An 83,776-nucleotide genomic window follows, 5' to 3' on the forward strand; every position below is an offset into this window, starting at 1 on the left:
TCAGGGATAACAATATAGCCTCTTTCAAGGAGAAAGCCCTGCATTTCTTGTTTCGAGAGCGGATGGGATGCTGGAGATAAGACAGCATAATTATATTGGTTGGGGGTGCTGGTTGTGTAATTACCCGTTGATTGATATGTCGCTGACACGCCGCAGCCCGTAAGCATTGTCACCAGAGTTACGCTGAAGAGCCGAAATGCCAGCATGATGAAATCCAGTATCTTATGTGGAATAGGCGGAGTTTTTTCTTCAGAAATGTAGGAGTCGATTATGAAACGATATGCCTTGTTTTATAATTTCTGAGGCCATTTACTCCGAAATTTTGACTGTTAACCAGTACCTTCATCGGAGATCATATTGACCTCTTTGTCGGATGGCTTGCTTTCGGCGTTTGCTCCTAGCTCGGTTTTTTTAGAGAGCCCGGGAGGTTTTTGTGGTTCGCTGATTTTGGGGATGCGAGGACCCTTTTTGAGGATGTGCTCTATACGTTTGTACAGCAGGAGGGGAGACACTGGTTTGACCAGAAAGTCATTGATGCCAGCCACAACGGCTTCCTCTACGTTTTCTCTCTCGGAGTGACCCGTTAACATCAGAATGGGAGCCTGGGATATTGACGGAACCTTGGCGGCCCTGATGGCTTTGACGAGCTCTATGCCACTCATAGGTTTCATGGCCCAGTCGATGATGATGATATCTGGAACTTTTAAAGAAAGGCGCTGGAGGGCTTCCTTGCCACTCGGGGCAATGTGAATGTCCTTGGCACCAAATGTTGTCAGAATCGTTTTAACGATTTTTTGCATGTATTCATTATCTTCGACCACCAGAAACTGGATCGGCTCAAAATCTAATGTACTTTCCTCAATCACCTCTTGTCTGGTGCGGTTAAGTGTTCCCACAAGACGCTCAAGATCCTTTAGTAAGTAATATCCTCTTCTTTAAATAAAGTAAATTTTCCTTCACTTAATGCGAGGTTTTCTGTTCTGGCTTGTAGGTATGGGTTGTGACGAAGCGGCTGGTGACAGGTCGTTGGCGAATCCATTAAACGGGCCAGGAAGGGACGGTGAAGACAGGAGGCCTTATTGGCTGCCAAAGTAAGCTGCAGGTGGTTTGCCCAATGAGCGCTTGAACATGGCGATGAAGGCGCTGGGGCTGTCATAGCCAAGGTCGATGGCCACCGTCGTCACCTGCTCGCCGAGAGCGAGCCGCTCCATGGAGGCCATCAGGCGACATTGGCTGCGCCACTGACGGAAAGTCATGCCAAGTTCCCTGGAAAACAACCTGGCCAGTGTACGGCTGCTGGCACCAACTTCACCAGAGAGGTCTTCGAGCCCGCGGGGGTCAGAAGGATCGCTGATAAGACACTCGGTAACGCGGCGCAATCTTGCATCCTCAGGCATGGGTAAGTGTAGCGGTACGGTTCTGGCCGCCCGGATCTGATCCATCAATACCTGCATCAAACGCCCATCCGGCCCATCTTCATCATATTCTACCGGCATGGTCGCAGCATGGATGAGCATCTCTTTGAGCAAGGGAGAGACTGAAATCACACAACAGCTGTCTGGCATCCGGTGGGCAAAATCATTGTCGAGGTGTACTGCCCGCCATTTCGAGCCATGAGGGGAGTATACCTCGTGCACGGTATCATGAGGAATCCAGACTGCGCGCTGGGGAGGGACAACCCAGCTGCCTTGTCCTGTATAAACCGCGAGAACCCCCTCAGAGGCATAGGCCAACTGACACCATTTATGGCTATGGGGTAATACCCTGCGACCCGGGCGCATGTTGGCGGCACGAACCATTACCGGGCGAAGCAGCTGATCAGGCATATCACTTGGTTTTGATACGAGGGGTTGGCCGGGTTCGGGTTCAATGCGCATGAGGCTCGTGCATTTCTTTAAGTTGTCCGTTTGTCGCTATCATGTGGCATGATAGCGCAAGACAGTCGGCAATGTCATGCCTAGTGTGGCGGACAAGAATAATTTAGATGGAAATTTTGCGGCTATGAAACCATTCAGCCATTATCTCAAGCCTGAAGTCTGGCGCACGCCGGAAGGCTGCCTGATCATCCTCTCTGCCGCGATGCCTTTGGCCTTTGCCACCTGGATGAGCCTTCTGAACAACTTTGTTGTTGAAAAAGCCGATTTTGGCCTGGTCGAGATCGGTATCTTGCAGTCTGTGCGTGAAATCCCCGGTCTGCTGGTGGTGAGCGCTCTCTTGTTCCTGCTTTTTATAAAAGAACGTACCTTTGGTCTGATGTCTCTGATTCTTCTGGGAATTGGCGTTGCGATCACAGGTTTTTTCCCCAGTGCTTTCGGATTGTATGTGACGACGGTGATTATGTCGGTGGGGTTCCATTATTATGAAACCGTGCAGATGTCCCTGACCCTGCAATGGGTTGATAAATCCCGGGCACCTCTTTCCATGGGGCGGCAGCTCTCGGCGCGCTCTATTGCGTCGATTGTTGCCTATGGAATGATCTGGGTGATTTTTACCTTCTTTGGGCTGGATTATAAATGGGTCTATCTTGCTGGCGGCACGATGACCATTCTGCTGGTGCTGTTTGTCGTGGTTGCCTTTCCATCCTATCAGGCCAAAGAAGTGCAGCATAAGAAGATGCTGCTGCGCAAACGCTATTGGTTGTTCTATGCTCTAACTTTCATGGGCGGTGCCCGCCGGCAGATCTTTGTTGCTTTCGCCAGTTTTATGATGGTGGTGAAATTCGATTTTTCGGTCGCCGAGATCACCATGCTCTATCTGGTTAACCAGGTGTTCAATTTCTGGCTGGCCCCCAAAATCGGTAAATTTATTGTCACCTGGGGCGAACGTCGGGCGCTGATCTGTGAATATATCGGTCTTATTGTGGTGTTTAGCGGTTATGCCATGGTAACGGAGGCCTGGATCGGCGCTGTTCTTTACATACTTGATCACCTGTTTTTCTCCTTTGCGATGGCCCAGAAAAGTTATCTACAGAAAATCGCAGATCCCAAGGATATTGCCTCAACTTCCGGTGTTAGCTTCTCGATCAACCATATCCCGGCTGTATTTATCCCTGTGTTGTTTGGTTATGCTTTCCCCGATGAAGCCATGTGGATGGTCTTTGCCGCCGGAGCCGGCATGGCTGTGATATCCCTGATACTGGCATTGAACGTCCCCCGACATCCAATGCCTGGTAACGAAGTTATCTATGGGGCCTCTCCCTTGCCACAAGCAGCGGAATAGACAGATAGAGGTGATGGTGTAATAGATCACTGTTGTTGTAAGGGGCGCTGGACATCGAATGTCAGCGCCCTTTTTTCTGTTTTGCTGTCCGGGCAACAGCAATGGAGAGAATCCCCGGGAACAGCTTTGCCTGCTTTGCTGGTCGATGCCAGTTTGAAAAAGATCTGGTTCTTGGGAGGGTTGGTGCTTGAGAAGACGTGACAGGTGAGAAAACGGGCAAGGCAAAAAAAAACCGGGCCACGAAGGCCCGGCAAGTTGAACAGGGAGGCTTCACGTCTGGGAAGACGTGGGGTCCGAAGACCCTCCAGGCCGAAGCCTGGAAAAACAGACCAACCGGAGCATGGCTCAACAGCTAATCTGTATAAGATATTGCAAAGCAACATCTGATGACATGAATGTAGCGTTTTTTCTGATGATGTCGATTTACATTATTACAGTGCCGATATGCATTGAGCGCATAGCTTTTAACTCATTGTAATAATTTATGTATTTTTGAAATATTGGTTAATTAAGTCTTAGAATTTGGATTCCGCGACCTTGCGCAGAAGGAAATCACGGAAGATCGATATGCGTTTTGAAGAGCGCATCTCTTCGGCATAGACGAAATAGGCATCAAACTGAGGCCCTTCGATCTCGGGAAGGACCTGTACCAGGTCGCTTGTTTCCTGGGTCATGAAATCTGGCAGGGCGCCCAGTCCGGCACCTGATCTCAGGGCTTTCATGATGGCATAGACATTGTTGATGGTCATGGAGGGCGTGCGCATGTGCCCGCCTTTGGTTCCAACCCGGAGCAACCAGTTGATATCCGGCAGCGGTGGCCGTGAATCATCCCCATAGACAACGATTCGATGCGCAGAGAGGTCTTCTACCGTTCGAGGCATACCGTGTTTTTTGATATAGCTGACTGCGGCATAGATGTGCATTTGCGCGGTCAGAAGGTGGCGTTGAATAAGATCTGCCTGGCGCGGGGGATGCAAACGTACAGCGATATCGGCTTCACGCATGGAAAGATCAAGTTCAGCGTCCGTAAGGACAAGGTGGACCTGAATATCAGGGTAAAGTTCGATAAATTCCTGAAGCCGCGGGGCGAGCCAGGTTGAGCCAAAAGCTACGGTAGTCGTGATTTTGAGCGGGCCTTTGGGGCGATCTTTGCTTTCGGTCAGCTGTGCTTCCGTCATGGCGAGTTTGCCAAAGACATCATGCGCAGTGCGATAAAGCAGCTCGCCCTGTTCTGTCAGGATCAATCCACGGGCGTGGCGATGAAACAGAGATACCTTGAGGCTGTCTTCCAAGGCGGATATCTGGCGACTCACGGCAGATTGGCTCAGGTTCAGTTGCTCTCCGGCATGGGTGAAACTTCCTGCCTCAGCCACGGCATGGAAAATTCGCAGCTTGTCCCAGTCCATGATGGTTGCCCCAAGACGTCCCCGGCGTTTTGAGCCCTCTGGCAAGACCGTTCTCCCTAATTTTCCGTGCGTTGTACCGCAACAGCGATTCGTTGAATTGCGCTCATGATACTTTAGGCTGAGGTTCTTAACAAATCATGCCTGCTTCGAGCTATGCAAAAAAAAACAGTGGAGACCAGCAAGGCTCCACTGTTTCGTTTGAATCAGATGAAACTCAGCTGTTTTCCTGCTCTGTGACAAAACGTTCAGCTTCCAGTGCAGCCATGCAACCCATGCCGGCAGCTGTCACAGCCTGACGGTAAATTTTGTCAACACAGTCGCCAGCAGCAAAAACTCCCGGGATATTGGTTTTGACCGTACCTGCAGCTGTGAGGATATAATTTTCAGCATCCATCTCCAGCTTGTCCTTGAAGATCGCTGTTGCCGGATCATGACCGATGGCTACAAACATGCCATTTACCGCGAGTTCAGAAAAATCTCCGTTGAGCGTGTTTTTCAGCTTGAGGCCGGTAACACCATCGTTCGCGGTGCCAAGAACGTCATCGACAACCTGATTCCACTGAATGTCGATTTTTTCGTGTTTGAGCAGGCGGTCCTCAAGAATTTTTTCACAGCGCAAGGCATCCCGACGATGGACGAGCGTTACCTTCGAGCAGATGTTCGCCAGATAGAGGGCTTCTTCAACGGCTGTGTTCCCACCGCCAATGACGGCGACTTCCTTGCCACGATAGAAAAATCCGTCACAGGTGGCGCAGGCTGATACACCGCGACCATTGTAGGTTTCTTCTCCGGGGAGGCCAAGCCAACGGGCCTGTGCTCCTGTGGAAATGATGACGGTATCAGCGATATAGCTGTTGCCACTGTCGCCGGTGCAAACAAAAGGACGCTTGGAGAAGTCGACCTCGTTGATGATGTCAAAATGCATCTTGGTGCCGACGTGTTCTGCCTGCTTTTGCATCTGCTCCATCAGCCAGGGGCCCTGGATCACATCGGCAAAACCGGGATAGTTTTCCACATCAGTGGTGATTGTCAGCTGTCCACCCGGTTGCAACCCCTGGACCAGTATCGGTTCCAGATTGGCGCGGGCAGCATAGATTGCTGCTGTATAACCCGCAGGGCCAGAACCAATAATCAGTACCTTGGAGCGGTGGGTTTCGGACATAATCTGAAATCTTTCTCTATGGCGGGGAACTGCCCCGCGGGAATCGGTCTAATGAATTTTGAAAAATAGAGAGACTTGCGTGTCGCTTCAAGAGGAGGTTCACGAACTTTTGTCGCAAAAAGTCGAATTTTCCGTAGTTTTCAGATTTTAGTTTTATGTCGTAATACTTCTGGCTTCCTTGTGCTGTGCAAGCCTTTCGGAAACCTTTTCTGCAATTCTCCGGCTTTCTGACAAGGGGGGGTAGTGCCAGTGTTCCAGAGTGCCTGTAAAGTTACGAATGATGCCCCTGTCCTTAAGTTGCTGATGAAAGCGGGAGAATTTTTTATTACCCCCTTCAAGATCAACAACATAGACTGGTTTTCCGGTCGAGGCAGCCTCTGTGACCATGTTCACAGAATCGCTTGTCACAATAAAGGCGTCGGCACTGCCGAGAAACCCAAAGTAAGGGTTGTCACCCGTGCCATCCCAGAAGAAACCGGGAAGGTCGACGAGGGCCTGTTTCAGCTGGGCCTCATGTTTTTTTCCGGTGCGGCGAGAGGTCGTGACGAGAAAGCTGCAGCCGCTGTCCTGCTGTAGTTTGTGAAGTTGTTTCGCCAGGTTTTGCATAATGGTTTCTGTCAGGTGATAGGCTTTACTTTTTCCGCCGACAAGCACGGCAACCCGGGGGCCGGGTAAGGCACTGATCGTCGGTGAGAGATCGGCTGCTGCGTCTTTGAGCCGAATAGCTGTTACCCGGTTGATTCCCCCGGTTGTGAGGAGGACGTTGCCACCGCGCAGGGTGTCATGTTCGGGGGTAATGACAAGATCGTAATGTCGGGGAGAAATTTTGGGGTCCTGTACCTGAATAACAAAAGTTTTACCGTGGCTTTTCCTGCGTACAAGAGCATTGAAGATAGCGGCCTGGCGCCCACAGGCAATGGTTATATCGGGCCATTCGTCCAGTGCTGTGCTGCCCGGAAAGTCGGGAAATATATTTCCGTAGACAGCAGGGTGTAATGGCACGAGCGCAGGAGGCAGCCACTTCCAGGGCCTGACCATTTCGACTTGTTTGATAAGGGGTTCAAGACCCATAGCTTCCGCCAGTCCGGTACACTGTACCTGGATCCCGGCACGTCCATCGCTGATTACCCAGCAGGTAAGTGGTTTTTCGGTCTGTTTCATGACAGATGGAATATCGCGCCAGATCCTGATCTGTGCAAGGGAAAGCCCGGTTAAAGAATGTTTTGCAGTGATAATGTACGAGAATAATTATGTAATGCGCCTTGAACTTGCGAGCACCGCGGGTAATATTGTTACCCAAATCTCATCGATTCGCTCCGAAGCTTATAAAGAAGTGGTTTGTAAGCTTCGGGGTGTTACCGGAAATCAGTAAACAGGACCTTTGTATGCGCCGCGTAAAACTAGATCGTATTGATCTTCGTATCCTTCAGGATCTTCAGGAAGACGGACGTGTCACAAACGTTGAGCTTGCCCGACGTGCTGGAATCTCGGCTCCTCCCTGCTTGCGGCGGGTCAGGGCTCTTGAAGAGGCTGGCTATATCAAGGGATATCATGCGGAACTTGAGGCAGAGGCATTGGGGTATGAAGTTGCCTTTTATGCTCTGGTTGGTTTGGCCGGCCAGTCCGAGCAGGTGCTTCAGGAGTTCGAGAGTTATATGAAGGAATGGCCAGAGGTCCGCGAATGCAGCATGACCCGCGGTTCGAATGACTTTGTGCTCAAACTGGTGGCCCGGAATACGGCGCATGAGAACCAGTTGACGGGCAAGCTTACTGCAGCTCCCCACGTTGCAACAGTCCAGACGATTCAGGTTATCCGAACTTCGAAGAGTACACCGGGTGTGCCGATTGATGACAGCGATGCGACCCTGTTGAACGGACACGACTGAGTAAAGCCATAATTAAGGATCGGGGCAAGTTGTTCTCGAGAAGTACAAGGGGCGTAGAGGATGACTTTTCTCTATGCCCTTTTGTTATTGATTTTATTGCTCAGAGGTGAGGAATCGCACCATCTTCACTCCTGGATTGATTTCGGTTTATACTGGAAGCTAAACAAGGAGGGGGCCCTGTTTATCAAATCTCAGGGTTCATCGAGCCTCAGGGTTTATCTAGCGTTATGACGTGTTCTTTCCTTGTTTCTGACATTGCATTGAAAAAGTGATCTTCGATTTGGGGTTACCTGATTGTAAGAGTCTTCCAGGTGATCCGGTGCCTAGATATATTTTCTGGAAGGTTTTAAGCGATGAGCTTTCTGCAGGAAAACCGATTTTTCAAACACACTGCCTGCGACGGCCTTGGATCGTCTCTGGCGCTATGGTTACTTTCAAAAATTGTCCGAAGTGGTCGGCTCGAGGTGACCTTGCCCAAAGGTGCCGTTGTTGAGCTGGGGGATGGCAGCGGGAATATCTGTGGTATGACCCTGCCGACTTTGAAAAACGTGCTGCTGATGTTCCTTCGGCCTGATCCTTCCCTGCCGAATGCTTTTGTCGCCGGGAAGTGGTGGGTAACAAAAGGAGAGTTGGAAGACCTTATTTTCCTGTTGCTTGAGAATGAGAAACAGGCTCCCTGCAAAGCCTTTCGCGGAATGATTTCCCGGATAAAAAAGAGATTTTTTCACCTGCGTCAATACAGTCCTGTGCATCTTTCCAGTCACAGAGTGCGTCATCACTATGATCTGGGGAACAGATTATATCGCGCATTCCTGGATCCGGAGATGTTTTATTCCTGCGCTTTTTTTGAAAAAGAAAGCGACGATCTGGAGCGGGCACAAAAAAACAAGGTCTGTACCACCCTGGAGCGTCTTGCGCTGAATGACAAAACCCAAACTGTACTTGATATAGGTTCGGGCTGGGGGGGATTAACCCGTGCTCTTGCGCTGGCCAGTGATGCTGAAGTGACGGGGATTACGCTTTCCCGTGAACAGTTCGAACTGGCCAATCTGCGAAAAGAAGAAATCGGTGAGGAAAAGGCGGGAAAGCTGGTTTATGAACTCTGTGATTATCGGCAACACAGGGAAGGGGAGTCTGCTTATTATGATCGAATTGTCTCTGTCGGTATGTATGAACATGTGGGGATGACACAATATCGGATCTTCTTTGACACAATTTTCCGTTTATTGAAACAAGACGGGCGGGCTGTTGTCCACAGTATTGTTCGGCGTGAATCAGATACCACCAGCCGCTGGATTGATCAGAATATTTTTCCTGGAGGCTATATTCCTGCCATTTCCGAGATGATCAGGCCGGCAGAAGAGGCAGGCCTGAATGTTGAAGCTGTCTACAGTCATGCGGGCGAAAATTATGCCCGGACCCTCAGATTCTGGCGCGAGCGCTTTCGCCGGGCAAAAACGGCGTTGGCTGAAGAGGGGTATGATGAAGAATTCTGTCGTATGTGGGAGTTTTATCTTGGAGCCTGTATCAACAGCTTTGATGCACGTCAGGAGAATCTCAGGGTGGCCCAGGTTGTGTTTACCAAGGCGCTACTGTGAAAAGAGGCCTCTATCTTTGTTTTTGATTAGTTCCGGATAACGCAGTTGCGGCCTTTATCCTTGGCTTTGTAGAGTGCCCGATCAGCATTTTTCATAATGTCTTCAGGTTCATCCTGTTTGTCTTTGCGCTCGGATATGCCGATTGAAACGGTAATCTTGACCCTTTTGTTTCCGGATTGACCCGGGGCTCTTTTGGGCTTTTTGTTCGGACGATCCTGGCCTCTGACCACAAAAGCCGTTTTTTCGATCCGCTCTCTGACATCTTCAAGATAGTCGATGGCTTCTTTGGCGTCCTTGCCAGGAAAAAGCAGGGTAAATTCTTCGCCGCCATAGCGATAGGCCCGACTGCCCCCCCCCGTCTGGTTGAGACGGGAAGCGATCATGCGCAGGACCTGGTCACCAACATCATGACCATAGCTGTCGTTGAATTTTTTGAAAAAATCGACATCGACCATGGCCAGTGAATAACGCCGTCCGAGCTTCTTCATATCGGCAAGCAAAGCACGACGGCCGGGTATCCCGGTCAGTTCATCGAGAAAGGCCATGCGATGAGATTCCTGGAACAGGGCCAGAATCAGGAGCAGGGAGATCAGGATCAGGAAAATGGCTGTTGCGCTCTGATCACCTTGACGCAGGCCCCCGCCAAAAAGGGCGATTAACGCCCCGAGATAGCCAGCATCCAAAGGGCGATGTTTCCTAGCCAGACGCACAGTGAGAAACAGGGTTGCCAGGGCGAAAGTCGCCAACGCCAAAGCTGGAAGAGCGAGTCCCGGCCCCCAGCTCGGGCGCCAGTGCAGGACATAGTGCAGATCAATCCAGAAGTTCGCAAAGATCCCGAGATCATCCGCGGGATAGTCGAGAGACATAATGACAAGGGCAAGAACAAGAAGACTGACGGCCTTGGTAAAACCTGCGGGGGTGAGCAAGCCGCGTTCTTCACTTAACGCCAGGACAAGCCAGCAGAGGGGAAGGACGATATAGACGGCGACTGTCTGCGTTGCCGAAAGAGCATCAACAAAATAGGCGAAGATGGCAACAAGGGAAAAGACAAAGACAGGGTTTGATTTTCTAATCCAGAAACAGATACTTGCCCCGAAAATGGGCAAAGCGACAGGAGCACCCTCCAGAAGAAGGGAGACCGGGGCAGGGTAGCTTTGGGGATAAAGAGCAAGATATACTGCGACCGAAAGTAAAACCATCGAAGGCAGGTACAGCTTTAGAAAGTGTGAGATCACGTTGTTCTGGCTCTGGAGTCTGGCGCTGGAATAAAAGACCGCAATCAGCGTAACGAAGCCGTAAGCTGAGTAACGGTGAAGAGGTCAGTCATTTTGTGCCAGTGCCTGTTTGCTGATTCTTTCCATAATATCCTCGATTTCCGGTTTGGCAGGAGGTGTTTCATCCTCTTGGGCATTCTTCTCAAGGAAACTGTCGATACTGTCAGAGAGATTTTCTTCGGAATCGTCCGCCCCGATGTCATCGCTTTCTGCATCTTCAGCTAGTCCGGCATTTCCGTCGCTAGCTTCAAGCCCGGCATCTTCAAGTTCCATATCAGCAATTTCAAAAGAATCGTCTTCTTCCTCTGCAGAAGCTGTGTCATCACTTTCCTCACCAGAATCCTCACCAGAATCCTCACCAGAATCCTCGTCTGCGAAATCCTCGGGAAGAACTTCCTCAAGATTTTCTGCAATCTCGGCAATCAGGGCATCTTCAGAGTCGTCGTCCAAAGCAAAGTCATCAGCCTCATCGTCTGGGGCTTCATCTTTTTCCTCATTTTCAGAGGTCGGCGTTTCGTTGTCTGCAGTTTCATCTGTTTCGAGCGCGGTAGCGGGTGCTTTGTCCTGGTCTGCGGTAACGTCACTTTGCTCTTCAGCAGAGGCTGCGTCTTCTTCGGTTACTTCGAACTCTTCAACACCACCTGCTTCTTCTGCAATCTCTGAAATTTCCTGGTCGTCAATCTCCAGGTGATGAATTTCATCATCCGTCTCTGTGTTTTCTTTCGCTGTAATTGCAAGGGTTTCCCCGGTCATGGCTGAGATCCGGGCATCCATATCGTGCAGCGTATCACTGGTGTTTCCGCTCTCGATTGCCTGCAGGAGAGAGAAGAGCATGGAGCGCAGCTGTTCATTTTCTCCCTCAAGTTTGACAATCACCTGATCTTTCTGCTCAGTCACATTGAGCAGGGCAATCAGGCGTTTACTATAACCTTGCTGCTGATCAGCAAGAAGGCCAAAACGGCCCTCGGCGGCTTCCACTCTTTGGCGAAGTTCTTCTAAATCAGACATACCAGAATCCCAAATCATAAGCATTTGAGATAAGTATTGGTCGAAAAAGGTTTTAAAATCCCTAATTCTCCATATTAATAAGCGGCTCAGGGAAGAAGGAGTTGGTTATATGGGACAGGATTACGCAGGCGATGTATCTGTTGCGGCCGCCTGGAAGGCTTTGCAAGAAGATCAAAGCGCCATTCTCGTCGATGTGCGGACAATCCCGGAATTCCAGTTTGTTGGCGTGCCGGATCTTTCTGCTGCAGGGAAACAGGTTCACTGTTTGTCGTGGCAGGTCTATCCACAGATGCAAGTGAACCCGAATTTTGTTGAAGCGGTGCGGGAGCTGGCCACCCAGAAAGATCAAGCTGTTTACCTGCTTTGTCGCTCTGGTGTACGGTCTGTGTCGGCCGCGGTTGCACTGACCGCTGCAGGCTATACAAACTGCTACAATATCGAACAGGGTTTTGAAGGCCCTCCTGATGCTGAGGGGCACCGCGGAGCGGTTGCCGGGTGGAAAGCATCCGGACTTCCCTGGAAACAGAACTGAGAAACGGTTTTCCCAGATGAAAGCAGCCTGAAGGCTGCTTATAGGCTCTCCAGCCTGAAGCGGCTGGATAATAATATGGATGAGAGAGATGACAGATAGTACTTCAAAGGTTTCAGCACGCAGACTTCGCCCCCAGACAGAACTGGTGCGTGGCGGGCTCATGCGCAGCGGATTTGATGAAACCAGCGAGGCAATGTTTCTCAACTCGGGTTATGTCTATGCCTCTGCAGAAGAAGCTGAACAGGCCTTTAACGGAGAGCGCGAGCGCTATGTCTATTCCCGCTATGCCAACCCGACGCTCTCCATGTTTGAAGAACGGATGCGGTTGCTTGAAGGGGCTGAAGTCTGCCGTGGAACAGCCAGCGGGATGGCAGCGGTTAGTGCAGCTCTCTTGTCTCAGGTAAAGGCAGGGGATCGGGTTGTTGGTGCCAAGGCGCTCTTTGGCTCGTGCCTCTATATTCTCAATGAACTTCTCCCGCGGTATGGCGTAGAAACCGAAGTCGTTGACGGCACGGATCTGAAAGCCTGGGAAGCCGCGCTGTGCAAGGGCGCAAAAGCCGTTCTTGTGGAGACACCTTCCAACCCCGCGCTGGATATCATTGACCTCAAAGCAGTTTGTGACATGGCGCATGCTGCAGGGGCGCTGGTGATTGTCGACAATGTTTTTGCCACACCCATGTTGCAAAAGCCGTTGGAATACGGCGCAGATATTGTTGTCTATTCCACAACCAAGCATATTGATGGCCAAGGACGCTGCATGGGCGGGGCGATCCTCTGCAGCAAGGAGTTTGATGCCGATCACCTGAAGGATTTTTACCGTCATACCGGCCCGTCGATGAGCCCGTTCAATGCCTGGACGATGCTCAAGGGACTTGAGACGCTTGGTTTGCGAGTTGATCGGATGAGTGACAATGCCCTTGCTTTGGCAATGCATCTGGAAACCTTACCGGGCCTCAGGAAAGTTATCTATCCGGGGCTGAAATCCCACCCCCAGCACAAACTGGCAATGGCCCAGATGTCGGGCAAGGGCAGTACCCTGATTGGTCTGGAGCTTGAGGGGGGCAAGGATGCTGCTTTTAAGGTTCTCAATCGTTTACGGGTTGCAGATATTTCCAACAATCTTGGAGACGCCAAAACCCTGATTACCCACCCTTCCTCAACCACGCACCAGCGCTTGAGCGAAGAGGAAAGACTGGCTGTCGGCATCACCCAGAGTTTCTTGCGAATCTCGGTTGGACTGGAAGATGTCGAGGATCTCAAAGAAGATCTGGAGCAGGCTATCCGTGGATAGGCCTTGGGCTAAAATTTTCTGATCCTTAACATAAGGCTGCTGTGAACGCGGCCTTATGTTTGAGCGCTAGATGACATGCCATCAGGGTTAAGGCTTTAACTCGGGCAGGCTGTCTGAAGGGGGGAAGAAAGTTAAGGTGATGGATTCTTTTCCATCAGGACCAGTTTCATGCCTTCATGGCTGGCTTTGAAGCCGAGTTTCTCATAAAATCTGATGGCTTCGGGGCGGGACTTGTCTGTATTGAGCTGGACCAGTTCGCAGCCCTGTTCCCGGCATTGCTCTATGGCCCAGTTGAACATCTTCCGGCCCAATCCGTCACGCCGATGACCTGTTGCAATACGCACGCTCTCGATTTGACCACGCCACATGCCGAGTCGAGAAAGGCCAGGGATAAAACTCAGCTGCAGGCAGCCGATAATTTCCTTCTCCAGCTCCACCACCGCGAGAAGCTGATTGGGGTCACGGTTAATCGCAGTGAAGGCTTTGACATATTTCCGATTGGGTGGAAAAGAAACATCCTCTCTGCTGGTTCCTAGCGGATCATCAGCAAGCAGAGAAACAATTGCGGGCAAGTCAGCTTCAGTGGCCCGACGGTATAGAATACTGGTCATAGATTAAGATTAGGCTCTTGTGTTTGATGAAACAATTGGTTCCCTAATTTTGTCTGCTCTAACAATATCCCAACTCCTTTTCCACTTCGCCCAGGCTTTCATCAATGATGTTCATCGCCTGATCCATTTCGGATCGGCTTGTAATCAGGGCCGGGGTGAAGGTCAGGACGTTGCCCATGGTGGTCTTGAAGCTCAGGCCTTTGTCGAGAGCACGATAGAGCACCATGTCAGCGGCGTCATTGGCGGGAGCCCGGCTGTCTCGATCGGTCACCAGTTCAGCCCCAAAGAGGCAACCGCGCCCGCGAACATCGCCGATTAGAGGGTGGCGTTCCATCATTTCCTGCAAACGTTCAAAGGCGTATTTGCCGACAGTCGCGGCATTTTCGACCAACCCTTCGTCTTCGATGATCTGCAGGGTGGTCAGGGCGGCACGGGTGGTCACCGGGTTTTTCTCGTGCGTGTAGTGGCCATAGGCGTATTTGTCGGCAATATCCAGTTCAGGTCGACAGATGGTGGCCGCGATGGGCAGGATACCACCACCGAGACTTTTACCAACCACGAGAATGTCCGGGACAACAGCGTCGTGTTCGCAGGAGAACATTTTACCGGTTTTGCCAAGGCCTGTGGGGATTTCATCAAAGATCAACAAAGCGCCATGATCCGTACAGGCCTGACGCACTTTCTGCCAGAAACCGGGCGGGGCGATGTAGGGAACGGCGCGGGTTGGTTCTGCGATGACGGCGGCGACATCCCCTTCTTTTTCCAGCACATAACGGATGGTGTTGGCGCAAAGGTCAGCTGATCCTTCACGTACGCCCCAGGCATTGCGATAATCGCCAAAGGGCGGGACATGCTCTGTCCCCGGTAAAAGCGGGCCAATCGGCCCGGAGCGGAACATTTCCTCTCCGCCGATAGAACGGGCGCCAAAACCTGCGCCGTGAAAGGAATCCCAGAAGGAAATGGTCTTGAAACGTCCGGTTTTGGCCCGGGCATAAGCCAGCGCGATCTCGATTGCATCTGAGCCGCCAGTGGCAAAGAGCACCTTGCCCAGATCGCCAGGGGCCAGTTCAACAAGCTTTTCCGCCAGTTCTACTGCGGGATCACAGGTGAAACGACGAGGGGCAAAGGGCAGATCATCCAGCTGTTTCTTGATTGCCTCTTTCAGACGGGGGTGGCCATAGCCGATGTGGTGCACGTTATTGCCGTGGAAATCCATAAAGCGGTGCCCGCGATTGTCCTCAATCCAAATACCTTCAGCCTTGCGGATAACTGACAGGCAAGGGGTGGAAACCGACTGGTGCAGGAAGACCTTCTGATCCCGCTCAAGGAGTTCTTTTGCATCACTGTCGATATTTCTGTCATGCCAGTCCCGGCGACGGGGGGAATGGTTGACGTCACCTTCCGCGCCTTGCGGTGTGCTGTAGGTCTCAGGACGGGAAGCGGGCATGGACTTTTCCTTGAGTAGGGGAATGCGCGAGAGTTTTCGATCTGCTCTGGAGTATGCGGATATATATGATATAACTCTAATCATAGTTATTTATTCTATTTATAACTTTAGATTATATCATAGATGAACCTTTCCCAACTTCGTGCTTTTAATGCTGTTGCCCGTGAGGGCAGTTTCACCCGGGCCGCAGAATGGCTCTCGATCAGTCAGCCAGCTGTGACCGCACATATCAAGGCACTGGAAGAAACCTATGAGACCGGTCTGTTCCGACGTGGGAGCAAGGGGGTTGAATTGACGGAAGCCGGGGCGGAGCTGGTTGTGTTGACCCGACAGATCTTTGCCCTGGAAGTTGAGGCCGCAGACCTGCTTTCAGCTACCCGAGCGTTAACCCGGGGCAATCTTCGGATTGCGGCGGGAAGTCCCTATTTTATCGTGCCGATCCTTGCTGCTTTTCAGGAGAAGTTTCCTGGGGTGCATATTGATCTGAAGATAGGAAACTCGCAGAAAGTCACCGCAGATCTGCTCAGTGAAAAGGTTGATGTGGCAATGCAGACGGGCTGGGAGGAAAACCCGTTGGTTGAGGCCTTGGCATTTAACAGGCACCGCGTGGTGGTTTTCTCTCGCCGGGATCATCCCCTTGCACAGGCAGGAAGACAAAGCCTTCTCCTGGAAGAACTGAGGGGAGAGCGGATGATCTGGCGGGAACCGCAATCCCTCACCCGGCAGGTGTTCGAGGCCGCCTGTAAAAAAGCCCGGGTTTCTATTACTCCAGTAATGGAGGTCGAAAGCAGAGAAACCTTGCTGGAAGTTGTTGCCGCCGGCCTCGGGTTGGGTATTGTTTCCTCTCACGAACTTCCCGCAGACAACCGAATTCAGGTGTTCGATGTTGAAGAATCACAACTGGAAACCACAGAATATATGTTGACCCTCAAACGCCGCCGGGACTTGAGGGTCGTCAAGGAGTTCCACAAGGTTGCCGAGGAATTTTGTCAGAGAATATGCCGTTGAATCACAAAGAGAGTTATTTGAGTGAAACTATATGAAGGGCCTTATTATTGTTCTTTGGACTCTTTAACAAGTTTTTGAATGAACCCTGTGGTTTTTTCACTGAATTCACCGTAGCTCGTTACTTTCCGTGCTTCATAGAGAAGGGTGCCTTCGTGTGGTGCTTTTATAATAGGCTCTAGAGAACAAGGCTGTAGTTTTTGGTGTCCATCAAATAGGTAGTGACAAAGAGTGAAGGGAAAAAGGCCAATCCAGGTTTTAAGTTGTGAGGGGTAACTGCAACAATGCTTTAGGTAACGCCAACGCTCTTTCCAAGATATGCGGATCTTAATAATTTCGCCGTTGTGAGAAATAGGGGTTAAAACCCTGTAAAAAATCCATGGGAGAGCGTAACCGTTATAAAGAGAAAACTGGAAGGTGTTTTTCAGGCAATTATATCTCGTTGCTAAAGCTAAGCCAAGGAGATGAGCAGCATCATGATCTTGATGCCCACCTTCCCAAGCATGGATATATAATGTGTCTGGTACGCCAATCTTTTTGAAAAGATGGTGAAGTGTATTCTCTGCTGCGGAAAGATTTTTATAGAGTTGTCCGTCTGCAATTTGTTGCTGGCCCCCTATAAAATGTACCTGTTCGGAAGTGATGCCAAATTTAGAGAGAACATTAAGACTTTCCTTGTTGCGGGAAGCAGAAATATTGCCGTCAAAAGTTCCCGAAGTAAGGTAGATAAAATGAGCATTTTCAAGATTGTCTTTTAGGCCTTCGATGACTTTGAAAACGCCAAATTCATCATCCTGATGAGAAAAAAGAAAGACGTGTAACAATGTTATATGACCTTATTAATAAGCATCAAAATCAAGAAAGTTAAAGTATAGCTGTTGATTGTCCAATTGTAGATTATCTCCTTGCAAGGGAAGATAAATCAAATTTAACGGAGATGGCTTCAACTTGTCAGGCACTGGCAGATATCCCCCCCAGGAGAGGTTCTCTGGTAATGTTCCTAACATTAACCTGAAACCAAAGCCAGACTTGGGGAAGTCGATGGTGTTTCCTTGATGTGGGATTTCTGCGTATGCATTGAAAAATGGTTTGTTTGTACGTGCTTCTATCTGGGCAAGTTGCGAGTTAGATCCCGTGATGCATCCCGGATTGTTGGGATTGGAAAGGCGCCAGCTAAGCGATGTTTCATTCCAATTATGGCGAGTGAGTGAAGGTGATGTTTGTAAATATTCGCGGGTCCTTGTCGGTAGCGCTCCAAGACCAATGCGTGCTTGTAAAGGTGTTACAAGGGAAAAACCCAGTTTGCGGAGAAAGCCTGGTGTTGAGTTGTGATTGGCAACACCGATGATAAAATCATATCCTTGGCTTTGAGCGGCTTGATAGGTTTTTTCCGCGAGTTGGGTGAATAGGCCTTTTCCTCTAAATTCAGGATGGGTCGCCGTATTGAGAGATAGTAGTCCTTTGTAGCAATTCCCGGAGAAAGACCAGTTTACAGGAATAGTGGAGTAATGGGCTGCCAGGGTATCCCCTTCCCAGGCATCATAACCAACGACTTTTCCCTCAGGATTGTCTCTATAGAGCCATTGCAGATATTTCCGGGCTTCATTTGTATCGGTAAGATGGCGAGCGTTCGAAAAACAAAGACTAAAGAGTTTAGAGTATTCGCTGATCAAATTGAGAGTTGTGTTTACTGGATAGAATTCCAAAGGTTAAAATCCATAAGCGTGATTGATCAATGTCCTGCCCTGAACTATCCTTAATGGTCTTTGAATTGTCTAGGTATTTTCCCGGTTCATCAGAAAAGTGAAATGCTGTTTATGCCGCGATAGTGTCTGGTATTGTGATGCGATGATTATACCTATATCAAGAACCGGAGGGTGGGGGTGTTGGCGACTGATCTAGGTGGTGGCCAGTAATGGAACATATTATTAGTGAAAAGTTATAGCATGAAAATCTTGATCTTGGTTCTTTTCACGTTGGTTATGTCTTTGGGACAATTGCTGTTCAAAAAAGCGTCAATGGAGATTAACTGGAGCGGGGGACTGCTGGAACTTTTTAACCCTTGGCTAATTGTGGCGATCACACTTTATGCTGGTGCAACATTGGTTTGGGTATGGATCTTACGAACTGTACCCCTTAATTTTGCCTATCCTTTTACGGCTCTGGCTTTCGTGATCGTGCCTGTTGCTGCGTCTTATATTTTCAAGGAGAGTCTGGGCTGGCCAAATGTTGTGGGCACGGTTCTTATAATGGCAGGGATTGCCGTTATTTCTTTGAAAGAGATTTAAGAGTATTTCAATGATGGAAGCCATATCCAAGACTTCTATAGCGGTTGTTATCCCCTGTTATCAGGTCAAATCGCATATCCAGCAGGTACTGGAAGCGATTCCTGATCTGGTAAATGAAATTTATTGTGTTGATGATGCCTGTCCTGATAAATCTGGAGCTTTCATAGAAAGCATCAACCGGGATAAACGTGTAACAGTTATTAGGCACCAGGAAAATCGCGGTGTTGGTGGGGCAATGTTGACCGGGTTTGGGGCCGCGTTAGAGGCCGGGCATGATATAGCTGTGAAAATTGACGGGGACGGGCAGATGGATCCCCAGCTTATCCCCTTGTTCATAAATCCGATTATTTCTGGCCAAGTAGATTATACAAAAGGTAATCGTTTCTGGGATAGCCGAAGCATACTCGAAATGCCGAAAGTTCGGGTTTTCGGAAATGCAATATTGGGTTTTTTAAACAAATTCTCCTCAGGCTACTGGCGGATTATGGATCCAACGAATGGGTATGTTGCTATTCATCTTTCCGTTTTTGCTTTGCTTGATTCCTCAAAAATTGCGAACAACTATTTTTTTGAAAGTGACATACTGTTCAGACTGAATGTTGCTCGTGCAGTCGTTCAGGATATTCCAATGGAAGCGAAATACGGTACCGAAGTATCGAATTTGAAAATTCACAAGATTGTTTTTCCTTTTTTGGCGGGACATTTACGAAACGCCTCAAAACGGTTTGTTTATAGCTATTTGCTTAGAGATTTCAGTCTTGCGTCCATCGAATTTTTACTGGGACCTTTGCTCGTCTGTTTTGGTGTCTTGTTTGGTGCCTGGCATTGGTATCTGTCTTCTTTTTCAGGACTACAAGCCACACCGGGGCAGGTGATGCTTGCCGCCCTGCCAATGATCGGTGGTTTGCAATTAATTTTATCTGCTTTGAATTTTGATATGACGAATGAACCGCGCATTCCCTTGCAACAGACAATTCGACGTTCTGCAGCTTTAAAAGACAATTCCTCTGTTGATGGAGGGGGAAAGTGAAGTGGTTTTCTATGCCCGCCATCACGGGGAAAGCAATTTTCTTTGCTCCTTTGCTGATCTGCCTGACAGTGGTTTTTATCCAAATGATGAGAACAGGGTATCAAGAACCAGTTGCTGATGCCTTGGGTTATGCTGACCGGGCAGTAATTTTCTCGGTTACTCCAACCGAAAAGACGTGGGGTAATGGCATCGTTGTCGCCCCTTTCTATCCAGCATTTCTGAATCTTATGATGCAGGCTGATCCTGCTGTTGAGGTGGCATTAAAATGTTATGCCGCTAGATCAGATGGTTGTGATGTTGGTGGGTTGGCTGCTGTTTATACTGTGCAGGCAGTTGTTGTTGCACTGACAGTGTATTTCAGCTTCCTCGCGTGCCTCTTTATGTCGGGGAAATACGGCCTCTCTTTTGGGGTGATGGTACTTATTCTGGCTGCTGGACGACTGACCGAATACACGGACTGGCTTATAACCGAGGCCTGGGCTTTTTTCGGGTTTATGGGGTTTGTGGCCTCTTTATCTTATGCTGCACGTGTCAGGGATAGCTTGTGGGCTTTCCTTCTTATGGGGTTGGGACTGTCTTTATCTGTTCTGACCCGACCATCTTATTTGTATCTGGTATATTCCTTCATCATCGTAATCCCCTTGTACTGGTGGATTGTTATGAAGGGGAAACCTGTTGCGACTTTGATGAAAACGGCTGTCTTTATAATACCGTTCTTGTCTCTGGTTATCCCCTGGATGTTTCGTAATTTGTACTATTTTGATGTTTTCGGTGTCAGTGCGGGCTACGGTTCGTACATACTTTCGGAACGTGTCGCCTATAACATGATGAGCTGGTCAGAATATGCGGCCAGTTTTATCTACTGGCTTCCGGATTTTGGAGATTCCCTGAGCAAAACACTATTTGATCCAGCCCTGTACCAGAAACTCGATTTCGGGGCTTCTGACGGGTATTACCGCTATGGCAACTCTGTTCTGCGCTCTACCATTTATGCTGCAGCCGAGACGGATAAAGAACGTGTCAGTCTTTTGGTGAATGACTATATTTTAGGTGATCTGGTCAAACACATTTTTGTCACCTTTTCTTTGGCTCTGCGCGGGATGTGGGTAGCAAAATATCTGGGTTTGATTGGTGTTTTCTTCATGATCCCGGCCTTCTTTCTTTACAAAAGAATGACCGGAGTGGGGCCCCTGCTTCTTTTTGCCTATCCCTTTTTCTTTATGGTTGGATTTAACGCTTTTGTTTCGGTGAGTATTCCTCGATACAACGTGCCGGTTGTTCTGCTGTACGCGATGGCTATCGTGATCTGTGGGCTAGCAGTGTTTCAGGTCGTGAAAAACCGTTGTTTGCCAAGGGTGGCCTGATTTTACCTGTTCAGTAAAGCTGTCTAAAGCGTTTCATAAAAGTTTCTTGGGCTTTCTGGGGGGGGATGGGAGTTATTCTGATATTCGGCAGGGCTCTTGGCTTGCCGAAAATTTTGCCGGCTTCGGGGTCACTGAATCCCGCGAGCTGGGTGGCTTCGAGGTAGGCGGCCATGCGATCGGCGCGTTTGATCAGCTTGTTCAAACGGTCGGGCAGGTTGGCGGGCAGGCCAAAGCTGACGTGGATTGCTTCCATTAGACGGTTTTCAAGCTCTTTATAACTGCTGCCGATGGCATACTTGAACGGCGTAATCAGGTCGCCGATGACGTATTCGGGCGCGTCGTGTAACAGGGCGGCGAGGCGGTCCTGTTTTGAGCAATCCGGCTTCAGCAGACCGACGATTTCCTCAACCAGCAGGGAGTGTTCGGCAATACTGTAACCCCATTCGCCAATGGTTTGGCCATTCCATCGGACTTCGCGAGAGAGCCCAAGGGCGATATCTTCAATTTCAACATCAAGGGGGGAAGGGTCGAGCAAGTCCAGTCTGCGGCCACTGAGCATACGTTGCCAGGCTCTGGGGGCGGGAGTGGACTTTTGATTTTTATTCATAAAAAACAGGCCTGTTGCTCGTGCTGAGCTACAGACCTGTTTCATGTGTTAAGATCTGCAGCAGTTATCTTCTGCGTGCCATCGTCGGGATGACAAGCCGTTCGATCCAGTTTTTGACCTCGGCCTGACGAATATCTGCATTGATAATGTCATGGTCAATGCCGAGCAGCCACCAGAGGTCCTTGCGGCTTGGATCTTGGTGCAGGGCCTCAAGCATGTCCACAAATTTCTGGGCGTCATCAAGGTTGAGGAAGAAGCCCTTGTCGACCAGCTTTTGTTTGCGGCAATAACAAAGTCGGGCCATCTCGTGCAGGTCGTATTCCGGGTGATATTGTATGGCCCAGAAAGCGCCGCCTTTGTGGGTAACAGATACCGCCTGAACTGCTGTCCAGTCGTTGGAAGCGAGGATCTGTCCGTTCGGCGGCAGGTGGGTGATCTCGTCATCATGGCTGATGAAGGCATCAAAAACTGCTTTTTTGCCTTCATACATCGGGTGAGCGCGGCCTTCAGGGGTCAGAGATATCTTGCGCGCTATCCCCATCTCACGGTCTTTCGGGTTTACTGCGCAACGCCCGCCAGCTGCAACCACGGCAATCTGGGCTGCCCAGCAGCTGCCAAAGCTCGGGATCTGGGCTTCATAGGCAGCCTTGGCAAAGGCGACCTGGGGGACAACCTTGGGGTCGTCAGAGTGAATGGTCAGGCTGGAGCCAGTCCAGGCAATACCATCGTATTGATCGAGGCCAGCCCCTGTTGGCAAGGCAGCGCCAGGGTCGGCCGGATAAAGAATATCACAGTGGGCGCCAGGGCTCTGTTGCTGCAGCATTTTGACATAGAGGTCGCCAGCAGTGGACGCTCCGCCTTCTTTCAGGCCTTCGCGACCTTCTTTGGCATAGCCGTCAACAACAAGGAAGCGGGGTTTGTGAGACATCGGGGGTTCTCCGGATGAAGTCGTTGGATTTCGGTTATTTACTGTTTGCAGCAAGGAGATCGATTGCAGCAGGCAGATCCGCATAGCTATTTACGATAGCATCGGCAGTTGTGTGATCCTTGTCTGCATCACGTGTGGCGGTGAAGAGGATTGCCTTCATGCCAAGGGCGTGTGGCCCTTTAATGTCGTTATGATCACGATCCCCGATGTGAAGCATCTCTTCGACTTTCACGCCCAGCTGACTGGCCGCGCTATCAAACATGCTACGATGTGGTTTGGAATGTCCGACTTCGTCTGAAAAAGCGAAGCCACTGAAATACTGTTTCAGTTCGTACTGCTCCAGTATTCGGCGCAGACCGGTTCCAGGTGTGACAATTGCGTCGGAAACGATGCAGAGTTTGTAGCGGCTCGCCAGATCAGCGAGAGCTTCCTTGACACCTTCGATGGCATTTGGAGGAATATTGACCTCCATGTCCCCTGTGTCTTTGACAACACGGTTGAAGAGGTCGGTTGGAAGGCGGCGACCCAAACCATTTAGAATAGCGCGGATACGCTGCTCGACGGTCCAGTTAATAAAGAGTTCTTTCCAGACAATGTTGAAAGAGGCATCGGCAACGTCATAAGCGAGGGCTACCGTTGTCGGATCAGTTGCCTCAACTTCATTAAGTGCAGTCCAGAGGATGTGACGACGTTCTTCTTTCTTGCTGCGGAACCCTTGCGCTGCGCGTTTGGGCTCATCTGAATCGTCATCAACGATAGTGTCCCACAGGTCAAAGGTGATGGCCTTGATCATGCCGGATTTCCTTTTGTCTGAGCACAGCGAACTGTGCGGAATTAAACAGGTGTTTGTATCGGCCAGTTTCTGACCATTATTTAAGTCAAAATCATAGGAGTGTTTGCGTTTTCAGACAAGAAAAAAGTGGGATAAAAGTGGGAAATATGTAATTTATGTGGTTATTTTTGTATAAATGTCACTATTTTTCGAAGTGGATTGGTGGAAATATGAATTTTGTGATGGTTAGTGGTCGGGTCTTGTAACCGTAAAACGATTCAAGGCGCTCCAGAAGGAGCGCCTTGTTGCTTGGTAAGGTGGGGGCGATGCGGGAAGAGCTGATTTATTCTTAAGCAGCGATGGTTTCTTTGAGACTGTTCTGAGCAGTGATCAGCCCTTCCTCACCTTTGGCTGCATTAATGGCCGAGACAAAATGAACGTCGGTGATGCCGATGAAACCAAGAACGGTCGAGAGATAGGGATCGATAAAGTTCATGCTGTGGGCGGGACTGGCTTTGCTGTAATCACCTCCCGTGGCGGAAAGGACATAGGCTTTTTTCCCCGTAAGTAAACCCTTTGGTCCTGCTTCAGAATAGGAAAAGGTTTTTCCTGCCCGGGCAATCTGGTCAATGTAGGACTTCAGAATTGAAGGGATGGAGAAATTGTGCATCGGGACGCCGATGGCGATGGTATCTGCCTGAAGAAGTTCAGATACCAGTTCATCCGAGAGTGTGACCAGTTGTTTCTGCTCTTCACTCCTTTGATCCTCTGGAGTGAAAAAAGCGCCGATTGTCGCTTCATCCAGATGAGTCAGCCTGCTGGTTGTCAAATCTCTTTCTATCAACCTGCCGTCAGGATTCTGGCGCAGCCATTCCCGGGAAAAACTCTCGACAAGTTTACGTGACTTCGAGCCCTGAGACAGGGGACTGGAATTGATGGTCAGAAGGGTATTATTCATAGGGTTTCTCCTTGCGTATCCGATACAGCAAGATTTAATGTTTATTTTTATAAATAAAATTTCTAAAATTTGAATATATCTGTCGAAATAATAGAAAGATTGATCTGTGTACTCTCCAGTTACTCTTGAACAATGGCGGATATTTAATGCGGTTGTCCGACATGGAGGTTATGCCCAGGCCGGACGCGAGCTGAACAAAAGCCATTCCTCGCTCCATCATGCTTTGGCGAAGATGCAGGACCTCCTCGGCATTCAACTCCTTCGTGTTGAAGGCAAAGCGGTCAAGCTAACGGAAGAAGGAGAAGTTCTGTTTCGCCGTTCCACCCGGTTATTGGAGAACGCCGAGGAGCTTCAGAGAACAGCGGTTTCACTGTCTCGTGGCTGGGAAACAGAGCTTACGTTAGCTGTGGAAAGCGTGTTTCCTACCGGCTGCCTTTTTAATACCCTCAAGGCATTTTACCCACTAAGTCAGGGCTGTCGTCTGCGGATCAGGGACACTGTAATCGGAGCAACGACGACAGCGATTGAAAAAAAAGAAGTTGATCTGGCGATTACCAGTTCTGTTCCTCAGGGGTATCTGGGGACGTCTATTGCTGAGGTTGACATGCTGGCAGTTGTACACCGCAGTCACTGCCTTGCCCAATTTACGGATAGCATTACAGAGCGGGAACTTTCAGGGCATTTGCAAATCGTGATTTCCGAACGCATGCCAGCGCACTCCCGGGACAAGGGATGGCTTAAGGCAGAGCAGCGCTGGACAGTTGATAACATGGGGGTCGTGCTTGCCTGTTTGCAACAGGGGATCGGCTTTAGCATGATCCCCCGCCACCAGATCAGGAATGAACTGGCTTCGGGGGATCTGGTTGCCCTGAAGATAGAAAATGCAGTTCAAAAGAAATTCTGGTTGTCTCTGGTGGTGCCCCAGCCCGAAGGACTGGGGCCTGCTGGTCAGTTGTTGCGTGATCTGCTGTTGCAATACAGCGACTGCTCTTCACAGTGAAGTTTACCCATGGATATTGGGTGGATATTGGGTTGTTGCACTATCCGGCCTGATATTGCGGGGCTGAGGCGATGTATTCTCCGTAGGCCCAGGCAGCAGGGTAAGAAAAGTTCTCGGCCAAAGGATTACGTCGTTTTTTTATTTTAGCTCCCATGTCATCAAGCAGTTCATCGAAATGCCGATAGTGAAATGGTGCCGAGCAAAGTCCGCCATAAACTTGCGCTGCCGGGCGCTCCACGCGTCGCCACTGCAGCATCTGCTCGATGTTCTCTCGCATTTCAGCTGCGGTCGGTTGCTGCTTCAGCTGTCCATCAGCGTATCGAACAAGCCAGTTGGAGATCATCTCGGCTGAAAGAACTGTACAGAAACTGGAGTTGAAGCCGACAAAGCCCATATTAGGCAAGTCGGGGTTAACTGCCAGTCGAAACGTGCGGTACTGCCCGTCTGGATCAATCAGTTTGTCCTGATATTCTTGTGCAAGATAGGGAAGGCCAAGTTTCCAACCAACTGCAAGAACCGAGAGATCGCAGGTGATTTTCTGTCCGTTTGTCAGAACGATTTTATCTCCTTCATAGCGGTCAAAAGTTCCCTGTATCGGGGTGATAGAACCGCTTTCAAAACCTTCAAACAAGCCCGGGGTAACAATGGGAATAGAGCAGGAGACAGATTGTTCGATGGGAATATTCGGCACCATATTCCACCTCTTTAACCCAAGTTGCAGCTTCATCAGGGTTTCCAGTCCCCTGAAGTTGGCCCAGATTAATGGCTTGAAGAGAGCTCTGACAGCTCGACCAACTGGGGCTCTGCACCAGCTGTTGAATTGTCGTTCCTGAGCCCGCATGAAAAGCAGACGTTTGAAGTTGATGCCCGCAAGAAAATAGGGCAGACGCCATACGGGCTCGCGGTAAACCAGGGTGACGGAACTAGCACCGTTTTTTGCGGCATGAACCGCTATATCTGTTGCTGATTTGGATCCACCCAGTACAACGACCCGCTTGCCTTTGGCAAGGCTAGGATCGCTGTATTCCGAGGAATGGATGACGGATCCTCCCTGAGCAATGAAATCATTTTGACCCGGGTGTGTGATGATGTTTTTTTCGGAGAACTGTCCGGTGCATATGGCAACAAAATCAAATTTTTCATCCCTGGTTTTTCCGGCTTCTTCAAGAGTAAGTATCCAGCCTGGCTCATCTCCTGTTGGGCGTTTCATGACTTTGATGTTGGTGTTCAATTTAAAAAGGCGCGCGAGTTTGTGTTTATCGGCATAAGAATGCAGATAGGCGTGAACCTGTGGACCTTTGGGCCATTCCGGGTATGCCTCTGGCATAGGGTGGTCAGTGTAACAATAAAGGTCTTTTGGCGACTGTGTCTGTACATCGGGGTAGGAACGGGACAGCTCCCACACGCCACCAAAATCGTGGCTGCGTTCGAAGCCAATGACACGGTGACCCCTTTCATCAAAGGCCTTGGCAGCGGCAAGGCCGCTTATGCCACCGCCGATGATTGCGACAGTTTTACGTTTAATCATTTTATGCCCTCATTCTGAGTCGGGAGGGGGCAGGAAGTCGACTTCGTGTAACGCTGAAAGCCGCACCAGTTCTACCGGATCAGTAACTCCATCAAGGGCTACAAACAGATCATAGAGTTTCCGGGAAGGGGCAACGCCAAACACGCAGCTGGCCTCTGCTCCCGAACGGTTGAAAATACCGTGTGCAATTCCTTTGGGCATCCGGACTGTATCGCCAGGACCTGCCTTGAACAGATCGGGACCAAATTCGATCTCGAGCTGACCTTCCAATACGACAATCCACTCATCCTGTGTCGGGTGGATATGGGGGGGAACAAACGTTTCAGCTGGAATGGTTGCATGCCAGATAAAGGCGTTGTCGCTGTGAAGTTTGGGGGTGTAGGTCTGGCCGACAACGTTCCAGGAAACGCCTTCCAGTCCGTCGGCACTCGGTGTGATACCCATGGTAAATGACATTGTTAACTCCCTGTTTGATTTTTCTTATGAGCAAAGTCTAATCGCCAGGGGAACGCATTCTTGTCCAAAAAACGAAAAATTACAGCAGGCATGCTTTTAAAAGCAGTTGCTTTAATCTTAAAATGTTTTTTAGAGTAGAGAATGGGTACCCTGTGGTCATCTCTCTCTGGCGAGCCTCTGACCTCTCACAGGTTGTTTCAAACTGATGAACTTGAGACGGCGCGAGGATTTGTTGCCAGCAAGTTTTGTGGTCACAGGCTTGATCGCGTGACCGCAACAGACTGCTTTGATGCCTGTTACAACCATGCATCTGGTTTGTCGCTTTCCCTGAATTATCTGCGTTATGGTGCTACGGTTGAGATAGAGCCGGGCGAGCTTGAGGATTTTTACCTTGTTCAGTTGCCTGTTACGGGGCGGGCCGAAGTCACCAATGGTGCTGAAACTTTGATGACACATCGAGAGCAAGGTTCAATTCTCAACCCAACGCGTTATACCAAAATGTGCTGGTTCGAGGGGTGTGAAAAGATCCTTGTCCGTATTGACCGGAGAAGGCTTCATCAGGCCGCGGAAAAAATGCTCGGACAAACGATTAACGTGCCGTTGGTTTTCCAGCCAACACTTTCGGTTCATCGGCCTGAAGCGAAGGACTGGATCAGAAAATTGGCGACCTGTGTCCGGGCTGCTGAACAGGGTTATCTGTTTGGAAAAACAAAATCCTCTGGCCAGGAGCTGATCGAGGAAGAGCTTTTGACAGATCTTCTCACAAGCCAGCCCAGCAACATCAGTCATTTTTTAGCCGATATTCGCCACGATGCCATCCCGCGATATCTGCGCCGGGCGCAGGATTATATTCATGATAATCTGAGCGATTTTATAACCGTCGACGATATATCCACAGCAGCGGGGGTAAGCGGACGCTGCTTACAGCTTGCTTTTCAACATAATTTTGGGTGCAGTCCCCTGCAGTACCTCCGCCGATTACGCCTGAATCTTGCACATTGCGAACTCATGAAGGCAGAAAGGAAAACATCGGTGTCCGAGGTGGCTTATGGTTTGGGCTTTACCCACCTGGGCAGGTTCGCTATTGCCTACCGCGAGACTTTCGGGCAAAGCCCCAGCATGACGAGGGCTCAGGCCCAGGTTCATCAGGATTGCCGGGGGATACGGAAATGAACTACTGTATCCGAGCCGGCGCTTGGCAATGAAATTTGTAAGAAGAGGCGGTTTGGGTTTGTATCAAGGTGATCTGAACAGGAAAGTATGTGTAGCGCCAATGCTGGATTGGACTGATCGGCACGAACGATCCTTCCTGCGCATGATCAGCCACCATACCGTGCTCTATACCGAAATGATAACCACTGGCGCTTTGCTTCATGGCAAGGACCCTGAGCGGTTCCTGCGGTTTAATGCGAGAGAACATCCTGTTGCTCTCCAGTTGGGGGGGAGTGATCCGGAGGCCATTGCGCGTTGTGCAGGGATGGCAGCGGACTACGGGTACGACGAGGTCAATCTCAACGTGGGCTGCCCCAGTGATCGAGTTCAGAAAGGGCGCTTTGGTGCCTGCCTGATGGCTGAGCCTGAACTGGTTGCCGAAAGTGTTGCGGCCATGGCTCAGTCCGGACTGCCTGCAACGGTCAAAACCCGAATTGGAATTGACGATCAGGACAGCTATGAGTTTTTGCACGCTTTTGTTGATAGGCTTGGTAAGGCCGGGTGCAAAACCCTGATTGTTCATGCCCGGAAGGCTTGGCTTGAGGGGTTAAGTCCAAAACAGAACCGGGAGATCCCTCCGCTTCGTTATGATGTGGTGTACCAGATCAAACAGGACTTTCCCGAACTGGAGATCATTCTGAACGGCGGCGTTCAGGATCTTGGAGCTGCTGAAGAGCATATGACGCGGGTTGACGGAGTAATGATCGGTCGGGAAGCGTATCAAAATCCCTATGTGCTGGCTGAAGTTGACCAACGTTTCTATGGCGAGGGAATTGTAAAGACGCGTGAAGAGATTGTTGAAGAGTTGACGATCTATGCGGCTGAACAAGTTGCTGAGGGTGTTCCTGTCAAGTCTATCACGCGGCACGTTCTTGGACTGTTTAACGGTTTGCCGGGGGCAAGAGCCTGGAGACGAAGTCTGAGCCAGAATGCTTTCAAGCCGGGCGCGACTGAACAGGTGATCAAGAATGCCTATGCTGATTTTCTTGAGGCAGGTGAAGCCCGTCAGGTAGCCTAACTGTCCAAAGGTAATTTTAATTAAAGCAGGAGATGGGAATGAAGATAAAAACAACGGCGTTGATAACAGCAACAGTTTCGTTTCTTTTTGCTCACCCGGCTTTTGCCAGCCCGGTTGACTGTTCTCAACCTGTCGACAAGGCAGCACTGGTTAAAAAAGTTGTTTATTTCGGGGTGGGAAAATCGGGTCTTTCCACAGAAGCGAAACAGCAACTGGATCAGTTGTTCGAGGTCATAGATGGGCATCCCTCGCTGAAAATATGTGCTGTTGGGCAGGCCGACAAACAGGGAAATCCTGCTGCAAACGAAAAGCTTTCGTTAAAGCGGGCAGAGAGTGTCAAAAGTTATCTGACGAAAAAAGGCATCGCCAAAAAACGAATTGATACTGTTTTCCGGGGAGAAGCTTATGGTAGTGCCAGCTTCTGGAGCGAGACAGAAGACCAGGCCCAGGATCGCCGGGTAGAGGTCAGTGCCTATGGTGAATAAGGCGGACGGACTATGTATCTCGACTGCTATTTAGTCACAAGCTTGGAAAATTTGAGTGTCCCCGGCCCCAAATAATTGTCACATCCTGCTCTATCACGGCACCTTTCAAACTGTTCCAGAAGGAATGGAAAAGGGGCTACACAACGTATCCCCATCAGTTTTCCAGGCACAGGTCCAGTGGCTTCGCGAGAACTTTGATCTGGTTGGCCTGGAGGAAATAAGCTCTGGCTCTGATCTGACAGGAAAGGCAGCAATTACCTTTGATGATGCTTACAGCTCAGTTTTCAGTAATGCCCTTCCCTGGTTGATTGATGAAGGCATACCCTCTTGCGTTTATGTGAACTCTGCCTTGATCGAGGGGAGGGGCTTCTGGCGTGACAAGATCAGATATCTGATCAATTGTGGACTGGTTGCCGAGTTTCTCGATTTTTGTCAAAAAGTACCGGAAATCGCCGCAATCCCGCCGGAACAATTTTATCGCGCCAGCAAGAAACCCGGGTTGAACAGCGGTTTGGTTGATCTGACTCTGAACCAGTTTTTTGCAGCGAGACCCGAGAGCGGGTTTTTCGACGTGTTGAGTGAGGTTATCGCCTCCCGGAAGATTCTGCTTGAACATCCGCTGGTGAGTTATGGTAACCACAGTCATTCACATTATGTTTTGTCATCCCTGTCGGAAGCGCAACAACGTGACGAAATTCTGCTTTGTCACGACTGGCTTAAGGCAAGTGGTCTGCAGCTGAGTAATAGTTTTGCTGCCCCCTTTGGCGGGAGCCATGATGTAAATTTATCGACGGAAAGAATTCTGAGGGAACAGGGATATAAATCTCTTTTGATGAGCCGCAAAGCTGTTAACAAGAATAGTACGGCTTTTCGTGAAGCGAAGGATCTCCGAATTCTGGAACGCTATATGGCCCCCGACAGTCTTGGAGAACTTCAGATGCTTGCCAGAGAGCTGGACGTTTCTGACTAACTTAGGAGAGATGCAACTCTTCGAGAACTGCATGGGCTATCTGGTGAATCTCCCGACCTTTGTCGGCCATATAGTCTTTTGCGGTGCTGGCAAGGGCCTCGCACTTTTCTGGGTTACTTAGTAGGGAGAAAAGACAATTTTCAAGCTCATCAACAGACTGGAGCTTGATTACCGCCCCTGCTGAGACCATTGCGTCACAGATTTCCTGGAAATTTTGCATCTCCGGACCGCAAATGACAGCACAGTTTTGCCGGGCTGGTTCAAGGAGGTTTTGCCCGCCTTTACGTAACAGCGATCCGCCAATGACAACCAAGGGCGAAAGCTCATAAAAGAGACCAAGTTCGCCGAGTGTGTCGGCGAGATAGATATCCGTTTTGTCTGTGATCTCTTCGTCTTTGCTGCGCGAACTGGCCGTCAGGCCTTCGGCCCGGATTTCAGCAAGAACTTCCTCCCCACGGTCAGGATGGCGCGGGGCGATGATGCAGAGAAGCCCGGGAAGTTTTTTTTGAAGCTCTTTTTGTATTCTTGCGAGGAAAACTTCTTCGGGTTTATGGGTTGAGCTGGCAAACCAGATTGGGCGCTCACCGATGTGTTTGTGCAGTTCCTCAAGAGCCTCATGGCAGGTACAGAGTGGAAGTGCCGCGAATTTCAAATTTCCATTGTCTTTTACCCGCGGAGCTCCGAGCTGTTCAAAATGCCGGGCATCTTGCCGGGATTGGGCGAGGACCAGGCGAAAGCATCCGAGTAGATCACGGATAAAAAAGGGTACGCGCAGCCATGATTTCAGGGATTTTCCTGACATGCGCCCATTGACCAGAAGAAGGGGGACCTTGTGCTGGCTGGTGCGAAAAATCAGTTGGGGCCAGAGTTCTGATTCAACAATCAGGCCAAGATCCGGTTTCCAGTGAGTGATAAAGCGCTCAACCGCAGCGGGGAGGTCAACAGGAATGAACTGGTGTCGGGCATTTTTGGGTAGCCGTTGCGCCATAAGTTGGGCAGATGTAAGTGTTCCTGTCGTTATCAGAAAATGCAGATCAGAGTGCTGTTTGTTCAGCTCTTCAATCAGCGGAAGGATTGACAGGGATTCTCCCACCGACGCACCATGAATCCAGATCAGTTTCCCTGCCGGACGGGGTTCGCTGGTGTAACCCAGCCGCTCTCTATGGCGTTGTGGGTGTTCTTTCCCGCGGGCTCTTCTTTTCCTGAGATGATATTTAACAGCAGGCGTCAGGAGGTTTGCTGTGCAACCATAAATTCCTACAGTGAGTTTGGTTAGAAGCGAAGTCATTGAGACGCTTTATCCCAATTTCAGAATATTGAGTTGGCGTGCAATAACCTTTTGCTCGTCATAAAGCTCCAGAGCACGTTCCCGCCCGGCAGTGCCCATGTTTTCACGAAGTTTGGGGCTGTTGACCAGGCGGCAGAGAGCATCGGCGAGTTTGTCCGGGGACTGAACCGGGACCAAAATGCCTGTGGTGCCGTCGAGTACTTCCTCACGGGAGCCACGGATATCAGTGGCCACAACCGGAAGACCGGTCATCATTGCTTCGATAATGGAGCGCGGCATGCCTTCACGATGAGAGGGCAGGGTGAAAATGTCACAAGCTCGCATGATCTGGTTTACATCTGTCCGGTACCCTAGGAAACGAATGCGTTTCTTGAGCTTTGGATCTGTTTCTGCCAGCGAAATCGCATCGTTGATGTCTGAGGCATGGTCGCTGTCCAGGCGACTTCCGACAATCCAGAGTGTGGCATCAACTTTGCGCATGGCCTGCACAAGCTCGACGTACCCCTTTTCCCGAACCAGTCGCCCGACCATGAGAATGACTGTTTCATTATCCTGCGCCCCAAATTCGGTGCGCAATGCTTTTCTGTACGACTTCGGGGTTGCTGGATAAAAGCGGGCTGTATCGACACCGTTGCCAATGGCTGTGATGGTTCCCTTGGGACAGAGATTATATCGTCTCGCCGTTTCCGCATCTTCTTCTGCCTGGGTCATCAAGGCGTTGGTTTGACGCCCGGCGAGCCATTCAAGGCTCAGGAAAAGGTTGCGCTTCAGGGCAGGCATGTTGTCGTGGAAGTAAAAACCATGTGCCGTATAGGCTATGTTCGGTACGCCGGCAGCTTTTGCAGCAAACCGTGCGATCAGCGAGGCAACAGGTGTATGGGCGTGAACAAGGTCAAATTTCTCGTTTTTGAAAAGATTTGTCAGCTGTTTGAAGGATTTTGCATGAGACAGGAGATTCATACTGCGTTCAATCTCAACTGTCTCGACCTGAAAACCTTCCGCCCGAATTTTTTCGACGAGTGGCCCTTCGCTACAAACCCCAACAACTTCGTGCCCGGCTTCCCTCATCCCTTTCATCAAGGGCAAGAGCATATGATATAGGGAGAAGTCTACAGCGCAGATTTGGCAGATTTTCATTCGGGTCCTGCTGGGTTGTGTCTTGGCATTGTTCTGGAAGAGACGCACCGGATTTGGGACAGCATATAGCCATCCGGCGATGACGAAAACGTGTTAGTTGTTTTTTCCGTATTCTCTCTCCCCTCCATAACGACTTATCTCCCCGCTTGCAATGTCTCCGGGATGATAGTTTCTTGACTTGCGATAATTCCATCACAGCCGTATATCTGGGCAGAGAAATCAGGAAAACGGAGCGAGTTTGTGGCTGTACTTGTAACTGGAGCTGCCGGATTTATCGGGTCGACGCTTATTCATGCCTTGTTGAACAGGGGGGAGCGTGTGGTCGGGGTTGATAACCTTAATGACTATTACGACGTAAACCTGAAGAAAGCACGGTTGAAGCGCTTGGAAGACCGTAAGGGTGATTTCAGCTTTTGCAAACTTGATATCTCTGACCGGGAAGCTCTGCCTGCCCTGTGTGAAGCAAATCCCGATATTGAAGGCGCGGTACATCTTGCTGCTCAGGCAGGTGTTCGTTATTCGCTGACCAATCCTTTTGCTTATATCGAAGCCAACTCCATGGGACATTTGGTGGTGATGGAGGCTTGTCGACGTCTTCCCAATTTCAAACATCTTGTCTATGCCAGCTCGTCGTCTGTTTACGGTGGCAATACAAAGATGCCATTTTCTGTTGAAGATCCCGTTGATAATCCGGTTTCTCTTTATGCCGCGACCAAGCGTTCCTGTGAGTTGATGTCGGATTGTTATGCGCATCTTTACCGGATGCCGATGACAGGCTTGCGGTTCTTTACCGTATATGGCCCTTGGGGACGTCCGGATATGGCGGCCTACCTCTTCACCAAGGCCATTCTTGAAGGCAAGCCGATTGATGTGTTCAACAATGGCGAGATGCGCCGGGATTTCACCTATATTGATGATATCGTCAGTGGGGTCATTGCTGCTCTGGACAGGGTGCCTGCTGCACCAGCACCGGGTCGTCCCCACAAGGTTTACAATCTGGGGAATAACAATACTGAGACCCTGATGGATTACATCAGCGTAATCGAGGAAGCCTGTGGACGTGAGGCCATCAAGAACTTCAGGGAAATGCAGCCGGGTGATGTGAAAGAAACCTATGCGGATATTGATATATCGCAAAGGGAACTTGGCTTTGAACCCAAAGTGAAAATCCGTGAGGGTTTGCCAAAATTTGTTCAGTGGTATCGCGATTATCACAAGGTTTAATCCGGGCAAAAAATAGTAATACAAATCAGGAGCTTCAGGCTCCTGATTTGGTTTTTAGCGGTTTTTTTTCTGCTTTCTGGCCAGGATGCCTTATTATGGTCCTGTTCTTTTTCAAGACTATCGTCCGGACATATTTGCCGGGACAAGGGGGCCAGCGCTGGATCTGCCAAGCAGAGTTGTTGTTCCCTTAAGGATCGTTCTATGTGCCTTTCGGCCACAAAATAAACACAAGCCCTGAGGGGCTGGTGTCGATAAGGGATAACCAGTGCACGCGTGATGAGACACTTAATAACGGGATATTTTCGAAGCATGAACACTCCGGGGGAGGCGTTACGATTTCTGTGGCTTTCGACGCTCCTGTTGTTGCTTGCGGGCTGTAGCACCTTGTTGTCCGGACGTGATCTTGCTGATTCTGATGCGGGAGCCGAGAAGCCAGCCAGCTTGACCGGATCTCAGATAGCAACACGAGGTAATCAGCCGTTCGAACCCGAAGCTGTTCCCGATCTGCCTTATCCGAAACCCAAATGGCGCCCGGCAACGGTTCCAGCTCTTCCACCTCAAATTGCGAATGCCGACCTGGATACGGAAAGTGTGAATTTCTCCGGAGAGGCAAATGCTGATGTGCAGTTACTATTGGGAAAGACGTTCCTTGAGGTGAAGCAGGAATTGGGGCAGCCGGCCTGGATCAGGGACGTCTATCCTGCGCGGGTCTGGGGATATGATACGGAGAGCTGCAGTTTGCAGGTTTTCTTCTATCCCAAGCTGGATCAGGCTGGTGACTATAGAGTGTTAACCTATGAAGGTGCCGAGCTTGATCAGAAGATAAAGTCTCCTGAGGTGCCGGCTTCTCCGAAAGTACCAGCAATATCCGGGAGTGGGGAAACAAATAAACCAAGCGCACTCGGGCCTGAAGAGATCCAGGCTTGTTTCCTTCAACTGGTCAATAAAACGTCCCTATTGCCCGGGCTCCCCGCTCGGAATGGAGAGCAGGTGAGGCAGCCGCTCTTGAACGACAACGGTAGATTTCTGGTCACTCCAGGCCAGAGGTAGTGCAGACATGAAATTAAGATATTTTTTATTCGCGGGAGAAAACAATGTTGGCTAATGCAGTAAAAGAAATCGCCAGCCCACGCGTGATCCTGGTCGATGATGATGACCTTTTTCGTGAGTCACTTGGGCTAAATCTTGCCGAAGAGGGCTTCGATGTTGTGGATTTTGACAATGGTTCTGATGTTTTGAGCTTTCTGTTGAACGAGCCTTCTCTTGATCCCATCCTTCTGGATTGGCGGATGCCAGGCCTGGACGGCTTGGCCGTGTTGCGCCGTCTCCGTGAAGCGCGGATGGATAACCCGGTCATTTTTCTGACCATGCTAAGCGATGAAATTTACGAAGAGGCTGCTCTGCGCTGGGGTGCAGTTGATTTTATCGACAAGTCTCGGCGGTTGCCGATTATTTTACAGAGACTTCGGCTGATTTCCGAGGGAACGAAGGGCATACTTGCTGCTCATGAAGATGATTCCCTGACGAATTCGCCTTCTACTGCGAAGGTCGGCGGTCTTGAAATCCGTGAAGACATCCGGCGGGCTTACTGGAAGGGCGAGCAGCTTGATCTGACCCTGACCGAATTTGCTATTGTCTGTTTTCTTGCCGGGAATGAAGGCAATGATATCAGCTACAGACAGATATATGACCTTGTCCACGGCAAGGATTTTGTCGCCGGGTATGGTTCAGATGGGTACAAAGCGAACGTCCGGTCATTTATCAAACGTATCCGCAAAAAATTTCGGGAACTCGATGACAGTTTCGAACAGATCGAAAACTATCCCGGCTTTGGTTATCGCTGGCGCCCTGCCGGGGTTCCTACCGGAACACCGGAATAGTTTGGTAGAAGAACTGTGAACACAAAAAGCGCATTGAGCCAAACAGCAACTGGATACAAGGCCAGGCGGTCGCCCCTGAACCGAGCTGTGCATTCGCTCTTTGCGAAGTTTGTGATTATGGTGCTGGTATTTTTTGCTGTTCCTGCGCTGCTCTATCAGGAGTTTCGCCAGGCTGATCTGGATCGTCAGCACATTGTTCTCAATGCGGTACGTGAACAGGGGCGGCTTATGGCCGAGAGCCTGCGTCCAATGCTTGAGAGTGCCGGACCTTCTACTTTGCTGGAATTGCCCGAGGAAATTCAGCGGCTTGCAACAAAAAATAACGGAATCAAGATTCTCTTCCGCCCAATAGGTGAACAGGGAAGCCAGGGAGTTTTCTTTGTCGCCTCTGAACCTAGGCTCTCGACGGATGCGCTTCGCAAGGAAAAAGAAACCCTGATCGAGCAAGGTGTTTTTGATAACCTGACAGCGAGTTGTCTGATCGAACGTCCCATGGCTTTGCGCCATCTTCGCCCCAGCGGTATTGAAGAGCTGCTCACTTCGATGACAGCTATTCAGACTGAAGCTGGCTGCTGGGTGGTTATTGCAACACAATCGGCAGAAGCCTTTCTCGGCTCTTCTATCGGCCAGCCCTATTGGAAAACCCTGGAAGTGCAGATTGCTGCCGCGATCTATCTTGGCATGGCTTTGATTCTTACTTTTCTGGTTTTTACTGTTTGGCGTGATTTGACCCGCTTTCGCGACCTTGCCAGGGGAATCCGGGAGGGCCGGGCAGGTAAAAGCAGTTTTTCGGTTGAAAACAGGGTGCCCGAGCTTGAGCCTGTTGCGCACGAATTTGATAAGATGACACAAACTCTGCAGGAATCTTCAGATTCCATCAGAAGGGCAGCAGAAGACAATGCCCATGCTTTTAAAACGCCTCTTGCGATCATCAGACAAGCTTTGGAGCCGCTCAATCGTACGGTGGATCTGGATAATAAACGGGGACGTCGGGCCTTGCAGGTGGTCGAGGAGGCGCTCGACCGGTTGGAAAACCTCGTATCCACAGCACGACAGCTGGAGCATACTTCGGCCGAATTGCTTAATCCACCTCGGGAAATAATTGATCTTTCCGCTTTGTTGCTACGTATGCTTGAAGCCTATAGCGGGAGTTTTAATGCTCGGGGACTGATCCTGCAAAGTGCCATTGACCATGGAATAACCGTCCTTGCAGGTGAGGAGGTTCTAGAGACCATTATCGAAAATATTATCGACAATGCTCTGGAGGCTTCGCCACGTGGAACGACAGTTTCTGTTGAGCTGATGAATGGAAAGAAGACAGCGGAATTGGCTGTTCGTGATCGGGGGCCAGGGGTTCCAGGCAGCGAACTTGAGCGGATTTTCGAACGTTATGTCTCTTATCGTGAACGTAAACCCATGGCTGATGGGGGAGACAATCCGGGAAATCATATGGGGATTGGACTTTGGATCGTTCGTCGGAATGTCGAGGCGATTGGCGGTTTTGTTCGTGCTGATAATCGTGGAGATGGGGGGCTTTCACTGATTGTTTCCCTGCCGCAGTCAGATGACTAACCTTATATCAAGAAGCGATAATAAAGACCCATTCAGATCGTTTTTTGGTGCTCCCCGATTGACTTGGCCAGCGCGGGATAATAGCGCCAAAGTGTAAGACCCCTGGTGAACATATAAAGTAACATCGCAAGCCATAATCCATCGTTTTGCCAGAGAGGCACCAGCAGGCTAATGGCACAGAGGAAGACCAGTAAAGACTGGATCATGGCATTACGCAGCTCGCGTGTTTGTGTCGTGCCGATAAAAATACCGTCGAACTGAAACCCTCCAACACCGGCTATCGGAATAAGGACAAGCCAGATCATATATTGTCTGGCCTGCTCCCTTACTTCAGGAATGTCGGTGAATAGATTGATGATATAGGGGCCTGAGACAAGAAAAAGGATAGCGAAAACCACAGCCGAGAGAATGGCCAGAAACGAACTGGCTTTAACGGCTGAACGGAAGGCCCCGCTATTGTTTTGTCCCTTGGCCTGGCCCGTCGTGATTTCGGCGGCATGCGCAAAACCATCCAGACCATATGAGGCAAAATAGAGGAAGTGAATGAGCACAGCATTGGCAGCAAGAACTGTATCGCCAAAACTTGCACTGATTCGGGTAAAATAGGCAAAAGCAAAGATAAGGCAGAGTGTGCGGATGAAAATATCCCGATTCACTTTGAAGAGGGACTTCAGTTTTTCAGGGTTCAGGACCCCTGCCCAGTCCCGTTTGTTTCTGATGGAAAGGGGATGCGAAAGAACGATGGCTAGTCCACAGGCAAAGCCGACGACCTCGGCAATAACGGTGGCAAGAGCAACCCCTTCTACGCCCCAGTTAAATCCAAGGACAAAGACCAGATCCAGCAAGATGTTAACGCTGTTGATGACGAGTTGAAGGACAAAGGTGAGTTTGGGTTCACCCTTGCCCAGAAGCCAGCCGATAATCGCATAGTTAGCCAGAGAAATCGGCGCGCTCCAGATTCTCACCAGCCCGTATTCCAGAGCCAGATCCTGAACCTGCCTACTGCCGTCAATCAGACCGATGCAGAGTTTTAGTAAGGGAACCTGTAGCAAAACCAGCAAACTGCCCAGGATGAGTGCCAGGACGAGGGGGCGGAGAAATGCGGCGCGCTGCTCTGCGGCATTACCGGCGCCAAAAGCCTGGGCTGCAAACCCCACAGTTCCCATTTTGAGAAAGCCAAAACCCCAAAAAAGGAAGCTGAATACGGTGCCACCAATGGCAACCCCGCCGATATAAGCCGGGTCCGGCAGGTGCCCCATAACAGCGGTATCGACAGCACCAAGCAGGGGTACGGTCAAGTTCGAGAGAATGAGAGGCGTGGCGAGCAGTAAGATGCGCCTGTAATGTTCTGGCAAGGGGATCTCTTTGACTGGAGTGTCGATGGAGCCGATCCATCATCGAGAGACCGAACACTTCCGTGTATAGCCAAAGATAGAGAGATGCCCAACAGTTATCTTGATTTGCTTCTCTTTGGCAAACCTTGGTGAAAGAGGGACAAAAACAATATCTTCTCTCTCTTTTCTATAGAGCAAGACCGGAAGCAGTCATCTCTAAATCTGGTGAAGAGGACTGCTTCCGGTTAGTGGATCTATGCCCTGGTGTAGTAACCTCAGGCGTTGTAACGCCGCCGCTTCCTGTGATTGCTTCTGCACAAAGAGAGACGGGCATAGGGAAACTCTGCTGTTTGCCTCAGGAGATTGAGGGTTTTCACGGCGTCGTCGCGAAAGCAGGCCTCGTCGTCAGCGTATTTGTTTACCAGTCGTTTTGCGGCGTGGGCTGGATCAAGTTCTGATGGCAGACTGACCAGCCAGGCCATAATGGCGTGTTCAGCAGGGGTCTGGCTGAATTCATCGCTGAGAATCATTCGATGGATGATGAATTTTGGATCATCACTGCGGCTGGTCGCGTTAACGGTATCTAGAGATTGGAAGTCTGAAGTCGTAATTGCCATGGCAATTCCTCCCTCCGGTGCACCCCGCCCGGGTTGTAAGTTGAAATGTGTGCGGCAGGTCTCCTGGCTCGTGGCTCACCAACATCTGTCACCCTTCCCAATCCTGGCGCAGGATCAGTGAGTTATCTGACAGTGTCTAACCACTTACAGTTGCGGGGGCAGCTTTGGAATTAATCCTGACGGATCGCACCAAATTCCCTTTTCATCCCGGATGGGAACCACACGATTTAACCAAAGGTACTTGAGAATTTATGTGCTTGTCAATCAACTGAATCGAGCAGGAAGGACAAGATTTTTACTCATGTCTTGTTCGCAACAGGAACCGTCGTCTTTGTGTGTTTTTGACTTTTGGGGGCCGTGAAAGTCAGTATGGCTTCACCCTTTTGGGGCCATAAGCAGGCGCGTTGCGATAGACCTGTTATCATGGCGCGGGCGCTGCAAGGTGTGGGATACTGTCTTGGCAGATGGTGCCGGGTCGGTTGTTGAAGGTGTTGCTGCCTCCGTTTTCCGGGAACTGTTTGAGGGGATGTTTGCTGACCCTTTGTCGATTAACTTGTCGTCGATCAGCTTGGCTGCTGTTTCTGACTTGAGATGGGATGTTGCAATGCCGCCGGGGTTACGGGCTTTTTTAACCTCGGCCTTGTTTTCAGCTCTTTGGGCCAGCTCCAGACGCCGGGTTTCTTTGTTCAGGCGATGTTTTTCATTACGCCAGGCAGTCAGAACTTTCTTGCGGTAAGGGGTGCTGAACTCCTGGTTGTTCGAGTGATATCGCCCTACTGCGGCGGTCCAGGAGGGGGAATCCTGTCGCAGCCGGGTCAGGAAGCTGGCGGCATAGGCGACATTCTTGTGGGGGTCAAAGGCATCATCAAGTGAGGGAAATGCCTTGGCGTGGTGATGCAGGTTCACCTGCATACAACCGACATCAATATTCCGTACACCTTTGGCTTTTAGTTTCTCTACTTCTGCGATGGCCGCCTGCTTGGTAGGTAGATATCTTCCCTTGCCTTCGGCCATAACCGTCCAGGGCCAGGCAACTCTTGCCCCTTTTTCCTTGTCCCATTTTCCGGATTCCACCAGGGAGATAGCACGGAGAAGATGAAGGGGAATTGTTTCACGCTGTTCTGCCTGAGAAATTATATCTGCGCAAACATCACTGTTCGCAGTGATTTGCGAAGCCAGAACGGCCCGGCTTGTAAGGAAAATCTCTCCCGAAATCAGGCAAAATGAAAGAATGAAAAGAACAAAACGCATGACTACTCTCCGTGATCTACTGTCAGGAAAAGCAAATGCCATGCCAAAAGTTTAGAAACGGGCAGTGATGAATGGAAAAGGGGACTAATTTTATCAGGGGGGAAATCCTGGATAATTCTAGCTCTGGATATTCAAGCTTTGGGGCCATCAAGTCCTGGAGAATTCAATAATCCAGAGATGTTTCTTCAATTGCTCCAACAGCCAGAATGATTTCATCCATAAGGGCCGTGATTGTTGCCAGCTCGGGTTTTCGTTCTATCTTGTCTTCATCCATATAGAGATGGCGAGAAATCTCGATCTGCAGACAGTTTATCCCCAAGGCTGGTTCACCATAATGCTGGGTGATAAAGCCTCCAGGATAAGGATTGTTATTGAGGACACGAAAATCCTTTTGCCTGAGAATGTTCTCAACGCGACGTGTGACTGCTGAAGAGGAGGATTTCCCGAAACGGTCGCCCAGCACAAAATCAACCTTTGAACGCTTGTTTTTCATTCCCTGGTTTCCGGGCTGTGCAATAGTGGAAAGCCGGGGCATGGAGTGACAGTCGATCAGGATGCAGTAGCCAAATTTTCTTTTGGTACTGTCGACCAGTTGACGAAGAACCTGATGATAGGGCCAGTAGTAACGTTCGATACGGTCTTTTGCCTCGGCAAAAGTCAGTTTGTCTTTGTAGATAGGCCTGTCGCTGGTCACGTTTCTGGCGATGGTCCCGAGGCCGACAGCTACGCGGGGGGAGCTGGTATTGACATAGCTGGGAAGTTCATCTTCAAACATCTGGGGATCCAGCTCGAAAGGTTCCCGGTTCGCATCGACAAAGGCCCTTGGAAACAAGGCACAGAGAAGCGGGGCGCCAAGCCGGGGGGCATTACAGAGCAACTCATCAACAAAACTGTCCTCGGACCGGCGCAAATTATGGTGGTCGAGTCGGGAGCCTTCAATGAAAGATGTTGGATAGTTGCTTCCGCTATGGGGTGACGAAAGTACCACCGGGAGGCTTTGTTCATCGGGAAGGTGGAGCCGGTAGGATTCTGTATCACTGGTGGCTGATGAAGCAGACAGAGGAGTTGCCCCGGTGGTTTGCCCGGCGGAATGGAATTTGCTCGCAAGTTTGTCGAAATCGAGTGTCATTCTAGAGCTGCAACTTTAAAAATGTGGGATTGCTTATATCAATTTTCAAATCTATACCCAGTACAAATCCTGCCCAGTCAGGATGTAATGGTGCGTTGTTCACACCATTACGGTAGTCTGGCGGGCAGAATTCAGACTGCGACTCAAACCTAACTAGATCTTGGCGAAAACTCCTGATGTGGTCAATGGAACAGATCGGCGGGTACAGGGCGAGCATGGCAAATATATTACTTGCGGAAGATGACGAGAACATGCGGTTTTATCTGCATCGTGCTCTTGAGGCAGCCGGACATAGGGTTATTTCAGCTGAAAATGGTGCTATAGCAGAAGAGATGCTCATCTGTAATCGCTTTGATCTGGTTTTGAGTGATGTGGTTATGCCAGAAAAAGATGGCATCGAATTGGCCAGATCTGCCAAGCAAAGACATCCAGAAATAAAAATTATGTTTATCACCGGGTTTTCCGGAGTGGTTCTGGGTAATCAAGAGGACGGCTTTGATCCTTCTATGGTTTTGTCAAAGCCCTTTCATCTAAAAGACCTGGTTGAGCAGGTCGAGCGGGTATTGCTCGAATAACCAGGCTTGATTGCAGGCGGTGATTTTATTTATCTGCTCCAATTTTGAACATTTGCCTGAAACTTGTTTTTAGGGCTTGTCAAACTTGGGTCAGTTTGATAATTCCCTGTCTCACCGGATGGTATAGCCCACCGGGTATAGGGCGCATAGCTCAGCGGGAGAGCACTTCGGTGACATCGAAGGGGTCGTAGGTTCAATCCCTACTGCGCCCACCATCAAAACCCCAAGGGAAACCTTGGGGTTTTGTCTTTTCAGAAGCTCTTTGGAAAAAAATCACTTAAAAAGCAGCGCGCCTGCAGCGACCAACAGGATCAAAGAGAGGCCTTTTTTATGCTGTTCGCCTGGGATTTTCATAACAAGGTGTTTGCCCAGGATTGCAGTAATAATTGCGATGGAAAAGAGAGCAAGCCCGATCGTCAGGTGGCCTTTATGTAAAATGCCATTGCCGGCGTAACTGGTGATTTTTGTAAGATTTACTCCAATTCCGGTAGCGGCCATCACCCCGATAAAAGCCTGCCTTTCAAAACCCATTTTTTCCATTGCGATAGCTTTTACAGGATTGCCGCTGCTCAGAAATCCAGAAATGAAGCCGTAAAGAGCAGAGACGGTAAGAGTTGTTGATAAATTTGTCGGTAAAGACATACGGTAGCCAGTAAGGGTGAGTGCTACACTGAAAATAATAAACCCGGCCAGCAAGGGTTTGAGCGGTTCAGGGTCTATCCGGGCGAGGGTTTCTGCGCCGAGCCAGGCAAATGGGATGCTTGCTAGCGCGATCGTCAAAGCCAGTTTCCAGTCTATTTCTTTTCTGTACAAAACCGCTTTGGTTAAAGTTGCGGCAGTAAAGAGCACAGTGGTCAGGGCGATACAGTCTTTCAGGGGAAGGAGAAGGGCGCCGAACGAGAGAACAAAAAAACCGCTTCCAAGCCCAAAAATAGCAGAAATCATGGAGCCGAAGAAGGCAATAGCAAGGAAGTAGACGTATTCCATGAGTTGATCCCTGATTGGCTTATACTAGCCTATTTACCGGGTTTATTTTACCGGGTTTTGTTGATGAAACCGGGAGTGTCAGCGTTCTTTGATCAGCGCCTGGCTAGGCAGTCTTAGGGTTTGAGCTACTTGGTAACACGGAAATAAAAAAATATGGAGGCCAGATTAAGTCACCTGCGAATCATGACTGTATTATTATAGGTTGTTGATAAATCTATTCTTCTGGAGATGGAGTTAAATTAGAGAAAATTTTACCTAATTTATTGTTGTTTTTTAAGGGGTTAAATTTAATTTTTTCTTAATTAATCAAGCGCATCCTGCAGATACCTCCAGGCAAGAAATGCCGGAAAAACCCCTATGGTTTTCCAGAGAGGGATAAAGGTGCGAGATGAGATGAGATGAGATCCGTTCCGGCAGCTGCCAGCAAAATTTTGGAGAACGTGGACAAGGCCCGAAGGCTTTTCCGGGCTTTTTGTGCCTGTGATCGCGGCGCCATTCTGGTTAATTTCGGTCTGATGGTTATTCCATTGGTTGGCATGGTCGGGCTTGGGGTTGATGCAGGTCGGGGATATGTTGTTAAAGCGCGCCTGAGCCAGGCTCTTGATGCAGCAGCTTTGGCATCAGCACCCTATGTGAATGACACAACCCGGCTCAAAGAAGAGTTTGAGAATTATTTTTACGCGAATTTCCCCAAAGATTTTATGGGTGCCGAAATTACACTCGGGACACCTGTAGTTGGCGCGCAGAAGACAAAGGTCAGTGTGACAGCCTCTGCGGTGGTCGGGACCACCTTGATGAATGTGCTGGGGATCGAAGACATGGAAGTTGCCGCCAGTGCCGAGGTAACCCGTCTGATTACGCCTCTGGATGTCGTGATTTCTATCGATACAACCGGGTCCATGGGATCTTCTGATGGTAGCGGAACCCGTCTGAGTTCGGCACGGGGCGCATCTCATCTGTTGATTGACAAGCTTTTTGGGGAAGAAACCGTCAGTGAAAATCTTCAAGTTGCACTGGTACCCTGGTCTGCTTCGGTCAATGTGGCCTATCGGGGGGTGTCCTATAATTCAGCTTTGAACCAGCAGATTGGCGGGCTTTGGTATACCAACAATTCACCAGTGCCCTTCAGGACAAGACCTGATAATGACTGGCAGGGGTGTTCCTATGCCCGCTATACGGATAATGGTGTGGCGGATGATGCTGATCATCTTCTTTATGATGCGTCCGTCGGCGGAGTGAACTGGAATTCCTGGGACCCTATGCCACGCAGAGTTGTCAATCCAGGCAATGGGTCTTTACAGACAGCAACCTGTCCTAGCTGGGGTATCTCGGCTTTGTCCGGAACAAAATCGACAACAACTTCGGCTGTTAATGCGCTGACATCACCAAATGGAACTACCAACATTGCTCAAGGGCTGGTTTGGAGTTGGCGTACTCTTATGCCAGGCAACCCCTTTAATGAAGCCAGCTCAAAAAGCAATCTGCGCCGAGCAATTGTCATTATGACGGATGGGATGAACACAACGTCTTACAGGGATGCCTACCGTGGACATCTCAATACTGGAGAAATGGATGATCGACTTGAGGCTGTCGCGGCGCAAGTCAAATCAAGCGGCGTTGATATCTACGTTGTGGAATATCATGTCGAAACCAATCTGATGAAAAGTGTTGCCAGCGCACCGACAGCTCCCTTTTATTTTCATGCAAGCAGTTCTGATGAGCTGGAAAAGGCATTTGACAAGATCGGGACGGAGCTCTCCGAGCTTCGGGTTTCGCGATGAAGAGGATGTGTCGAAACATGCTGATTGTCTGGAAGAACAGAGGCAAAAAATTATCTGGTTGTGACAGAGGAACAACCGCTTTGGAATTTGCTTTTGTCTTTCCGGTTTTCCTGACTTTCATTCTCGGGACGTTTGATCTCGCTGGAATAATGTTTGGGACGGCTTTGTTAGAGGGTGGGCTGCGCGAAGCGGCGCGCTACGGTATCACAGGCTATTCTTCGGGCGGAGGTGTCAGCCGGGAGCAGCAAATTCTGGACGTGCTCAATGCGCATGGGGCAGGATATGTCAAAATAACAGCAGATGAATTGAAAACGCTCGTTTATAAAAATTTCGACACGATCGGCGATCCTGAGCCTTTTGTCGATGCCAACGGCAACAGTAATTACGATGCCGGAGAGAGTTTTACTGATTTGAACTGCAACGGGAGCTGGGACGTCGATGCCGGCCTGAACGGTGCAGGGAGTGGCGGAGAAGTTGTGCTCTATACTGTTGAGCATGAAATGCAGCTGATTACAGGATATATGGCATCCCTGATTGGCGAAGATGGTAAATACACCCTTGCTGCCAGTGTTGCTGTCAGAAACGAGCCTTATGGCGGGGGGAGCTCGTGTTGATTCCTGCGCACAAACAGGAAAAGGGAAGGTTTACAACTCTTGTATCGCCTTTTCTCATGCGGTTTGGCCGTTGTGAGAGAGGTCTTGCTCTGGTCGAATTTGCCCTGATGCTGCCCATATTGCTGACCCTGCTGGCCGGTGTGATCGAGATGACTCGCTATATCTGGATCAACCACAAGATCCTGCGTCTGTCGGCTGAGGTGAACGATCTTGTCTCCCAGTCGCCGGGAATGTCGGCAAATGAGATGAATGTTATCTTTGAGGCTTCGGAGTTTGTTATGAGGCCTTTCGAGATGGGGAATGATTCTCTTATCATTGTTTCCTCTGTCAGTGGAACAGGAGCCAATCCTCCCCAGGTTAACTGGCGTCAGTGCGGCGCAGGTTCGCTCTCGGTTGCCGGCAGTGTCGGCTCGGCAGGAAGTGATGCAAATATACCTAATGGACTGGTGCTGGACCCTCTGGATAACATCATCATTACTGAAGTGTATTATGAATATAAACCCCTGATGTTTGACAGTGTGATCGAGCCGACCCGTTTGTCTCGTGTTGCTGTCCACAGCCCGAGAATACGTTCTCTGATCTCTATCCTGAGAGATGCCGGCCAATCTGATGGCTGTTGAAATAACTTTGTTAATCACCCCTCTGATTTTATCCCCGGGCAGCATGAAATTGGATCTCCTCATTTAAAGCGTGAAAAGAGCTTCCACACTTTTCCCGTGATGAAATTTGTTTTATAAATGAATTGCTCAGGAGAGCGGGGGAATTCTGTTGTCGGTCAAGTTGGTTTGCACTAGCCTTCGGGGATGAGGAACGGTACTTAAATGGCGAAGGCGTCAGGAACAGAGAGCAAAAAGGGGCAGATCTCGCTCCTGGATAGGCTGAAGGCCTGGTGGTACGGGTATGAGCTGCGGGTTGTTCCCAAAGCCCCTGTTATGCCCGCGATTAAGCAGCATGATGTTCGCGCAGATACACACCAGTGGGAAAATCTCAGAATTCAGCTTTTGCAGGATGTCTGGGGGGCAGGAAATTCTTCTCCAGGAGACGAAGAGTACATCCAGGAACTGATTAAACCTTTCGGCCTGGATCCCTCCAAAAATATTCTTGATATCGGGGCCGGGCTTGGTGGTGTCGGGCGGATCATGTCCAATACCTTTGGTGTCTGGGTTACAGCCATGGAACGTGGCCACGAGTTGGTGGAAGCCGGCATGGAGATATCGACCATGGCAGGGATGGCCAAAAAAGCCCCGGTTATGGCCTTCGATCCTGAAAAATTCGAATTTCGCCCCAAGTCATTTGACTGCATTTTTTCCAAGGAATCGTTTTATACGATTCAGAACAAGGAACAGTTTTTCAAGGATACCTGTCGTGCGCTAAAGGATGGGGGACAATTTTTGTTCACGGACTTTATCGCTTCTGATGATGCCGATCCGAAGGCTCTGGAAGCCTGGAAAAATGCAGAGGGTGTTCCGGTGCAAGTCTGGAGTTCGCTGGATTACGAAAAAGGGTTCACTGCGGGCAATGTGCAAAAGCGTGTTGCAGAAGATATTACCGACCGTTATCTGGAAATGGTCAAGCGCGGCTGGACGGAGTATCTCGGGCGCTTGAAGGCTGGTGGTACGGATAAAAAAATGGAAGAGGTTCTTGTCAGTGAGATGGAGCTCTGGGCGGAACGAACCGTTGCGCTGGAGTCCGGTGTGATTCGGCTCTACAGATTCCTTGCTATTCGCCAGTCCCAGACCCAGATGATGTCTGACTGGTAAGAAAAACAGCGAGAAAGACTCTTTTTGCTTTTTTTCCTCAGAAAAGTTGCGTATAGAAACGCTCAGTTTTCACACCGCTCGATCAGGCGGTTGACATCAATGAGGCCCTTGCATATTGTCCGGGCTTCTCGACGGCCCGGTCAGCGGGCACCATTTTGCCAAAGGTAGGACCATGAAAGTTGTAAACTCTCTGAAGACTGCCAAGCTGCGCGATAAGAACTGCCGTGTTGTTCGTCGTCGCGGCCGGGTTTATGTCATCAACAAGAAGAACCCTCGCTTCAAAGCACGCCAGGGCTAATCTTGTCGGCTCCGGCTTTGGTCGGGTCTGAAAAGAAAAAAACCGCCTCTCGAAAGAGAGAGCGGTTTTTTCTTTTTTGTCGCAATATATAAAGCTGATGCCCTTGTCTCGGGAAGGATTTTGGTTCAAACTGGTATACCAGTTTTTTGAGCTTCCGGAGAGTCCACATGCAGATGCCCGATCCAGACCAGAGTATTCTGGCCCGGCAAGAAGAGATTGCCCTGCATCTCGGAACAATTGTTGCGGGGGAGGGTGTTGTCACCAGTTCCCGGGAGCTGCGGGTTTACGAATCTGATGGTCTGACGGCCTATCGCCAACCTCCCCTGCTTGCGGTTCTCCCTGAAACCACGCAACAGGTAAGTGAAATCCTGGCTTATTGTCAGACAGAAGGCATCAAGGTTGTCCCGAGAGGATCAGGAACCTCTCTTTCAGGTGGGGCCTTGCCTCTGGCAGATGGTATCCTGCTTTGTATGGGCAAGTTCAACCGTGTGCTTGAGGTCGATTACGACAACCGTTGTGCGGTGGTCCAACCGGGGGTGACCAATCTGGGGATAACCAAAGCGGTTGAACAAGATGGCTTTTACTATGCGCCGGATCCCTCCAGCCAGATCGCCTGCTCTATTGGCGGGAATGTGGCTGAAAATGCTGGCGGTGTGCACTGCCTTAAATACGGATTGACGACAAACAATCTGCTGGGGATCGAGATGGTCTTGATCGACGGAACGATTTTACGGTTTGGCGGAAAGCATCTTGATAGCCCGGGGTATGATCTTCTGGGGCTTATGACCGGTTCAGAGGGGTTGCTTGGGGTTGTGACCGAAGTAACCGTCCGTATCTTGCCAAAGCCGGAAACAGCGCGCGCGCTTCTGTTGGGCTTCCCTTCTTCGGAACAGGCAGGTGATTGTGTTGCCGCGATTATTTCCGAAGGCATCATTCCTGGCGGTATGGAGATGATGGACAAGCCAGCAATTGAGGCGGCAGAGGCCTTTGTCCAGGCAGGATATCCGCTTGATGTTGAGGCCTTGCTGATTGTCGAGCTGGATGGCCCTCAAGCCGAGGTGGATTACCTTATTGAACGTGTGTCCGTTATTTCCGGAAACTGTGGTGCACAGACCAGCCGCACCAGCCAGAACGAAGAAGAGCGTCAGCTTTTCTGGGCTGGGCGCAAGGCCGCTTTTCCGGCGATCGGTCGTCTGTCGCCTGATTATTACTGTATGGATGGAACAATCCCGCGTAACAAGTTGCCCTATGTCCTTAAACGCATGCGGGAGATGAGCACAGATTACGGTTTGCGAGTTGCCAATGTTTTCCATGCAGGGGACGGTAATCTCCATCCTCTGATTATGTATGATGCGAATAATCCGGGTGAGTTGGAAAAAGCGGAAGACTTCGGGTCGGATATTCTCAGGCTCTGTGTCGAGGTTGGCGGGGTTCTGACAGGGGAACATGGTGTCGGTGTCGAAAAACGTGATCTGATGTCTGAGATGTTTACCGAGATCGACCTGAAGCAGCAGTTGAGGGTGAAGTGTGCTTTCGACAGCAAAGCGCTGCTCAACCCTGGGAAAGTTTTCCCGGAACTGCATCGCTGCGCAGAACTGGGGCGCATGCATATCCACAAGGGCAAGGTGCCATTTCCGGACATCCCGCGCTTCTGACCGCATCTGCGTAGCATCTGTTTTAACCCACGCCTTTTACAAGAGTACCTTATGAACAGCCTCAAACCCGAAAATGCTCAACAGCTTGAAGATGCCGTTAAGTGGGCACTCTCTTCCGGCACGACGCTGGAGGTTCTCGGTAGTGGAAGTAAGAGGGCTTTGGGGAGATCGATCGATTGCGCTTGTCAGCTTGATCTGTCGGGTTTGCAGGGTATCACCCTTTATGAACCGGCAGAGCTGGTGCTTTCTGCCCGGGCAGGAACACCTCTGCAGGAGATCCAGGAAACTCTGCAGGCGGAAAATCAATACCTCGCTTTTGAACCGCTGGATTATGGCCCCTTGCTGAGAGGGCAAAGTGATACCGGGACGCTTGGCGGAATGGTTGCGAGCAATCTTTCTGGCCCACGTCGTTTGAAAGCCGGGGCTGCTCGGGATCATTTCCTTGGTTTTTCTGCCGTTTCGGGTCGTGGGGAAACTTTCAAGTCCGGCGGGCGGGTCGTCAAAAATGTCACAGGTTATGACTTGATGAAGCTGTTGGCCGGATCTTTCGGGACACTTGCTGTCATGAGTGATGTTACCTTCAAGGTGTTGCCTGCGCCGCCGGAAGAGAAGAGTTATCTGCTTTACGGTTTGTCTGATGCAGAAGCATCTCGGGCTATGATCCTTGCCCTCAACAGTGCTTGTGAAGTCTCTTCGGTTGCCCATATACCTTCACCAACAGCTCGAACTCTGCAAGGCTGTGTCGGGGATAAATCAGTCACGGTTTTCCGGATGGAGGGGCATGCGCCTTCTGTACAGTACCGTCTGGAAAGACTGGAGCATTTGCTTGAGGCTTATGGCAAAGGCAGCATAACCGCTCCTGCAGAGAGCAAGGCACTCTGGGGCTGCTTAAGGGACGCTACACCTTTCCAGGGTGATGAAGGTAACTCAGGCTCTGTCTGGCGGGTATCAGTCTCCCCTGCTCAGGGGGGGCGTTATGTTGAAGCTTTAAAACTCGATCCGGAAGAATATTATTTTTATGACTGGGGTGGGGGCCTGATCTGGTTGTCTCTCAAGGGCGGTGACAATGCTGTCAGAGTCCGAGCCCCACTTGAGAAAATCTCCGGACATGCATCATTGGTTCGCGCTCCTGTGGATGCTCCAGACAGGGAAATTGCTACCCAACCCCTGGGCGTGGGAGAACATCTTTTGTTCCAACGGATAAAACAGAACTTTGACCCGGATGGTATTCTTAATCCCGGCCGGCTTTATGGCGATCTATAGGAGTTCCTGAATGCAAACAAACTTCTCGCTCGCCCAGCTTGCTGACCCCGCCATTGCCGAAGCCGAAGATATCTTGCGCAAATGTGTGCATTGCGGTTTCTGCACGGCAACCTGTCCTACTTACGTTCTGCTCGGCGATGAACTCGACAGCCCGAGGGGAAGAATCTATCTGATCAAGGGAATGCTGGAAGAAGACAAGCCAGCCACAGCTGATGTGGCAAAGCACCTTGACCGCTGTCTCTCCTGTCTTTCCTGCATGACGACCTGCCCTTCGGGGGTGAATTACATGCATCTGGTTGATCATGCCCGTACTCATGTCGAGGCAACTTTCCGTCGCCCTTGGCATGAACGGTTGCTACGCACTCTACTCGCTGGATTGATCCCGAGGCCTTTCTGGTTCCGGGGCGTCTTGAATATTGCTTCGATATTTGCGCCGTTTGTTCGTAATTTTTGCAAAGGTCGGCTTCGGGCCCTGCTTGACCTTGCTCCGAAGCACCTGCCCGCTGCCAGCGTGGTAGATCGACCGCAAACCTTTACCGCCAAGGGGGAGAGACGGGGAAGGGTTGCCCTGTTATCAGGCTGTGCACAAACTGTTCTGGCCCCTTCGATCAATGAAGCCACAGTGCGTTTGCTGACGCGCCTGGGGATCGAGGTGGTCATTGCCAAGGGGGTGAGCTGCTGTGGCTCTCTGGTCCATCATATGGGCAAGGAAGAGGCCGCAGAGCATCAGATCAAGCAGGCAATCACCGGGTGGATGGCCGAAGTAGATGGCCCTGGGCTGGATGCGATTATCACGAATGCTTCGGGTTGCGGGACAACGGTGAAAGACTACGGGTTTATGCTGCGCAACGAGCCTGACTGGTCCGTAAAGGCGGCTCGGGTCTCTGAACTGGCCTGTGATATTACGGAGTATCTTGAAACACTCGAGGGCTTTGAGCCTGCGGCAGATATTAAAACCCCGGCCCGGATTGTCGCCTATCATGCCCCCTGCTCGATCCAGCATGGTCAGAAAATCATCAAGCAACCCAAATCGTTGTTGAGTAAAGTCGGATTTGTGGTTCGCGATGTTCCAGAAGGGCATCTTTGCTGTGGCTCGGCAGGGACTTATAACATCATGCAGCCTGAACTTGCGAACAAGTTGCGGGATCGCAAGGTACGAAATATTGAGAGCCTGCAGCCAGATATCATTGCGACAGGGAATATCGGGTGTCAGTGCCAGATTTCCGGGGGAACCGATCTTCCTGTGGTTCATACTGTTGAACTGCTTGACTGGGCCACGGGCGGGCCGAAGCCTTCTGGCCTGAACTAGGGACGAAATTTTTTATGCTCTTAAGCAGGCACAAAAAAAAGCAGGGGAGGTGGGTGGTTTAATTCATTTGTCACTTAGGCTGACCTGATTTTTACTGCTCGCAAGATTACCAGCAACAGTACCTTGGTTTATACCTGATATGGATCAGTTTGATTTTATCGTTGTCGGCGCAGGTTCTGCCGGTTGTGTTTTGGCGGACCGTCTCAGCGAAAATGGCCGCTACAATGTCCTTGTGCTTGAGGCCGGGGGATCTGATCGCAGGTTCTGGGTCAAGGTACCAATCGGTTATGGGCGAACCTTTTTTGATCCTTCTGTGAACTGGCAATACGAAACTGAAGTAGACACCGGCTTGAATGGCCGAACCAGTTATTGGCCCCGGGGCAAGGTTCTTGGCGGCTCCAGTTCGATCAACGCCATGGTTTATGTTCGGGGCCTGCCGGAAGATTACCAGGACTGGCGGGATCTGGGGAATATCGGATGGGGATGGGATGATGTCCTGCCTGCGTTTAAGCGGTCGGAACGCTTTATCGGGCGTGACGGACAGCAACGGGGCGACGGTAAGCTCCATGTTACTGACCCCTACAATGAAATGCACCCGCTGAAACATTTTTACATGAGGGCGGCAAAAGAGATGTCGCTTCCGATCTGTGACGATATGAACGGAGATGATCCTGAAGGGGCTGGGTTTTTCCAGATTACCACGCGAAACGGCTTTCGTTGTTCTTCTGCAGATGCGTTTTTGCGCCCGGCTTTGAAGCGGAAAAATGTTCAGCTGATCACTGGTGCGACTGTGTCTCGTGTCCTCTTTGAAGGAAAGCGGGCTGTGGGGGTTACTTACCGGAAAGATGGCAGACTGTGCCGCGTACTGGCCCAAAGAGAAGTCATCCTCAGCGGAGGCGCGATCAATACACCCAAAATCCTGCAGCTCTCGGGGATTGGTCCCGGGGCTCTTCTGCAGCGGCATGGTATCGATGTCTTGCATGATAAATCAGCCGTTGGTCAAAACCTTCAGGATCACCTCGGGATCAATTATTATTACAAGTCTCGGGTCCCGACTTTGAACGATGAACTTTATCCCTGGTGGGGAAAGCTCTGGGCCGGGATGAAGTATGTTCTGTTGCGTAAGGGGCCTTTGAGTCTCAGCGTAAATCAGGGCGGCGGTTTTGTTAAAACCCGGCCGGATTTGGCCCGCGCCAATGTGCAGCTCTATTTTAACCCGGTAACCTATACGACAGCACCAGCTGGAACCCGCCCCTTGATGAACCCGGATCCCTATTCCGGCTTTATTATCGCGCATCAACCGTGTCGTCCAACCAGCAGAGGTCACCTGGAAATACGGTCGCGTGATCCAGAGGACGCGCCGCTTATTCATCCGAATTATCTCTCGACCAATGAAGATATTGAGAATGTGATTGAAGGCGGGCATCTGATACGGGAATTGATGAACACGCCAAGCATCCGGGATCTCGTCACCGAGGTGATTGAACCCGATTTGCGCAAGATGTCCGATACGGAAATTGTTGATGATTTTCGGGAAAGAGGGGGGTCGAATTTCCATCCCGTTAGTACCTGTATGATGGGTCCGGACGAAACCACTGCTGTGGTTGATAACCGCCTCAAGATATATGGGGTCGAGGGACTGAGAGTCGTCGATGCCTCTGTCTTCCCGACAGTGACTTCCGGCAATACCAACGCGCCTTCGATTATGGTCGGGCAACGCGGAGCGGATTTTATTTTGTCTGACGCACTGGCGTAATGAGGATTTTTCAACCTCCGCATATTTTATAAAATAATTGTATCCACATGCTTTCAGACTGTCCAAAGCGGAGGAGGGCGCGTAGTCTGCCTGCTTGTTCTGCTTGAGGAATAGGCAATGACGCGCGACCAACTTCACGGGTTTTATCTGGCTTTGACGGCCTATCTCTGGTGGGGTTTATCCCCGCTCTATTTCAGGATGGTCAGTGCGGCAGACCCACAGGAGGTTCTGAGCCACCGGGTGATTTGGTCTGTTGTCTTGTTGGCTGTGATATTGAGTTTGCGAGGGAAGTGGCCCCAGGTTCGGGAAACTTTCAGCTCCCCCAAAATCTGGGGGTGGCTCCTGCTGAGTGCATTGTTGGTGTCCACCAACTGGCTGATTTTTATCTGGTCGATTTCAGTGGACCGTCTGGTTGAGTCCAGCCTTGGGTATTACATCAACCCCTTGGTGAATGTGTTGTTGGGGGTACTGGTTTTAAAAGAAAAGCTCAGGCTGTTGCAAGGAGCTGCGGTGGTCCTCGCCGCGGTTGCTGTAGCGTTTCTTGCTTTTCAGGGCGGACAGTTCCCCTGGATCGCCCTGACGCTTGCTTTTACTTTCGGAATCTATGGTCTCATCCGTAAACGCCTGCCCGTTGGTGCGCAAGACGGCCTTTTTGTCGAGACGGTGATGCTGGCCCCCGTGGCGATCGGCTTCCTGGTCTGGAGTTCGGTCAAGGGAGAAGCAGCTTTTCTGTCGGTCAGTTGGGATCTGGATTTATTACTCGTCCTTGCCGGAGCGGTCACAACCCTTCCTCTGGTCTGCTTTGCCGCTGCGGCTAGACGTCTGAATTATTCGACGATTGGCATGATCCAGTATGTATCACCAACTGTGAATCTTCTGATCGCGGTTTTCCTCTTTGGTGAAGTTTTTACCTGGGTCCACGCGGTTACCTTCGGCTTGATCTGGCTGGCTGTTCTGCTCTTTAGCTGCCAGTCTTTGATGGAAATGAAGCGGGTAAAAAAACAGGTCGCTCTCTAGAGCACTTTCGAAAAAATTTGAATCACTTAACGCTGTCTGAAATCAGGAATTTCAACGCGTTAAGTGATAAAGTATGGTGTAGGTATTTCGAGAAGTGCTGTAGGCGACCTGTTCGGGGTGTTTTTGTGATATCAGGTCAGGCTTGCTTCGGCAGGATCAGGATTGCTCTGAAATCGTTGACGTTGGTCAGGGTCGGGCCAGTCATAACCAGGTCCCCGATGCTTTCAAAGAAGCCGTAGCCGTCATTGTTTGCCAGTCGGGCCTTGGCATCGGTCCCGACTTTGGTCGCACGCTCGAGTGTGTCCGGTGTCATGATGGCTCCGGCGTTATCTTCGCTGCCATCAATCCCGTCGGTATCGCAGGCGATGGCATAGATATCTGCTGTGCCATCCAGTTCGACGGCCAAGGCCAGAAGGAATTCGGCGTTGCGTCCTCCACGCCCGTTGCCGCGAACTGTAACCGTGGTCTCGCCGCCGGATAGCAGAACGCAAGGTGCTTGGGCGGGCTGTCCATGATTGGCAACCTGACNGGCAATCCCTGCCATGACCTTGGCGACTTCGCGGGATTCCCCTTCAAGGGAATCCCCAAGAATGACCGGAGTGATACCATGGGAGCGGGCGACTTCTGCTGCAGCTTCCAGCGAGGCCTGGGGGCGGGAGATCATATGCATGGAGCAGTTGTTGAAACAGGGATCTCCGGGTTTCGGGGTTTCCCCCTCTCCGCGGTTGATATGGGCCTGAATAGCGGGTGGCGGAGTGATGCTGTATTTTTCCAGAATCGCCCGGGTGTCGGCAAAAGTCGTTGGGTCGGGGACGGTCGGGCCAGAGGCGATAACATCCGGGTCATCGCCGGGAACATCGGAAATCAACAGGCTGACTACCCGCGCTGGTGCGGCGGCTGCGGCCAACTGCCCTCCTTTTACCGCCGAGAGATGTTTGCGGACGGTATTCATTTCAGAAATGTTGGCCCCTGATTTGAGCAGAGCTTTGTTCAGGGCCTGTTTGTCTTCAAGCGAGACGCCCTCAACAGGTAAGGCGAGAAGGGCGGAACCGCCGCCGGAGATTAAACAGAGAACCAGATCATCATTGTTTAGCCCTTGAACCTTTTCGAAGATGCGCTGGGCAGCCTGTCTTCCTGCGGCATCTGGTACTGGGTGTGCTGCTTCGACGACTTCAATGCGGCTGCATTTTTCGCCCTCGGGAAGGTCGTGATCGTAACGCGTGACAACCAGACCATCAATCGGACCTTCCCAGTTTTCCTCAACTGCTTTGGCCATTGCGGCTGCGGCTTTTCCTGCGCCAATAACAATGGTGCGACCTTTGGGAGGAGAAGGAAGAAAACCGGGAACAGCCAGTCGGGGATTGGCGGCATCAAGGCCAGCCTGAAACAGGTCACGAAGAAGCTGTCTGGGATTGGTGTCACGCATCAATAAGGCCCTCGTATGGGATGATCTGCTTATTTGGTGACCTTTTATGAAAAGATTGTAAAGCCTTCGTCAAGCCAACCGACTGAAAATTTCTAGGGTCTGGCGCTGAAACGAAAGATCTGGTCGGTCTTTGCCTTACCTGCTAGAAAGTCCGGCACAGGTTCTTTGCCATTTACGCACCACTTTGTGTGAGCATCTTGGTATCTTGCCTGAATACGATTATATGTTATTGGCCACTCTAGCGATGAGTGCGTGCCTAAAGATCCGAAGATGAAAGTACCTGTAGAAAAGATGAGTATCCAGCTTCTGGCTCCGGACGAGCCGGCCCCGGTTGAAATAATCAATCCGGATTCAGAAAATCCGTTTTTGTTCCTCTGTGATCATGCAACGGCTTTCATTCCGAGATCTCTGGAAGGTCTGGGGGTGGAAGAGCACCACATGAAACGTCACGTTGCTTATGATATCGGCATCAAAGGGGTGACAGAAGGCCTGGCGGCCCATTTTGGATCTAGGGCAATCCTTAGCAATTTTTCCCGTTTGATTGTTGATCCCAATCGCAAGCTTGAGAGTGAAGCCCTGATACCCGTGGTCAGTGATGGCTGTGTCGTTCCATGGAACAAGGATCTCTCTCCGGCAGATCGTCAGGCGCGGCTGGATACATTTTACTGGCCTTACCAGAACATGATCACCAAAACCATTGAGGGCATGCTCGAAAAGGGGCAAGTCCCGGTCATTCTTTCCATGCACAGTATGACCCATGAAATGGCCGGTGTGCCACGTCCCTGGCCAATAGCAGTTCTGTGGAATCAGGACCCGCGCCTGGCGCAGCCTTTTATGACAAAGGTCAGAGACATGGGAATTCTCTGTGGGGATAATGAACCCTATTCAGGACGCGATGGTCATGGTTATACTATGGCAGCCCATGCTGATTTACGTGGGTTGCCCAATATCCTGATTGAGGTACGCCAGGATTTGATCGCAGATCAAAGCGGTATCGCAAAGTGGACAGATGTTTTGGTCAATGCCTTTGAGGGCGTTCTGCAGTACCCGGCACTGAAAGAGGTCAGACGCTACGCATGATCAAAAACGATCCGAGCTTTTCCATTGGTATCGAAGAAGAATACTGGCTGGTTGACAAGTCATCACGCGATCTGGTCAGAGAGCCGCCCAAAGGGTTAATGGAAAAATGCAAGGATCGGCTGGGCTCACGGGTGTCGCCCGAGTTCATGCAGTGCCAGATCGAAATAGGTACCTCCAAGTGTGACACGATATCTACAGCAGGGAAGGAACTGGCAGAGCTGCGCTCAACCCTGGCAGAGATTTGTGCGGGATATGGTCTGGCTATTATCTCTGCCTCGACCCATCCTTTCGCGACCTGGTCAACGCAGAAACATACGCCCAGACAGCGTTATGACGCCTTTGCCGAGAAAATGCAGGGTGTTGTACGTCGTTTGCTGATTTGTGGCATGCATGTACACGTTGGGCTGGATGATGACGAATTACGCAATGATCTGATGGGGCAGGTCAGTTATTTCCTGCCGCATATGCTGGCCCTGACGACTTCGTCACCCTTTTGGCACGGTAAGAATACGGGACTTAAATCCTATCGTCTGTCCGTGTTCAAAGAATTGCCAAGATCAGGGTTGCCGGAACGTTTTGACAGCTATGGCGAATATCAACGCAACCTTGATATTATGGTCAATGCCGGAATAATCCAGGACGCCAGTATGGTCTGGTGGGACGTCCGGCCGTCGGTGCGGTTTCCGACGCTTGAAATGCGGATTGCTGACAGCTGCACAAATCTTAAGGACACGCTTTGTGTCGCAGCCTTTTATGCAAGCCTTTTGCGCCTGCTTTATAGCCTCAAGCGCAAGAATCAACGCTGGAGAATCTATAGTAATCTGCTTATCGAGGAAAATCGTTGGCGTGCCCAACGTTATGGCACGGATGAAGGGCTGATTGATCTGGGGCGTGGCGAGGTCGTGCCCTATGGCGAATTACTGGAAGAGCTTCTTGGCATGCTGGAAGAACACGCTGTGGCGCTGGGCTGCCGGGATGAACTGTTCCACGCCCGGACAATCCTGTCGCGGGGCTCCAGTGCGCACCAGCAGGTTGCAGTCTATGATAAGGCTCTTGCTGCTGGTGATGCTAACGAAGAGGCTTTGTGCAGGGTCGTGGACTTCCTGATTGAAGAAACCCTCGCTGGGCTATAAGACAGAGGTAAATGATACAGACTTGGTGATTTTCCTGTGGGGGAAGCGCCGATTTGGTTTTCTGTGCTGGGAATGGGAATGAAGACTATGGATAAACAAACCGAGCTTGAACTGGAGGCAGCGGCCTTCCGTCGTCTGGTCGCACATCTGCAAGAACGTAGCGATGTACAGAATATAGACATGATGAATCTCGCCGGATTTTGCCGGAACTGTTTATCCAAGTGGTTTATGGCGGCTGCAGAAGAAAAGGGTGAAGCTGTCAATTACGACCAGGCCAGAGAACGGGTTTATGGTATGCCTTATGAAGACTGGAAAAAGCTGCATCAGCAGGAAGCCTCAAAAGAGCAGATAGCGGCTTTTGAAAAAAATAAACCGTCCCACTGATCTCTTCTTGCTATCAGGGACTTGGTCACCGCTTCTTGTGTCTTATCGGTGAAATAGAGGCCGGGGGATCTTCTCAGGCATTGCCAAGTCCGGACCAGACAGGTAATTTCCGCCTCAACTTATATCTCCAGAATGTATGACAAGGGATCTTGTGCATGAGCGACTTTGAATCCGATTTTGATGAAAACGTTTCTGACAACAGCTTTGATAGCGATGTCAGCAGTTCAGACGCTGCACCGGTTCCAGGAGAGATTGCTGGCGTAACCGCAGATCGCCTGCGCGGATTTATCGAACGCATCGAGCGTCTGGAAGAAGAGAAAAAAGGTCTTTCCGACGACATCAAGGAAATCTATGCCGAATCCAAATCACTGGGATTCGATACCAAGATCATGCGCAAGATTGTTTCCCTGCGGAAACTGGAAACCCAGGAACGTATGGAGCAGGAAGAGCTGATCGAGGTTTACAAACATGCGCTCGGTATGGGCTGATCAAGAGATCCCAACTGCCAAAAAGCCAAACAAGAAACGGGCCGTCGTTTGCGACGGCCCGTTTCTTGTTTTATGGGAAGCTCAGCCCGCTGTGTCTGGAGTCAGCTGTTGTTGCAGGCTCTGATAGTCGGTCTTGCCAGTACCGAGAACAGGGAGTTTATCGAGAACTTCCACTTCGCGGGGGATCATCAGTTCGCTGATGCCCTGTTCCTGGGCCATGGCGAGCAGGATGGATCGGGTTGCCTTCGGGCAATCGGTGGCGAGGATCAACTGTTCGCCCTTACGCGCATCCGGTCGGGTGATAACGGCGTGCTGAAAGCCCGGCCAGATTTTGCTGGCAAGATCTTCGGCAGCGGTGAGCGAGACCATTTCCCCTGCGATTTTGGCAAAGCGTTTGGCCCGGCCTTTGATCGAGATGAAGTCGTCCTCGTCCAGTGCAACGATGTCGCCTGTATCGTACCAGCCATCTTCAGGGGGCTGGAGTTCGCCGGGCGCGTCAGAGCGCAGATAACCCTTCATGATGTTTGGCCCTTTTACAAAAAGCCGTCCACCGTCCGTAATGCCGGGCACCTCTTCAAGACGAATTTCCAGTCCAGGAAGGAAACGCCCGACTGTTCCGGCTTTGAACTGGAGCGGGGTATTGGTCGAAAGCACAGGCGAGGTTTCTGTCGCGCCATAGCCTTCGAGAATGCGCAATCCGAATTTGTCCGCCCAGGTTTTGCGGGTGCTTTCCTTGACCTTCTCTGCCCCGGCGAAGATATAGCGGATTGAGTAAAAGTCATAGGGGTGGGCGACGCGGGCGTAACCGGACAGGAAGGTATCCGTGCCAAAAATAATGGTGGCGTTACAGTCGTAAACCAGGGCGGGGACAATCCGGTAATGCAGGGGGGAGGGGTAGAGAAAGCTCTTGATCCCGGAAAGAACCGGCAGGATCAGCCCACCAGTCAGGCCAAAGGAATGAAAGACCGGAAGGGCGTTGAAAACCGTATCGGTGGAGTTGAAATCGATTACCGAGGCAAGCTGATGACGGTTGGACAGGAGGTTGCCATGGCTGAGCATAACACCCTTGGGCACACCTTCTGAACCGGAGGTGAAGAGGACGACAGCTGCATCGTCAAAAGAAGGGGCGAGCTTGCGGTGTACCAGGCGGGCGAAGGTGCCTTTTATTGCGCCTGCCAGCTTGTCGAGAAGGGTTACCTCCTGTTTGATGTCTTCGAGGTAGATCAGCTTACACTGGGTTCCCAGCGCCTCTGCCAATTGGTCGAGGCGTCCCAGTTCGATGAAACGGCGCGAGGTAATAATTGTTTTGATCTTACCCGTGCTACAGCAGGACAGCAGGTTTTTCTCGCCCATGGTGAAGTTGAGCATGGCTGCAATCCGACCCTGGGATTGTAGAGCAAAAAAGGCCGCAGTAGTTGCGCAGGAATTGGGCAGGAGCAGACCAACAATTTCCTGGTGATTGGTGAAGGCGGTAAATTTCTTGCCCAGGACAAAGCTGGCAGTGATCAATTTGTCATAGCTGAGCGGGCTGCGTTCGACGTCTTCCACGACCTTGCAGTCGCCGCCGTGAATGTCGCGGGCATCAAGCAGGGCATTGAACAGTCCGCCGCTTAGATGGCTCGATACAAACGCGGTTTCGCTCATGACATCATGCAGTTCCCGGCCAATGGCAGCCCGGCGGTCTCGGCCTTTGATTTCCTCATCCAAGTTGATGCGGCGGGGTGGGNGGATAGTGATTGTGATTTTTGGAAACCAGCGGCGGCGAACTTTCCCTTTCAGGCGGGAGAAGGTGCTGTACTGGGCGCCTTCGATATGGACGGGCAGCAAAGGTGCATCGGCGTGATCCGCGATCATCCCCGGGCCTTCATAGATTTTCATCATCCCGCCAGTGACCGTAATCCTGCCTTCGGGAAAAATCACGCAGCGTTTGCCATCTTTCACGACCCGGATCATGGTCTTTGTTGCCATGGGATTGGTCGGATCAATCGGGTAGGCATCTACCACAGCCAGGAAGGGCTTGACCCACCAGCGCTGGGCAATGTGGGTGTCGACGGCAAAAGTCGAGCGACCAGGAAGGAAAGAGGCGAGCAGAATCCCATCAAGAAAGGAGACATGATTGACCACGATGACGGCTTTGGGACCAAGGTCATCCATGTTCTCAGCGCCCTTGACCTCAACACGGAAGCAGAGCTTGAGCAAAATACGGAACAACAGCTTCATCGGCGCTTCGGGCAAAAGTGTGCAGATATAGAAAACGATTGGCAGGTTGAGCAGGCCGATAATCAGAAAGACCTGGGGAATGTTTACTCCCATGCTGAAGAGGCCGAGTGTGACGATTGCTGAGGCAACCATAAAGAGCGAGTTGAGGATGTTGTTGCTGGCAACGTTCCTGGCGCGGTGACTTTCCTGGCTCTCGCTCTGGAGGATGGCATAGAGGGGGACAATATAGATACCGCCGCTGATGGAAATCAGCAGAAGGTCAACCAAGACCCGCAATCGGGTGGGGCTGGTAAAAAATTCTTCCAGACCGATCAGTGTGGATTGAGCGGGAGCAATACCTGAACTGGCGGCAAAAAGATCAAAGGTAAAAAGCGAGAGTCCAATGGCACCGAAGGGAACATAGCGCGCGGAAAGCTCGCCTTTTAAAAGTTTGTTACACAGCAAAGAGCCAATGGCGATGCCAACAGAAAAGACAGTCAGAAACAGGGTGACAATATATTCGTCCCCGCCAATGACGACCTTGGCAAAATTGGGGAACTGGGTGAGGAAGGTGGCCCCGATCAGCCAGAACCAGGAAATGCCCAGAATCGAAAGGAACACCGGGCGATTGCCTGCACTGTGTTTGATCAGGTTCCAGGTTTCCCCGACAAAATTAGGATTGATCTTAAGATCGGGAACGCCTGCTTCGGCTCTGGGGATGCCATAGGAAGTAATGGCGCCGATGACGGCCAGAGAAATGATCAGCACAGAGATCATGACGCTGCCATTGTCGGTCAAGATGATGATGCCACCGATAATCGTCCCGATGAGGATGGAGAGAAAGGTGCCTGCTTCAATCAGGCCGTTGGCGCCGATCAGTTCTTCTTCTTTCATGTGGTCCGGAAGGATGCCGTATTTAAGGGGGCCGAAGAAAGTGGACTGGCTGCCCATCAGAAAGAGAACCAGCATCAGATAGTTTGGTGCTTCGGTGATAAAACCAATGGCTGCAAGCCCCATGATCGGGATTTCACAAATCTTGATAATGCGGATCAGGCGGGATTTTTCATACTTGTCGGCCAGCTGCCCTGCGAAAGCTGAGAAAAGAAAGAAGGGCAGAATAAAAAGGCCAGCAGCAAGGGTGACCATAACCTGGGCATTGGTATTGGTATTTGCTGCAACCTGATAGGTGATCAGAATAACCAGAGCGTTTTTGAAGACGTTGTCATTCAGTGCGCCCAAGGCCTGGGTCAGGAAAAGCGGCAGGAAGCGCCTGCTCTTCAAGAGATGTAAAAGATTGTTATTTTCCTGCGACATGGCTTTCTTCCCCCGGTGTATCCTGTGTCGGCATCATGCCTCAAAGACAGGATGAGTGGAACAGCTTGATTGTGTTTCTTAATTTAATAAGTGAGTAATCACTCATATAAGATTTTTGTTCTTTCTGTCAAGTCATCCCTTCCGGAGCGTGGTCTTTGCCAAATTTGTTCATATGCGACCAGAAAACGATAAAAGTGACATTCTGGTCGGGAATGACAGCTAGGGCGTCGTAAATCATCATAAGAAATCTGCCTGCATCGCCATTATACCCTTGGCCCAATCCGGGCCCTTTGAGGGAGGGTATAAAAATGAGAGCCAAGTCAGGCTTCCTGAAAGGCCTGAACCCGACCATGGCAATCTGGTCGAAGTTCCTGGTCTTCGCTTTGGTGATTTTGGCGTTTGTCGCGACCAAAGACGTGGGAGATTTTTTTACGGGGATCAATGGTTTCCTCGTCGGTACCATGAAATGGTATTATCTGGGCATTGTTGCCTGTTTTCTGTTCTTTGTTGTATGGCTGCTGTTCAGTCGTTACGGGAACCTGCGTTTGGGCAAGGATAGTGACCGTCCTGAATTCAGCTATTTTTCCTGGTTTGCCATGCTGTTTGGTGCCGGTATGGGAATTGGCCTGGTTTTCTGGTCTATTGCCGAGCCGATCTATCACTTTCAGTCCAATCCCTTTATTACAGCGGAAATGTCGCAATCACCAGAAGCGGCTCAAGTCGCCATGCGCATTACCCTGTTTCACTGGGGACTGCACCCCTGGGCGATCTATGTTATCGTTGGTTTGACACTGGCTTATTTTGCCTATCGAAAAGATCTGCCTCTGACGATCCGTTCATCGCTTTATCCCCTGATCGGGGAGCGGATCTATGGTCCTCTGGGACATATCGCTGACTTGCTGGCGGTCTACGGCACGGTGTTTGGTGTTGCAACGTCCCTGGGGCTTGGTGTGCAGCAGATGGCCACTGGCCTTTACGAGATCACAGGCTGGTCTTTCTGGGTTACCGAAACGGTTGTGGATGGCGTTACCAAAGTTGAGCCAGCCCTTACTGCAATGATGCTGCTGATTGCTGTGGTCTCAACATTGGCAACTGTATCTGTTGTTTCCGGTGTCGGGCGGGGGGTCAAAATCCTGTCTGAAGTCAATCTCTGGCTTTCCATCGCTATTCTGGCCTTTTTCTTTGCCTTTGGTCCCACACGTTATCTGCTTGGTGCCTTCTTGCAGAACATCGGCGATTATCTGGGGCAGGTGGTGCCGCTTAGTCTCTGGACCAACGCCAATGATGAAACCAGTAAATGGCAGGGTGGCTGGACCGCTTTCTACTGGGGCTGGTGGATTTCCTGGGCGCCTTTTGTCGGTATGTTTATCGCGCGGATTTCCCGTGGACGAACCATTCGGGAATTTATCCTCGGGGTTCTGCTGGTGCCGACATTGCTGGGGGCAGTCTGGTTGACGGCCTTTGGTGGTACAGCCTTGCATATCGAATTGTTCGGGGATGGCGGGATCGTCGAAGCCGTCAGTGCTGATCTGACATCGGCACTTTATGTGACCATAGACAAGATGAATGCAGGCTTTATCGGAACCCTTGCCTCCATCGTTGCGACACTTTTGATCGCGACTTACTTCATAACCTCTTCGGACTCGGGGACACTGGTGGTGAATACCCTTCTGTCGATGGGGGATGAAGAGCCACCCACAGTTCACCGTGTGATCTGGGGACTCGGCGAAGGTTTTGTCGCGGCGGCTTTGTTGTATGTCGGCGGGCTCGAGGCCTTGCAGGCTGCGGCAATTGCAGCGGCGCTTCCTTTCTCGATCATCATGATTTTTATGATGATCGGTCTGGTCAAGGCACTTCGACAAGAGGACCTGGGGCAGGCTTATGCCCTGAGTGGCGAAAAAGTCCGGGGCAGCCTGGACGGCCGTTAAAAATGAAAACGGCTCCGAAAAATCGGAGCCGTTTTTTTATCAAGTGCTTTTTCTCACAAGGCTGGTTTTATAGAGATTTGCGATAGAGACCCTCTATTTCCTCGGCATAGCTTTCAATTATTTTATGCCGGCGAATTTTTAAAGTCGGCGTCATCATGGTGTTGTCGATGGTGAAGGCTTCCCGGGCGATGATAAATTTTCTGATTTTTTCCAACGGCGAAAGCTGTCGGTTGATCTGGTCAATAGCTTTGGCGATGGAGATCTTCAAAGAGGCGTTGTCATAGACCGATGCCAGAACGCCGGGGATCTTGTTGGCTTCACCCCAGCGGTCAAGAAACTCTTCATCAGGTACAATGATGGCAACAAGATGGGCCCGTTTGTTACCGTAAACCATTGCCTGATTGATTGCGGAATGGAGGGTCAGCAGACTCTCAATTCTGGCCGGAGAAATGTTGTCACCGCCGGAAAGAACGATGATGTCTTTTTTCCGATCAGTAATCTTGAGGCGGCCCTCTGAATCAAACTCGCCGATATCACCGGTATGCAACCAACCTTCTTTGATTGTTGCGGCCGTGTTGCGGGGATCTTTCCAGTAACCGGACATCAGCAACTCGCCCGAGACCAGAATTTCATTTTCTTCGCCCAGCTTGACCTCCACACCCTTGAGGGGAGAACCAACGGTTGCCATGTCAATTTTTCCCGGACGGTTCACGGCAATAACCGGGGCGGCTTCGGTCTGTCCATAGCCTTGCAGGACCGGAAGACCAAGAGCATGGAAAAACAGGCCGATATCCTCGTTCAAGGCCGCGCCGCCGGAGACCATGGCTTTGAGACGTCCGCCAAAGCGTTGACGAAGTTTGTTCCTGACCAGCTTTTCGAGAAGGGAGTCCAGTATCCGCTCAAGCGGGGAAAGGCTGCCACCAGAGTGGTATTTTTTCCGACCCAGCGCCTCGGCCTTGTAGAAAAGCTTCTGTTTGAGAGGTTTTTCTTTTTCCAGACCGCGCGTGATCCGGATATGCATGGTTTCATACAGGCGCGGAACAGCTGTCATGATGGTCGGTTTAACTTCAGCAAGATTGCGCAACAGGTGCTCTGCACCTTCGCCGTAATAGATCTGTGCCCCCAGTAGCAACGGGAAAAACTGCCCGGCACTGTGTTCATAGGCATGAGACAGGGGAAGAAACGACAGGAAGGTTTCCTCACCCAGTCCAAGGTCTTCGAGAACATCCCAAGCCCCTTCACAATTGCAAAGGATCGCACCATGGCTCAGCATGACGCCCTTTGGTGCCCCGCCAGTGCCGGATGTGTAGATGATGCAGGCCAGATCTGTTCTGCTCAGCTCATCTGCTATATCGGGAGTGGTGCCTTTTTCTTGCTCTCCCTCAGAAATCAGCTTGTCCCAGCTGTGAATTGGCAAGGCACTTTCCTGCCCCTGACCAAAACGTTCCATACCAATAGCCCAACGACATTCGGACGCATCGATGGCCGCGGGAATGGCCTTCTGAGCCAAAGAAGAAGTGGAAACGATAATCCCTGTGGCCCCGGAGTGGCCGAGGACGTATTGATGATCAAGCGTATTATTGGTGGTATAAGCAGGCACGGTGATGCCACCTGCAGCCATAATCGCCAAATCAGCTATAAACCACTCGGGTCTGTTTTCCGAAACGAGAACAACACGTTCTCCCTTTTCCAGCCCCAGCGTTTTCAGGCTATGAGCCAGAGCGGATACACGCCGGGCGGTTTCTGACCAGCTGACCGAGGTATAAACTTTGTTTTCCTTGAACCAGAGAAAGGGTAACTCACCACGTTCTTTTGCCTGTTCATAGAAAAGACTGACGAGATTTTTTGCCTTAGGCATTGTTTTTTGTTGCTGCATTGTCCCCGATGGCCTTTTGCCTGTATCTTAGCCTTAGTAGCATTATTTTCCCTCTGGTTTGAACTTTTTTATCTTGTTTTTGCCAAAGGGCTCATACGTTTATAGGGCAACCAATTTTATTATTGCTGACCGTCTCTGACGGAACGAGAGGACTTTTATGACTGAAGCTGCCCACCCGAAAGATGTCGTTGATGAAAAGCTGGGCACCCTCCCGGCCTGGAATCTGGCTGACCTCTATCCCGGTCCCGATTCTGCCGAGCTGGAAAATGACTTGTCCGCTCTGGAAGCAAAGGCGGTTTCTTATAAAAAGACTTACGCCGGGACGCTCCCAAAGTTGGCGGGCGACAAGTTTTGTCGCGCAATTGAAGAATACGAGCAGCTTCAGGAGATCATGGGCAAGGTTATGAGTTATGCCTATCTGGTTTATGCTGGCGACATGAGCGATCCCGGGATTGGAAAGTTCTTTCAGTCCATGCAAGAACGCATTACGGCAATCTCTACCCATACCCTGTTTTTTTCACTCGAGCTGAACAAGCTTGATGATGCTGTTCTGCAGGAGAAAATCGAAAGCGGGTGTCTGAGGGAATACGAACCCTGGATCCGGGATCTTCGTGCCCAAAAAGATTATCAGCTTTCAGATGATCTCGAAGAACTCTTGCTCGAAAAACGCGTTTCCGGCAGATCTGCCTGGGTGCGCCTGTTCGATGAAACAATGGCAGCCCTTCGTTTCCCCTTTGGTAGTGGTGATTTGGGGTCAGCAGAAATTCTCAACAAACTCAGTCATCGCGATCCGGCGGTTCGGCAAGAGGCAGCCCAGTCACTGGGCAAGGTTCTTGGGCAAAACAAACGGCTTTTTGCGCATATCACCAATACGCTGGCCAAGGACAAGGAAACTGAAGACCTGTGGCGCGGCTTTGCCCGCCCCGTTTCTTCGCGGAATCTGGCGAACGTCGTTGAAGATGACGTGGTTGAGGCATTGGTGAGTTCCGTAACCAGCTCTTATGGTAACCTTTCCCACCGTTATTACAAACTCAAGGCCAAGTGGTTCGGGGTGGAGCAACTGCCTTACTGGGATCGTAATGCACCCCTGCCGGATGACGATGACACGGTCATCCCCTGGGAACAGGCGCGCGATACCGTCCTGACGGCCTATGCCGGGTTTTCTCCCGAACTTGCAGCCGTCGGGAAACAGTTTTTTGACAATCCCTGGATTGATGCTCCAGTCAGACCCGGAAAAGCACCAGGAGCTTTTGCGCATCCAGTCGTCCCCTCAGCCCATCCTTATCTTCTGGTGAACTATCAGGGACGGACCCGGGATGTTATGACACTGGCCCACGAACTGGGGCATGGAGTCCATCAGGTGCTGGCCGGATCCCAGGGACTTCTGAAAGCTGATACCCCGTTGACCCTGGCGGAAACAGCTTCGGTTTTTGGCGAAATGCTGACATTCCAGTCTTTGTTGAAACAGCAGGATGATCCCAACAAACGCCGGATCATGCTGGCCTCAAAGGTCGAGGACATGCTCAACACTGTCGTTCGACAGATCTCCATGCATCAGTTTGAGACACGGGTTCACGATGAGCGCCGCAAGGGGGAGTTGCTGCCAGAGCAGCTGGGTGAAATCTGGATGGACTGTCAAAAAGAAGGTTTGGGATCAGCCATTCGGTTTGAAGAGGAATACGCAAATTACTGGTCTTACATTCCGCACTTCGTTCACTCACCCTTTTATGTCTATGCCTATGCCTTCGGAGATTGTCTGGTGAACTCGCTTTATGCGGTTTACCAGCAGAGTGAAGCAGGCTTTGCCGAAAAGTATCTTGAAATGCTCTCCGCCGGGGGCAGCAAGCGCCATCAGGAACTGTTAGCCCCCTTTGGTCTGGATGCCAGCGATCCGAATTTCTGGAAACAGGGGCTGAAAGTGGTGTCCGGGTTTATCGACCAGCTTGAAGCCATGGAAAGCTAAGTCGTTCTTGCAATATATGCTGCCTAAACAAACAGCCCGGAATGAATGGTCATTCCGGGCTGTTTGTTTAGGGGGCGGATCACTCCGCGAGAGAATAGCTTCCGCAATCAAGGAACTGGCGTAGGCGTTTCAGCTCTGGTTCAATCAGCAGGTTTTGTTCCTGCCGCCAGCTCTCGCTGTAATAGGTATCCAGATAACGATCCCCTGAATCACAGATCAGGGTGACAATGCTGCCCTGTTCGTTGCGACTTTTCATTTCGGACATCAGATGAAAGGCACCGCAGAGGTTGGTCCCGGTTGAGGCGCCGCATTTGCGCCCCAGCAACTCTTCCAGCAGATGAATGGCCGCAATCGAGGCGGCATCCGGTACCCGGATCATCCGATCTATTACAGAAGGAACAAATGAAGGTTCAACCCGGGGGCGGCCAATTCCTTCGATCCGGGAGCCACGGGGACCTGTCAGACTTGCATCGCCCGACTTGAAGTAGTCGAGAAACACCGAGTGCTCAGGGTCAACAATGCAGAGCTTGGTATTGGTGGTGCAGTTGCTTTCATAACGGATGTAACGTCCGATGGTGGCCGAGGTGCCCCCGGTACCCGCACTGGCGACAACCCATTGCGGATCGGGATAGTCTTCCAGGGCCATCTGGGAAAAAATCGACTGGGCGATATTGTTGTTGCCCCGCCAGTCCGTGGCCCGTTCGGCATAGGTGAACTGGTCCATGTAATGGCCGCCCAGTTCATCTGCCAGTCGCTGGGATTCCCCATAGATATCTTTGGGTTCAACCAGATGGCATTCGCCACCATAAAATTCAATCAGGGCAATTTTGCCCTTGGCGGTGGTTTTGGGGACCACAGCAATAAACCGTAACCCCAGAAGCCGGGCAAAGTAGGCTTCTGATATCGCAGTGCTGCCGGAAGAAGCTTCGACGATCGGTGTGTCCTTGCAGATCCAGCCATTACAGAGGGCATAGAGAAACAGCGACCTTGCCAGACGGTGTTTTAAACTGCCTGTGGGGTGGGTTGACTCATCTTTGAAATAGAGTTCGACACCGTGGCAGCTGTCGAGGTTCAGTTTGATCAGATGGGTGTCTGAAGAACGGTTGTAATCGGCTTCAATTTTTCTGACAGCCTCTCGAACCCATTGTCTTTTTTCTGCATCGCGCATTTTTGTCCATCCGGTCTGGCTCAGGGTATGTATCATCCAGCTATCCTATCATGAGTGAACAGCTGTCTGTTTTGATTGTGGTTTCGAGTTTATAAAGTCTGTCCCGGGCTATTTTATCTCAAAAATATGCCTAGAATGAAATTGATTTGGGAAAATATCCCAAAAAGGGTCATGGAGACATAATTCAGGAATCACAACCGGGTACATGGGCTGGAACTGGGAGGAGCGATACACCATATAGTTATAATCGAAAGTTGAGATCGACAGATAAGATCGATCGCGCTGTCTGCATTTCCATTCCTATCCCAAACTGGAAAGGGACTTTTGTGTCTGATGATGACGATCCACTGGATTTCAGTGATGACAATTCTCGCTTTTCAGGGAGAATGAAGCGCTATGCCAAGGTGGGAACATCAGTTGGAGGTTTGGCGGCTCAGGTGGTTGGTAATCGGGTGTTTGGTCTTGGACTTGATCGGGGGCGACATTCGTCAGAATTGAAAAAAGCGCTTGGAGGTCTGAAGGGACCTTTGATGAAAGCTGCACAGATCCTTGCAACCATACCGGATGCTTTGCCCAAAGAATACGCTGAAGAGCTCCGGCAGCTTCAGTCAAATGCGCCAGAAATGGGCTGGCTTTTTGTCAAACGCCGGATGCAGAGCGAACTTGGCGCCGGCTGGCAAAAGAAATTCGCCCGTTTTGATCAGAAAGCCTCTGCCGCTGCATCGTTGGGACAGGTTCATGAAGCGGAAAGCCATGACGGTGTCAGGCTTGCCTGCAAGTTGCAGTATCCAGACATGATTTCTGCCGTCGAGGCTGATCTAAAGCAGTTGGGACTGCTCTTTGGCATCTACCGCCGGTATGACAAGGCGATTGATCCCTCAAATGTGCATAAGGAATTGTCCGAACGGCTGCGGGAGGAGCTGGATTATCTGCGTGAAGCCCAGAACATGAAGCTTTACAGGCATATGCTACGCGATGAAGAAAGAGTATTTGTGCCTGAAGATATGCCTGAATTGAGTTCCCGGCGACTTTTGACGATGAACTGGCTCGAAGGGGAGCCATTGCTTGATTTTATTCAAGACCATGAGGGGGATCAGGGGGCCAGAAACCAGGTGGCGATGAATATGTTTCGGGCCTGGTATGTTCCCTTCTATGAATACGGGGTGATTCATGGAGATCCGCATCTGGGGAACTATTCAATCCGGCCCAATGGAGATGTAAACCTGCTGGATTTTGGTTGTATCCGCATTTTTGATCCTTCTTTCGTCAAGGGCGTGATCGACCTTTACTACGCGCTGGAGCGGAACGATGAAGCGTTGGCCGTAGAGGCCTATGAAAGCTGGGGGTTCGATCTGTCAAATAAAGAGATGCTCGATATTCTCAATATCTGGGCCCAGTTTCTCTATGGCCCCCTGCTGCAGGATCGCAAGCGCTCCATTGTTGATGATCACAAGGGAGGCGCTTATGGCGCGGAAATTGCCAACAAGGTACATCGTGAGTTGCGGCGGATCGGAGGCGTTAAGCCGCCGCGCGAATTTGTGTTGATGGACCGGGCTGCCGTCGGTCTTGGCTCGGTGTTTATGCATCTCAAGGCCGAGGTGAACTGGCACCAACTGTTTCATGACTTGATCGGCGATTTCGACTATGCTGCTTTAAAGGCACGTCAGTCTGTTGCTCTGCAGCAGTGTGATCTGTCCCCACCCTCTTTGACCGAGTAGAGCCTGATTTTTCAGGCGAATCGGTATCATTCGGTATTCTTAGTTTAGGTATCAAGATTTCTGATGATGGATTTTTTCCTTATCAGAAAATATCTTACTCCGTAAAGTATGACTGTTTTAGTGTGTTTTTGTGCGCTGCACACTTGCGCAGTAACCAATAAAACCGTTTAAATAAAAGAAAAACGTCAAAAACTCAGGGTACAGTCGGTCTGCAAGAGCCGATCGGGAAACACAACCGGGAGACAAAATGAGAATAGCAATTCCCAAGGAGCGCCGCCCCCATGAAACACGGGTGGCTGCTTCACCAGAAACAGTCAAGAAACTGGTTGATCTGGGATGTGAAGTGGTGATCGAGAAGGGCGCAGGTGCTGCGGCCAGCTTTACCGATATGGCTTTCAAGGATGCTGGTGCGATTATCGCCAAGGATGCCGAGACGGCCTGTAAAGACGCTGCAGTTATCTTTAAGGTCCAGAAGCCGATTGCTGGTGGCAAGGATGATGAGATTGGAAAGCTGGCTAAAGGTACAGTGGTGATTGCCATTACTGATCCCTATCGTTCAACCAAAGAAATCGAGGCCTACGCCAAGGCTGATTTGACAATCTTCGCCATGGATTTTGTTCCCCGGATCACCCGGGCGCAGTCAATGGATGTCCTGTCCAGTCAGTCCAACCTGGCTGGCTATAAGGCGGTTCTTGATGGCGCGGCTGTTTTTAACCGGGCTTTTCCGATGATGATGACTGCAGCAGGGAAAATTTCCCCGGCCAAGGTCTTTGTTATGGGAGCTGGTGTTGCGGGTCTTCAGGCTATTGCCACGGCAAGACGACTGGGCGCAGTTGTTTCGGCAACGGATGTTCGTCCAGCTTCGAAAGAACAGGTGGAAAGTCTGGGCGCGAGCTTTGTCGCTGTCGAGGATGACGAGTTCAAACAAGCGGAAACAGCGGGCGGTTATGCCAAGGAAATGTCCGATGGCTACAAGAAGAAACAGGCCGCGTTGATTGCCGAAACCATTTCAAAAGTGGATATGGTAATTACGACAGCGCTTATTCCCGGTCGACCAGCACCGGTTCTGGTTACTGCAGATATGGTCAAATCCATGAAGCCGGGCTCTGTGGTTGTCGATCTGGCAGTGGAGACAGGCGGGAACTGTGCCTTGTCCCAGGCAGGCAAGGTTGTGGTGAAAAATGGCGTCAGTATCGTGGGGTATATGAACGTGCCGGGACGTCTCGCCACGGATGCTTCCGACCTGTACGCACGGAATATTTTCAATTTCTTTGGCCTGATCTATGACAAGGAAACCAGCGGGCTTTCCATCGACTGGGACGATGAAATCGTCAAGGGGACCTGTGTGACCCATGAATGTAATGTTGTCCATCCGGCTTTGGCGCATGCAAAGGAAGAAAAGGCCCCTGCGCCTAAAAAAGCACCTGTAGACGAGGCAGCAGAAAAAGTTGCTGTAGAGAAAGACGGGGAGAAAGCCTGATGTCGAGCGATCAGTTTATCAACAAGGCAACAGAGGCGGCGAATGCTGCCCGTGCGTTGTCAGACGAGGTGGCATCGCTTGCTTCAGAAGCAAGCCGACTGGTTGTCGATGCTTCCGGTCACACGGGGGGGCATTCGCCCCTGATCATGGGGCTGACAGTTTTGGTTTTGGCCGTTTTTGTCGGATATTACGTTGTCTGGAATGTCACGCCTGCTTTGCACTCGCCCCTCATGGCGGTAACCAACGCGATCTCTTCGGTCATTATCGTTGGCGCACTGGTGGCGGCGGGACCTGCAGAGATGGGGTTCAGTGAGATCATGGGCTTTATTGCAGTCGTTCTGGCAGCCGTGAATATCTTCGGTGGCTTTATCGTCACGCAGCGCATGCTGCAGATGTTCAAGAAAAAGAAATAGGGGGACTGATAATGTCAACGGATCTATCCGCACTGTTATATCTCGTCGCCTCTGTTTGTTTTATCATGGCATTGCGCGGCCTTTCGCATCCGACCACCAGCCGACAAGGGAATGCTTTCGGTGTGATCGGTATGGTTCTGGCTATTGGAACAACCTTGGCAGCACCTGGTGTCGTTAGTTATGGTACAATCCTGCTTGGGCTTTTGATCGGTGGGGCGATCGGTACGGTGATTGCTCTGCGCATTCAGATGACGGCCTTGCCACAGCTGGTGGCCGCGTTTCATAGTCTGGTTGGCCTTGCCGCGGTTTTTGTTGCTCTCGCTGCTTTCCACAAGCCGGAAGCATATGGCATCGGATCAGTCGGAGATATCAATGTTTCCAGTCTGGTCGAAATGACGCTGGGAACAGCTGTTGGTGCCATCACCTTTACCGGATCTATTGTTGCTTTTGCCAAGTTGCAGGGGCTGGTCTCCGGCCGTCCACTGGTCTTCGCTCTACAGCATCCGCTTAATGCGTCGCTTGGGGCTTTATCAATTATCCTGCTGGTTCTGTTATGCACCACGCAGGATCCGATGTATCTCTGGGTGCTGGTGGCGGTGACACTGTTGCTCGGGTTCCTGTTGATCTTGCCGATTGGCGGGGCTGATATGCCGGTTGTGGTTTCCATGCTCAACTCCTATTCCGGCTGGGCAGCTTGCGGGATCGGCTTTACCTTACAGAACAACCTTCTGATTGTGACCGGGGCGCTGGTTGGCTCTTCCGGGGCGATCCTCAGCTATATTATGTGCAAGGCGATGAACCGCTCGTTTATCAGCGTAATCCTTGGTGGGTTTGGTGCGGAAAGCGATGCTGGTGGTGCCGGGCCTGAAGGTGAAGATGATCGCGTGGTCAAATCCGGTTCTGGTGATGATGCAGCCTTCCTGATGAAAAATGCTGACTCGGTTATCATTGTCCCCGGTTACGGGATGGCAGTCGCTCAGGCACAGCATACCCTGCGGGAAATGGTTGATCTGCTCAAGGCATCGGGTGTGAAGGTTCGTTATGCGATTCATCCGGTCGCAGGGCGTATGCCCGGGCATATGAACGTGCTGCTGGCAGAGGCATCTGTGCCTTATGACGAGGTGCTGGAGATGGACGAAATCAACCGTGATTTCCGTTCTACGGACGTGGTTTTTGTCATCGGGGCCAACGACATTACCAATCCGGCGGCGAAAACAGATCCCAAGTCTCCGATCTATGGTATGCCGATTCTCGAAGTGGACCAGGCCCATCAGGTTCTCTTCGTTAAACGTGGCATGGCTGCGGGATATGCCGGGGTTCAGAACGAGCTGTTCTTCCGCGATAATACCATGATGCTGTTCGGGGATGCCAAGACAATGTGCGAAAAGATCGTCAAGGCGCTGGAACACCTCTAGCAGAGTTTACGAAACGGGAAACCGTTGAGTTGAAAAAGGGTGCCTTCGGGTGCCCTTTTTTATGACCTGACGAGAGAGAATAACTGCAGTTGTTTCCCTGGAATCAGAAAAGCAAATTCAAAGGTTGATTAATCGGGCAAAACTGCCCATTTTTCGCGCCGCTGTTTTTTTGCTGATATCACCGGAGCCTGCCATGACGCATTTATCAAACACGAAAGATCTGTCGATTGGCATCGACTTCGGTACGACCAATACCGTCATTGCTCTTGCGGAACGCGGTGGTCCGGTGCGGTCTTTGCGCTTTAGTCACAACGACAGCCTGTTTGATGTCTATCGTACGCTGCTGTGTTATGAAATGACGATCCAGTCCGGGCGCAAGAATGTCGAGGTGACGGGCGGACCCTGGGCGCTGGAGCAGTATATCAACGCCAGGGGAGAAGTCCGTTTCCTGCAGTCTTTCAAAAGTCATGTTGCCAGCAAACTGTTTCAGGAAACCCGGATTTTTGACCGACGTTACACCTTGCAGGATATCATGTCGGATTTTTTCCGTCAGTTTATGGCCAATGCCCAGGATAACTCTGGGGAGCAGCTGGCCCTGAGTTCAGCGCAGGTGGTGGCCGGACGGCCGATTGTGTTTGCCGGTTATGCTCCGGACGAGGAACTGGCTACCAGTCGTTACGATGCAGCCTACGCCAGTATTGGTCTGGAAAAGGTCAATTATGTCTATGAACCAGTTGGCGCGGCCTATTATTATGCCCAGAGCATCGAAAAAGAAGCGACTATACTGGTTGCTGACTTTGGCGGGGGAACCAGTGACTTCTCTATTGTGCGGTTTGAGCGTGACGGAGACAATTTACGGTCTACACCGCTTGGCTATGCCGGGGTGGGAATTGCGGGCGATACCTTTGACAGCCGCCTGATCGACAATATTGTCTCCCCTCATCTTGGCAAGGGAAGCGGGTATTATTCGCTGGATAAAAAAGTTCACGAGATGCCGACCCACTATTACAACCGTTTTTGCAAATGGCATGAGCTTGGCATCCTCAAGAGCCCCACCACACTCCGGGAGTTGCGGGAACTGAGGTCCGTCGCGGTGGATCCGTCCTTGATTGATACCTTTATCGATGTTGTCGACAATGACTGGAGTATGGATATCTACAAGGCGATTTCCCGGGCCAAGATGGATCTGACAGCGCAGGAGGTCACGGACTTTTCAGTCCGCTTCAGCGACAGCAAGATCGAAAAGCAGGTCACCAGAGCTGAATTTGAGAGCTGGATCGCGAAAGACCTTGCCGTGCTTGAAGAAAAAGTAGAAGGCCTTCTTGCCAGCAGTGGCTTGTCGGTCTCGGCAATCGACAAGGTATTCCTGACAGGCGGGACATCCTATGTTCCGGCGGTGCAAAAGTTATTTGCGCGTCATTTTGGCCAGGAAAAACTGGCCAGCGGCAAGCAGCTGGAATCTGTGGCCTATGGTCTGGCTTTGGTCGGGCTGGATCAGAACCTCTCAAGCTGGACAGTCTAGGCAGGGAATCTGGTCCCGAATGCAAAACGGGCCACCTTCCGAGTTGGGAGGTAGCCCGTCTTTCTTCCGTGAGGAAGATATCTCGCCTTAAGCGACGTTCTGCGAACGCCGATCAGACTATTAGTAGCCTTCGCGTTCCATACGCTTACGCAGGAGTTTGCGATAGCGGCGAACCGCTTCCGCACGCTCACGCTTTTTGCGCTCACATGGTTTTTCGAAGTTGCGACGCAACTTCATTTCACGGAAGACACCTTCGCGCTGCAATTTTTTCTTGAGCGCGCGAAGAGCCTGATCAACATTGTTATCACGAACGTGTACTTGCACGGGCGATCAGCTCCTTTCTAGCGTCAGACCGAACATCGACCTGACTGAGTTTTCTCGGTTGCCCGAGTTGAACACAAAAAGACCTTCCGCTGCACAATAAGTACAGTAGGTCCGAGGCTGTGTTATCACAGGCAGTGGGTAATGTGAAGGTGGAATCTTGAAGGTTGTCGATTCGTTTCTGCAGTTTTCCGGGAGTTTTGGCGATTTTCGACAAGATGGAGCAGGAGCAGGGAATTTGTTTTGACCACATGATTCCTGAACGACATAGTAAGAAAACAGACACAAAAAGACAGTATTTGTATGACGTTACTGAAAATTTCCAAGATGGGGCACCCGGTTCTCTGGCAGAGGGCCCGGGTTGTTGAGGATCCTTCTTCTCCTGAGATCCGGCAACTCGCCAGCGATATGGTTGAGACAATGCAGGATGCGGGGGGAACCGGTATTGCGGCCCCGCAGGTTTATCATTCTAAAAGGATGTTTGTGTTTCAGGTTTCAGTTGCGCGCGCCCGGGCAGAGGCCGAACGTCTCGGCTTTGTTCTGGACGAAGAGCATGATGTCCCTTTGACTGTTCTGATTAATCCTGAAATCGAGATGCTGGGAGACCAAAGAGATGAAGCCTGGGAGGGCTGTCTTTCAATCCCGGGGTTGATGGGCAAGGTGTCACGATCACGTGTGATTCGCTATCGCGGGTTGGGGCTGGATGGTAAGATGATCGAAGCGGTGGCCACGGGTTTCCACGCCCGGGTCGTCCAGCATGAATATGATCATCTCGATGGTATCCTCTATACCGAGCGCCTCGAGACGCCACGAAAGATGATTTTTGCCTCTGAATTGGCGGAATATGATGAAAGCTGCTGAGCCAGAAACAGAGATTGAGACAATGAACGAAAAACAAAAAGACCAGCTACTGGCGCGCCTCTTGCTTTTGGTTCCGTTTGAAGGCTGGAGTGAAACGGCTCTGGCTGAAGCTGCACAGGATATCGGCTTGACGACAAACCAGACCGCCCTGTTTTTCCCGCGGGGGATAACAGATGTTTTGCGGTATTATAACCAGCAGCTGGATCAGCAGGTTATGGTCCGTCTGGAAGCGTCGGAAGACCTTAAAGTCCGGGAGAAAATTACACTGGCTGTTCGGTATCGGCTGGAATTGATGACCCCGAACCGGGAGGCCATCCGCAAGGGTATCAGCTTCTTTACCATGCCGCTGAAGGCATCAGAAGGATTGCATAATCTTTATGATACCGTAGATTCCATCTGGCTTGCGGCAGGGGATCGTTCAACAGATTACAATTTCTACAGCAAGCGCATGCTGTTGGCCGGAGTTTACAGCTCGACCTTGTTGTATTGGCTGGAAGATAGCTCTGACGAGTATGAAAAAACCTGGAGCTTCCTCGACCGTCGCATTGCCGAAGTTCTTAAAATTGGCGGAGCCTTGGGCAAGGGGATTGGCAGACTTTCCAAGGTCGCTGATGCGGTTCGGGGATTGGCCCCGAAATCTTTTACGCCTCGCTGTTAATCCCGCATAGCCATTTGTTTTAACGTAATATTGTGCGTTAACTTTTATCCGGGAACTCTCAAGGGCTGTCTTTCTGAAGGCTCCAGCTCAGCGGGAAGGTTATAGCTGGTCTGTAAACAGCTGCTCAAGCCACCGTTTTGCAGCGCTGTGGCGTCCTTGTGTGTTGATAACAAATTCCTGCCCTTTCGGGGCAGAAGTAAGGTGCCAGTTTTCACCGTTCGGCTGCCAATTCTCTGGTTTCATGTGATAGGAAAGTGCCGGTGTCGGATGGGCAAACCAGCGGGGGAGTTGCCAGCGGGATCGTGTACTGTCTGGCCGTGTCAAAATTCGTTGAGGTAGAATTTTGTTGAAAAGGCCTCCCCCGGGTAAGCCAGAGATGTTGGTACCTTTTTGTGGAAAGAGGTCCAGTGTTTCTCGGGCCAGGTAAAGCGTGTTGTTAAGGCCAAAGTCCGCCTGCAGGTGTGGATGGTCGCTGTAAGCAGGATCAGAGAATTTGGGGGAATCAATATTCCCAGCCAGGGTGTGGATCTGGTCAACCTGAAGCCAGCCAAAAATAACATGGAAATCAGGGCTGTTTGGGCGGGGGCGGAATTCCTCGTCGACAGATCTGAACCAGCCAAAAAAGAGGAAAAGATCACCTGCATGGATCCCTTGTCTGGCGAGGTGCTGCTGGGCAGCGCCATACTGGCCAAAACAGGGACGCCAGTTTTTTTGTCTTGGGAGGCTGCCTCGAAAAAGATCAGGATCAAGATGAACTCGATCATTAGGTTTTGCGGCCTTGGGCGACAGCTGTTTGATCAGGTGGCCGAAATTTCCAAGAGGAGACTCGAGATCACGATACCGGAAGGGGCCGTCTTGATGCGGAATGGGCAGAGAACAGATACGCCCATCTGGCAGGATGGGGCTTGGGCCACCACCATATTGTGAATCAAAGCCTTTTCTGCTGAGGATGATTCGCATGGTCCTGTCTATCCTCCGGTTTCCGTGGGCACCCTTATTCTTTGCTTCTGAAAACCGGAGATGTTTACAGATTTATTTACGGGGGATCACCCGGGTAACGTGGCCCATCTTGCGACCGGGTTTGGCTTCGGCCTTGCCATAGAGATGAAGTTTGGCTGAAGGGTCGGAAAGGATTTCCTCCCAACCGTTTACGTCGTCTCCCAACAGGTTGGTCATAACGGCATCGGAATGGCGATAAACTGATCCGAGAGAGAGGCCGGAAACAGCGCGAATAAACTGTTCAAACTGTGAGGTAACACAGGCATCCATAGACCAGTGCCCGGAGTTATGGGGACGGGGAGCCATTTCATTGACCAGAACCTCGTCTTCGGTTGTGACGAACATTTCGATCGCAAGCATGCCAACCAGCTGCATTTCCTCGGCCATATGACGGGCGATTACCTCTGCCCGATCACTGATTTTCTGGGAAATGCGGGCCGGTACGATGGTTTGATCCAGAATATGGTTCTTGTGCCGGTTTTCTACCGGGACATAGGTCTGGCAGGCACCCTGGATACTTCTGGCTACAATGACAGAGATTTCCATACGGAAATCAACGACGGCCTCGAGAATAGTCTCGGCCTTCTTCCGGTCACCGACAACCGCCTTCCAGGCTTCCTTAAGATCTGTATCAGGACCGATAAAGACCTGTCCCTTGCCGTCATACCCCATCTCGGTGGTCTTCAGGATGCAGGGGCGTCCCATGTCACGAACGACACGGTCAAGGTTTTCACGATTTGTGACTTCAGCGTATTTTGTTGTCGGCACCTTGATGGAATTGCAGAAATCCTTCTCCCTGAGGCGATTCTGGCATATGTGCAGAACTTTGGGACCCGGATTGACAGCGATCCTTTCGATCAGAAAGGCAGCCGTGCTGGCAGGAACGTTTTCAAATTCATAGGTGACAACATCGACCTGTTCTGCAAACTTCGCCAGTGCTACTTCGTCATCATAATTGGCGACGGTAAAGTACTTTGAGACCTCGCTGGCGGGGCTGTTTTCTTCTGGAGAGAAAATATGGCAGTGATATCCGAGTTCTGCCGCAGCTGAAGCCGCCATACGGCCGAGCTGTCCTCCACCAAGAATGCCAATCACGGAGCCGGGGGCCAAAGGGGCGGTGAGGGTCTTGCTCATGGGTGATATCTCCACTGAAGGCAGGGTGAAAGCAGGCTTAACTTAAATTTGGTCTGTTGGTTCAATCGCGACGGCTTCTGTCTGCCGCAGGCGCCAGGTATCAAGAGCATCGGCAATTTTCTGGTCATTCAGGGCAAGAACAGATCCGGAAAGCAGAGCTGCGTTGATCGCCCCGGCTTTTCCGATGGCGAGTGTCCCGACGGGGACGCCCCCGGGCATCTGAACGATCGAAAGCAGACTGTCCTGACCTTTCAGGCTTTTACTTTCGATTGGCACGCCAAATACAGGCAAGGGTGTCATCGAAGCAACCATCCCGGGAAGATGAGCTGCGCCACCAGCACCAGCGATGACAATCTTTAGTCCACGCGAACGAGCTGTCGTTGCATATTCGACAAGTCGCTGGGGAGTTCGGTGCGCCGAGACGATACGTTTTTCGTAGGCGACACCCAGAGCATCAAGAGTGTCTGCCGCATGTTTCATCGTTGGCCAGTCTGATTGGCTCCCCATGATAATTCCTACTTGCGGTGACTTCTCGGCCATGGGCTTGTCCTGTCTTTGTGTATCCTTGAGTGGATCGTTGGCGCATTATTAAGACCTGCTTTTCAATAAGGCAAGCAAAGAGAACCGCCACATTTTAGAACCAAAATAGCTTTTCTTGGTAACGGAATGTAAAAATATTTTGTATAAGGTGCTGGTAGCTTCGTTTGCCATGGCAGATGTAAGCTGTAAATGAGTCCGGCAGGATGCTGGACTAAATAAAAGCAAAGGGATTGCTTGTAATATGAAGGTCCAAAGACCCAGCGGTGGGGGAAGCCCTGTCAGCAGTGTTGGCCGGGTGTCGGCTGCACCAACGGTGAAACCGGCCCAGCCAGTTGATGCAGCAGGAGGAATCTCTGCTCCGAAGGATGTCACGACAGTAATAGGCATTCCCGAAGCCGAATTTACTCCCAAGGTAAGGGCAGCTATCGAACGTTTGATGGAAGAGGTTCAACTCGTTCGTCAGGAGCTGGATCAGGCCAAGAAACGTGTTGATTATCTGGAGAAGTTGGCTGACCAGGACGTGCTTACACCTGTTTTAAATCGCCGAGCCTTTGTACGGGAGCTGGGGCGCATGATGGCCTATAGCGAACGTTATGAAGTGCCGGGCAGTGTAATCTATGCCGACGTCAACGGTATGAAACAGATCAATGACAACCTTGGTCATCAGGCGGGTGACGAGGCAATCAAGCAGGTGGCCTCCATCCTTTTAAATAATGTCAGATCTTCGGATATTGTTGGTCGTCTTGGAGGGGATGAGTTCGGAATCATCCTTTTACAGGCATCTCCTGAGGTTGCGCTGGAAAAGGCACAGCTTCTGGCTCAAAAAGTGGCAAGTCAGCCGTTTGATTATGAAGGGCAAAGTGTAAGCGTAAGCATTTCCTATGGTGAACACAGTTTTCAAGGGGGCGATGCAGACGAAGCTCTCAAAGCTGCTGATCTGGCAATGTACGAGCAGAAGAAAGCTAAAAAATTACCAGAATAGATAACGGGTGGTCAGAGGGTTTTAGGGAGGGCTATTACAACGTCCAGCGAAGATCTTCTTGCTCCATCATCCGTTGAACGGCGGGGCGCTGCATAATCCTGAGCGCGTGTTGCTTGAGCAGGGGCCGATCTTCTGCCCGTTCGGGATAACGTCGGCTCCAGTAACTGATCATAAAAAGGTGCAGATCAGCCGCGGTAATCCTGTCGCCAGCCAGCCAGGCTGTTTGTGTCAGTTGATTTTCAATCAGGTCCCAGTGTTTGCCCAGGCGCCTTGTTGCACTGCTTTTTACATCCTGTTGAGCCGTCGTGGTGTCAGCCCAGAGTTCCGGGTGGGCCCAGGCACTTGCTGTTTCCTGCAGGGTGTTGGTCATCCAGACAATCCATTGGCAATAGACCCCGCGTTCAGGGGAATGGAGAGGCGGTGCAAAGGCTGCTTCAGGGTGCTTGTCTGCCAGATAGAGCAGGATGGCGGCAGATTCATAAATAGCCGTCTGGCCGTCAAGTAATGTTGGTACCCGTCCATTGGGATTGATCGCCAGATACTCCGGCTGCCGCTGCATTCCTTGGGAGAGGTCAACCTCAATTAAAGTGTAGCTACACTTTAATTCTTCAAGAAGAGCATGTATCGCCATATTGGCGCCACCACGATCCCAGTAAAGTTTATACATTTAAGAATACCAGAATTACCGAGTGGTCATGTTCGAAGGTGCTTTCCCTGTTGCTGGAAAGATCAGGCGATAATATCCGGCAGCAGCCTGCTTTCGAGTTTGTTCATATTGTCCTTGAGCATAAGCTTTTTCTTTTTCAGGCGGACAAGCTGCAGCTGATCAAAGGGGGCATGCTCTTGCAGGCGTGCGATAACGTCATCCATGTCGCGGTGTTCCTGTTTTAGTCGCTCAAGATCTTCGATGAGCTCTTTTCGGCTATTTCCGTTCATGTCTGACAATTGTAAACGTCTCGCAAACTCACTGTAGAAAGGGAGGATAGTTATACTCTCGAGACCTCAGCAAAACTCTGACCTTTCCCTAGACTGATTGATTAAGTATTTTTTGGCTATGAAACAAAGCTTCAAAACACAACCCGCCCTTTTCGCGACACATGAGCTTTTGGACCACCCAGCGCTGAACGCGCTTGAGGGTATAGAAGGTTTGATCAACTGGAACGCGCTGGAGCCGTTGTTACCGCAAGGCGAGGGTCGGACTGGTCGCCCGGGCTATGCGGCGATGACATTGTTTCGGGCTTTACTTCTGGGAATTTGGCACAATCTGTCTGA

The 83,776-nt window shown here is 50.8% G+C and carries 79 protein-coding genes, 1 tRNA gene and 1 riboswitch (1 of these 81 only partly in view); of the genes, 45 read left to right on the forward strand and 35 right to left on the reverse strand.

Annotation, left to right across the window (positions count from 1 at the left end):
- The 3 genes from B152_RS24940 to B152_RS0104180 form a co-directional block, all read right to left on the reverse strand.
- A protein-coding gene (locus B152_RS24940; RefSeq protein ID WP_083921797.1) for a S1C family serine protease crosses the window boundary here: on the reverse strand, nt 1-206 show its beginning. Its footprint begins 952 nt before the window's first position; 206 of the gene's 1,158 nt are visible here — the first part of the coding sequence; it begins with the start codon at nt 204-206; the stop codon falls past the left edge of the window.
- Nucleotides 207-329: 123 nt separating this feature from the next.
- The gene (locus B152_RS22455) at nt 330-896 is read right to left on the reverse strand and encodes a response regulator (RefSeq protein WP_020591132.1); all 567 of its coding nucleotides are present in this window, start codon (nt 894-896) and stop codon (nt 330-332) included.
- A 180-nt stretch (nt 897-1,076) separates the two neighbouring features.
- Nucleotides 1,077-1,877: an AraC family transcriptional regulator gene (locus B152_RS0104180; protein ID WP_020591133.1), complete on the reverse strand. Its 801-nt coding sequence runs from the start codon at nt 1,875-1,877 to the stop codon at nt 1,077-1,079.
- Between the two features lie 124 nt (nt 1,878-2,001).
- Here B152_RS0104180 and B152_RS0104185 point away from each other — a divergent pair, with 124 nt between their 5' ends.
- A complete protein-coding gene (locus B152_RS0104185; RefSeq protein ID WP_020591134.1) occupies nt 2,002-3,219 on the forward strand; it encodes an MFS transporter in 1,218 nt (405 codons plus the stop codon).
- Nucleotides 3,220-3,734: 515 nt separating this feature from the next.
- On the opposite strand, the gene B152_RS0104195 is transcribed toward B152_RS0104185, so the two are convergent.
- The 3 genes from B152_RS0104195 to B152_RS0104205 form a co-directional block, all read right to left on the reverse strand.
- Nucleotides 3,735-4,625, reverse strand: coding sequence for a LysR family transcriptional regulator (locus B152_RS0104195; RefSeq protein ID WP_020591136.1), 891 nt, complete (start codon nt 4,623-4,625; stop codon nt 3,735-3,737).
- Between the two features lie 214 nt (nt 4,626-4,839).
- Nucleotides 4,840-5,787: a thioredoxin-disulfide reductase gene (gene trxB / locus B152_RS0104200; RefSeq protein ID WP_020591137.1), complete on the reverse strand. Its 948-nt coding sequence runs from the start codon at nt 5,785-5,787 to the stop codon at nt 4,840-4,842.
- Between the two features lie 153 nt (nt 5,788-5,940).
- Complete coding sequence (locus B152_RS0104205; RefSeq protein WP_020591138.1) at nt 5,941-6,948, reverse strand: mitochondrial fission ELM1 family protein; 1,008 nt, start codon at nt 6,946-6,948, stop codon at nt 5,941-5,943.
- Between the two features lie 224 nt (nt 6,949-7,172).
- Here B152_RS0104205 and B152_RS0104215 point away from each other — a divergent pair, with 224 nt between their 5' ends.
- Together B152_RS0104215 and B152_RS22460 are read left to right on the forward strand one after the other, a co-directional pair.
- Nucleotides 7,173-7,673 (forward strand): Lrp/AsnC family transcriptional regulator, encoded by a 501-nt coding sequence (locus B152_RS0104215; RefSeq protein ID WP_020591140.1) that lies wholly within the window; start codon nt 7,173-7,175, stop codon nt 7,671-7,673.
- Nucleotides 7,674-8,026: 353 nt separating this feature from the next.
- Nucleotides 8,027-9,271 carry an SAM-dependent methyltransferase gene (locus tag B152_RS22460; RefSeq protein ID WP_020591142.1) on the forward strand — a complete coding sequence of 415 codons (1,245 nt, stop codon included), beginning with the start codon at nt 8,027-8,029 and terminating at the stop codon, nt 9,269-9,271.
- Between the two features lie 26 nt (nt 9,272-9,297).
- Here B152_RS22460 and B152_RS22465 read toward each other — a convergent pair whose 3' ends face one another.
- On the reverse strand, nt 9,298-10,470 hold the full coding sequence (locus B152_RS22465; RefSeq protein WP_051082930.1) for a GGDEF domain-containing protein: 1,173 nt from the start codon (nt 10,468-10,470) through the stop codon (nt 9,298-9,300).
- A 120-nt stretch (nt 10,471-10,590) separates the two neighbouring features.
- Complete coding sequence (locus B152_RS0104235) at nt 10,591-11,553, reverse strand: midas domain-containing protein (protein ID WP_157230792.1); 963 nt, start codon at nt 11,551-11,553, stop codon at nt 10,591-10,593.
- 109 nt (nt 11,554-11,662) lie between these two features.
- On the opposite strand from B152_RS0104235, the gene B152_RS0104240 reads away from it, so the two are divergent.
- Together B152_RS0104240 and metZ are read left to right on the forward strand one after the other, a co-directional pair.
- Nucleotides 11,663-12,085: a rhodanese-like domain-containing protein gene (locus B152_RS0104240; RefSeq protein WP_020591145.1), complete on the forward strand. Its 423-nt coding sequence runs from the start codon at nt 11,663-11,665 to the stop codon at nt 12,083-12,085.
- Between the two features lie 79 nt (nt 12,086-12,164).
- A complete protein-coding gene (metZ, locus tag B152_RS0104245) occupies nt 12,165-13,376 on the forward strand; it encodes an O-succinylhomoserine sulfhydrylase (protein ID WP_020591146.1) in 1,212 nt (403 codons plus the stop codon).
- A gap of 131 nt (nt 13,377-13,507) precedes the next feature.
- Here metZ and B152_RS0104250 read toward each other — a convergent pair whose 3' ends face one another.
- Together B152_RS0104250 and pbfA are read right to left on the reverse strand one after the other, a co-directional pair.
- Nucleotides 13,508-13,987 (reverse strand): GNAT family N-acetyltransferase, encoded by a 480-nt coding sequence (locus B152_RS0104250; RefSeq protein WP_020591147.1) that lies wholly within the window; start codon nt 13,985-13,987, stop codon nt 13,508-13,510.
- Between the two features lie 58 nt (nt 13,988-14,045).
- Nucleotides 14,046-15,434 (reverse strand): (R)-1-hydroxy-2-aminoethylphosphonate ammonia-lyase, encoded by a 1,389-nt coding sequence (pbfA, locus tag B152_RS0104255; protein WP_020591148.1) that lies wholly within the window; start codon nt 15,432-15,434, stop codon nt 14,046-14,048.
- Nucleotides 15,435-15,557: 123 nt separating this feature from the next.
- Here pbfA and B152_RS0104260 point away from each other — a divergent pair, with 123 nt between their 5' ends.
- Nucleotides 15,558-16,442 carry a LysR substrate-binding domain-containing protein gene (locus tag B152_RS0104260; RefSeq protein WP_020591149.1) on the forward strand — a complete coding sequence of 295 codons (885 nt, stop codon included), beginning with the start codon at nt 15,558-15,560 and terminating at the stop codon, nt 16,440-16,442.
- A gap of 44 nt (nt 16,443-16,486) precedes the next feature.
- Here the strand turns inward: B152_RS0104260 and B152_RS22470 are convergent, their stop codons facing one another.
- Nucleotides 16,487-17,263, reverse strand: coding sequence for a PIG-L deacetylase family protein (locus B152_RS22470; RefSeq protein ID WP_020591150.1), 777 nt, complete (start codon nt 17,261-17,263; stop codon nt 16,487-16,489).
- A gap of 15 nt (nt 17,264-17,278) precedes the next feature.
- On the reverse strand, nt 17,279-18,145 hold the full coding sequence (locus tag B152_RS25760; RefSeq protein WP_083921799.1) for a GNAT family N-acetyltransferase: 867 nt from the start codon (nt 18,143-18,145) through the stop codon (nt 17,279-17,281).
- Nucleotides 18,146-18,385: 240 nt separating this feature from the next.
- On the opposite strand from B152_RS25760, the gene B152_RS0104275 reads away from it, so the two are divergent.
- The 3 genes from B152_RS0104275 to B152_RS0104285 are packed head-to-tail and all read left to right on the forward strand — an operon-like array spanning nt 18,386 to nt 21,121.
- Nucleotides 18,386-18,727, forward strand: coding sequence for an EamA family transporter (locus tag B152_RS0104275; protein ID WP_020591152.1), 342 nt, complete (start codon nt 18,386-18,388; stop codon nt 18,725-18,727).
- Nucleotides 18,728-18,737: 10 nt separating this feature from the next.
- Nucleotides 18,738-19,757 carry a glycosyltransferase family 2 protein gene (locus B152_RS0104280; protein ID WP_020591153.1) on the forward strand — a complete coding sequence of 340 codons (1,020 nt, stop codon included), beginning with the start codon at nt 18,738-18,740 and terminating at the stop codon, nt 19,755-19,757.
- Entirely contained in the window at nt 19,754-21,121 is a 1,368-nt protein-coding gene (locus tag B152_RS0104285; protein WP_157230793.1) for a hypothetical protein, read from the forward strand. The genes B152_RS0104280 and B152_RS0104285 overlap by 4 nt, the downstream gene beginning before the upstream one ends.
- A 10-nt stretch (nt 21,122-21,131) precedes the next feature.
- On the opposite strand, the gene B152_RS0104290 is transcribed toward B152_RS0104285, so the two are convergent.
- From B152_RS0104290 to B152_RS0104305, 4 genes are all read right to left on the reverse strand, one after another.
- The gene (locus tag B152_RS0104290) at nt 21,132-21,728 is read right to left on the reverse strand and encodes a YfbR-like 5'-deoxynucleotidase (protein ID WP_026261276.1); all 597 of its coding nucleotides are present in this window, start codon (nt 21,726-21,728) and stop codon (nt 21,132-21,134) included.
- A 64-nt stretch (nt 21,729-21,792) separates the two neighbouring features.
- Nucleotides 21,793-22,656 (reverse strand): type 1 glutamine amidotransferase, encoded by an 864-nt coding sequence (locus B152_RS0104295; protein ID WP_020591156.1) that lies wholly within the window; start codon nt 22,654-22,656, stop codon nt 21,793-21,795.
- A 34-nt stretch (nt 22,657-22,690) separates the two neighbouring features.
- Entirely contained in the window at nt 22,691-23,449 is a 759-nt protein-coding gene (locus B152_RS24945; protein WP_020591157.1) for an HAD family hydrolase, read from the reverse strand.
- A 328-nt stretch (nt 23,450-23,777) separates the two neighbouring features.
- A complete protein-coding gene (locus B152_RS0104305; RefSeq protein ID WP_020591158.1) occupies nt 23,778-24,386 on the reverse strand; it encodes an FMN-dependent NADH-azoreductase in 609 nt (202 codons plus the stop codon).
- 106 nt (nt 24,387-24,492) lie between these two features.
- On the opposite strand from B152_RS0104305, the gene B152_RS0104310 reads away from it, so the two are divergent.
- Entirely contained in the window at nt 24,493-25,386 is an 894-nt protein-coding gene (locus B152_RS0104310) for a LysR family transcriptional regulator (RefSeq protein WP_020591159.1), read from the forward strand.
- A 40-nt stretch (nt 25,387-25,426) separates the two neighbouring features.
- Here B152_RS0104310 and B152_RS0104315 read toward each other — a convergent pair whose 3' ends face one another.
- Nucleotides 25,427-26,914, reverse strand: a complete 1,488-nt coding sequence (locus B152_RS0104315; RefSeq protein WP_020591160.1) for a flavin-containing monooxygenase — start codon at nt 26,912-26,914, stop codon at nt 25,427-25,429.
- Between the two features lie 9 nt (nt 26,915-26,923).
- Complete coding sequence (locus tag B152_RS0104320; protein WP_020591161.1) at nt 26,924-27,370, reverse strand: cupin domain-containing protein; 447 nt, start codon at nt 27,368-27,370, stop codon at nt 26,924-26,926.
- Between the two features lie 141 nt (nt 27,371-27,511).
- On the opposite strand from B152_RS0104320, the gene B152_RS22480 reads away from it, so the two are divergent.
- From B152_RS22480 to B152_RS0104340, 4 genes are read left to right on the forward strand one after another with little or no spacing between them, the layout of a single operon-like run.
- Nucleotides 27,512-28,543, forward strand: coding sequence for an AraC family transcriptional regulator (locus tag B152_RS22480; protein ID WP_083921800.1), 1,032 nt, complete (start codon nt 27,512-27,514; stop codon nt 28,541-28,543).
- 28 nt (nt 28,544-28,571) lie between these two features.
- Nucleotides 28,572-29,600, forward strand: coding sequence for a tRNA dihydrouridine(20/20a) synthase DusA (dusA, locus tag B152_RS22485; RefSeq protein ID WP_051082931.1), 1,029 nt, complete (start codon nt 28,572-28,574; stop codon nt 29,598-29,600).
- 38 nt (nt 29,601-29,638) lie between these two features.
- Nucleotides 29,639-30,085, forward strand: coding sequence for an OmpA family protein (locus B152_RS22490; protein ID WP_020591164.1), 447 nt, complete (start codon nt 29,639-29,641; stop codon nt 30,083-30,085).
- A gap of 55 nt (nt 30,086-30,140) precedes the next feature.
- Nucleotides 30,141-31,055 (forward strand): polysaccharide deacetylase family protein, encoded by a 915-nt coding sequence (locus B152_RS0104340; RefSeq protein WP_157230794.1) that lies wholly within the window; start codon nt 30,141-30,143, stop codon nt 31,053-31,055.
- Nucleotide 31,056: 1 nt separating this feature from the next.
- Here B152_RS0104340 and B152_RS0104345 read toward each other — a convergent pair whose 3' ends face one another.
- Both B152_RS0104345 and B152_RS0104350 read right to left on the reverse strand, forming a co-directional pair.
- Entirely contained in the window at nt 31,057-32,343 is a 1,287-nt protein-coding gene (locus B152_RS0104345; RefSeq protein WP_020591166.1) for a 3-deoxy-D-manno-octulosonic acid transferase, read from the reverse strand.
- 9 nt (nt 32,344-32,352) lie between these two features.
- Nucleotides 32,353-33,480: a glycosyltransferase family 4 protein gene (locus B152_RS0104350; RefSeq protein WP_020591167.1), complete on the reverse strand. Its 1,128-nt coding sequence runs from the start codon at nt 33,478-33,480 to the stop codon at nt 32,353-32,355.
- Between the two features lie 240 nt (nt 33,481-33,720).
- Between B152_RS0104350 and B152_RS0104355 the strand changes: the two genes are divergently transcribed.
- From B152_RS0104355 to B152_RS0104375, 4 genes are all read left to right on the forward strand, one after another.
- Nucleotides 33,721-34,704 carry an NAD-dependent epimerase/dehydratase family protein gene (locus tag B152_RS0104355; protein ID WP_020591168.1) on the forward strand — a complete coding sequence of 328 codons (984 nt, stop codon included), beginning with the start codon at nt 33,721-33,723 and terminating at the stop codon, nt 34,702-34,704.
- Nucleotides 34,705-35,013: 309 nt separating this feature from the next.
- Nucleotides 35,014-35,754: a hypothetical protein gene (locus tag B152_RS0104365; protein ID WP_020591170.1), complete on the forward strand. Its 741-nt coding sequence runs from the start codon at nt 35,014-35,016 to the stop codon at nt 35,752-35,754.
- Between the two features lie 44 nt (nt 35,755-35,798).
- Nucleotides 35,799-36,584 carry a response regulator transcription factor gene (locus B152_RS0104370; protein WP_020591171.1) on the forward strand — a complete coding sequence of 262 codons (786 nt, stop codon included), beginning with the start codon at nt 35,799-35,801 and terminating at the stop codon, nt 36,582-36,584.
- 87 nt (nt 36,585-36,671) lie between these two features.
- The gene (locus tag B152_RS0104375; RefSeq protein WP_020591172.1) at nt 36,672-38,156 is read left to right on the forward strand and encodes a sensor histidine kinase; all 1,485 of its coding nucleotides are present in this window, start codon (nt 36,672-36,674) and stop codon (nt 38,154-38,156) included.
- Nucleotides 38,157-38,188: 32 nt separating this feature from the next.
- Here B152_RS0104375 and B152_RS0104380 read toward each other — a convergent pair whose 3' ends face one another.
- The 4 genes from B152_RS0104380 to B152_RS0104395 form a co-directional block, all read right to left on the reverse strand.
- Nucleotides 38,189-39,511: an MATE family efflux transporter gene (locus B152_RS0104380; protein ID WP_020591173.1), complete on the reverse strand. Its 1,323-nt coding sequence runs from the start codon at nt 39,509-39,511 to the stop codon at nt 38,189-38,191.
- 254 nt (nt 39,512-39,765) lie between these two features.
- A complete protein-coding gene (locus tag B152_RS0104385; RefSeq protein ID WP_020591174.1) occupies nt 39,766-40,107 on the reverse strand; it encodes a hypothetical protein in 342 nt (113 codons plus the stop codon).
- 36 nt (nt 40,108-40,143) lie between these two features.
- Nucleotides 40,144-40,345, reverse strand: a riboswitch (cobalamin riboswitch).
- A gap of 137 nt (nt 40,346-40,482) precedes the next feature.
- Nucleotides 40,483-41,358 carry a transglycosylase SLT domain-containing protein gene (locus B152_RS24950; protein ID WP_020591175.1) on the reverse strand — a complete coding sequence of 292 codons (876 nt, stop codon included), beginning with the start codon at nt 41,356-41,358 and terminating at the stop codon, nt 40,483-40,485.
- Between the two features lie 163 nt (nt 41,359-41,521).
- Nucleotides 41,522-42,487, reverse strand: a complete 966-nt coding sequence (locus B152_RS0104395; protein WP_020591176.1) for an N-formylglutamate amidohydrolase — start codon at nt 42,485-42,487, stop codon at nt 41,522-41,524.
- Between the two features lie 215 nt (nt 42,488-42,702).
- Between B152_RS0104395 and B152_RS0104400 the strand changes: the two genes are divergently transcribed.
- Both B152_RS0104400 and B152_RS0104405 read left to right on the forward strand, forming a co-directional pair.
- Complete coding sequence (locus B152_RS0104400; RefSeq protein ID WP_026261279.1) at nt 42,703-43,062, forward strand: response regulator; 360 nt, start codon at nt 42,703-42,705, stop codon at nt 43,060-43,062.
- A 140-nt stretch (nt 43,063-43,202) separates the two neighbouring features.
- Nucleotides 43,203-43,277, forward strand: a tRNA-Val gene (locus B152_RS0104405).
- Nucleotides 43,278-43,335: 58 nt separating this feature from the next.
- Here the strand turns inward: B152_RS0104405 and B152_RS0104410 are convergent.
- Nucleotides 43,336-44,049 (reverse strand): sulfite exporter TauE/SafE family protein, encoded by a 714-nt coding sequence (locus B152_RS0104410; RefSeq protein WP_020591178.1) that lies wholly within the window; start codon nt 44,047-44,049, stop codon nt 43,336-43,338.
- Between the two features lie 398 nt (nt 44,050-44,447).
- Here B152_RS0104410 and B152_RS0104415 point away from each other — a divergent pair, with 398 nt between their 5' ends.
- From B152_RS0104415 to rarD, 10 genes are all read left to right on the forward strand, one after another.
- On the forward strand, nt 44,448-45,830 hold the full coding sequence (locus B152_RS0104415; RefSeq protein ID WP_020591179.1) for a VWA domain-containing protein: 1,383 nt from the start codon (nt 44,448-44,450) through the stop codon (nt 45,828-45,830).
- 17 nt (nt 45,831-45,847) lie between these two features.
- Entirely contained in the window at nt 45,848-46,444 is a 597-nt protein-coding gene (locus B152_RS22500) for a TadE/TadG family type IV pilus assembly protein (RefSeq protein WP_020591180.1), read from the forward strand.
- Nucleotides 46,438-47,064, forward strand: coding sequence for a TadE/TadG family type IV pilus assembly protein (locus B152_RS0104425; RefSeq protein ID WP_020591181.1), 627 nt, complete (start codon nt 46,438-46,440; stop codon nt 47,062-47,064). The genes B152_RS22500 and B152_RS0104425 overlap by 7 nt, the downstream gene beginning before the upstream one ends.
- A 201-nt stretch (nt 47,065-47,265) precedes the next feature.
- Nucleotides 47,266-48,204 carry a class I SAM-dependent methyltransferase gene (locus tag B152_RS22505; RefSeq protein ID WP_020591182.1) on the forward strand — a complete coding sequence of 313 codons (939 nt, stop codon included), beginning with the start codon at nt 47,266-47,268 and terminating at the stop codon, nt 48,202-48,204.
- A 172-nt stretch (nt 48,205-48,376) separates the two neighbouring features.
- A complete protein-coding gene (gene ykgO / locus B152_RS25765; protein WP_046503444.1) occupies nt 48,377-48,502 on the forward strand; it encodes a type B 50S ribosomal protein L36 in 126 nt (41 codons plus the stop codon).
- A 167-nt stretch (nt 48,503-48,669) separates the two neighbouring features.
- Nucleotides 48,670-50,157, forward strand: a complete 1,488-nt coding sequence (locus B152_RS0104440) for an FAD-linked oxidase C-terminal domain-containing protein (RefSeq protein WP_020591184.1) — start codon at nt 48,670-48,672, stop codon at nt 50,155-50,157.
- 51 nt (nt 50,158-50,208) lie between these two features.
- Nucleotides 50,209-51,420, forward strand: coding sequence for an FAD-binding protein (locus B152_RS0104445; protein WP_020591185.1), 1,212 nt, complete (start codon nt 50,209-50,211; stop codon nt 51,418-51,420).
- Nucleotides 51,421-51,430: 10 nt separating this feature from the next.
- Nucleotides 51,431-52,729 carry a glycolate oxidase subunit GlcF gene (glcF, locus tag B152_RS0104450; RefSeq protein ID WP_020591186.1) on the forward strand — a complete coding sequence of 433 codons (1,299 nt, stop codon included), beginning with the start codon at nt 51,431-51,433 and terminating at the stop codon, nt 52,727-52,729.
- 139 nt (nt 52,730-52,868) lie between these two features.
- Nucleotides 52,869-54,485 carry a GMC family oxidoreductase gene (locus B152_RS0104455; RefSeq protein ID WP_020591187.1) on the forward strand — a complete coding sequence of 539 codons (1,617 nt, stop codon included), beginning with the start codon at nt 52,869-52,871 and terminating at the stop codon, nt 54,483-54,485.
- A gap of 117 nt (nt 54,486-54,602) precedes the next feature.
- On the forward strand, nt 54,603-55,502 hold the full coding sequence (gene rarD / locus B152_RS0104460; RefSeq protein WP_020591188.1) for an EamA family transporter RarD: 900 nt from the start codon (nt 54,603-54,605) through the stop codon (nt 55,500-55,502).
- 136 nt (nt 55,503-55,638) lie between these two features.
- Here rarD and B152_RS0104465 read toward each other — a convergent pair whose 3' ends face one another.
- Nucleotides 55,639-56,928: a glycerate kinase type-2 family protein gene (locus tag B152_RS0104465; RefSeq protein ID WP_020591189.1), complete on the reverse strand. Its 1,290-nt coding sequence runs from the start codon at nt 56,926-56,928 to the stop codon at nt 55,639-55,641.
- Between the two features lie 270 nt (nt 56,929-57,198).
- On the opposite strand from B152_RS0104465, the gene B152_RS22515 reads away from it, so the two are divergent.
- From B152_RS22515 to B152_RS0104485, 4 genes are all read left to right on the forward strand, one after another.
- Nucleotides 57,199-58,008: an N-formylglutamate amidohydrolase gene (locus B152_RS22515; protein WP_020591190.1), complete on the forward strand. Its 810-nt coding sequence runs from the start codon at nt 57,199-57,201 to the stop codon at nt 58,006-58,008.
- On the forward strand, nt 58,005-59,141 hold the full coding sequence (locus tag B152_RS0104475; protein ID WP_020591191.1) for a carboxylate-amine ligase: 1,137 nt from the start codon (nt 58,005-58,007) through the stop codon (nt 59,139-59,141). Before B152_RS22515 ends, B152_RS0104475 begins: the two co-directional genes overlap by 4 nt.
- Nucleotides 59,142-59,219: 78 nt before the next feature.
- On the forward strand, nt 59,220-59,525 hold the full coding sequence (locus tag B152_RS0104480; RefSeq protein ID WP_026261280.1) for a DUF1244 domain-containing protein: 306 nt from the start codon (nt 59,220-59,222) through the stop codon (nt 59,523-59,525).
- 155 nt (nt 59,526-59,680) lie between these two features.
- A complete protein-coding gene (locus B152_RS0104485; protein ID WP_020591193.1) occupies nt 59,681-60,013 on the forward strand; it encodes a GapR family DNA-binding domain-containing protein in 333 nt (110 codons plus the stop codon).
- Nucleotides 60,014-60,094: 81 nt separating this feature from the next.
- On the opposite strand, the gene B152_RS0104490 is transcribed toward B152_RS0104485, so the two are convergent.
- Nucleotides 60,095-63,526: an acyl-[ACP]--phospholipid O-acyltransferase gene (locus B152_RS0104490; protein WP_020591194.1), complete on the reverse strand. Its 3,432-nt coding sequence runs from the start codon at nt 63,524-63,526 to the stop codon at nt 60,095-60,097.
- 308 nt (nt 63,527-63,834) lie between these two features.
- On the opposite strand from B152_RS0104490, the gene B152_RS0104500 reads away from it, so the two are divergent.
- Nucleotides 63,835-65,454, forward strand: coding sequence for a BCCT family transporter (locus B152_RS0104500; RefSeq protein WP_026261283.1), 1,620 nt, complete (start codon nt 63,835-63,837; stop codon nt 65,452-65,454).
- Between the two features lie 67 nt (nt 65,455-65,521).
- Here the strand turns inward: B152_RS0104500 and B152_RS0104505 are convergent, their stop codons facing one another.
- Complete coding sequence (locus tag B152_RS0104505; RefSeq protein ID WP_033405750.1) at nt 65,522-67,312, reverse strand: AMP-dependent synthetase/ligase; 1,791 nt, start codon at nt 67,310-67,312, stop codon at nt 65,522-65,524.
- 175 nt (nt 67,313-67,487) lie between these two features.
- Between B152_RS0104505 and B152_RS0104510 the strand changes: the two genes are divergently transcribed.
- Nucleotides 67,488-69,293, forward strand: coding sequence for a M3 family oligoendopeptidase (locus tag B152_RS0104510; protein ID WP_020591198.1), 1,806 nt, complete (start codon nt 67,488-67,490; stop codon nt 69,291-69,293).
- Nucleotides 69,294-69,372: 79 nt separating this feature from the next.
- Here the strand turns inward: B152_RS0104510 and B152_RS0104515 are convergent, their stop codons facing one another.
- On the reverse strand, nt 69,373-70,497 hold the full coding sequence (locus B152_RS0104515; protein WP_020591199.1) for a PLP-dependent cysteine synthase family protein: 1,125 nt from the start codon (nt 70,495-70,497) through the stop codon (nt 69,373-69,375).
- 290 nt (nt 70,498-70,787) lie between these two features.
- Between B152_RS0104515 and B152_RS0104520 the strand changes: the two genes are divergently transcribed.
- The 5 genes from B152_RS0104520 (at nt 70,788) to B152_RS0104540 (ending at nt 77,009) form a co-directional block, all read left to right on the forward strand.
- Nucleotides 70,788-72,179 (forward strand): ABC1 kinase family protein, encoded by a 1,392-nt coding sequence (locus tag B152_RS0104520; RefSeq protein ID WP_020591200.1) that lies wholly within the window; start codon nt 70,788-70,790, stop codon nt 72,177-72,179.
- A 247-nt stretch (nt 72,180-72,426) separates the two neighbouring features.
- A complete protein-coding gene (locus B152_RS22520) occupies nt 72,427-73,659 on the forward strand; it encodes a Re/Si-specific NAD(P)(+) transhydrogenase subunit alpha (RefSeq protein ID WP_020591201.1) in 1,233 nt (410 codons plus the stop codon).
- Nucleotides 73,659-74,072 carry an NAD(P) transhydrogenase subunit alpha part 2 gene (locus tag B152_RS0104530; RefSeq protein ID WP_020591202.1) on the forward strand — a complete coding sequence of 138 codons (414 nt, stop codon included), beginning with the start codon at nt 73,659-73,661 and terminating at the stop codon, nt 74,070-74,072. Before B152_RS22520 ends, B152_RS0104530 begins: the two co-directional genes overlap by 1 nt.
- An 11-nt stretch (nt 74,073-74,083) precedes the next feature.
- A complete protein-coding gene (locus B152_RS0104535) occupies nt 74,084-75,487 on the forward strand; it encodes an NAD(P)(+) transhydrogenase (Re/Si-specific) subunit beta (protein WP_020591203.1) in 1,404 nt (467 codons plus the stop codon).
- A 193-nt stretch (nt 75,488-75,680) separates the two neighbouring features.
- Nucleotides 75,681-77,009 carry an Hsp70 family protein gene (locus tag B152_RS0104540; protein ID WP_026261285.1) on the forward strand — a complete coding sequence of 443 codons (1,329 nt, stop codon included), beginning with the start codon at nt 75,681-75,683 and terminating at the stop codon, nt 77,007-77,009.
- Between the two features lie 120 nt (nt 77,010-77,129).
- Here the strand turns inward: B152_RS0104540 and rpsU are convergent, their stop codons facing one another.
- Entirely contained in the window at nt 77,130-77,333 is a 204-nt protein-coding gene (gene rpsU, locus B152_RS0104545) for a 30S ribosomal protein S21 (protein WP_020591205.1), read from the reverse strand.
- 300 nt (nt 77,334-77,633) lie between these two features.
- Between rpsU and def the strand changes: the two genes are divergently transcribed.
- Nucleotides 77,634-78,191, forward strand: a complete 558-nt coding sequence (gene def, locus B152_RS0104550) for a peptide deformylase (protein ID WP_026261286.1) — start codon at nt 77,634-77,636, stop codon at nt 78,189-78,191.
- Nucleotides 78,192-78,213: 22 nt separating this feature from the next.
- Nucleotides 78,214-78,849, forward strand: coding sequence for a COQ9 family protein (locus B152_RS22525; RefSeq protein WP_157230797.1), 636 nt, complete (start codon nt 78,214-78,216; stop codon nt 78,847-78,849).
- A gap of 99 nt (nt 78,850-78,948) precedes the next feature.
- Here B152_RS22525 and B152_RS0104560 read toward each other — a convergent pair whose 3' ends face one another.
- The 3 genes from B152_RS0104560 to purE form a co-directional block, all read right to left on the reverse strand.
- Entirely contained in the window at nt 78,949-79,809 is an 861-nt protein-coding gene (locus tag B152_RS0104560; RefSeq protein WP_020591208.1) for an Nmad3 family putative nucleotide modification protein, read from the reverse strand.
- A 72-nt stretch (nt 79,810-79,881) separates the two neighbouring features.
- Nucleotides 79,882-80,982, reverse strand: a complete 1,101-nt coding sequence (locus B152_RS0104565) for a 5-(carboxyamino)imidazole ribonucleotide synthase (RefSeq protein WP_020591209.1) — start codon at nt 80,980-80,982, stop codon at nt 79,882-79,884.
- Between the two features lie 42 nt (nt 80,983-81,024).
- A complete protein-coding gene (purE, locus tag B152_RS0104570; RefSeq protein WP_020591210.1) occupies nt 81,025-81,522 on the reverse strand; it encodes a 5-(carboxyamino)imidazole ribonucleotide mutase in 498 nt (165 codons plus the stop codon).
- 241 nt (nt 81,523-81,763) lie between these two features.
- Between purE and B152_RS0104575 the strand changes: the two genes are divergently transcribed.
- Nucleotides 81,764-82,504 (forward strand): GGDEF domain-containing protein, encoded by a 741-nt coding sequence (locus B152_RS0104575; RefSeq protein WP_020591211.1) that lies wholly within the window; start codon nt 81,764-81,766, stop codon nt 82,502-82,504.
- Between the two features lie 34 nt (nt 82,505-82,538).
- Here B152_RS0104575 and B152_RS0104580 read toward each other — a convergent pair whose 3' ends face one another.
- Together B152_RS0104580 and B152_RS0104585 are read right to left on the reverse strand one after the other, a co-directional pair.
- A complete protein-coding gene (locus B152_RS0104580) occupies nt 82,539-83,171 on the reverse strand; it encodes a glutathione S-transferase family protein (RefSeq protein ID WP_020591212.1) in 633 nt (210 codons plus the stop codon).
- Nucleotides 83,172-83,233: 62 nt separating this feature from the next.
- Nucleotides 83,234-83,440: a YdcH family protein gene (locus B152_RS0104585; protein WP_026261287.1), complete on the reverse strand. Its 207-nt coding sequence runs from the start codon at nt 83,438-83,440 to the stop codon at nt 83,234-83,236.
- Between the two features lie 118 nt (nt 83,441-83,558).
- Between B152_RS0104585 and B152_RS26195 the strand changes: the two genes are divergently transcribed.
- On the forward strand, nt 83,559-83,776 hold a 218-nt coding region (locus B152_RS26195; protein ID WP_483790092.1), incomplete at its 3' end, for a transposase.

Origin of the sequence: Kiloniella laminariae DSM 19542, from assembly GCF_000374005.1 — a bacterium.
Classification (GTDB): Bacteria; Pseudomonadota; Alphaproteobacteria; order Kiloniellales; family Kiloniellaceae; genus Kiloniella; species Kiloniella laminariae.

What these genes read in the sequence shown, in the direction of transcription:
- B152_RS0104445 (WP_020591185.1), top strand. Translation starts at nt 50,209, where the DNA reads ATGAACAGCCTCAAACCCGAAAATGCTCAACAGCTTGAAGATGCCGTT.
- B152_RS0104180 (WP_020591133.1), bottom strand. Translation starts at nt 1,877, where the DNA reads ATGCGCATTGAACCCGAACCCGGCCAACCCCTCGTATCAAAACCAAGT.
- B152_RS24945 (WP_020591157.1), bottom strand. Translation starts at nt 23,449, where the DNA reads ATGATCAAGGCCATCACCTTTGACCTGTGGGACACTATCGTTGATGAC.
- B152_RS0104205 (WP_020591138.1), bottom strand. Translation starts at nt 6,948, where the DNA reads ATGAAACAGACCGAAAAACCACTTACCTGCTGGGTAATCAGCGATGGA.
- B152_RS0104235 (WP_157230792.1), bottom strand. Translation starts at nt 11,553, where the DNA reads ATGTCTGATTTAGAAGAACTTCGCCAAAGAGTGGAAGCCGCCGAGGGC.
- B152_RS22520 (WP_020591201.1), top strand. Translation starts at nt 72,427, where the DNA reads ATGAGAATAGCAATTCCCAAGGAGCGCCGCCCCCATGAAACACGGGTG.
- B152_RS0104585 (WP_026261287.1), bottom strand. Translation starts at nt 83,440, where the DNA reads ATGAACGGAAATAGCCGAAAAGAGCTCATCGAAGATCTTGAGCGACTA.
- trxB (WP_020591137.1), bottom strand. Translation starts at nt 5,787, where the DNA reads ATGTCCGAAACCCACCGCTCCAAGGTACTGATTATTGGTTCTGGCCCT.
- pbfA (WP_020591148.1), bottom strand. Translation starts at nt 15,434, where the DNA reads ATGCCCGCTTCCCGTCCTGAGACCTACAGCACACCGCAAGGCGCGGAA.
- B152_RS0104350 (WP_020591167.1), bottom strand. Translation starts at nt 33,480, where the DNA reads ATGAAAATCTGCCAAATCTGCGCTGTAGACTTCTCCCTATATCATATG.
- B152_RS0104510 (WP_020591198.1), top strand. Translation starts at nt 67,488, where the DNA reads ATGACTGAAGCTGCCCACCCGAAAGATGTCGTTGATGAAAAGCTGGGC.
- B152_RS0104505 (WP_033405750.1), bottom strand. Translation starts at nt 67,312, where the DNA reads ATGCCTAAGGCAAAAAATCTCGTCAGTCTTTTCTATGAACAGGCAAAA.
- B152_RS0104565 (WP_020591209.1), bottom strand. Translation starts at nt 80,982, where the DNA reads ATGAGCAAGACCCTCACCGCCCCTTTGGCCCCCGGCTCCGTGATTGGC.
- B152_RS0104400 (WP_026261279.1), top strand. Translation starts at nt 42,703, where the DNA reads ATGGCAAATATATTACTTGCGGAAGATGACGAGAACATGCGGTTTTAT.
- B152_RS0104320 (WP_020591161.1), bottom strand. Translation starts at nt 27,370, where the DNA reads ATGTCATTTACCATGGGTATCACACCGAGTGCCGACGGACTGGAAGGC.
- B152_RS22515 (WP_020591190.1), top strand. Translation starts at nt 57,199, where the DNA reads ATGAAAGTACCTGTAGAAAAGATGAGTATCCAGCTTCTGGCTCCGGAC.
- B152_RS22465 (WP_051082930.1), bottom strand. Translation starts at nt 10,470, where the DNA reads ATGGTTTTACTTTCGGTCGCAGTATATCTTGCTCTTTATCCCCAAAGC.
- B152_RS0104365 (WP_020591170.1), top strand. Translation starts at nt 35,014, where the DNA reads ATGAACACTCCGGGGGAGGCGTTACGATTTCTGTGGCTTTCGACGCTC.
- dusA (WP_051082931.1), top strand. Translation starts at nt 28,572, where the DNA reads ATGAAATTTGTAAGAAGAGGCGGTTTGGGTTTGTATCAAGGTGATCTG.
- B152_RS0104575 (WP_020591211.1), top strand. Translation starts at nt 81,764, where the DNA reads ATGAAGGTCCAAAGACCCAGCGGTGGGGGAAGCCCTGTCAGCAGTGTT.
- B152_RS0104290 (WP_026261276.1), bottom strand. Translation starts at nt 21,728, where the DNA reads ATGAATAAAAATCAAAAGTCCACTCCCGCCCCCAGAGCCTGGCAACGT.
- metZ (WP_020591146.1), top strand. Translation starts at nt 12,165, where the DNA reads ATGAGAGAGATGACAGATAGTACTTCAAAGGTTTCAGCACGCAGACTT.
- B152_RS0104315 (WP_020591160.1), bottom strand. Translation starts at nt 26,914, where the DNA reads ATGATTAAACGTAAAACTGTCGCAATCATCGGCGGTGGCATAAGCGGC.
- B152_RS0104480 (WP_026261280.1), top strand. Translation starts at nt 59,220, where the DNA reads ATGAAGACTATGGATAAACAAACCGAGCTTGAACTGGAGGCAGCGGCC.
- B152_RS0104195 (WP_020591136.1), bottom strand. Translation starts at nt 4,625, where the DNA reads ATGGACTGGGACAAGCTGCGAATTTTCCATGCCGTGGCTGAGGCAGGA.
- B152_RS22525 (WP_157230797.1), top strand. Translation starts at nt 78,214, where the DNA reads ATGAACGAAAAACAAAAAGACCAGCTACTGGCGCGCCTCTTGCTTTTG.
- B152_RS22500 (WP_020591180.1), top strand. Translation starts at nt 45,848, where the DNA reads ATGCTGATTGTCTGGAAGAACAGAGGCAAAAAATTATCTGGTTGTGAC.
- B152_RS0104530 (WP_020591202.1), top strand. Translation starts at nt 73,659, where the DNA reads ATGTCGAGCGATCAGTTTATCAACAAGGCAACAGAGGCGGCGAATGCT.
- B152_RS22480 (WP_083921800.1), top strand. Translation starts at nt 27,512, where the DNA reads ATGGGTACCCTGTGGTCATCTCTCTCTGGCGAGCCTCTGACCTCTCAC.
- B152_RS0104580 (WP_020591212.1), bottom strand. Translation starts at nt 83,171, where the DNA reads ATGTATAAACTTTACTGGGATCGTGGTGGCGCCAATATGGCGATACAT.
- B152_RS0104475 (WP_020591191.1), top strand. Translation starts at nt 58,005, where the DNA reads ATGATCAAAAACGATCCGAGCTTTTCCATTGGTATCGAAGAAGAATAC.
- B152_RS22490 (WP_020591164.1), top strand. Translation starts at nt 29,639, where the DNA reads ATGAAGATAAAAACAACGGCGTTGATAACAGCAACAGTTTCGTTTCTT.
- B152_RS0104535 (WP_020591203.1), top strand. Translation starts at nt 74,084, where the DNA reads ATGTCAACGGATCTATCCGCACTGTTATATCTCGTCGCCTCTGTTTGT.
- glcF (WP_020591186.1), top strand. Translation starts at nt 51,431, where the DNA reads ATGCAAACAAACTTCTCGCTCGCCCAGCTTGCTGACCCCGCCATTGCC.
- B152_RS0104560 (WP_020591208.1), bottom strand. Translation starts at nt 79,809, where the DNA reads ATGCGAATCATCCTCAGCAGAAAAGGCTTTGATTCACAATATGGTGGT.
- B152_RS0104345 (WP_020591166.1), bottom strand. Translation starts at nt 32,343, where the DNA reads ATGACTTCGCTTCTAACCAAACTCACTGTAGGAATTTATGGTTGCACA.
- B152_RS0104455 (WP_020591187.1), top strand. Translation starts at nt 52,869, where the DNA reads ATGGATCAGTTTGATTTTATCGTTGTCGGCGCAGGTTCTGCCGGTTGT.
- B152_RS0104415 (WP_020591179.1), top strand. Translation starts at nt 44,448, where the DNA reads ATGAGATCCGTTCCGGCAGCTGCCAGCAAAATTTTGGAGAACGTGGAC.
- B152_RS0104485 (WP_020591193.1), top strand. Translation starts at nt 59,681, where the DNA reads ATGAGCGACTTTGAATCCGATTTTGATGAAAACGTTTCTGACAACAGC.
- ykgO (WP_046503444.1), top strand. Translation starts at nt 48,377, where the DNA reads ATGAAAGTTGTAAACTCTCTGAAGACTGCCAAGCTGCGCGATAAGAAC.
- B152_RS0104410 (WP_020591178.1), bottom strand. Translation starts at nt 44,049, where the DNA reads ATGGAATACGTCTACTTCCTTGCTATTGCCTTCTTCGGCTCCATGATT.
- B152_RS0104515 (WP_020591199.1), bottom strand. Translation starts at nt 70,497, where the DNA reads ATGATACATACCCTGAGCCAGACCGGATGGACAAAAATGCGCGATGCA.
- B152_RS0104240 (WP_020591145.1), top strand. Translation starts at nt 11,663, where the DNA reads ATGGGACAGGATTACGCAGGCGATGTATCTGTTGCGGCCGCCTGGAAG.
- B152_RS0104540 (WP_026261285.1), top strand. Translation starts at nt 75,681, where the DNA reads ATGACGCATTTATCAAACACGAAAGATCTGTCGATTGGCATCGACTTC.
- B152_RS0104370 (WP_020591171.1), top strand. Translation starts at nt 35,799, where the DNA reads ATGTTGGCTAATGCAGTAAAAGAAATCGCCAGCCCACGCGTGATCCTG.
- B152_RS0104385 (WP_020591174.1), bottom strand. Translation starts at nt 40,107, where the DNA reads ATGGCAATTACGACTTCAGACTTCCAATCTCTAGATACCGTTAACGCG.
- B152_RS0104215 (WP_020591140.1), top strand. Translation starts at nt 7,173, where the DNA reads ATGCGCCGCGTAAAACTAGATCGTATTGATCTTCGTATCCTTCAGGAT.
- B152_RS0104280 (WP_020591153.1), top strand. Translation starts at nt 18,738, where the DNA reads ATGATGGAAGCCATATCCAAGACTTCTATAGCGGTTGTTATCCCCTGT.
- B152_RS0104395 (WP_020591176.1), bottom strand. Translation starts at nt 42,487, where the DNA reads ATGACACTCGATTTCGACAAACTTGCGAGCAAATTCCATTCCGCCGGG.
- purE (WP_020591210.1), bottom strand. Translation starts at nt 81,522, where the DNA reads ATGGCCGAGAAGTCACCGCAAGTAGGAATTATCATGGGGAGCCAATCA.
- B152_RS0104260 (WP_020591149.1), top strand. Translation starts at nt 15,558, where the DNA reads ATGAACCTTTCCCAACTTCGTGCTTTTAATGCTGTTGCCCGTGAGGGC.
- B152_RS0104250 (WP_020591147.1), bottom strand. Translation starts at nt 13,987, where the DNA reads ATGACCAGTATTCTATACCGTCGGGCCACTGAAGCTGACTTGCCCGCA.
- B152_RS0104500 (WP_026261283.1), top strand. Translation starts at nt 63,835, where the DNA reads ATGAGAGCCAAGTCAGGCTTCCTGAAAGGCCTGAACCCGACCATGGCA.
- B152_RS22460 (WP_020591142.1), top strand. Translation starts at nt 8,027, where the DNA reads ATGAGCTTTCTGCAGGAAAACCGATTTTTCAAACACACTGCCTGCGAC.
- B152_RS0104295 (WP_020591156.1), bottom strand. Translation starts at nt 22,656, where the DNA reads ATGTCTCACAAACCCCGCTTCCTTGTTGTTGACGGCTATGCCAAAGAA.
- B152_RS0104440 (WP_020591184.1), top strand. Translation starts at nt 48,670, where the DNA reads ATGCAGATGCCCGATCCAGACCAGAGTATTCTGGCCCGGCAAGAAGAG.
- B152_RS0104305 (WP_020591158.1), bottom strand. Translation starts at nt 24,386, where the DNA reads ATGAATAATACCCTTCTGACCATCAATTCCAGTCCCCTGTCTCAGGGC.
- B152_RS24950 (WP_020591175.1), bottom strand. Translation starts at nt 41,358, where the DNA reads ATGCGTTTTGTTCTTTTCATTCTTTCATTTTGCCTGATTTCGGGAGAG.
- def (WP_026261286.1), top strand. Translation starts at nt 77,634, where the DNA reads ATGACGTTACTGAAAATTTCCAAGATGGGGCACCCGGTTCTCTGGCAG.
- B152_RS0104185 (WP_020591134.1), top strand. Translation starts at nt 2,002, where the DNA reads ATGAAACCATTCAGCCATTATCTCAAGCCTGAAGTCTGGCGCACGCCG.
- rarD (WP_020591188.1), top strand. Translation starts at nt 54,603, where the DNA reads ATGACGCGCGACCAACTTCACGGGTTTTATCTGGCTTTGACGGCCTAT.
- B152_RS22505 (WP_020591182.1), top strand. Translation starts at nt 47,266, where the DNA reads ATGGCGAAGGCGTCAGGAACAGAGAGCAAAAAGGGGCAGATCTCGCTC.
- B152_RS0104275 (WP_020591152.1), top strand. Translation starts at nt 18,386, where the DNA reads ATGAAAATCTTGATCTTGGTTCTTTTCACGTTGGTTATGTCTTTGGGA.